Raw genomic sequence first — 112,109 nt, 5'->3', positions numbered from 1 at the left:
GCAGACCGCTGTGCGGCCAGAAAGGTTACGATCACATAATCCATGTTGGATCTGTGGTTCATCACAAATACCACCGTGGCATTGGGGTCCATATTTTGCAGCGCGGTTTCATCCACATAGCCCAGCCGAACACGGTAAAGCGCGCGGCTTAACCAGCGGGCAAAGCGGATGCCAAAGCCGAAATAGGCAAAAGCCGAAAACGAGGGGACGATCTCGCGGGCGTAGCGCATCGCCATGTCAGCGGCCACATGATAGGGAATGCCCTCGGCGTTGGAATGCTCCAACACCGCCTCCATCACCTGGGGATCATGGGCCAGTCGGTCCACCATCACCTGCCGCTCTGTCAGCTTGAAAGGCTGGATTTGCAATTGCAGTCGCGTGTTCAACTGCTCAATGGCTTTATTAAATCGCCGCCGTAAATACCACCGGACCGAGGGCATCAGGATTCGGTCCAAAAGGCCTGCCAGCGCCAACAGCCCTGCCACCCAAACCACCCAAACCTTTATTTCCAATGTCTCAAACATGGCGATCAGATGTAACCTGTTTCGCACGCCCCGCCAATTGATTAGTTGCGCTGTTTTTAAGCAGCGACAACAGGCTGAACCGGTTGTTTCCATGTGTCGGATTCACCCGGTTCAGTCCAAGTGCCTAAAATTTCCGCGCACGATTATTATACAAACGGTTGCATTCGGGTAATTTTATAACTTATGCTGCGGCGCAGCACAGATCGGAGTCGCAACCCATGACAAACACACCAGACCGCCCTTGGCTGTTCCGCACCTATGCGGGCCACTCCACCGCCAAAGACAGCAACGCCTTGTATCGCGGCAACCTTGCCAAAGGGCAAACCGGCCTGTCCGTGGCCTTTGATCTGCCCACACAGACAGGCTATGACAGCGATCATGAACTGGCCCGCGGCGAGGTCGGCAAAGTCGGCGTGCCCGTATCCCATCTTGGCGATATGCGGGCCTTGTTTGACGACATTCCGCTGGAAAAAATGAACACATCCATGACGATTAACGCCACAGCGCCTTGGCTGTTGGCACTTTACATCGCGGTGGCCGAAGAACAGGGCGCAGATGTGAAAAAGCTGCAAGGCACTGTTCAGAATGACATAATCAAAGAATACCTGTCGCGCGGCACCTATGTTTGCCCGCCAAAACCATCCCTGCGGATGATCACCGATGTGGCGGCCTATTGTTACACCAACGTGCCCAAATGGAATCCGATGAACGTCTGTTCCTATCACCTGCAAGAGGCTGGCGCGACACCGGAACAGGAACTGGCTTTTGCGCTGGCCACCGCCACTGCCGTGCTCGATGATGTGCGGGGCAAAGTCCCCGCCGAGGATTTCGCAACAGTGGTGGGACGCATTTCATTCTTTGTAAACGCAGGCATCCGCTTCGTCACTGAAATGTGCAAAATGCGCGCTTTTGTGGATCTGTGGGATGAAATCTGCGAACACCGCTACGGCGTGACAGATGCCAAAATGCGCCGTTTCCGCTACGGCGTGCAGGTCAATTCGCTAGGGCTGACCGAACAACAGCCCGAAAACAACGTCTATCGCATTCTGATCGAAATGCTGGCGGTTACCCTATCCAAAAACGCCCGAGCCCGCGCTGTGCAGCTGCCCGCCTGGAACGAGGCTTTGGGCCTGCCCCGCCCATGGGATCAGCAATGGTCCCTGCGCATGCAACAGATTCTGGCCTTTGAAACCGACCTTCTGGAATATGACGATCTGTTTGACGGCAACCCTGCCGTAGATCGCAAGGTCGAGGCCCTGAAACAAGGCGCGCGCGACGAGTTGGCCCAGATTGACGGTATGGGCGGCGCGGTTGCTGCCATTGAATACATGAAGGGCCGTTTGGTGGATTCCAATTCCGCCCGCCTTGGCCGGATTGAAACAGGCGACACCACCGTGATTGGTGTTAATAAGTTCACCACAGGGGCCGAAAGCCCGCTGACCGCAGGCGATGGCGCAATCATGGTGGTGGATAAAGCCGCCGAAGCAGACCAAATCCAACGCCTGAATGATTGGCGTGCGTCCCGTGACGAAGGGGCTGTTCAAGCCGCACTCTCTGACCTGCGCCAAGCCGCCAAAGACGGCACCAACGTTATGCCCGCATCCATCGCAGCCGCCAAAGCTGGCGCTACAACTGGCGAATGGGGCACCGCAATCCGCGCCGTGTTTGGCGAATACCGCGCGCCCACAGGAGTTGGCAAATCCGTGTCGAACCAGACCCAAGGGCTGGATCACATCCGCGAGGCTGTGGACGCAGTCTCCGACAAACTCGGCCGCCGGTTGAAATTTGTTGTGGGCAAACCGGGCCTTGATGGTCACTCGAACGGGGCCGAACAAATTGCCGTGCGCGCGCGCGATTGCGGCATGGACATCACCTATGAAGGCATCCGCCTCACCCCCGAACAGATCGTCACTGCCGCGTTGAACGAAAACGCCCATGTGATCGGCCTGTCGATCCTGTCCGGATCGCACGTGCCTTTGATCGAGGATGTCTTAAAACGGATGGAAGCCGCAGGTATGTCGGATATCCCCTTGATTGTAGGCGGTATTATCCCTGATGATGACGCCGCTCACCTGCGCGCAATTGGTGTTGCCAAAGTCTACACGCCGAAAGATTTTGAACTCAACACCATCATGATGGACATCGTCACCCTGTTAGACACCAAAGCGGTCGCAGCAGAATAACCTTGCGTCTGATCTAAATCCCCGTTCTTTTGCGCTAGTATTCCCTGCGCGAAAGGACACCCGATGAAAACACGCAACCTAGGTAAAAACGGTCCCAAGGTCAGCGCCATCGGGCTTGGCTGCATGTCCTTTGCAGGCGCCTTTGGCCCCACGGATGAAGCCACCAGCCACGCCTGCCTTGACGCCGCTTGGGAAGCGGGCATCACCTTTCTGGACACGGCTGAACTCTATGGCTTGGGGCTGTCGGAAACCATCATCGGCAACTACCGCACGCAACACCCCGACCGGTTTCACATCGCCACCAAAGGCGGCATTCGAATTGACGAAAACGGGCGCAGAATCGACAATGAGGCGAAATACCTGCGCTCCGCCCTCGAAGGCTCGCTGAAGCGGCTCAACACCGATCACGTGGCGCTGTATTACATTCACCGCCGCGAACAGGACCGCCCGATAGAGGATCTGATCGACACCCTGCAAACCTTTATCAAAGAGGGGAAAATCGGTGGCTACGGCCTGTCTGAAATTTCGCCCACAACATTGCGCCGCGCCCATGCCATTCATCCTTGTACGGCAGTGCAATCGGAATATTCCCTTTGGACCCGTTCACCGGAACTGGGTCTTGTGCAAGATTGTGAACGCCTTGGTGTGGCCTTTGTACCCTTCTCCCCCATCGCGCGAGGCATGTTCGCGGATCAGCCGATCAAACGACAAGACATTGCGCAAAAGGACTTTCGAAACGAAAATCCCCGCTTTGTAGAACCCAATTATTCAGACAACATTCGCCAGATCGCCAAATTCCAAACCTTTGCCCAATCACGAGGCTGGACCACCAGCGCCACCGCTCTGGCTTGGCTGTTGCACCGCGGCCCGCATATGATCCCGATTCCCGCCACTCGCACCGCTGCGCATCTGGCCGAATGGCAAAACGCCTGTGACATCACCTTAACCACCGCAGACATGCAAGAAATCGAACGCATCCTACCAGTAGGTTGGGCTTGGGGGGACAGATACTCTGCTGCACAATGGGTCGCACCGGAAAAATACGCATAACCCCGCTCCAGCGGCTCTTTTTGGGTCAAATATCTAAAAGCCGCAGGCCGCCTCTGCAAGAGGGCTCAAACCCCGTGGTTACGCGAATACCCGTTCACGGTTGCTGGCGACCACCCATCCAAACTGCCTTCTGCAGGTTTAAACACCTCAACTTTCAGCGGATAACAGGCCGCGGTATCGCTGGAATGCTGCGCTGAACAATCCCCGCCCGGACAGGCGGACAGCCCGCCGATCAAATCGGTTTCGGCGAAGAATTCGAAATAATCCTCCGGCCGCACCGGACTAGCCTTCATGAAGTATTGTTTTGTATCAGGCATGAACCCCGTGGCCATAAACACATTGCACACATCATGTACCAACAACTCGGCCTGCGTTACAGGCGTTCCGGTGAAATCCGCCAAAGCGCGGCTTAGGTTGGAATGACAACAATAATGATAATCCGTGCCACTCAACAGATGATTGGTATAAGGGTCACACCGCGTCCCGATCACATCATGGACAGAGCCGCCGAACGCATCCCAGCCGTACCAATCCAGCGTATCATAGGTCACAGTGGCCAGCGGACGCACTGTCGGGATAGTGGACCACAACTGATCCCCCGTAGATACATGGGTGCCGTGCAAAGCCCTTGTTTTTCCGGAAAAAAACCGCTCGTTCAGATCATGCTGACTCCACAGGTTCAAATCCCCGACCTGTGGACCTTCAATGCTGACAATCCGGCAGAAATGGCCTGCAGGCAGGACCCAGCAGCGGGCGTCACGGGGCGGAATGATCAGCTCATCCACCTTGGTTAACGCAGCCCGCGCAGCGCTATAGAGCGCCATGTCAGGCTTTGGCAGGGTCTCGATCGGATAGCAGACGGTCGGAGCGATGGCACGCCGTGTGGCGGCATCTGCGGGGGCGGGGTTTTGCGGCGGATATTTCATAGACCCGACATTGGACAGTCTGCGCGCCCCCTGTCAATCAGTGATCCGCCGCAAAGGACTATTTGGAAACAGCCGCGGCCTGTGCTGCAGCCGCTTTGATTTCTTCTGCGATTTCCAAGGCTTCCTCCGGATCAAAGTCCAGTGGGATTTCCACACCGTTGCCTTCGATGAACAGCCGAACCATCCCATCGGTGGTTGGCCCGATCTGCAAATTCGCCTCTAAATCCCGTTCGGTATTGATACCCATGTCACACTCCTCATGATTGATCTGGCGCTATCGTAAATTCCATGCATTTTCAAGCCAGATCAGTCTTGCATTCCATAGTTTAGATGTTTAAACGCAGCCCCAGTGCCGGCGTAGCTCAGTAGGTTAGAGCGCTTGATTGTGGATCAAGAGGCCCCCCGTTCGAGCCGGGGCGCTGGTACCATCCCCCCCTTTAAAACCAAAAGCACAGCGCAAGCCGCGCTATGCTTTTGTTTGTACGTCACCGAAGGTACGTTGGCGCTGGTAACGCGCCGCAAAGGAAATAGGTGCTAAGCCGCCAGTTTTTCAGGCTTTGGAAGGTACACATAAAAGGTCGTCCCCTTCCCCACTTCGCTTTTCAGCCCCAAGGTGCCGCCGTGATGCTGCACAATCTTCTTGGTGATCGCCAACCCAAGCCCCGTGCCTGCCCGCTTCTTACCATCCGCAGGTTTCGCCTGAGAGAAGCTTTCAAACAAGCGGCTTTGATCTTCGGGATTGATTCCCGGCCCGCGATCTGCCACCGAAATGCACCAATTTTTAACATTGTCCTGCAACCCGATTTCCACAACACCGCCTTTGGGCGAGAATTTCACCGCATTGGACATCAGGTTCGACATGACTTGAATCATCCGATCCCGATCACAGACTGCATGGGCCTCATCCTCGCTGGCGACATATTCAAAGCTGACGTCATGCTGATCGCCATAGCCTTTGTTTACATCCAGTGATTCTTCCAACAATGCCCGCAGGTTATGGTTCTGGCGGTCATATTCCATCTTGCCGGAATGGATTTTCTCCATATCCAGAATGTCATTCACAATGAACATCAGCCGGTCACAGTTGCGCAGCGCAATTGCCACCATGGATTCAGAACTTTCATTCAGCGCTCCTGCCGTCTGCGCCTGCAACAATTGCAAAGAACCTTTGATCGACGTTATTGGCGTGCGCAATTCGTGGCTGACCACAGAAACTGACGACATTTTCGCCTTATCAAGCTCCATACGGTCGTTAATATCGCGCAAAATCGACACAAATACAGTGGTGCCATCAAGCTGCTCCAGCAAGCTTGTATGGACCTCTACATAGCCTTTGGCCTGTTTGACCGAGATCACAACAGAGCTTTTGGACCCGTCGAACAAGGGCCGCACATGGGCGCGGAAGGCCATTTCGTGGAAATTTTCATCTGTATCCACAATCCGTTTGGTGGCGCTTTCTTCTGCCGTCCATTCGCACCGTTGCAAGGCCCGTTCGTTCATATAGACCACATCAAGAGTGACCGAATCGAAAATATAGATCTCATCGTGCAGCTTGCTGAGAATCGCATTGGTCCGCTTGGTCTGTTCTGCCTTGCGCAGGTCTGTGATGTCATGGCGAATTGAAACATTGCTGATATGGTTTCCGCGATCGTCAAATTGCGGCACAATCGTCGCGCGGAAATAGCGGATTTCGCCTGATTTCGTGCGCGCAGGATGACGCCCTTCCCAGATCTTCCCTTGCGAGGTGAACTCCAAAATCTCGCTGTAAACAGAGTCATCCCCCAAATCGGAATAGATCAGATCCATCTTCTTTCCGACGGCTTCATATTTGGAATATCCGAATACTTTCAAGAACTTATCGTTAACAGATACGATGGTCGAATCCGCGCCCGTTACCGTAACAATATTATGCAAGTCCATCGCCGATTGCACGAATGAGATTTCGCGATCCCGATCCATGATCTCTTTGCGCTGTGCGTTGATGTGCCATTGATAGGCCACCACCAGCCCGAACAGCAGCACCAGCACCACAATCACCAACCCCGACGCCATATCATTCAGCGAGACCATTTTTGTCAGCAGGCCCACCCGATACAACAAAAATGAAATACCACAGACAAGGATAGCCACGGCAACCACAAGATTACCGGCTTTTGCCTTTTTGTTATACTCAGAGACGCCCATCTGACTTCCCTACCCCTTCCAAAACGCTGGTTTGCCCCACTCCTCAGGACGCCAGCGCTGCCTCGTTTCACAATATCTATCGATATTGTCATAAATTAGGTAATTACTTGGAATTCAATAATCGTTACGCACCGTCACAGCCCCCTCCGGGCTAACAATTACTCCGCCGCCGCTACAGTCTTAGCCACAGCTTTTCGGGCGTCATGAAGGATAGGCAAGGTAAAGGTCACCAATTTCCCAAGCCCCCGATCAAAATCAACCGACACCTCACCGTCGCTTTTTTCCACATCTGACACCCCAGCCAAAAGCCCGTCCGACTTGATGAAATCAACCAGATCAGACTGGAAACTATCTGCGTCGTCCTGCGGCCCGTCAATTTCGCCGTGAAAGCCAGATCCGGTGTCACGCACCATGATTTTCACAAAGTCACCACTTGGCTTAACCGAGATTTTGATCGACCCGACCTCTGTGGTCTGAATGGCATTTTCGATCATCCGGCTAAGCACCCGTTCCACATGCAACGGGTCGGCCTGAAGTGTGGTTTCCTCGATAATAACCGAAAACTCTAAACCTTTTTGCGAGGCTTCGGTGCGAAACCGTTCCGCAATAGGCCCGATAACCTGACCCGCGCGAATGGTTTTATCCTGAACCACGGGCGCTTCCGCCTTGGGCGAGGTAAACTCAAGCACCTTTTCAATCAGCGTTTGCAGTTGCAATCCAGCCGTTTTGATCCGCCCTGCATGCCCCTTCACTTCACTGGTCACCGCGTTCACATGATCCAGATTGGTTTGGAAAGTCTCAGCGTCGCCTGCTTGTTTTTTCAGCGCAGCGACAGATTTCAAATGTTCGGGATTTTCCAAAAATGCGGTATATCCCAGCAAGATGCTCAAGGGCGTTTTCAACTCATGGCTGACCGCATCCATAAAGCGCATCTTGGCCTTCTCAGAGGATTCAGCGATCTCTTTTGCCTTGATGATTTCGGAAATATCCACGGCAAATGAAATCACACCGCCATCTGGCAGCTTTTTATTGGAAACTTTCAACCAGCGTTGATCGGGAAGCTTCAGATGCTGCACCGACGCCAGTTGATTATGGGTTTCAAGCCGTTGTTTTATCCAGTTTTCATCCTGTTTTTCACCTGTGTGATATCTGCCTTCACTTATACCGTCACGCAGGATTTCTTCGAATGACGGCCGCTGTTTCACCCGTGCTTGTGACAGTTTATTGTCCTGCATAAAGCGTGTGTTGCACAGGGCCAGCCTGTCTTCGGCGTCATAAAGCGCAAAACCCTGATCACAGGCTTCCAACGCTGTGCGCAGGCGTACCTCTGCAACTTCCTTACTGCTGCGGATACGGTTAAGAATCGTAAACAACGCCAGAACAGAGCTCAATACCAGCGCAAAAGCCAACAAATTGCGCAGGAAATATTCAGAGACTACAGGCCACCCATTGACGGGCTGCAAGGCCAACTGCCATTTTCCTGATGGCACATTAATGTCCATTATTACCGGATCACCCTGAAACAGGTCCTGATCCCCCGAGATTGGCACAAAGGCTGTTTTGCCCCCTGAATCCGCAGATACCTTGCGAATTGCCACGGACTGAATGGTTTCATCCGCTTCCGACCGCAGGCTCGCCAAAAACTTGCTTTTATCCAGAACAACCGAAACGATACCCAATTCTGGTTCGGTATTTCCCTGACCTTCAGGGCTGTGAATCACATTGCGCAGAATAAATCCTTCGCCGCCTTGAACCAGATTCAAAGGCCCAGCCAGAACAGGTTTTCCCAAATCCATCGTCTGCTTTGCCGCAGCGTATTGCGCTTTATTCTCGCGGTAATTCAGACCGATAACAGAGGCATTTCCCTGCACCGGATGGACAAATTTCACAATCAAATCAGGTGCAGCGGCCACATTAAGAACACTTGAATTATTCTCAATCATCTTGGCCGCAATTTTGGAATAACGGGCCTGATCAATCGTGTCCGGCTCCAACTCAATCGCTACGCTTAGCGCACGCGACAACAACAGGGCAGCATTCAGCTGCTGCTCAATCTTAGCCCGTTTCAAATCCCCGACTTCGCTTAATTCACCGCGAAGATCGGAAACTTCGGTTTGAAGGTTATAAACTTCGATCGTATAGGTAACGCAACCGAAGCCAACCAAGAGTATTGCTGCCTGCAACAGACCTGTTTTTGTCACTGCAAACACGTTTTTTTTCATACCCATCATGAAAATACGCGCCTCATTTTTTTGGGATGATTATGTACTTTACAAGTCGATACACGCTATGGTTATTTTTCACGCAACTCTTAATACACTAGATTGTTGTTAAATTGGTTGCATTTTTGATACAAACACAACTTACACTTGAATCTTCGTGGGATAAGCGTATTCACGAAATATAAGAATAGGTGGCGCTATGACTGATTTAAAACGCGTTCTCCACGTGGAAGACGACGAAGATATTCAAGAAATCACCCGTTTGGCCCTAGAAGTGGTCGGCGGCATGGAATTGGCACAGTTTTTCGATGGGCCCAAGGCGCTGGAAAGCATCGAGGGGTTTAAACCTGATCTTATTCTTCTGGACCAAATGATGCCGATCATGACGGGGGAAGAAGTTTTGCAACATCTGCGCCAGATGCCTGCCTTCCAAAAGACCCCCGCTGTTTTTATGACGGCACAATCGGCGGCTGCCTCTGAGATATTGTTGCAAAACACCGATGCTTTGGAAATTATTCCCAAACCGTTCAATCCGATGACTTTGGCAGCGCAGCTTACCAAAATATGGGAGTCCCGGTGCAGCGGCGCTGAATAGCCCGACTCCCCGCGAAAAACGTAAAAAAGCAAAACCCCGCCTTTTCAACGCGTGTGAGAACGTTGCAAAGGCGGGGCAATAACTTGATCGTCAGCGCAGCTTTCGAAGCGCCCGTGCGTTTTGAATTAGGAGTTCAATCCTGCCAGGGCTTGTTTGATTGCGCTTTGCAATTCTGGATCCGCTGTCATCCCGTCATCACGGCCATCGAAATGGCGTGTGGCTGGGGTCGGTGCTCCAAAACCGGATTCTGTTTTCTGTAGCTCATGCCAAGCCCGCGGACGCAGGTTATCGGCCAGCACAAAACGACGATTTGATACGATGGCTTCTGGTTTTATGGCGTTACCCATTTTACTCTCACACTCTTTTAATCTGGCGGTTCAGAACGAACAGGGGAACCGCGGATTGGTTACAACCGTCAACATGACGATGCCCTATATTTACCAAATTAACCGAGTCCAAGGAACATGATTTTTGCACATTTGGCGGGCGTAGCATCAAAACAGGCTGATTTTCACAAAATTCGATGATGTTTTGGAGGGCTTTGAGGGCGAAAATAGCAATGCTTCTCAAGAAAAATTACTTGAAATCATTTCACCCTTAAGTGAATTTAACTAATGCTGATAGGTACCGAATAGCGTATAGGATATTGATTTTTAATAAATATTAAAAAAATTTGTCGTGCCTTCGAAAACCCCATTCCTTTGGATAGATGAGAAATCTACCGCGATCCTTTGGGATAGGTTCCTGCCCAGTTATTGGATTATCCCACTTCTGGAAACACTCTGTTCAATTGGTTCAAACTGCCCCATTTGGGCCCGATTACGGGTCAAAAACATCAAGGTTCCCCAAAGGCAACTGGCGATTTCGGGCTGATTCTGGGATAAATATGGCCCAAATGTGGCGCAACCCGATTACAGGTTCTGGTCCAGATGAAACACACCGCGCCCCTTGGCTTTTGATGCATAAAGCGCGCGATCTGCGTCTGAAAGGATGGCATCTGGTGTCCGCTCCTCCCCTCTTTGAACAATGGTCGCGCCAATACTGGCACCGATCTGGCATTCCACCCCTTCAAACGGGATGGGGATACGCACTTGTTCAATTATTCGGTTTGCAACGGCTTGTAAGGCGGATTCATTGCCAAACTCTGACATGATTATCACAAACTCATCGCCACCAATCCGCGCCACAAGGTCGGTTGCCCGCATTTGCTGTTGCAAGGTTCGGGCAGTTTCTTGCAAGACAAAATCCCCTGCCGCATGGCCGTGGGTGTCATTCACCGCTTTAAAGAAATCCAGATCAATCTGCATCAGTGCAAATCCGTTGCCTTTGGTGCGGCGCAGCAATCGCGTCATATGGTTTTCAAGTGCCCGCCGGTTCGCCAATCCGGTCAATGCATCGGTAAAAGCCTGCTCTTCGGCGTGTACCCTTGCGCCTTGTAATTTATGGCTTTGGTTTTTGTGTTGCTGATATACAAACGACTGCACCTCTATCATGTAGATCATTTCAACGGTCGGGTCAGCAGGAGAGAAATCCTTGTTTTTAAGGTTACATTTACTGACAACATCCATCACCCCCGCGCCGAGCGAGATGTCTATCAGCACATGTCCCTGCCCCAGTCCTGCGGCCACGCCTTTCAGGTTGTGCCCGGGCAATGCTGTCAGGTTGATCGACAGCTTTTCCTTTTGATGAGCCAGAATATCGGCAACACCAGCCAGACCTGCCGGGCGCTTTATTGTCAGCAGATCGAACAGCGAAGCCCCCACAACTTTTTCATCCGGCATCAGTTTGTGAAAGCTGGGGCCAGCGTGTAAGATGTGGCCTGTGCGGTGGGCCACAATGTGAAATGGCATCATCGTGTCCAGCAGCTCCGAATGCTTCGCGATCACATTTTCAGCACCCCCTTTGGCATCGTCGGATTTTTGTTCGGGAAAGGTAACAATATTCATGCTGGCATCCCCGCTGAGTTGTTGACCGCATCCGGCCAGCCCAATTGCAGGACGGAAATTTCAAATCTGTCCACGTCCTTGCCGTTTTCTGCAACTGGAATATGGTCGATCAGGATCAGCGCCCCATAGTCGTCGGCCATTCCCCGTAACAACCCCAGAAACACCGCGCCAAAGCCCAGCTTGTCGAATTCATAGTGCAGGATAAACTGCCCCTCCGACTGTGTTTCCAGTTCAAAAAGGGGAACATCCAGATCCGGCAACGCGATTTTGGCGCGGTCGTGCACGTCTTCTAGGGATTGCAGGAATTCCACATAGGTTTCCCCGCCAAACCGCAGCAGTTTTCGAACTGATTGCAGATGGTTTTCCGAGACCACAAAAGTACCGAAATCTTCCAGTAAATCGGCCCGTTCGCGCCCCAAAAGTTGTGTTAGCGCGTTGATCAGCCGATCCGTCAGCACGTCATCATAGGATAACATTGTCTCAAAATTGAAATTGGCCAGTTCGGCCAAAGCACAGGCATCTTCCCAAGTTTCTGCGCCAAAAATTTCGCAGACATAGCCCTGCAATCCGCGATTTATCGTTCCATGCATCCGTGCACCTATTCAAAGACTGTGTCCCTGAATTAAGTGCAGAATATTAACAAAGCGCTAGGACGGGCGGCGGCGGGCCAATATTTATCCTTAAAATCCGCCTTACCCCGCTTAGAAATCCGTCGGCGCGCCCCCTTCGGCTTTGCGTTTGGTTACAAATTCCGCCAGTTCCTCGCGGTGCCCCTCATCCATCGGTGGCGGGGTAAATTCGTTGAGGATGTCTTTATAGGTCTTATGGGCCCGCTCGACCGTCCATTTTGCGCCGTCCAATTCCCATGCTTCATAATTGCGCCAATCGCTGACAATCGGGCTGTAGAATGCGGTTTCATAGCGGTCTTGGGTGTGTTGCACCCCGAAATAATGCCCCTGCGGGCCGACCTCGGCAATGGCATCTAGGGCGATCTCTTCGGGGCCGGTTTTGGTGATCACAGGCTCCATGTAACGTTGGATCATTTGCAGGACTTCGCAGTCCATGATGAATTTTTCGGGGCTGGCGATCAATCCACCCTCTAGCCAACCCGCTGAATGGTATACGAAATTCGAACCGGACTGCACCGCAGCCCATAGGCTGTTAGAGGTTTCCCACATAGCCTGCCCATCCGGCACATTGGCAGTACACACACCGCTAGACCGGATCGGCAACCCATAGTACCGCCCCATCTGCCCTGTCATTTGCGTGGCCCGCATATATTCAGGGGTGCCAAATGCCGGCGCACCGGATTTCATATCTACGTTCGACGTAAACGTGCCAATGGCCACGGGGCAGCCCGGATTGATGATCTGCAACAGCACAATCGCGGCCAAACCTTCGGCAATGCTCAGCGCGACAGCGCCTGACATGGTAACGGGGGCCATGGCCCCTGCCAGCGTAAACGGCGTCACCACCACAGGCTGGCTGCGACGGGCCATGCGCATGGCACCGTCCAGCATGGGATAGTCATGCACCAAAGGCGAAACCGAGTTGATATTGGTGTACATACGGGGTGCGGCGTCGAATTCATCATGGCTTAACCCGCCTGCGATGCGGACCATTTCCATCACGTCCTCGACCCGCTCTTTGCCCAGCGAATAGGCGTGCACCACTTTATCCGTCAGCAGCAGCTTTTCCTGCACACAATCCAGATGCCGCACCGAGGCGTGGATATCCACCGGCTCCACCGGGTAGCCACCCGCAACGTGGATGCAGTTGAAATACCCCGTCAGCTTCATCAGATTGCGGAAACTTTCAAAATCGCCGGTTTTCTTGCCGGTTTCCAAATCCCAGTAATTTGGCGGTGAAGACACATTCACAAACACCAGATTATTGCCGCCCACCGTGACTTGCCGGTCGGGATTGCGCGGGGTTATGGTGAATTCGGACGGGGCTTTACCGACCATTTCCATCACCAGTTCTTCATCCATAAAGACGGTTTCGCCCACCACATTACAGCCAGCGGCCTTTAGGATCTGCAAAGCTTCGGGGTTCAGCATTTTGATACCGATCACCGATAGAATATGCATGGCCCCTTTGTGAATCGCCTGCACACCTTCGCCGTCCAGCGGTTCTGTCGGCCGGTCAATATTCTTGATATTGCGCCAAGGCATCTGCTCGATCGCATGGGTTGAAGAGCGGCGCGTATTGCCGGCGCGGCCTCCGCTTCTGATCCGTGCTGCCATGTGGGTCTCCCGTGCTGATAGGCTGTCACTTTTGCGCCAGCCCGATCACTGTGGCAGCGCTTTGTCGTTTTTAGTGTTGAGATTGCGACATTTGATGTCGATTTCAGCAAGGCAATCACCGAAAAGCGTTCTTAAATGGCCCAAGCCAATTAAGTGGACAGACCGAATGCCCAATCAGCGCCCCACCGCCAAACAGTCCGAACAGATTCGCACCGGAGTCCTGCTGATAGACCAGTTTTCATCGCTCTGTGTTACCGCGATGACAGGGCCGTTTCGATCCGCGAACCGTGAACTCGGCGCCGAGGTTTATACTTGGGATTTTGTATCAGTAGACGATAAACCTGTGATGGCGTCAGACGGGTTGTCGGTGCTGCCAACCCTGTCCAGCAAAGAGGCGCAAAAGTTCGATTATTTCTTTGTTTGCGCAGGGATGCAGTCCAATCCGCCCAATCGTGCGGCGCTAAATTCGACCATGCAACGGTTTGCCCGCCAGTCCAAAGTCTTTGGCGCTTTGTGTATTGGCAGCTTTATGCTGGCCCGTGCGGGGTTCCTTGAGGGCTATGACTTCACCCTGCACTGGGAAAACCAACCCGCCTTTTCCGAGGAATTCCCCGAGTTGGAGATTTCCCCGAACCTATACGTGATGGACCGCGACCGCTGGACTGGATCAGGCGGGCTGTCTTCGATGGATATTGCACTGCATATTATTGCCGAACACAACGGCATCGGCATCGCTAATGCGGTGGGCAACCAATATCAGATCGACCGGATCCGCGGGGCCTCGGTCGGGCAGCGGCCCTATTCGCTGAACCAGTATGAAACCCTGCCCAAACCCATGCAGCAGGCCATCACCGCAATGATTGCCAATATGGAACTGACCTTGCCGATCCCCAAAGTGGCCAGTGCGGCGGGCAAAACCGTGCGGTCACTGGAACGGATGTTTGCGCGTCACCTTGATACCTCGCCTGCACGGTATTATCGCAAATTGCGGCTGGAAAAGGTGCGCCAGTTGTTGTGGCACACCAATCTGTCAATTTTGGAAATCGCACTGATGACGGGTTTTCCCAGCCCCTCGCACCTGTCGCGGCTGTATCAAACCGAATTCGGCTTGAAGCCGTCCGAGGATCGCAAAGGCCGTTCGGCCCTGACCTAAATCACACCAATACGGCAGGAATTCCTGAAATATCATCCAGAATGACATCCGCCAGATGGGCGATATCATCAGCCGCCGCAGGCCCCGTCAGAACGCCGATATTCAATGCTACTTTCGCTGCGCGTCCCGCCCCCAAATCATGGGTGCTATCCCCAACCATGGCGATTTCTGTCATGGCTAATCCTTGGGCCTCGCCAAAAGCCAACAAAGGCCCCGCAGCAGGTTTTACCCCATGGCCGCTGTCAAACCCTGCAATGAAATCAAACAGGTCTGCGATGTCTTCCTGTTTAAGTTGCAGATAAGCGCCTGCTTCGTAATCATTGGTCACCAAGCCCAGCTTTAACCCCTGCGCCCGCAACCCGGTGAACAAGGCCTTTAAATCGCATACTGGCACAGACGGCAGGCTGCCCAGATGTTTCACCGCCACAGCATCCACATCCGCATCGCTGAAATCCGGCAGCAAAGCCGCCCAAACCCCGTTGATTTCCCCGGCCGAGGCATTGACGATCAGGCTGCCCGGCAAAAACGTGTTATTGTCCAGATCAAAGCCCACGGCCTCTGCCAGCTCGGCCTTTTTTGATGGATTACCACGGGACAAATCCTCAAGCACCAGATCACACCAGATCATCCAAGTCGCCCCGTAGTGAAACAACGTGCCGTCCTTGTCGAAAACCAACCCTTTGATCGCCATATTCCATCCTCTGCGTTTTGCCACCCCTACTGACTCTTTTAACCGGCTTCCAGCCACGAATTGTTTCAGATTGACAGGCGGTGCATTTTGATTAACATTGTTAATCATGTCGAACCCTTTCAACCTTCACGACGGTCTCGGTTATCGCCTGACCATCGCCGCGCGCACCAACAATGCTGTATTTGATGCCAAATTGTCTGATCTGGGTCTGACACGGCAGATGTGGTGTGTGCTGGTCGCTGTAGGTGAACAGGGCATAGACACCCCATCAGCCATTGCCGATTACATTGGCATCATCCGCCCTGCGGCATCCAGAACACTGAAACAAATGGAAAAATCAGGCTTGTTGGCCCGCGCATCCGGCCAAGGGGACAAACGCACCACCCAAGTGGCCTTAACCCAGGACGGAAAACGCCGCCTTGCGCGGTCATTGCCGTTGGCGGCCCAAAACCGCGCCGATCTGAACGCCGTTCTAACCACCACAGAACAGGCCACCCTTGTCGCCCTGCTCGAAAAACTCACCAAATCCGCCGCAACCACCGCTTCAGGGGTTTAAACCAATGACCAAGCTTTTCTCATATAAAAACCGCCCCGTGCATCTTGGATCTTTTCCGCTGGAACGGTTGCGCCGCACCAATACACAGCCCGATCTGTCAACTCTGCCCCCCGCACCACAAACCCTGTTTTGCGCGGATGACCCCACATCTGTGATCAACGCAATGGGCGAATATCAGGCTATGATGGACGCGATCCGCGACGGTCTGGTGAAAAAGGAAATCGCCACTATTCCAAGTGATCCACAAGAGCGGGCGGACCACCTGAAGGCCTTTGGCTATTACTGCGATGCGTCTATGGTGGGCACCAGCTGGATCACTGCGCCCATGTGGCTGGAAACCCCTTACGCCAATCCTGATGTAGAGCGTCTGGCCGAAACCCTGCGCACAAAACAGGTAAAAACGCTGGCCTCTGGCATCGACGTGATCCTTGCAGGCCTGCGCGAATCCATGAAGGCCCCGCCCACCACCTGCACCCATCACACCCATGCCATTGCCTTTCTGTTTGAATACCCCCGCGATCCGAAATCTACCGAACCGGGCAGCGACTGGATCAAAGATGCCCAGACCCACCGAGCGGGATTGCGGGCCGCCGAAACAGCATCCGTTCTGGCATCCTATATTCGCACGCTTGGCTATGACGCCCGCGCCCATTCGGTATCTGCCTCGGACATAGACCTGCCCCGCGTGGCCGTGGCTGCCGGGCTTGCCAGCATCAAAAATGGTGCGGCGGCGAACCCGATCCTTGGCACCCGCTACGGGCTGGCGGTGGTCACGACCACGCTTGAAATTGCACCCGACCAACCGCTGGCCGACGCGCAACCGCCGCTTTATTCCTATAAGTTCGGCACAGGACAACATGCCAAATCCGAGCGCACCCGCGACCCCTATGCCAAACGCAACTTTGCCGACGGCCCCCACCCCTATGAAAAGCTGAAACGGGTGGACGACCCCACCACCTATATTGACGCGCCCAACGTGGCCCGCGTGCCAAAACGCGCCGATATGTTTGCCCGCTCGCTGTTTGGCGACCTTGGCCCGAGCCAGCAAGAGGCAGCAAAAAACGGCAATTACGTGCGCAAATCCGCATCCGCCTTTGCCTTTCGCCCCGCCCTTGGCGCTTTTGTCTTGTTGCAGGACGGGGGCAAGGCCGATGAAATCCACCCGAGCGTGTCTGACCCAGACAGAAATGCAGCCAACCTGAAGGCCACAGCGTATTTTCTGGGCTGCGATGCCGTCGGCCTGTCGGCCTGCCCCGACTGGTGCTATTATTCCCATGATGCCACGGGTGCAGAGCTGACACCCTATCATTCCAACGCCATTTCCATCGTCATCGACCAAGGTCATGAAACCATGGAGGGCGCTTCGGGGGATGACTGGATCGCCTGCGCCCAGTCCATGCGCGCCTACCTGCGGTTTTCCCTGCTCGGCGGCGTGCTGGGCCAGCAAATCCGCAACCTTGGCTACACCGCCAACGTCCATACCGTCATGGGGTCCGAGGTCGTACAACCCCCGCTGATGCTGCTGTCTGGCTTGGGCGAGGTTTCCCGCATCGGCGAGGTGATCCTGAACCCCTTCCTTGGCCCGCGCCTGAAATCAGGCACCGTGACCACCAACATGCCGATGACCCACGACAAACCTATCGACTTTGGCCTGCAAAACTTTTGCGAAAGCTGCAACAAATGCGCGCGCGAATGCCCCTCGGGCGCGATCACCGCTGGGCCGAAGCTGATGTTCAACGGCTATGAAATCTGGAAATCCGACAGCCAGAAATGCACCACTTACCGGATCACCACCGCAGGGGGCGCCATGTGCGGGCGCTGCATGAAAACCTGCCCGTGGAATTTGGAAGGCCTGTTTGCCGAAGCCCCCTTCCGCTGGGCCGCCATGAAGCTGCCAAAAGCCGCCAAAGCACTGGCAAAGCTGGATGATCTGGCGGGGAACGGGCGGATCAACACCACCAAACGCTGGTGGTGGGATTTGGAAATGACCGATGAAGGCCCCTATACCACACCCGTTAAGGAAACCAATCTGCGCGGTCTGTCTACCGATCTGGATCTGAAATATAGCGACCAAACCCTCGCCGTTTATCCGGCCAATCTGTTACCACCACCCTATCCGTGGCCTTTCCCGATGGATCGTGAAGCCGCGATCAAAGCCTATCAGGATATGATCCCCGCCGCCGAACACAAACGCCGCCGCGCCGCAGGGATCGCGCCCGAACATCGCTATATAAACCACAACCCCGATGACGCCCCTGTCATGCGGGTGAAGCTGTCCAAAGTCGAACAACTGACTGACAGCGTCACCCTTTATGAATTCTCAAACCCTGATGGCAGCCCAATGCCCGAAACCACTGCGGGTGCGCATATTGATGTGGTGGTCGCCCCTGAATTCTTCCGCCAATATTCCATGTCCCATGACCCTGCGGACCGCTCAAAATACCAGATCGCAGTATTGCGCGAGGATAAGGGTCGCGGTGGTTCGAAACTGATGTCACGGATATTCGACGCAGGCCGAATGGTTTTTATTTCAAAACCCATCAACCACTTCCCTTTGGACGAGGACGCCACAATAACCTACCTGATGGGGGGCGGCATCGGCATCACCCCGATGATCGCTATGGCCCATAGACTACATAGTTTGGGTAAAAACTTCGAGGTTCATTATTCTTGCTCGCGCGAAAAAAATGCAGCATTCGCACAAATTTTGGCCGATCAACCGTGGTCTGACAAAGTTTCCTATCACTATTCCGACAAAGGTAGCCGCGCAGACTTGGCCAAAACCCTTGCCTATTCCCAAGGCGCCCATGTCTATACCTGCGGGCCTGACAGCTATATGCAGGCCGTCATCGACGCGGCCATACAAAACGGCTTCCCCGAAGAAAACCGCCATCTGGAATATTTCTCGGTTCCCGAACAGCCCGAATACGAAAACCACGCCTTCACCCTGAAACTTGCCAAATCGGGACGCAGCTTTGACATCCCTGCCGATAAAACCGCCACTGATGTGCTGCAAGAAGCAGGGGTTAAAATCGACGTGAAATGTTCGGATGGCATCTGTGGCGTATGCAAATGCAATATTGTGTCAGGCACAGTCGAACATCGTGATTTCGTCCTGTCCAACAAACAGCGTGAATCCGCCCTGATCCTGTGCCAGTCCCGCGCCGCCCAAGCGGGCGGAACCTTGGAAATCGACCTCTAAAATTCTTCTTTAGAGCATAAATATCTTGGGTGAATGCGCCAAAGGCGCAGAGGGCAAAGCCCTCCCCCCGTGACACACCAAGGAATCAGGTCCAATGCACCTCTCCCTGCCCTGGCAGGGATTGCTGCGCCTCATAGGGTGTTTGATAACTGAACCCGTGTTGATCACAAAACTGGATAACCCATTGATCATCCATTAACAAAAAACCCAAAACTGCGCCTTGAAAATCTGCATCCCCGGCACGGCTGCGCAGGTCGTCAACGCTGGCACCGCTGGCCCCCAGAAAAACATCTCGCAAATCATCTTCGGCGACGACCCACGCCAAAGCCTGCAATGCAACAACTTCTGCCTGTTCCGGTGACATTCCAATCCAATCTAATTCAAAGTTTCGCAATTTTCGAAAGGTTTCATTAACACCTTTGGGTTTACCTGTAAGCAGCACCGCCCGAAAGGGTGAGTTTCGCCATGCAGCCCCCTTAACGCGACACTCCGGAGGAACGCGATGCCAGGACGGATTTTAATCTTTGATCCGCAGGTCACCAACCGGCTGATGCTGAAATCCCAACTGGCGCGGGATTTTTTTGATGTCGCCTTGGCTTCGGACGCGGCTGAACTGACGGATAGTCTGCGGTTTGGCGCGCCCGACTTGATTATGATGTCATATGCTGCTGAAAAGGCGGTCCAATTTCGCAATGTCCACTGGGCGAAATCAAAGGCGAATTCCGCCCATATCCCAATCGTTTTCTTACACAACAGCCAAGACCCGACCCTATGGGACGCAGCACACGACTGTTTGGTGGACGATGTTCTGGCCTATACAACCCAACGCTGGTTGATGGCGGCGCGGGTTAATATGTTGATCCGTGGCAAGGAAAAAATTGACGGATTGATTGCCCGCCAGCAGGCCATTTCACAAATGGGATTTGCCGAGGCCCCAACGGCCTATCCACCGCCCGTTTCCCGCGGTGTGGTGCTGGATGTGTCTCGTGCCTTGGTCCTGTTTGATCCAGAATTCCAAACGGCGGTGACCACTGGCTTATCCCGTGATTTCCCCATGTTAACCCTGAAAACGCAAAGCAATCAGATTAGCCAGAACAGACCCGCAGACATCGCCATTGTAGATGAATTCACCCTTGGCCGCACCGCCGCTTTCACCGCTATCTGCGACTTGCGCAAAACCAGCCCCAGCACGGAAACCACGATTCTTTTCACCTGTGACACCAACACTCCCAATGCAACCCGTGCGTTGGAGCTTGGCGCGCAGGAATTTGTGCCCTCTCACGGATCAGTCACCCAAATGGTCTGCCATTTGCGTCGTTTAATCTGGCAAAAACAAATGTTTTATCGCACCGAACGGGCTGTTTCCAACCACCTGAAATCTGCACTCATTGACCCGCTTACAGGCGTTTATAACCGCCGCTACGCCCAACAGTATCTGGAACAAATGGTGCAAAAGACCCAACGTACAGGGGCGACCCTTACTGCGATGATTCTGGATCTGGATCGGTTCAAACTGGTTAACGATACCTACGGTCATCTTACAGGCGATAAGGTTTTGAAAGAAACCGCCAAACGTCTGGCCCGCAATATCCGCTCTGCCGATTTGTTATCCCGCCTTGGGGGCGAAGAGTTTTTGATTGTTCTTAGTGACACCTCGCCAGACAAGCTGCGCGATATTGCCGAAAGGCTGCGCCTTGCGGTGTCTCAACACCCGTTCACTTGTGAAAATGGCAGTCAGATTTCGATTTCCGCCAGTATCGGGGTCAGCAATGTTGAACAATCCGGCTGGAGCAACGCGCAGGCCGTCATCGACAGCGCCGACCGCGCGCTTTATCGTGCTAAAGGCGGTGGTCGGAACTGTGTTATTTTCGGGGGAATCGCCGCATAACCTGCCGCGACTAATGCTCTTTCTTATGGCTTTTCCGCTTTTCGCGGGCCGTTTTTACTTGGTCGGCAAATTCCTTGCGTTCAGCGTCTGACAAATCGGCCACTGCTGTGACCAGCGCGTCTTGCAAGCGATCGTTAAACCCTAGCGCAAAGGCGTTGTGTTCGCGGATGGCTGCCCGCGCGGCCTCTTCTGAAAACGGTTGTGCCAGCAACATCTGTTCGAAATTATTCCGCTTTTCGCGCATTTCCCGCATCGAGGCCTTGCGGTTTTCACCGAAAAATCCAGATGCCGCGCGCACTTGATCTTGTTTGGCTGGCGGCAAGGCCTTGATATAGGCGCCCATGCCCATGCTGCCCCGATCCCCATGTGGGTTCGGCCCACCGTCAAAACGGGCAAAAGCGCCTGCCACCAAGCCGACCACCAAAAGGTTCACGGCCAGCGACCCGATCAGGGCGATCTTGGACCAGTTGCGCGGCTTCTTGCTGCTTGTGTCTTGTGTCATCGTATTCACCCTTCCAACTCGGCGGTGGTATCGTCTAATATATCCAAATAGGTGTAATCCACCTCGGCGGTTTGCTGCGCGGCCTCTGGCAAATAACTGCGCACAGTGTCGGGGGCTGTGAACCCGTATAACAACCCCACACAGACACAGGCCGTCAAGGCCGAGGCACCGGCCCAACCGCCGATCATCTCGGCAAATCCGGCAAACAACCCGCGGCGGGGTTGCGGCGCGGCCACAGAGACGGCCACAGGGGGCGCATTAAAACTGGCCTGAACGCTGGCCGCATCCGCCATCACACGGGCCATTAAATCCGATTTGGGCACGGGATCCGCAGCTTTCGCCGCGTCGAAAAACAGGTCAAGCGTTTGATCGTTTTGGTTTTTATCAGCTTGTGCCATCTAACTTTCCAATCCCAGTTCCATTTTCTGCGCGTCCAGCGCCTGCGCCAACGCGCGTTTACCCCGTGACAACAGACTTTCCACCGCTTCGACCGAGACTTCCATAACTTCGGCCACTTCGGGGTTTGTCAATTCCTGCAAAAACCGCAGACTGACGGCCTGACGCTGTCGATCTGGCAGGTTTTGCAAGGCTGCCTGCAAAGCCTCTGCACGGTCGCGCGCAATCAAATCCGACTCGACCGAGGGGCGCTCGTCGGGCGGTTCGGGCACACTGTCGATATCTTGTGTCGCCCGTTTGCCCGAATGTTTGCGCAGCCGATCCAGACATAGATTGCTGGCCACACGGTACAGCCAGGTCGAAACTTTCGCCTCTCCCTGCCGCCAGTCCGGCGCAATTTTCCACAACCGCATCAGCGCGTCTTGCGCCACATCTTCGGCTTCGGCTTGATCACCCAACATCCGCAACGCAAGAGCCAGCACCCGCCCCGTGTGGCGATAGGCCAACACGCCTGCAGCCTGACCGTCCCCGTTGGCAAACAGAACCATCAGGGCGTCATCGCTAATATCAGTTTGGGCATCCAAAGGCATCATCGTGAACCGGCATTACCTGTCTTTAAGATTTTGAGCAACGCCCGGACCAAAGCCCGGGCGTTGCCCTGCGGTGTCGTTACTTAGATTTTTTGGACCATTTATCATGGGCCGCTTCGGCCTCGGCTTTGGAAATGCGGCCGTCTTTGTCCGTATCCATATGGGACATCATCCGGTCGGCCATTTCAGTGCCCAATTCGTCTTTGGTCACTTTGCCGTCTTTGTTGGCATCCAGTTTGGCCATCATATTCCCGTGACGGTCGCCGCCGCGGCCGTTTTTGTCACCACCTTTGCGGCCCTCTTTATGGCCATCTTTGCCACCGCGTTTGTCACCGTGGTGCTTTTTGCCGTGCTCCCCCATGCGGTCGTGGCGCATTTTCATGGCTGCATCGAATTCTTCTGGCGACAGGGATCCGTTGCCATCTGTATCCAGCTTTTTGAACAGCTCGGCTTTTGCTTCTGGTGACGGCTCCCGCTTGCCACCCGCTTCTTTATCGCCCGCTTCGCTGCGTGCAGCGCGCATTTCTTCGCGCATGGCTTTGCGATGGGCGTCCATTTCCTCTTGGGTCACGGCGCCGTCTTTATCGGCGTCCATCGCATCAAACCGCGCATCCCGCGCAGCAATCAATTCGGCCTTATCCACAAATCCGTCTGCATTAATGTCCAGTTTATCAAACTGCATGCCCATACGGCCTTTGGCCATCGCAGGCATCGTCGCACTCAGAGCGATCATAACTGCTGTTGCGCCCATAAGCCCGATTTTTACTGAATTTCTCATTCTGTTTCCTAACCTTCGTTACACAGTGTGACAGTGTTTTGTCGGGGTTGATACGCAAGGGCCCAACGGGTTCCGTCGGTCTTTTTTCAAATTATTTGCGACATCCCGCCGCAAGACAGCTTGTCCTAGTTCTTTTTGTGCGCATTCGGCTTAAATGGGGCTCATGGAAACGACTGATCATATAATCGACCCAAATCTGGCAGAGCGCGAGACCAAACCAGCGATGTTACGCGGGTGGCGACGCAAGTGCCCGAACTGTGGTACCGGCCCTTTGCTTAAAGGGTATCTTACCGTGCGCGACACCTGCGAGGTCTGCTCTGAAGAGTTGTGCCACCACCGTGCCGACGACGGTCCTGCCTATGTAACGATTCTGATATGCGGTCACCTTCTGGCCCCGCTTATGCTGATTATATTTGAAACCTTTCGCCCCAATGCGCTGGTTTTGACTGTCGGCTTTATGATCGCTTTTGTGGCGTTGGCGCTCTATATGCTGCCGCGGATCAAAGGGGTGTTTGTCGGGTTGCAATGGGCCAAAAGAATGCATGGTTTTGGTCGCGACGTAGCGCCAGTGGCCGCAGAATAGCTGGACAATCCCCAAGCCGGGGGATTTATATGTGCGCAAACAGTTAATGTCAGGCGCCGCTATGAACGATATTCCCATTAAAGATGCAGCAACCGTAATTCTGGTGCGTGATGCAGACGATGGCCCACAGGTTCTGATGGGGCAACGGGGTAAATCTGCGGTCTTTATGCCGAATAAATTCGTCTTCCCCGGCGGTGCTGTTGATTTAACGGACGCCGAAGTGACCCTGACAAATTCTGCATCAGAACGCTGCATGGCCCGCCTGCAAGAAGACGCCGATCCCGATCTGGCCCCGTCCCTGCTGGCCGCAGCTATTCGTGAAATGTGGGAAGAAACCGGCCACCGGATCGGCCAACGATCCGAACGCGCCCCTGAAATGGCCCATACCCAGCCTGACAACTGGCAAAGCTTTTTTCAATCGGGCTGCCTGCCGGACCCAAGTGGATTGGAATTCATTTTTCGCGCCATTACCCCGCCCGGTCGCCCCCGCCGCTTTGATGCACGTTTCTTTCTGGGCCGCGCCGATTTGATCCAGGGCGATCCGGATGATTTTGCTCGCGCCCAAGATGAACTGTCCCACCTGCAATGGATTCCGCTGGCCAAATCCCGCGATTTTGACCTGCCCTTCATCACCGAGGTGGTCTTGGCCGAGGTTCAGAACCGCCTGAACACCCCAGACACCGACCATCCTGTACCATTTTTCAGCCATGACGGTGATCACTCGCAGTTCCTGAAACTGTAGGGCTGAGTGGCTCTGCGCCCAAGCAGAATTCAAAAATAAGTCCACTTTACCAGCACCATAAGTCCAGCTAAGCTGGGCTATGGCCCTATCCGAAGACCTCTTTTTCCTTGATTCTGCCTTTGAAGGCAGCTTGCAAAGCCAGATCAGACAGATCGTGGCCTCTGCGATCCTGTCCCGCCGTTTTCTACCCGGAGAGCGGCTGCCTTCATCGCGAAAACTGGCGAAACATCTGGGGATTTCGCGCATCACCGTGACCCTGTCTTATCAGGAATTGGTGGCAGACGGCTATCTGGCAACCCGCTCCCGCTCGGGTTATTTCGTGGCGGATGACGCGCCTACATCTGCCTTTGATGGCACCACCGCAAATACCACAGATAAAGTTGACTGGTCCGCCGCCCTGCAACGCACCTATACAGGCGCGCCCAAGGTGGCAAAATCCTTCAACTGGCAATCCTACCCCTATCCGTTCACCTATGGTCAGGCCGACCCGCAACTCTTCAGCCACTCCAACTGGCGGCTCTGCGCCCATCAGGCGTTAGGGAAAAAAGAATTTGACAGTCTGACTTCGGATTACGCAGAGGAGGACGATCCCCAACTGATCGACTTTATCGCCCGTCACACGCTGACGCGGCGCGGCATTCAGGCCAATCGCAACCAGGTTTTGCTGACCGTAGGCGCGCAAAACGCGCTTTGGATGGTGGCACAATTGTTGTTGGGGCACGGGCGCAAAGCAGCCTATGAAAATCCGGGCTACCCTGGATTGCGCGATATTCTGCGCCACCGGGATTGCAGCCTATCCCCTGTAAACGTTGACGAAAACGGCATGATCCCCGCGCTGATCCCGCCTGATACCGATGTGGTGTTCACCACCCCCAGCCATCACGCACCGACCGCAGCCACTATGCCAATGACCCGTCGCCATGCGCTGCTAAAGATGGCCCGCGAACAGGATATGATCATCGTCGAAGACGACTATGAATTTGAAATGTCCTTTCTGAATGCCCCCTCGCCTGCGCTGAAATCTTTGGATACCGAGGGCCGTGTGATCTATGTGGGCAGCTTTTCCAAATCGCTGTTTCCGGGACTGCGGCTGGGCTATCTGGTGGGGTCCGAACCGCTGATCCGTCAGGCCCGCGCCCTGCGATCCATGGTATTGCGCCACCCGCCCGGCCATATGCAGCGCACCACGGCGAATTTTCTGGCTCTTGGCCATTATGATGCCCTGATCCGCCGCATGAAAGACGCCTATTTTGAACGCCGTCAGGTGATGGCGAAAGCCCTGACAGAACATGGCTTGACCATCGCAGGCAGCGCGTCTTTCGGCGGCTCGTCCTTCTGGATGCGCGCCCCCGAGGATGTTGACACAGAGCAACTGGCCCAAGTTTTAAAGCCCAAAGGCGTGTTGATTGAACCGGGTGCGCCATTTTTTGAGGGCGAAAACGCCCCGAAAAACCATTATCGGCTGGCCTATTCTTCCATCGACAGTCGCATGATTCCAAAAGGGGTTTCCATCATTTCGGAAACCATAAGAAATCGCTAGTCAGCGCTTTGCGGTTTTGAGACACTTGATTTATTGGAATCATCCAATAGGCCAACTGGCGCTATCATACAGCCGCCAAACAGGCCCACTAATCACCAGTTAAATCCGCGTCACCGCAGGATTTAACCAAAAGAAACGCTGCGAGGCCCAAAGAAGACCTCGTGACACAGGGAGACTACCATGAAACTGACAAAAACGCTGACCGCCATCGCAGTTGCACTGGCTGCGACCACAGGGTCCGCCGCTTATGCGCTGGACGAACTGGTTGTGGGCTATTTTCTGGAATGGCCAACGCCAAACCAATATGCCCAGCACAACAAGATTTATTCTGAAAAAATGGGCATGCCTGTAAAATGGGTTGCCTTTGATGCGGGGACTGCAATGTCTGCCGCCATGGCCTCTGGTGACGTGCATATTTCCTATTCCCAAGGCGTGACACCGTTTTTGGTGGCAACCGCCGCAGGTCAGGATTTGCAAGCCGTTGATATCGCTGTATCTTATTCAGACAACGATAACTGTGTTGTCCGCTCTGAGCTGGAAATCACCAAAGACAACGCTGCCGAAGAACTAAAGGGCAAGAAAGTTGCCGTTCCATTGGGCACAGCCGCCCATTCCGGTTTTCTGGCACAGATGAAATATCTGGGTATCCCTGAATCCGATCTGACTATTGTTGATATGGCCCCTTCAGATTCCGCTGCCGCCTTTAGCCAGCCGAATTCTGATCTGGCGATGGTCTGTGGTTGGGGTGGCGCATTGCGCACCATGAAACAACACGGCAACACAATCCTGTCAGGTGCTGAAAAAGAAAAAGTCGTCGGCAAAGTGTTCGATCTGACCACTATTCCAACTGCATTTGGCGAAGAAAACCCAGAGGTTCTGGCCCAGTTTCTGGCGATCACCGCTGAGATGAACGCCATGTACGCCAAAGACCGCGCTCCGATGATGGAATCGATCCAGCAAGAGGCCGGCATGGACATGGAAGGCACAACCGCCGTGATCGACGTGTTTGCATTCCCGACAATCCAAGAGCAACTGTCTGACGAGTGGATGGGTGGTTTCGTAGCCCAATACCTGACAGATTCAGCCGCGACCTTAGAAGCTGGCGGCAAAATCAAAGCCTTGGGTGATTATGCAGCCATCGTAAACACCAGCTATCTGGAAGCTGCCAGCAAAATGATGAAGTAATCCACTTCGTCTGAAAACTGGTACAGTGAACCGTGGCACGGCCTTCGCGCCGCGGTTCCTTCCATTTCTATCCCAATTCTCATAACATACGGAATTGCTATGTCAGGTCTGGTCATCGACGATGTTTCAATGACCTTTGAATTGCCCAATGGCGGCAATGTCGAAGCGCTCAAGAACATCAAACTTCAAATTAACAAAGGCGAACTTTTGTCGGTGCTTGGCCCCTCGGGGTGTGGCAAGACGACGTTGCTGAACATTCTCGCGGGGTTTCTGGCCCCCACATCGGGTGAAATGTCTCTGAACGGGCATGCGATCACCGGCCCTCACAGCGAAAGGGGCATGGTCTTTCAACAAGGGGCGTTGTTTGAATGGATGAACGTTGCCAAAAACATCGGGTTCGGCCCGAAAATGAAAGGCACACCGCAGGCTGAAATCGACGCCAAAGTGACTGAATTGCTGGGCATCGTCGGCTTGCAGGATTTTGCCGAAAAAATGATCTATGAAATGTCAGGGGGGATGCAGCAACGCGTGGCGCTGGCCCGCTGTCTGGCCAATGATCCCGATATTATCCTCATGGATGAACCCCTTGGCGCGCTGGATGCGCTGACCCGTGAAAAGATGCAAAGCCTTGTGCTGGATATCTGGAAAAAGACCGGCAAGACCATCATCCTGATCACCCACTCGGTCGAAGAAGCCCTGCTATTGGGCGAGCGCCTGTTGGTTATGGCCCCGCGCCCTGGTCGGGTCCACAAAGAATACCGCCTGCCATTTGCTGAACTGGGCGTGGGGGCCGATCTGCGTGAGGTCAAACGCCACCCCGACTTTGGCCCGAAACGGGATGAAATCCTGTCGATGATCTGGGACATGGAAGAAGAAATCATGGGCCGGACGGAGAGCGCATAATGATACAGGAAGTTCTTGAAGTTATCGTAACGACCCTGCGTATGGTGGTGGGGATCACCGTGATCATGGCCGTGTTTCTTTTGGTCAGCATGGCAATTTCTTATGCCTACAAGGCACTTACCAACAGCCGCAGTAAGGCCAAAGGCTATACCGCGCTGAAAACCGTGACCTTCGGCGATGAAAGTGCCGTAACCGCCAACCGCTTTGCGTCCATTGCAGCGATTGTCACGATTTTTCTGCTGTGGTGTATCGCAACCGGATCTTCGCTGATCCCGACCGTGCTGCCACCGCCGTTTGTGGGCAATTCATCCTTTGAATATACTGCCCGCAACGCCGCAGGGGAAACCGCCAAAGCCACTGTCCACGTTGAGGTCTACGCAACAGGCGAAGAGCGCCCCGACAAACAGGACGTAACCGACCAAGGCACCAGCTTTGCCAAAGACGACTCGGTTCTGATCGTTGAACGCCGCACCAAAGTTCTAAAGGCGCAGAACAACGACATCGGCGGTAAAGAAGACGGCTATGAAGTGATTGAAATCAACGGCACCCCCGTCACACGGGAATCCGTAGTGCCGTTTGCGGATGGAGAAATCTACGTCACAAAACAGGGATCTCTGTCCGTTCGCCCCGCAACTGGCATGACCATGGAGGCGCTTTATTTGCCGCCCCCTGAAAAAGTCTGGTCGTCCTTCGTAACCCTCAACAAAGAGGGCTATCAGGGTGTCGGCCTGTGGGAAAACGTGTTCTGGTCGCTGATCCGTGTTGTCATCGGCTTTTCGCTCGGTTGTTTGTTCGGCATCCCGCTTGGTTTTGCTATGGGGTTAAATTCATGGCTGCGCGGCTGGTTTGATCCGATCGTGGAATTCATGCGGCCCGTACCGCCGCTGGCCTTAATTCCGCTGGTAATCATCTGGTTCGGGATCGGTGAACAGGGCAAAATCTCGCTGTTGTTCCTTGCGGCCTTGTGGATCATGACCATCGCTGCACGGGCTGGGGTTTCGGGCGTTAGCATATCCAAAGTCCACGCCGCCTATTCGCTGGGGGCGACCAAACGGCAATTGCTGACAAAGGTCATTCTACCCAACTCATTGCCAGAAATATTCACTGGTGCGCGGGTGGCGATGGGGGTCTGTTGGGGCACAGTTGTGGCAGCCGAGCTGGTGGCCGCTGAAAAGGGCGCTGGTAAAATGATCATCGCCGCCTCCAAATTCTCGCTGACGGATATTGTGATCATCGGGATCATTATCATCGGTGTGATCGGATATGGCATCGACGTGCTGATGCGCATGGCTGAAAACAAGCTGGTCCCATGGAAGGGGCGCGGCTGATCCGGCCCGCTGGTCCAGCTAAAAATCCTTATAAAAACTTGTGCAAAGGCTCCATTCCATGGGGCCTTTGTCATTTTGGCTATATCCGTGCGGTCAACTGGCCCTAAGCAAGTTTCACGTTATAACTGATACAGTTACACCAACACCCCGAGGAATCCGATGATACGCAAACCCTCTGCATTTCTGTCGCACATCACGGCTGATTGCCCACCGACCCTGATCGCACAGGCCGCCAAAGGCCCCCCGCCCCGCGTTGCCATCGCCCGCGCAGGGGCCGCCCTGCCCATGCAAGCCGCGCAAGAAGCTACTGAGGCGGGCATCATGACCCCGATTTTTGTCGGTGAACCCGATGCCATAAAAGCCGAAGCCAAGGCCCTGAACTGGGATATTACCGCTTTTGCCCTGCACGCCACCACAGGCGAGGCCGAGGCCGCCGATACCGCAGCCGCACTCTGCGGCGCGGGTCAGGCCGATGTTTTGATGAAAGGCCATTTGCACACCGATCAGTTTATGAAGGGCGTGCTGTCCCGTGAAAACGGCCTGCGCACCAGTGCGCGTCTGGTGCATGTGTTCCATATTACGCCGCCGGGTCAGGACACGCCGCTGTTGATTTCCGATGCGGCGGTAAACGTGACACCCGATGTAAAAACCCGCCAGTCCGCGACCCAAGCCGTGGTCCAACTGGCCCGCGCCCGAGGTATCGCCCACCCCAAAGTCGCCTTCCTTTCCGCCACCGAAAGCGCGATCCCCTCTGTGCCTTCGTCAGTGGAAGCGGCTGAACTATGCGCATGGGCCAAAGCCGAAATTGCCGGAGCAGATTTTTCCGGCCCGCTGGCGCTTGATCTGATCCTGTCGCCCGAGGCTGTAGCCATCAAAGGTCTGCAAGACGACCCTGTCGCAGGCCAAGCGGATTGCATCGTTGTGCCCGATATCGTGTCAGGCAACGCCATCTTTAAAGCACTGGTTTATCTGGCAGGCGGTTGCGCTGCAGGCGTGGTGATGGGCGCCAAAGTACCCGTGTTGTTGACCTCACGCGCCGATCCCCCAGCCGCGCGGCTGGCCTCGGCAGCATTGGCAGCAATTCTGACCCGCACGTAAGGCAAATATTCTAAAAATACGGTGGTACTTTGGGACAATAATCCGGATAACACTGGGAACGGAGAACAAAATGAACAAACACATCCAGCCACCGCTAGATACGTCCCCCAAGGTTTCTGACGAAATCCGCAAGACCACCTGCTATATGTGCGCCTGCCGCTGCGGCATCAATGTGCATATGCAAGACGGTAAAGTGAAATACATCGAGGGCAACCGCGACCACCCGATCAATCGCGGCGTGCTCTGTGCCAAGGGCTCGGCTGGGATTATGCAGCATTATTCCCCCGCCCGCCTGAATGCACCGATGAAGCGGGTCGGCCCGCGCGGATCGGGTGAATTTGAAGAAATCAGCTGGGACGAGGCCTTTCAGATCGCATCAGACTGGATGCTGCCCCTGCGCGAAAACCACCCCGAAAAACTGGCGTTTTTTACTGGGCGCGACCAATCCCAATCCCTGACATCGTTCTGGGCACAACAATTCGGCACGCCAAATTATGCGGCCCACGGCGGATTTTGTTCGGTAAACATGGCGGCTGCTGGCATCTACACCATGGGCGGCGCATTCTGGGAATTCGGCCAGCCTGATTGGGAACGGGCCAAAATGTTCATGATCTTTGGCGTGGCCGAGGATCACGATTCCAACCCGATCAAAATAGGCCTGTCCCGTTTGAAAGAACGGGGCGCAAAGATCGTCGGGGTGAACCCCGTGCGATCAGGATATAACGCCATCGCCGATGAATGGGTCGGGATCACGCCCGGCACGGACGGGTTGTTCATCCTGTCATTGATCCGCGAATTGCTGGCGGCGGGCAAAGTGGATTTGAACTATCTGATCCGCTACACCAACGCGCCATATCTGGTGAATTGCGATCCGAATTCCGACGATCATGGCCTGTTTTTATACGATAATGACGGCAAGCCACAGGTTCTGGACCGCACCACGGGAGAACCCCTACCGTTTGACCAGCAGGGTGTGAAACCCGAATTGGCCACAGATTATACCCACAAAGGCACGCTCTACCGCCCCGCTTTCCAACTGATGGCCGAAAAATATCTGGTGGATGATTACGCGCCCGAAAACGTGGCGGAACGCACGGGTGTGAAAGCCGAAACCATCCGCCGCCTCGCCGCTGAACTGGCCCGCACCGCCTTTGAAGAAGAGATCGTGATCAACCAACCGTGGACAGATTTTCGCGGTGAAAAACACGAAACCATGATCGGCCGCCCCGTGGCGTTTCACGCCATGCGCGGGATTTCGGCCCATTCCAACGGGTTCCAGACCTGTCGCGCCCTGCATCTGTTACAAATCCTGCTGGGCAGTGTCGAGGTTCCGGGCGGTTTCCGCTTTAAACCACCCTACCCCAAACCCGTAACAGGCCACCCGCGCCCTCACGCCAAACCCGTTGCAAACAGCCCGCTGAACGGGCCACATCTGGGCTTCCCGCAAGGCCCCGAAGACCTTGCGATCAAGGCGAATGGCACACCTGCGCGGATCGACAAGGCCTTTACATGGGAAAATCCCATGTCGGCCCACGGCATGATGCATATGGTGATTTCCAACGCCCATGCAGGCGATCCCTATAAAATCGACACGCTGTTTATGTATATGGCGAATATGTCGTGGAATTCGTCGATGAACACCCGCGGCGTGATGGATATGCTAACGGATAAGACCGAAGACGGAGAATATGTCATCCCGCGGATCATCTATTCCGACGCCTATTCATCTGAAATGGTGGCGTTTTCCGACCTGATCCTGCCTGACACCACCTACCTTGAACGCCACGATTGTATTTCCCTACTGGACCGCCCCATTTCCGAGGCTGAAGCCATGTGCGACAGCATCCGCTGGCCCGTGGTCGAGCCGGACCGAGATGTGCGCGGGTTCCAGTCCGCCCTGATCCAGCTGGGCGCCAAGATGAAACTGCCCGGTTTTGTAAACGATGATGGCAGCGCAAAGTACCAGGATTACGCGGATTACATCGTCAACCACGAACGCCGCCCCGGAGTTGGACCTTTGGCCGGATGGCGGGGCGAGGACGAAAAAGGATCGGGGCGCGGTGCGCCAAACCCCAAACAAATCGACCGCTATATCGAAAATGGCGGCTTTTATATGGATCACATTCCCGACGAAGCCTTGTTCTATAAACCGTGGAACAAAGCCTATCAGGACTGGGCGGTGGAACGGGGCATATTCGACAAACCCTCCCCCTATACGTTCAACATCTATGTGGAACAGATGCAAAAATTCCGGCTGGCGGCCGAGGGTAAAGGCGAATTGCAGCCCCCCGATCACCTGCGCGACCAGTTGAAAATGGCGATGGACCCGCTGCCCACTTGGTGGCAACCCTTTGAAGAATCTCTTGTGGACGGCGTTGAATATCCGCTGCATGCCCTGACCCAACGCCCAGCCGCCATGTATCATTCATGGGGGTCGCAAAACGCTTGGCTGCGCCAGATCCACGGGCACAATCCGCTGTATGTGTCAGGCGAGGTCTGGGCCGAACACGGCTTTGCCGAGGGCGATTGGGCTTACCTCAAATCCCATCATGGCGAAATTCAGGTGCCGGTGGTGCGCATGGATGCGCTGAACGCCAAAACCGTCTGGACATGGAATGCCATTGGCAAACGCAAAGGGGCCTGGGCTTTGAACGAAGACGCGCCGGAAACCACAAAAGGCTTTCTTCTCAATCACTTAATCCACGAACTTCTACCACCCAAAGGCGACGGACTGCGCTGGTCGAATTCTGATCCGGTCACAGGACAGGCAGCGTGGTATGATCTGCGGGTGAACATCCGCAAAGCCCCGATCCCCGAAAACCTGCAATCCGAGCCGGAACTGCCTGCGCAGAAGTCCCCCGTGGGCACAGGACCAAAAGACATCCGCTACGGGGAAGATTTCTAATGCAGAGCCATACAGTTTCCGGCGGCGGCGGATGCAAAATCCACGTGACCGAGCAAGGCTCCAAAGACGCCCCGACCCTGCTGTTTGTACACGGATGGGCGCAACATAACATCTGCTGGCAGGCACAATCGCCGCTTGCGGAAAACTTTCGGCTGGTTGCCCTTGATCTGCGCGGACACGGCGCATCCGAAACCCCGCCCGAGGTTGCGGATTACACTGATGCAACCCTCTGGGGGAACGATATCTACGCAGTTATCAAAGAGCTGGACCTGAAAAACCCGATCCTTGTGGGCTGGTCTTATGGGGCGCGGGTGATTTCGTCTTATGTGGCCACCCACGGGCAGGATGCCATCGCGGGGATCGTTTTGATTGGCGGGGTCATCGCCATCGGCGCGCACCGCGAACCGTGGATGATGGGCGAAGGCAGTCCCGCTTTGAACAAAGACCTCTATACTTCGGAACAAAGCCGCCTGATTCCCGCCACCGTTAAATTTGTCGATCAATGCACTTTTAAACCGCTCGACCGCGCGGTGTTTGCTACATTGGTCGCGGCAAATATGCTGGTGTCGGCTTTTGTGCGGCGCGCGCTGTTTGCTGGCGATTGGGATTGCCGCCCTGTTTGGCAAGGGTTCGCCAAACCGGCGCTGGTGATCCACGGCACATCCGATGAAATTGTTCTGCCCGCAGTCGGCAAAGCCGCCGCAGAAGCGCTGCCAAATGCCAGTTTGTCGCTTTACGACGAAACCGGACATGCTCCGTTTGCCGAACATCCCGCCCGTTTCAACGCAGAGCTTGCAGACTTTGCGACCAAAACGCTTGGAGTTTCCCTATGACGACCCTTCCACAATCCACCCACAAAAAGCTTGGGCTTGCCATTGATCTGGATATTTGTGTCGGCTGCCATGCCTGTGTGATCAACTGCAAGGAATGGAACAGCTCAAACTATGGCGCGCCTTTATCGGATCAGGATGCTTACGGTGCGAACCCAGTGGGCACTTTCCTGAACCGCATTCACACCTATGAGGTGAAAGCCCCTGAAAAACCGGCCCAAACTGTGCATTTTCCCAAATCCTGCCTGCACTGCGAAGACGCGCCTTGTGTGACGGTTTGCCCAACAGGGGCCAGTTACAAACGGGTTGAGGATGGTATCGTTCTGGTCAATGAAAGTGACTGCATCGGCTGTGGGTTATGCGCTTGGGCCTGTCCTTATGGTGCGCGCGAACTGGATGCCGCCGAGGGTGTGATGAAAAAATGCACCCTTTGTGTGGATCGCATTTACAATGAAAACCTGCCCGAAATCGACCGCGAGCCCGCCTGCGTGCGCACCTGCCCGGCAAATGCGCGCCATTTCGGGGATTTTGCCGATCCGGACAGCGATGTTTCCAAAATGTCAGCGGCCCGTGGCGCGGTGCCTTTGTTCCCCGAACAGGGAACCAAACCGGTCAATCGCTACCTGCCGCCCCGCCCCAAAGCGGATATACAGACAGATGGCGATATTAACATCCTCGCCCCGTTTCTGGACACAACACCGACACCCGCCAAAGGCCTTCTTGGCTGGCTCGACAAAGCACTGGAGTCACTCTGATGCATCCCGCACCATCCGTTATTGTCTTCACTGCGTTTTCCGGCCTTGGCTTTGGTCTGCTGGCCTTTCTGGGGCTGAATGTTCCAGATGTGACCGGGCTGACGGCCTTTGTCTTTTTCTTTATCGGCTATGCTTTGGCGGTCGGCGGTTTGCTGGCGTCTACTTTTCACCTTGGCAATCCGCAACGGGCCATCAAAGCCTTTAGCCAATGGCGCAGCAGCTGGTTATCGCGCGAAGGCGTCTTTGCAGTTCTGGCCCTATGCGTCATGGGGCTTTACGCGGCCTGTCTGATTTTTCTGAACCTCCGTTTGCCGATTCTGGGAATTATCGGATCAATCCTCTGTCTGATTTCTGTTTATTGCACATCAATGATTTACGGACAGTTAAAGACGGTCCCCCGTTGGAACCAACCGCTAACCCCTGTTTTGTTCATGATGTTCACGCTGACAGGCGGGGCCTTGCTGGCGGGGCAAGTCAAACTCGCCGCCGGTTTGATGATCCTGCTATGCGCCGTACAATACGCCCATTGGCTGATCGGTGACAAACGGCTGGCCCAGTCGGGTGCCACGATTGAAACGGCCACCGGACTGGGGCATCTGGGGAAAGTGCGCTTGCTGGAAAGCCCCCACAGCGGAACGAATTACCTGCTCAAAGAAATGGCCCATCAAGTTGGCCGCAAACACGCCGTAAAGCTGCGCACAATCGCGCTGTTGTGCTTGGGCGCACTCCCCTTCGCGCTGCTGGTTTTGACAGCCCCTGGCCACCTGAGCGCCCTTGTGGCGATCCTGTTGCATCTGGTCGGCCTGTTCGCCGCCCGCTGGCTGTTCTTTGCCGAGGCAGAGCACGTGGTAGCATTGTATTACGACCGTCACAAAGCAGCCTAACATCCCCTATAAATTCCGAAACAATCACAGCCCGAAGGTTCCCCGCCTTCGGGCTTTTTCTTTACCTAAAGGCCAAATGTGAAGATTTGATTTACCCACAAAAAAACGCTCTCGGGGGCAGATCCGAGAGCGCCTTTTTTCGTCAGTATCGCACCAGAGCCACGGGACGAGCGTGTTACCTTAGCGAAGCTAGTCATGTGCTGCAGTGCGTTTCTGATGAAACAAGCTGCTCTTAACACAACTGGTGCTGTGCACCTGACTGACCTGGAGGTGGGCGGCTTGCGCCCTGAAGTCGAGAATTGTTATCGCGGATAAATCCTTTGTTTTCTAGCCGCTTTGCGTGAAACGACACATATTCTTCGTGAAATGACCCATGCCTTTTGAAATTCAATTTGGCGCTTCGCGAAATGCACATCCCCCTTTCAGGCAGCCCCTTTCACGAAGCGTCATATGACCACCTTGGAGTCACCACACCCCCGACACGGGTCTGACACATTTCTGCCTGATTCCAGCCGTATCAGGGTGCAATTCACGAAAACCCGTTAAAAATAAGGCTGTGCAATGAACATCAACATCATCTTCTCCGGTCGGGACAGAAACGTGCTGCACGCCCTGCCCGCTGTGATGTGGCTGGCAAGCTGTTTGTATACGGTGTTGATCGTTTTGAACGCCCTGCCCCCGATGTTATCGTCCCAATCACCTGTTTCCCTTAAAAATATAGCCGTTATCCTGATGTGCATTCTGATTATGTACCCTGTGTATCGTTTGGGGTTCATGGCGATCACGCGGCTTTACCCCGACAGTCCTGTCGTCAAAAGAATCGCTGTTTTATCGCTGATTTGTGTGGGGATCGGGGCTTTGGCCCTTGGTGGGGCAATGGTTGCGGCGGATGTATCCGGCAGCGCCCTAAGCCGTGCCGATCTGCGCTGGTATCTTTTAAACCTTTTGGTGGGCATTTTCCTGATGCCAGTGTTTTTCTTTATTATCAGGGGCAGTAACATTGTGCGTGATCAGTTGACCCATGGGGGGGGATCCCAAGCCGCCCGCATGATCCTGCGCAAGTTGGGACCGGATGCGGGTCATAAACTGGTGCGCATGCAAAGTGCTGACCACTATGTTGAGGTTCACACCGAAAAAGGCCCCAAATTGCTGTTGATGCGGCTATCCGACGCCACCCAGATGCTTGAAAGTTTTGACGGATCACAAGTGCATCGGTCCCATTGGGTGAATTACAGTGAAGTTGCAGGCGTGATCAAACGGGACCGCAAAGTCTGGTTGCGTATGTCAGACGGCGCCGAAGTCCCAGTATCCCGCAGTTTTCGCCCTGAATTACGCGCAGCGGGCATGATTTAACGCAGCCCCCCTGCGACTAAAGGAACATCACCAGCACGATGATGCTAAGCACCACAAACCCGATTCCCGTCAATTCACGCGGGGTGCTGGTTTCTTTGAAAAACAAATAAGACGCCAGAAACGAAAAGATCAGTTCCACCTGCCCCAGCGCCTTTACATAGGCGGCATTTTGCAAGGTGAAGGCGGTAAACCACCCGAGTGATCCGATCATCCCTGACAGACCTACAAGTGCAGTAATCCGCCAATGGTGCAAAACTTTGGTGATCTCGCCAGCTTCGCGCAGGGACAGCCACACAGCCATAATTACGGTCTGAAATGTGGTAACACACATTAAGGTAAAAACCGAGCGCAGCAAAAAATACCCATCCCCCAGCGACAAAGATGCGCCGCGATAGCCGATGGCGGACACCCCGAACAACGCCCCCGAAGCCAGACCGATACCCGCCGCCCGATTGAAATAGCGCCGCCAGCCCCCCAAACCCTTGCTGTCAGGCGGGTCGGACAACAGGATCACCCCCACCAAGCCGATGACTATGGCCAGCAAACCATAGCCCGAAATCCCCTCGCCCAGCACGATGGCGCCGATCAGGGCGGTCTGGATGGTCTCGGTCTTTTTGAATGTGATGCCCACGGCAAAGTTGCGTTGGGAAAACAGCGCGACGACCAGCATGGTTGCCAGAATTTGCGCGATGCCGCCAAAGCCTGCGAACAGGAAGAACCGAGGCGACACTTGCGGCATGTCCCAGCCGTTGACCCGCGTCAAGACAACCAACAGAAGCGCCGCCAAAGGGGCTGCAAACAGGAACCGCGCGAAAGTTGCGCCCGCTGTGCTAAGCCCCGTGGCCTTTAGATGTTTTTGCAGCATAAAGCGCAGGTTTTGACTGAACGCCGCGCCGATTGAGATGGGAATCCAAAGCTCCATAAGACATGCCTTTCGCTTTGGCCTTTAAAAGCACGGCACATCCCCAAGGTCGAGCGGGTTTTATCAAATCCTGTCGGCGATCTGGCGCAAGCCCGAAAAAACAGGCCGCGCCAGATCGCTTGGGAGCCTAAGCCCCCTATTTCTTGGCGGTTTTGCCTTCCAGCGCGTCCAGACGGGCGGATAGGGCTGCGTTTTCTTCACGGGCTTTTTGCGCCATCAGACGCACCGCGTCGAATTCTTCACGGCTGACAAAATCACGATCCGCAAGCCAGCGGTCCATCCAGCTTTTCATGGCTGTTTCGGCCTCGGTCTTGGCGCCTTGGGCCACGCCCATAGCGTTGGTCATCACTTGGCTTAGGTCTTCGAACAGTTTGTTACGGGTCTGCATGGCGGCCCCCTTATCATTGCTGTAGTTCCCCGTTATATGGGGTTCAAACGGGCAAATGCAAAGCCCCAAGTGCATAACGCGACCCTTCGCCCCGATCGGGCTGGCATAAAGGCAATTCCATGATAGCAGCAATCCCATTTCCCGACATTGATCCGGTGTTGTTTTCCTTTGATATTCTGGGCTTTACCTTAGCGATCCGCTGGTATGCGCTGGCCTATATCGCGGGGTTCCTGCTGGCTTGGGGCTGGGCCAACCGCGCAATCCGGCGCACGTCCTTGTGGCCCAACGATCAAGCCCCGATGACCACCAAACACACAGAGGATTTCCTGACCTGGGCGATCTTGGGCGTGATCATCGGCGGGCGGTTGGGCTATGTGCTGTTCTATTCCAATGGCGCCTATCTGGATGATCCAGCCATGATCTACCGCGTCTGGGAGGGCGGCATGTCCTTTCACGGCGGTTTTGCGGGCGTGATTGTCGCCACCATTTTATTCGCGCGGAAATACAAAATCCCCATGATGTCCCTTGGGGATATTCTGGCCTTGGGCGTGCCCATCGGGCTTGGCCTTGGCCGCGTCGCCAATTTTATAAACGCTGAACTTTGGGGCCGCCCCACCGATGTGCCTTGGGGCGTGGTCTTTCCCGATGCGCCCGACTGCCCGCTGACATGGATCGAGCCGGTTTGCGCCCGCCATCCCTCACAGCTCTATGAGGCATTCCTAGAGGGTGTGGTCCTGTTCATTCTGCTGGGGAATCTGGCCTATCGTCGGGGCTGGTTAAAAACACCGGGCGCCATCACCGCGCTGTTTTTTGCGGGCTATGGCCTGTCCCGCTTTGTGGTGGAATTCTTTCGCCAAGGGGATTCCCAATTCACCGATTTCTCTAACCCTTGGGGCCATATCCTGCGCTTTGGCCAAAACCCTGACAGTCTGGGCCTGACCATGGGGCAAGTGTTATCCCTGCCAATGATCGCGATCGGTCTGGCCTTGCTGTTTTATGTGCGCCGCAAATGACCCCACTGCACGATATATTACTACGCCAGATCGGGCGGCTGGGTCCGATGAGCATTTCAGAGTTCATGACCCAATGCCTGTATCACCCCGAACACGGCTATTACACGCAAGCCAAACCGCTGGGCCGCGCGGGGGATTTCATCACCGCGCCTGAAATCAGCCAGATGTTTGGTGAAATGATCGGCCTGTGTCTGGCACAGAACTGGCTGGATCAGGGCGCACCGGAGCGGTTTTGTCTGGCAGAACTTGGTCCGGGATCAGGCCAATTGATGGCCGACATCCTGCGCGCCACAAAATCAGTTCCCGGTTTTCACGCAGCTGCACAGCTTTACCTGTGCGAGGTGAACCCCCATCTTAAGGCGCAGCAAGCCGAACGACTTGCCAGCTTTGCCCCCCACTGGATCGCCAGCACGACCGACCTGCCTGCCCTGCCCCTGTTTCTGGTGGCAAATGAATTTTTGGACTGCCTACCCATCAACCAGTTCATCGCAACTGACAGTGGTTGGGACGAACAGATCGTCGCCAGTCATGAAGGCCAGCTTTGTTTTGCCCGTCGCGCAGCGGGGGCCGTGGAAAGCGAACTGCCCAAAGACGCCACAACCGGCACAGTGATCGAGCTGTGTCCTGCGGCCAACGCCATTGTCCAAGACATTGCGACCAGTATCACCCGCCACGGCGGGCTGGCCCTGATCTGTGATTACGGGGACACAGGGGGCGGCGACACATTGCAAGCGATCCGCGCCCATGAAAAGATGGACCCGCTAGATCATGTGGGGCAGGCAGACCTGACCGCCCATGTGAATTTCGCAGCCTTAAAAGACGCGCTGGTTAATGTGCAAACAGCAGGACCAACCCCCCAAGGCGCGTTTCTGGAACGGCTCGGGATTACCACCCGTGCCCAAACGCTGGCGCAAAACCTGTCAGGCGCGGCTTTGGAAAATCACATCACGGCCCATCATCGCTTGACGCACCCCGATGAAATGGGTGAGTTGTTTAAAGTAATGGCAATCCTGCCCCGCGACGGGGTGGCCCCTGCTGGATTTATCTAATGACACTGGAAATTCTGACATCTGACACTTTGGCCCCTGTACGGCATGGTTTTTTCACCCGCAGCGGTGGGGCATCCTCGGGGATTTTCAGCGGGTTGAACTGTGGACTTGGGTCCAGCGACCAGCGCGAAGTGGTGACGATGAACCGAAAAATGGTGGCGAAATCTATGGGCACCACGGCAGAGCTGATGGCTGGGGTTCACCAGATCCATTCCGCCAAAGTACAGATCGCCACAGCAGAAAATGCCGCCGAGCGACCCGAGGCGGATGCCCTGGTGACCCGTACCAAAGGCGTGGCACTTTCTGTGCTGGCTGCCGATTGCGCCCCGATTCTGTTTGCAGATGCACAAGCTGGTGTTATTGGCGCGGCCCATTCCGGCTGGAAAGGCGCGGTTGGCGGGGTGATTTCCCAAACTGTCGACGCCATGGTTACCCTTGGTGCAACCCGCAGCCATATCAAAGCCTGCATCGGCCCCTGCATCAGCCAGCGCAGCTATGAGGTCGGGCCCGAGTTTTTTGAACAGTTCCGCGATGAAGACCCAGAATTCACCCGATTCTTTGCCCAAGGCACAGATCACCACTTTTTATTCGACCTGCCCGGTTTCTGCCTGCACCAGCTGCGTGAAACAGGTCTGGCGGATGCCCATTGGATCGGTCATTGCACCTATTTGGATGAAAGCCGGTTTTATTCCTATCGTCGCGCCACCCATCGCAAAGAAGCGGATTACGGTCGGTTGATTTCAGCCATCATATTGTAGCCAAATTGGAAACAATGTGGCTGAGACGTGCCGCCTTTTGACATATTTAGCGGCCGCAATGGCAGACCAATAAGTCAATTAGTTGTTATAATTCAACGCACTACAGCACAATCCTACCAATGCCACATTTCTATTAAAGATTTTCGAAGATTTCACAAAACCACCTTTTTCCTGCGCATTTTGCGGCGCAATCCCTCGGTAGAACAGACTTAACGAAACGCAAACACCTACCGGAGTTGAGCACATGAAAAAGAACAATCGCTGGATGAAATGGGTTCTTAAAGAATCCGCTGCAATGTCCCAAAAAGAACAGTTGAAAGCAGCCAGCTAAATCGCGCCCCATGCTTTCGCGTCAAAATCGCGCTGCGCGCGTCGGTGGTCACACCGTTTTATAGAATTCCTCAGGAATACGGTGCACGTTCCCCCTGAAACAAACCCCTGCCATTCATGGCGGGGGTTTTCTTTTGGCTGGCTCGACAGACAGTTTTTGCGTCGCAGCTATGGCAGGTGGCCTTAATCGTCGATGGCGCGGGCTTCCAAAACGCTGAACGGCACGCCTGGCATGTCTTTGGCGCCGCGGATCACCAAAGAGGTCTTCACACTTGCCACATTTTCAGCGGCGGTCAGGTGATTGGTCAAAAAGGTCTGGAATGTGGTCAGATCAGGCGCGACACATTTCAAAATGAAATCAATTTCGCCATTCAACATATGACATTCGCGCACCAAAGGCCAATCGCGGCATTGGGTTTCAAAAGCGCTCAGGTCTACCTCGGCTTGGGAATGTAGGCCGACCATGGCGAAAACCTTCACCTCGAATCCCAATTCGCGCGCATCCACATCGGCGTGATAGCCGCGAATAAGCCCGCTTTCTTCCAAGGTACGCACCCGGCGCAAACAAGGGGGCGCGGAAATCCCGACACGTTTGGCCAGTTCCACATTGGTCATCCGACCGTCGCCTTGCAGCTCGGCCAGAATCTTTCGATCAATGGGGTCCAGTTTGATTGTTGGCATAATATCTCCACAGCCGTCGCGGCAAATTACGCAGAACGGCCCAGCTGCGCAATAATATTTCGCAACAGCGCAATATTATTTCCTAAGCACGGCCATAGACCAGTCTTGACCCAGTCGCAACAGCGTGAAAATCCCTGCCTTTCCCTTCGCCCCGCGCGACCGTATATAAGGCGAAACCAATTATACCGACCGGAGAATCCTCATGTCTGATACCCGCCACACCCGCCTGTTGATCATCGGCTCTGGCCCAGCGGGATATACCGCTGGCGTTTATGGCGCACGTGCCATGGTTGAACCCCTTTTGGTGCAGGGCATTGAACCGGGTGGCCAGCTGACCACCACAACCGAGGTGGAAAACTGGCCCGGTGACACCGAAGTTCAAGGCCCGGATCTGATGATCCGCATGGAAGCCCACGCCAAAGCGATGGGCTGTGAAATCGTCGGCGACATTATTACCGATCTGGATCTGTCCAAACGCCCCTTCACCGCGAACGGTGACAGCGGCACCACCTACACGGCGGATGCGGTTATTCTGGCAACAGGCGCACGGGCCAAATGGCTGGGTCTGGAAACCGAAGATAAATTCAAAGGCTTTGGCGTTTCCGCCTGCGCTACCTGTGACGGTTTTTTTTACCGCGGACAGGAAATCGTTGTGATCGGCGGCGGCAATACTGCGGTCGAAGAAGCGCTGTTCCTGACCAACTTTGCCTCTAAAGTGACGCTGATCCACCGCCGCGATACATTGCGGGCGGAAAAAATCCTGATCGACCGTCTGGAAAAGAACCCCAAGATCGAGCCTTTGTGGTTCCATGAACTGGACGAAGTCATCGGCACCGATACCCCGCTGGGCGTAGAAGGTGTAAAGGTGAAGCACACCAAAACTGGCGAAATTACAGAAATCCCGTGCAAAGGTGTGTTTGTCGCCATTGGCCACGCCCCTGCCAGCGAATTGGTCAAAGACCAGCTGGAAACCCATATGGGCGGCTATGTGAAAACCAAACCCGACAGCACAGCCACATCCATCCCGGGCGTATTTGCTGCAGGCGATCTGACGGATCACCAATACCGCCAAGCGGTCACCTCTGCGGGAATGGGCTGTATGGCAGCGCTAGAGGCGGAACGGTTTCTGGCTGAAAACGAATAGCACCTGCGCGTACCCATAAGTGCGAAGCAGACAACAAAACACACTAGCCCCGACGGATCATCGTCGGGGCTTTTTCGTAAGTTCTGTATACGGCGTGATCATCGCGCCCCATAAAATGCCGTTTTTCGCTCACCCAAGAAAAAATGCTTTGTCCATTTGAAGAACTATGCGATGCGTTCACGCGTGAACACACTTTGATTCGCAGGTATGGACGTTGCAGACAGCAAAACCCAATCACGATGAAGAAGATCAGCTTTTCCGCCTGTTGCGCCAGCTTGATCTTGCTTCCGATGCCTCGCAGCGCGCGCTTGCCGCTGCGATCGGGGTGTCTTTGGGTCGCCTGAACGCCCTATTGAAATCCGCGACGGATGCAAAGCTGGTCAAGATCAGCAACCGCAAAGGCGCAGACAATCGTCAGCGCTTCACCTATTCGCTCACCTCTCGGGGTTGCGCGGAGAAAATCCACCTCACCGACAGATTTCTGGCACGTAAATTCGCCGAATATGACGCGTTACATGCCGAATTGACCGGAACCACCAGTACTTTGGTTCCATTAAAACACAGGACTATAATGATGGAAAACAATCTCGCCCCTATAACCGAGCTGTACGTGTCTTACGACAGCGCCGAAAAGATGAAATTCGAAGCAGCGCAATTGCCGTCTTGGGATCTGACAGCACGTCAGGTGTGCGATCTTGAACTGTTGATGAATGGCGGCTTCAACCCGTTAAAAGGCTTCATGTCTCAAGCCGATTACGAAGGCGTTGTGGACAATATGCGTATGGCTGACGGCGCGTTGTGGCCCATGCCGATCACGCTTGATGTGCCTAAATCTTTCGCTGAAGGTATTGAAATCGGTCAGGATATCGCCCTGCGCGACCCTGAAGGCGTTATTCTGGCGGTTATGTCGGTTACCGACAACTGGACCCCGAACAAAGCCCATGAAGCCGAGAAAGTTTTCGGTGCGGATGACAGCGCCCACCCTGCAGTGAACTACCTGCACAACACAGCTGGCGACGTATACTTGGGCGGCCCGATCATCGGCATCCAGCAGCCCATGCACTATGACTTCCGCGCACGCCGCAACACGCCAAACGAATTGCGCGCCTATTTCCGCAAAATGGGCTGGCGCAAAGTGGTTGCTTTCCAAACCCGTAACCCGCTGCACCGTGCCCATCAGGAACTGACCTTCCGCGCCGCCAAAGAGGCACAGGCCAACCTGTTGATCCACCCCGTTGTCGGCCTGACCAAACCCGGCGACATCGACCACTTCACTCGCGTGCGCTGCTATGAGGCGGTTTTGGACCAATACCCAGCCTCCACAACATCTATGTCCCTGCTCAACCTTGCCATGCGCATGGCTGGCCCGCGGGAAGCTGTTTGGCACGGTCTGATCCGCAAAAACCACGGCTGCACCCACTTTATCGTTGGTCGCGACCATGCTGGCCCCGGCAGCAACAGCCAAGGCGAAGATTTCTACGGCCCCTATGATGCGCAGGATCTGTTCCGCACCCACGAAGACGAAATGGGCATTAAAATGGTCGATTTCAAACACATGGTCTATGTGCAGGATCGCGCCCAATACGAACCAAACGACGAAATCGAAGACCGTGACAACGTTACAATCCTGAATATCTCAGGCACAGAATTGCGTCGTCGTCTATCCGAAGGTCTGGAAATCCCAGAGTGGTTCTCCTTCCCGGCTGTTGTGAATGAACTGCGCCGCACGCGGCCACCACGGGCCAAACAAGGCTTTACTGTGTTCTTCACCGGCTTCTCTGGTTCTGGCAAATCCACTATCGCCAATGCTTTGATGGTGAAACTGATGGAAATGGGCGGCCGCCCGACAACCCTGCTGGACGGCGATCTGGTACGTAAAAACCTGTCCTCAGAGCTGGGCTTTTCCAAAGAGCACCGCGATCTAAACATCCGTCGCATCGGCTATGTGGCATCAGAGATCACCAAAAACGGTGGTATCGCAATCTGTGCGCCAATCGCGCCTTATGCCACCACACGGCGCGCGGTTCGTGAAGAGATCGAACAGTTTGGTGCCTTCCTTGAAGTCCACGTAGCCACGTCAATCGAAGAATGTGAACGGCGGGATCGCAAAGGTCTGTACAAACTGGCCCGTGAAGGAAAAATCAAAGAATTCACAGGTATTTCAGACCCTTATGACGTTCCAGAAAACCCGGAACTGCGGATCGAAACAGAAAGCTCCGATGTGGACAACTGCGCGCATCAGGTTCTGCTGAAGTTGGAAAGCATGGGCTTGATCGGCGCTTAATCGTCCTCTGATCCCTTCAAAACATCCATTGTAAAAACCCGGCCACTGCGCCGGGTTTTTCTTTTTCCACCGCCTAAATACCATACCGTTTTATTCAAATTTTCGACACATTGTCCTCCTAGCTTACCCCTAAGTCAGGGGCCACTGTCGCGCCCCACGTTTAAGAGTATCGGAGTAATAAGTATGTCAATCGACCACGAACGGGAACTATCCCCCCTTTCAGCGCCCTGCCGCACCCGCGCTGAATTCCCACCCGTTCGCAAGGAATTCGACGAAAACCCGCAGCATCAGCCAAACCTGATAGAACGGCTAAGCGCACCGGTTTTTAAGAAAATTGTGACCTATTTTCGAGAGATGACAGGCAGATCCCAAGCGGTTGATTTCATGCCTGAAAGCGCAAAATCTGCATCGACAGGGGCATTTGAAACCCAGTACTTTGGAAAATAACCGAACCCGGAAAACACCCGTTCAGATCAAGCACGGCTCGGGCTCGGTTCTCGGGCTTTTCGGTTCATCGCAGGGTGGACCGTAGCCCACCCGCATTGTTTGTGTGTTAGTGCACGCTGACAGGCGCAAACTCGTTTGTGCGGGCCAGCGCAAAGGCGATGTCACGGTCTTTGGCAAGGGCCAGCCGCTCTCCGTTTTCCGAATGGATCGCATAAATATGCTCATCCCCGTTCAACTGCTCTTGCAGATCATCGGGCAGTTCGGAAAATTCGACAGAGCGTACATAGACCGTGCGATCTTCAAACTTAATCGGAAAGTTAAATTCAACGTCCATGATAGGGCTCCTATTTATTGTTAATTTCGATGGTTTGCACCACCGTATCGGGAATAGATCGGCGCAAATCCACATGCAGCAGACCGTTCTCCATTGACGCACCCGCCACCTCGACCCCTTCGGCCAGCACGAATGAGCGTTGGAACTGTCGGGCCGCAATGCCGCGGTGCAGGAATACCCGACCGTCGTTGTCATCCACCTGACGGCCACGGATCACCAGCTGCGCATTCTCCAGCGTAATCGCTAGGTCTTCTTCACGAAAACCGGCAACCGCTAGGGTTATGCGGTAGGAATCATCGGCACTTTGTTCGATGTTGTATGGAGGATAGCCTTCATTCCCGGATTTTGCCGTGCGTTCGACCAGCCTGTCCAGCTGTTCAAACCCCAGCAAAAAGGGGTGTGAGGCAAAAGAAATCTTCGTCATCTTATAAGCCCTTTTCTGTTAAGCGACTTTCTTCGGGCCCCAAAAGCGGCGACCCTGTAAAGAATATGGGGTGGCAGTGGTAGATTCTCAAGAACTTATTGAAACGACAGGCTGTTAACTCTATTCGGATCACGCTAATATGATGGGAATGGCACAAATGGACAGCACCTGACCCCTATGACAGCTTCTCCGCAAATGGATCGTACCGAGGTACTGCTGGTCAGACTGGCAACCCTGAAGCAAGAGCACCGCGATCTGGATGAGGCCATCCACGCGCTGCACGAAAAAGGCAAAGGCGACGCTTTGACCCTGCAACGGCTCAAGCGGCAAAAACTGATGCTCAAGGATGAAATCATCCGTTTAGAAGACGAAATCACCCCTGACATTATTGCCTAGCCCTGCATTTTGCATATAGTGCCCCCTTCTTTCTAATACAGTCTAATACAGGCGGACCCCCCAATGACACAGGTTAAAGTCGGCATCGTAATGGGCAGCCAATCGGATTGGCCCACAATGAAGCACGCAGCCGATATTCTGGACGAACTTGGCGTGGCGTATGAGGCAAAGATCGTCTCGGCCCACCGCACACCGGATCGGTTGTGGTCATATGGCAAAGGCGCAGTGGATCGCGGTTTACAGGTGATTATTGCTGGCGCTGGCGGTGCGGCCCATTTGCCAGGCATGTTGTCGTCCAAAACCCGCGTGCCTGTATTGGGTGTGCCGGTTCAGACCAAGGCTTTGTCTGGTGTGGACAGTCTGTATTCCATCGTCCAGATGCCCAAGGGTTTTCCTGTGGGCACAATGGCAATCGGTGCAGCGGGGGCGGCCAATGCGGGGTTGATGGCTGCGGCGATTCTGGCCAATACAGACGCTGATCTTGCCGCCAAACTAGACAGTTGGCGCACAGCCTTAAGCGACTCTATTCCGGAAGAACCTGTTGATGAGTAATCCCCTACAAACTGGCGCGACGATTGGTATTTTGGGCGGTGGACAACTGGGGCGGATGCTGTCGGTTGCGGCGTCTCGGCTGGGGTTCAAAACCCATATTTTTGAACTGGGGGCCAACCCGCCTGCGGGCCATGTGGCGGATCAGGTGACGACGGCCCCCTATGACGATCTGGATGCCCTACGCGCCTTTGCGCAATCGGTGGATGTGGTCACCTATGAATTTGAAAACATTCCAGCGGATGCCTTGGATGCAATCGAGGAATTGCGCCCCGTAATGCCCAACCGCCGCGCCCTAGCCACGTCGCAAGACCGCATCGTGGAAAAAGATTTCCTGACATCCTTGGGACTGAAATGTGCACCCTACGCCAATGTAGAAACCGCTGATGACCTTATTGCAGCAGTGGCCGCAGTTGGTGTGCCATCCATCCTGAAAACCCGTCGGTTTGGTTATGACGGCAAAGGTCAGGTGCGCTTGAAAGACAGCACAAACCCAACATCCGCATGGCAAGAATTGGGTGAAACACCCTCAGTTCTTGAAGGTTTCATTGAATTCAGCCATGAAGTATCCGTCATCGGCGCACGTTCCCAAGACGGCGCAGTTGTCTGCTTTGATCCCGGCGAAAACGTCCACACAGATGGTATTTTGCACACAACCACCCTACCCGCCCACCTGAACCGCAGCCAGCATACGGACGCAATTATTCTGACGGGGCAAATCCTGAATGCGCTGGATTATGTGGGGGTCATGGGGGTCGAACTGTTTGTCACACCGCAAGGCTTGATCGTCAATGAAATCGCACCGCGTGTGCATAACTCCGGCCACTGGACCCAAAACGGCTGTGTGATCGACCAGTTCGAACAACACATCCGCGCCATTGCGGGTTGGCCCCTTGGGGACGGCAAGCGCCATTCCAATGTAGTCATGACCAACCTGATCGGCGCGGCCGTCAACGACGTTGCAGCCCTGTCACAGGATTCCAGCGTCGGCCTGCATCTTTATGGTAAGGCCGAGGCCAAGGCAGGCCGTAAAATGGGCCATGTAAACAAGATTATGGGTCCCGCTTGAACGCCCCGAATTTCAGGAAATATTCCACCTGATCGTAAACCTTGGGATTGTTCATCATAAACGTGTGGGTGACGGGCAACACAATGTGATCCGCCATCCCTTCGACTTTGGTGCTTTCAACGCTAACTTTGCCATCGTTGGCCCCGTCAAAAAGGGTGGAAAACAGCGGGTTCACCGACTGATCCCCCGCAATCACCCCCAGTGAAAAATGTACAGGCCCCAGCTTGGACGGCAGACTATCCGGCCCCGTTCCCAGTTGCAGCCCCGCAATACCGTTCCAGAACTCAAAGCCCGGCACATCATTCAATTGATCCACCACAGGCGAGCCGTGATTGGGTGGGGCCAGCATCACCGTATGGCCTAATCTGGCAGGGGTTTGTGACACCCGCTCCATGTAGTAGCGCAGCAAAATCCCGCCCATGGAATGGGTCACGAAATGCACTTTTTCCGAATCCCGACAACTGTGCAACGCTTCAGGTATGGCGCGGTCGGCCAGATCCTCTATCGTGGCTTCTTTTGAGGGATAATCAATGTTTACAACGTGATAACCTGCCCTCTTCAACCGCCACTCCATTAAAAATAACGAGTTGGCGCTGCGGGCCAGCCCATGCAGCAACACCACACATTCTCCGGCGCGCGCGGCAGGTGCAATGAAGGTGGCCATTCCAAAAATCCAGACTGTAATTAGGGTTGATTTCATAGTTTAGGATAAAAACCTGTAGACAGGTTTTGTCAAGAAAGCGGGCTGGTTATCGGCGATTTGCAGCAAGCAGAGACACGGCAATCCCGCCCAAAACCAATGCTGCGGCGATGGCAAATTCAAGGGTCAACGGTTCTGCCAACAGCAGCGCACCAGCACCCGCTGCAATGATTGGCACACTCAACTGCGCCACCGCTGCCGTGGCCGTGGCCAAACGGGGCAGCACCCAATACCACAAGGCATAGCCCAAAGCCGAGGTAACCGCGCCTGACAGCACAGCCAGACCTACACCGGCGCCAGTCAACTGCACCGCTGGCACCACCCCCAATGCCAGCAGTCCGAAAGGCAAGGCCAGTACAAAATTCGCCGCCGTAGCCCCCAACGGATCGGCTGTTTTCTGGCCAATCAACGAATAGACACCCCAGCCCACAGCGGCGATTCCCATCAGGCCCGCACTAACAAGATCAGGCGCTGTGGCGGATGGTGCTAAAAGATAAATCAGCCCTGCAAAAGCTATGGCTGCCCCCAACCACTGCATCGCTTTCGGGGATTTCCCCCCCAGAACCGCGCCCGCAAACATGGTGATCTGTACGCCGCCAAACAGGATCAACGCCCCCGTCCCCGCATCAAGCGCGACATACGCAAAGGAAAACCCCAGCATATAGGCCGCAAGCCCCAATACAGCGCCTCCCCGTGCCGGGGCGAAAAACTGTGACAGCCCGCTGCGGCGCAAAGCCACCAACCCCAAAAGAACCGCCGCGCCCGCGCCCAATCGGATCAAGGCAAAACTGCCCGGATCAATCAAATCCCCTGCCAGCCCCATCCGGTTCAATACCGAATTGGCCGCAAAGGCGATCATGGTCAGAGTGGTCAGAAGGAAAAGCTGCATGGGCTTTGAAAACCAGAGAATGACCGCTGCCACAACACAAAAGCAGTTCCATACACGGGAAAGTCACCGCAGGCGCGGCAACTATGCAAAAAAGCCCCGCAATCGCTTGCGAGGCTTTGAAAACGTTGAACGTTTGTTTGGAATGTGTCGAACCGTTTTGGCCCAAGGGCCAAAACCGGTTCCAGCGTCCGCGCTATGGTCTGGCGACCAATGCGCTTTTGCTATCCCTTCGCGAATGCGAAGTGATTACATCATGCCGCCCATGCCGCCCATTCCGCCCATGTCTGGCATGCCGCCACCGGCTGCGCCATCTTTGGAAGGTTTGTCAGCAACCATTGCTTCGGTTGTGATCAGCAGGCCAGCGATAGAAGCTGCGTCTTGCAGTGCTGTACGCACAACTTTAGCAGGGTCGATCACGCCGAATTTGAACATGTCGCCATATTCTTCGGATTGTGCGTTAAAGCCGAATGTTGCGTCTTCGCTTTCGCGGATTTTGCCAGCAACAACCGCGCCGTCAACACCAGCGTTTTCGGCGATCTGACGCAAAGGTGCCTCAAGTGCGCGACGCACAATAGAGATACCAGCGGACTGATCAGGGTTTGCACCCTCAAGACCGTTCAGACCTTTTGCAGCCTGTACCAGTGCAACACCACCACCGACAACAACACCTTCTTGTACGGCCGCACGGGTCGCATTCAGGGCATCGTCAACGCGGTCTTTGCGTTCTTTAACTTCAACTTCTGTGGACCCACCAACGCGGATAACAGCAACACCACCAGCCAGTTTGGCCAGACGCTCTTGCAGTTTTTCTTTGTCGTAGTCGGAAGTTGTTTCTTCGATTTGGCCACGGATCTGTGCAACACGTGCTTCGATCTCTGCTTTTTCGCCGGACCCGTCGATGATTGTTGTTTCATCTTTGGTGATTTGGACTTTCTTGGCTGTGCCAAGCATTTCCATACCAACGTTTTCCAGTTTCATGCCCAGATCTTCGGAAATCACCTGACCACCGGTCAGAACAGCGATGTCTTGCAGCATGGCTTTGCGGCGATCGCCGAAACCAGGTGCTTTAACAGCTGCGATTTTCAGACCGCCGCGCAGTTTGTTCACAACCAGAGTTGCCAGGGCTTCGCCCTCAACATCTTCAGCAATGATCAACAAAGGTTTGCCGGACTGGATAACAGTTTCCAGCAGCGGAACCATTGGCTGAAGCGAAGACAGTTTCTTCTCGTGCAACAGGATCAGAACATCTTCCAACTCTGTAGTCATTTTTTCCGGGTTGGTCACGAAATACGGTGACAGGTAACCACGGTCAAACTGCATGCCTTCAACAACATCGGTTTCTGTTTCCAGACCTTTGTTCTCTTCGACTGTGATGACGCCTTCGTTGCCAACACGCTGCATGGCATCAGCGATCTGACGACCGATTTCGGTTTCGCCATTCGCAGAGATCGTGCCGACCTGCGCAACTTCTGCACTGTCGTTTACCGGGCGAGACATCGCTTTGATGGCTTCAACAACGGTCGTCACAGCTGTGTCGATACCGCGTTTCAGGTCCATCGGGTTCATGCCAGCGGCAACCGATTTCATGCCTTCTTTAACGATGGCTTGGGCCAGAACAGTCGCGGTTGTTGTACCGTCGCCTGCTGTGTCATTGGTCCGGGAAGCAACTTCCTTAACCATTTGTGCGCCCATGTTTTCGAACTTGTCTTCAAGTTCGATTTCTTTGGCAACGGAAACACCGTCTTTGGTGATGCGTGGTGCGCCAAAGGATTTGTCGAGGACAACGTTACGGCCTTTGGGGCCCAGCGTTACCTTTACAGCATCGGCCAGAACATTAACGCCTTTAAGCATTCTGTTCCGTGCGTCGGTGCCGAATTTTACGTCTTTTGCAGCCATTGTAGCTTGCTCCTATTCGTAAGGTTTCGTGGTCAGCTTAAGAAAGAACGCCGAGAACGTCGGATTCTTTCATCATCAACAGGTCTTCGCCGTCGACGGATACTTCGGTGCCGGACCATTTGCCGAACAACACTTTATCGCCAACGCTTACAGCCATTGGGATAAGTTCGCCGCTGTCTTTGCGCGCGCCTTCGCCTACAGCGATGATTTCGCCTTCAGCCGGTTTCTCTTTTGCGGAATCCGGGATGATCAGACCGCCTGCGGTTTTTTCGTCGCCTTCAAGGCGGCGAACCAGTACACGGTCGTGCAAAGGTTTGAGTGCCATGGAGAGTGCTCCTTAACTCTTGGTTCAATTTAACGGGAGGCCTATGTGCATTAGCACTCGCCCCCCGTGAGTGCTAACAGCGCATTACTTAGGAAGATCACGGCGCAGAGTCAACATTTGCAAGATAAAAAACCGCTCGTATTTTTTGGCACATTCTGAACAGCGATTTCACGCGCTAAATTCCGATGTGAACCGCCCCGCCAACAGCGCAGAGTTGTTGCATTGGGTTAGACAGATTTCAAGGGCGTACTTAGGTCTCTTTCGCACGATAACAACCTGTATTTTATAAAAATTATACAGCCAACCCGTGGCAGAATACCTTTGCAATCCACCACACCGGCCTGACTTTTGCTGATCCCCAGTCCCTTGCTGCGCAGATTGGCGAAATCGTAAAATCCTGCTCTGCTGCCTGCAATAATACAACTGCCAAAAGCCCCTCTTCACCATAAGATCAAGACTGCTACACGGGATAAAACCTGCTGGCTTGAATCATCTGCCAAAGAAACTTCCGCTGTAACCAGCGCTCTGCCACATCCATAGCCCCAAAGACCTGCTGAAATCCGGCAAACCCTGCATTAAACGCCCGAAATTGGCGCAAAAGGCTTTTGATTTAACGGGGTCTATGCCAAAAGAGGGGTAATAAGGCCATAAAATGAAGGTCGGGGGACAATAGATGTCAAAACTGGTTAAATCAGCGCTCGGAGGCGTATCTGCGCTGGTTGTTACGGCAGGAGTTGCCAGCGGACAGGCCACGCCAGCTTTGAACCTTTACGGCAACAGCGGCTTGATTGATATGCCAAGCGCGGAACCCCAGCCCGACGCACAGGTGACAGGCACGATTTCAGGGTCAAAATCCGATCGTAAAGTCACCCTCGCCTTTCAACTAACACGCCGCTTGTCCGCCTCGTTCCGCTACTCCGAATTGAACGACTGGACCATTGCAGGCGCTGACAATGACCGTGGCTTTGACTTGCAATTCCAACTGCTTGAAGAAACCGACATGCTTCCCGGTGTTGCTATCGGTCTGCGTGATTTCATGGGCCAAGGGGCTTATGGCGCGGAATATCTGGTGGCGACCAAAGCAGTGCACCCCAAATTGCGCCTGACGGCGGGTCTGGGCTGGGGGCGGCTTAGCGGATCCTCGACACTGCGCACTGGCGCCAATCCGCAGGGGGGTGTCCCCACCACGAAACAGTGGTTTGACGGGGACATCGGCGTATTTGGCGGCTTTGCCTGGACAACTCCGGTGCGCGGGCTGACCCTGAAGGCAGAATATTCCTCGGATGAATACACCCGAGAAGTCGCCGCTGGTGCCATTGACCGCGACAGCCCGTTCAACTTTGGGATGGAATTCAAACGCCGCGACAATCTCAGCTTTGGTCTGTATTATCTGCACGGCTCCGAAGTTGCCTTGCGGTTTTCAACCGCCATTAACCCCAAACGTCCCCCGTCGGCGGGCACTCGGGAACGGGCACCGCTGCCCGTGATTGCACGTCCTGTCAATTATTCCACCAGCACCGACTGGGCCGCACAGCCCAATTACACCGCAACCGCCCGCAAGCAGTTTTCAGCCGTGCTGAAGGAACAGGGGCTCGGGGTTGAAGCCTTGGCAGTGAACGGCCATTCCGCCGAATTGCGTCTGCGCAACGACACGTTCAATTCCAGTGCGCAGGCCATTGGCCGCGCGGCGCGGGCTATGGCCTTTGTACTGCCCCCTTCCGTGGAAGAATTTGTCATTACGCCTGTGGTGAACGGTATTCCTGCATCCAGCGTGGTAATCCGCCGTTCAGACCTAGAGCAGTTGGAAAACGACGCCATGGGCACCGAAAAAATGTTCGCACGCGCAGATATTCGCAGCCCGTTGGCCCTGCCCGCCAACGGAGAATTCGCCAAAGACATCTATCCGGATTTCCGCTGGACTATCGCGCCCTTTGTGTCGCTTTCGTTGTTTGACGGCTCTGGCCCGCTGCGCGCCAGTGCTGGTCTGCGCGCCGATGCAGATTATTATGTGACGCCCGGGTTCTCGCTGTCAGGCTCGATCACCCAGCGGGTGTTTGGCAACCAACAGGATGAAATCCCCCCCGCTTCGGGCCTGCCCCGTGTGCGCACCGATCGCGCCAGCTATAAACGCGAGGGCAAGACCGCCCTGGAGCGACTGACCGCTGATTACCTGTTCAAACCCGCACCAGATTTCTATGGTCGCGTGTCTGTTGGCTATCTGGAACCCATGTTCGGCGGCGTTTCAACAGAACTGCTGTGGCAACCTGCGGATCAAACCTGGGGGCTTGGGGCCGAAATGAACTACGTAAAGCAGCGGGATTTTGACCAGCTTTTCGGCTTTCAGAACTATGATGTGGTGACGGGCCATGTCTCGGCCTATTGGAATGTGAACCACGGGCTGGCGGCGCAACTGGATGTGGGCCGCTATCTGGCTGGTGACTGGGGCGCAACCCTGTCGGTTGACCGTGTCTTTGCCAATGGCTGGCGCATTGGGGCCTATGCCACGCTGACAGATGCTGAATACGCGGATTACGGTGAAGGCAGCTTTACCAAAGGCCTGCGGATGAGCGTTCCGCTCAGCTGGGGGATCGGCACGCCGAACCGGAAAACTTATGCCATTGATATGAATACACTGGCCCGCGATGGCGGGGCGCGTCTGGATGTGAACAACCGCCTGCATGGTCTGGTGAGCGAATACCAACGCCCCGGTCTAGAAGCAGGATGGGCACGGTTCTGGCGTTGATGACCCTGACTTTGAAACCGCTGCGCCTTGCGCTGCTGGCGGCAACGGCTTTGGTTGTTGCAGCCTGTAGCTCGGAGCACGACAAACAGCCCAGTCTTGGCAATATAGCCCTAGGCCTTGCCAAAGCCCGCATCCAGAAAGGCGAGGTGGAAACCGCCGACGCCGTGCAGAAACCACCCAAAGCGACCCGCGCCCAGATGGTGGCACTCGGGCGGCCTGTGGTCTATATGACCGTGCCCCGCTTTGGCGTGACCCAGCCTGCGGCTGAACTGGCCGTGAACAGGGGCTTCCGTACCTATATGGGCAGCGATCAGTCCACCGTGACCCTGCAATCGGGTATTGTGACCGCCACGCGCGGGCTGCAAGTGGATCTGATCGCACAGCAGCTTTCGATTTCACCCTCTGCTATGTTTCGCGGCTCTTTTCCCAAAACCTATACCCGCACACAGCGCAGTCTGACCGGCGAAGGTGTTCTGGCCGACTTTACCTATAACTGCGCCATCGCCCCGAATGAAACAGACGAGACCCTGACAATCTTTGGCCAAAACCACCGCCTGCGTCAGTACACAGAGCTGTGTGGCAACGACAAACGTGCTTTCCAGAACAGCTATTGGGTGGATGGTGCAGGCACCGTCTGGAAATCCCATCAATCTGTCAGCAAAGAAGTGGGTCATTTGGTTTTGGAGCGGGTAGTCAAGTAACGAAATCCACGCTAAATTTCTGGTAGTCAGTCCGCATTTTTGGATGACTGTTCGCTGAATTTGAATAATTTATTTAAGCTAGGAAAATTAAATGGATTCCGAAACCCTTTTAAAAAACCCGTTGCTTGTAACCTTTTCCGACAGCGGTGAGCGCCTTGCAGACCGCATTATCGGGACCGATGAATCCGAAACCCTGACAGGCAACGCCGCGATAATATCGTTAAAGCGAAAGACGGCGACGATGTAATTTTTGGCCGGAAAGGAGACGACCAGATTGATTCCGGAGGCGGCAATAATGTAGCCTATGGCGGCAGCGGCGATGATTACATTTGGGGGCGGCCATAACGAAGCCTCTGGCGGCGCAGGGAATGACTACATACTGATGTATGGCACGACAGCGACGATTGAAGGCGGTGCGGGCGATGACAGGCTACGACTGATGGCCGATGTCTCGACAGTTCTTTACGACGGAGTTGAAAACGAAGGCGCTGATTTTATCATGATTTTCAACACGCAGGCAGATATTCTGCGTATTTCCAATATGACTTTTGATGACCTTCTGATCGAAAAAGCGGGCGTCGATACCAAAATTACGCTTCTCGGTGGTACGGAAATCACGCTAGAGGAAGTCCGTCCAAACGATCTGACAATAGACAATTTTGAATTTGTCTGATCCGGCTGTTTGAAGCGGGGGCGGGAAAAATCCCCGCCCCCGTTTTTTTTATGCCAGTGACGGCAGCCACAGCACGATCGCCGGAAAGGCCACCAGCAGGGCAATGGTCACGCCATCCGCGATGAAAAAGGGTGTCACGCCTTTGAACACGTCCTGTACCGTCAGGTCATCGCGCACACCGGCCACAACAAAACAGTTCAGACCTATGGGCGGGGTGATCAAGCAAAACTCTGCCATTTTCACCACCAAGATCCCGAACCAAATGCCACACATTGCACCGGACATGCCAAAAGCGCTGTCCGCCGCTGAGACCATCTCTCCGCCGTTCAACGCCATGACTGCGGGATAGGTGATCGGCAGGGTCAGCAACAGCATCCCGATCGCATCCATGAACATGCCCAGCACCGCATAGGCCAGCAGGATCATCACCAATGTCAGCATCGGCGATTGATCCAGACTGGTGATCCAGTCGGAAAACGCATCCGGTAGTTTGGCAAAGCCAAGGAAGCGCACATAGATCAGCACACCCCAGATGATGGTAAAGATCATCACCGTCAGCTTGGCGGTTTCCAATAGCGCGTCTTTCAACTCTCCCCAGCCCATGCCGCGATAAAGCGCCATCAGAAAGACGATGAACGCACCAATGGCGCCGCCCTCGGTAGGGGTGCCCCATGCGTCACCAAACGGGTTATAGACGAAGAAGATGATGATCACGACAACCAGCACAATCGGCAGCGCAGGCGGCAAGGATTCAAAGCGTTGCTTCCATGTAAACCCGCTAACGGGGGGACCGACGGTTTTGAAAACAACCGCAATACCGATAATCAGGATTGCATAAACAATCGCTGAAAACACCCCCGGAACAAAGCCAGCCAACAGCAGTTTGCCCACGTCCTGTTCCACGATAATCGCATAGATCACCAGAATGGCCGAAGGCGGAATAAGCGAGGCCAACGTGCCCCCTGCCGCAACCACACCGGCTGCAAACTGCTTGTTATAGCCGATCTTTAGCATTTCAGGGATGGCGATCCGTGCAAACACTGCCGCTGTGGCCACTGACGCCCCCGACACCGCTGCAAACCCTGCAGTGGCGAATACGGTTGCCACGGCCAAGCCACCTGGAACCCAGGCAATCCAGCGTTTCGCCGCTTCAAACAAAGCAGTGGTCAGCCTTGCGTAATAGGCCAGATAGCCGATCAAAATGAAAACTGGGATCAGGCTAAGAACTTGCGAGCTGACCTTGGAATGGGGCACCTGCCCCGCAATTTTCACGCTGACTTGCAGGGCTTTGCCAAATCTTGCGGGATCATAGTCATACCCGTTCCAGCGCAGCCAGACCAAGCCGACAAACCCAGCCAAAGCAGCCGCAAAAGCCACCCGCATCCCCAAAAGAACCAACACCAGCATGCCGCCGGTGGTCCATAGTCCGATTGTAATGTTATCCATCAGTCATGCCCTGCCAATTGTGCCGCTTCCGCGCGGGCTTGTTCCTCGACGGAAATAACAAGTGGCACAGCCACGGGATGTTCCAGCCCCAGTACAAAGGCGCGGCCATAGCCTACCGCTTGCAACATGAGGCGCAAACACAGCACTGAAAAGGCAAAAGGCACCACCAGTTTGCTCGGCCAGATCGGTAACCCGATATCAATCGAACTGTCGCGGCTGAACAAGGGTTTGGTCAGATCAAAACTGCGGTCGAAATGGGCCCAAGCCCCCCAGACCAGCGCAATCATCAGCACCAGCATGATCACCACGGTCAGACATTCGATCAACCACAAGGCCCGCCCTTTAAGCGCTGCCACCACAATATCCATGCGGATATGGGTGCCGTCACGCTGCACATAAGACACGCCCATGATCGCAATCAGCGGCATCGCGGCCTCAATATAGTCAACATACCCCGACAAAGGAGAGTTGAAGAACTTGCGCCCGATCACCGAATAGGCCGCCAGAAACATCAGTGAAAATACCGCTATGCCACTGATAAGCGCGCAGAAACGTTCTACGGGCAGTAACATTCTGTCCAGTCGGCTTAACAGGCTATCGTCTTGTAGTACGGCTGCCGATGACGCCATATGAGACCTCCTTGAAGTGTGGAATTAAATTAAAAAGGCCGCCCTAAAAAGGACGGCCAATCTGTTTAAAAAGCAGGCTTAGTTGGCCATGCGGGTCTTTTTAAGGGTGTCCATCAAAAGCGTGTACAGCTCTTGGCCTGGAATGCCCTGCCCTTCCATTTCGGCAATCCACTCGTCACGGATCGGATCAGCCGCTTTGGCACGGAACGCAGCCAGTTCTTCGTCAGAAATCATCACTTTCTGAACGCCTTTTTCTTCCAGAACCTCATCCCATTTCGCCAGAAGTTTACCATAGTTCTCAAGGTAATAGGCGATGGATTCATCAACGGAACTGTCCAGTGCTGCGCGGTGTTCATCGGACAGGCCTTCATAGGCGTCGATATTCACCACAATCGGGCAGTTCACAGTGCCGGGGTTCAGGTTTGCTGTCCACCAGGTTGCTTGATTGATGGTGCCAAAGGACAGATGCGCGTGTTGGGCGAAAGCAACCGTATCCACAACACCCGATTCCATCGCTTGATAGGCCTCGGCAGAGGTCACAGACGTGGGCACTGCGCCAACAGCTTCAAACGCTTTACCAAGCCCGCCCGTTGCACGCACACGCATGCCTTCAAAATCGGCCAGTGTGGTGCGCGCTTCGCCTGTACCAACAAGGTTGTATTGCGGCATGGGAGAGGTCATCAGAAGCTTTGCATTCCACTGCGCCATTTCTTCTTGCACAGCCGGATGGGCATAGACTGCGTGGCTTACAGCCACTTCTTCGGCAAGGTTGGACACGCCCAGAAACGGCAATTCCAGAACGGTGATCGTCCGGTTCTTATCGCGGTGATATCCCGCGCAGAATTGCGCCATTTCAAACGCGCCGATGGAAATCCCGTCCAGATTCTCGCGGTTCTTGGACAGCCCACCGTAAGACACATTCATCGTGAACTCGCCGTTGGTCTTTTCAGCTACCAATTCGGCCAGTTTTTCAACATGTTCCGTGAAAGCACGGCGTTTGCCCCAAACGGAAACGTTCCATTCCTCGGCAAAGGTTTCGGATGCAATGCTTAGCGCCAGCGCGGAAAGCGCCAGTGTTTTTAGACCATTTTTCATGGTTTCCTCCCAAAATTCTCCCCGTTTTCGGGGATTGTCGAAGCAGGTTAACGAAGTTTGTTCCGATTCCCTATGCCGAAATCAGCTTTAACGCGTAAAAATGTGACCTTTTTCGCCCAAATTTTCACCCAAGCTGCACGAACCATGCCTTCAAATTGGTTAATGAACAATAATTAGGCGCATTTCTGATCCAATTGCCAAACCCCACAAAACACCACCGTCCCCCATTCTGCCGATTTTGATAGGACAGATGGGTGCAAGGTTGCCCAGTCCGTTCCCATTGGTTAATACCTCCTGACCAATACCATGCGGCGACGCACCCGTTCACCGCCCCAAATTCGACCGAGGATTTTATGCGTAAATTATTCGCCGCAGGGTCCACAGCCCTCTTGGCCGCCTGCACCCCGACACCAGAGCAAACCTCTCAGTCGCGCCCTTCGTTTGAGGCAGTACGCGACGCAGACTCCAGCATCAAAGCCTATTACCGCGTCGCCGGCCGTGTAGAACCCGTGGCGGAGAGCGTCTGCCGCTCGCTTCATGCCGACAAAACGCATAACTTCTGCGATTTTCGGGTGAATGTGAACAATGACGCAAGCCAAGCCCCCAACGCCTATCAAACGATCGGCGCAGACGGACGGCCGGTTATTACGTTTAACGTCAATATGTTGCGCAGCTTTCGCAATGACGACGAAATCGCCTTTGTGTTCGGTCACGAAGCAGGCCACCAGATTGCACGTCACATCGAACAGACCCAAGCCAATCAACTGGCAGGGGCCGTTCTGGGGGGCATCCTAGTTGCGGTCGGCGGCGGGGATGCCCAAATTGGCGTTGATATCGGCGGTGCCATTGGCGGGCGCGGCTATTCCAAAAAATACGAGTTGGAAGCCGACACAATCGCCGCTCATATCGCTGATCGCGCGGGCTATAATGCTGCCATCGGGGCCAGAACCTTTGAGCGCACAGGCGGGTCTTCCGCACTGCTGGCAACCCACCCGCCATCCAGCCAACGGATCGACCAAGTGGCCAGGACCATCCAAGTGATTAACGGCGCAAAGGCACAGGGCGGTCGCGCACCTGTGGCATGGTAAGGACATGACAGGCAGTTTTTTCGGCTATGGATCGTTGGTCAACGCAGGAACCCACAGCTATCAAAACCTGCGCCCGACAACTTTGACAGGATGGCGGCGCCATTGGGTGCAATCCTCGCGCCGCGATGTGGCGTTTTTAAGCGTCACACCTGATCCGTTGTCGTCCATTTCAGGGCTGGTAGCTGATGTGGGCGATATCGGCTGGGACGCGCTTGACCTGCGCGAAGAAGCCTACGACCGCTTGGTTCTGGACAAAGATCCGCTGATCGGCGTTGCCATGTACAAGGCCAGTGCGGCGGCGATGTCCACGGAAAACCTTGGTCAGCCGATCCTGCTCAGCTATCTGGATTGTGTGTCGCAAGGGTTTCATCAGGTGTTTGGCACAGACGGAGTGCGGGATTTCTTCCGCTCTACCACGGGCTGGCACACACCCATCCTGAATGACCGCGCAGCCCCGATCTATCCCCGTGCGGGTGTATTAACAGCGGCTGAAACCATTTTGGTTAACGACCACATCACAATGGTTGGCGCGACGGTGATCGCACCAACCTAAACCCGCCTTAAAGCTGGTGCTTTTGCAACAAAGGCATCAGCTTTGACATATCCGGCCCGTGTTCCATCCCTGTCAGCGCCTTGCGCAGCGGCATAAACAATCCGCGCCCTTTGCGCCCTGTGGCCTCTTTCACTGCGCTGGTCCAGCTTTTCCAACTGTCCCCGTCCCAAGGCTGTGCTGGCAGCAGGTTTTTGGCGGTGGCGATAAAATCGGCATCCTCGGCGTCAATCAGTGGCACGGCACCGTCACGGCACAAGGCCCACCAGTCTGCCACATCACCGCGGGTTGCGATGTTTTCGCGGGCCACCTCCCAGAAGGCAGGGGCAATATCCGCAGGCACGCCCACGTCCGTCAGCGCCGCTTCCATTTGGCCGAACGGCAAAGCTGCCACGGTTTTCGCCGTCATCGGCCCCAGATCGGCCACATCGAATTTCGTCGGCGCCGAACCGAATTGGGATAGATCAAACCCGTCGATCAACTCTTGCATCGAACTGCGCAACTCCACAGGTTCATTCGCCCCCAGCCGCGCCATCAAGGACAGCAGCGCCATAGGTTCAATTCCCTGCGCCCGTAGATCCCGCAGCGCCAAAGTGCCCAAGCGTTTGGACAACGCTTCCCCTTGAGGGCCGGTCAACAGTGAATGGTGGGCAAAATCCGGCACCGTACCGCCCAGCGCCTGAATGATCTGGATTTGTGTGGCGGTGTTGGTCACGTGATCAGACCCGCGCACAACATGGGTGATGCCAAAGTCCACATCATCACAAACCGATGCCAGCGTGTACAAAAACTGTCCGTCGCCGCGGATCAGCACCGGATCGGAAACCGAGGCCGCATCAATGGACAGATCGCCCAGAATACCATCGCCCCATTCAATCCGCTGCTGGTCCAGCTTAAAGCGCCAATGCCCGCTGCGCTCTGCGCGCAGCGCATCTTTTTCCCCGTCCGTCAGCGCAAGCGCCGCACGGTCATACACAGGCGGCTTACCCATGTTCAACTGCTTCTTGCGCTTCAGGTCCAACTCGACCGGCGTTTCAAAACACTCGTAAAAACGGCCCGCAGCCCGCAGTTCATCCGCCGCTTCGTTATAGCGGTCCAGACGATCCGACTGGCGTTCAACACGATCCCACGTCAGACCCAACCATTCCAGATCCTGTTTGATCCCGTCGGCATATTCCTGCGTGGACCGCTCGGGATCCGTATCATCCAGCCGCAATACAAACTGGCCACCCGCCTTGCGGGCGATCAGATAGTTGAACAGGGCCGTGCGCAGGTTTCCAACATGCAGAAAGCCAGTAGGGGACGGGGCAAAACGGGTGATTGTCATCGGGCTTCAACCTTCGGGAAATATCTGCGCCCCTCTTACAGCGCGATGCACAAAAGGAAAAGGGTCAAGCCGTTAAGCAATTCGTAAAGAAAGGGTTAATGTTCTTGATCTGTCCTGCTAAACCGCTCTGAGGACTTGAGGAGTGGACAATGATAAAACTGCTGATCGCGTTGGTGTGCCTTTGCACACCCGCCATGGCTGAAACCTTGCGCATCGTTGATGGGGATACCTTGGACTTGAACGGCACGCGTTTCCGGATCAACGGAATCGATGCGCCCGAAGCAGGCCAGAAGTGTAAGACCGCAAGCGGCAAGGACTGGGCCTGTGGAACCGCTGCCACTGATACGTTGTTTGCACTGACCAAAGGGCAAAAAGTGACTTGTGAAAAACTCGCCACCGATAGCTATGGCCGCAGTGTTGCCCGCTGTTATGCAGGCAAAACCGATCTGGCCCGCGCGATGGTGGAACAGGGCATGGCTTGGGCCTTCCTGAAGTTCTCAGACGAATACGAATCTGTTCAAACCGCAGCCAAAACCGCCAAAATCGGCATCTGGCGCGGGGCTGCCCAACCCGCATGGGACTTTCGCGCCGCCAAATGGGATGTAGCAAAACAAGTGGCCCCCGAAGGCTGCCCGATCAAAGGCAACATCACCAAAAACGGTAAAATTTATCACGCCCCTTGGTCTCCGTGGTACAATCGCACCAAAATCAACACCGCCAAAGGCGAACGCTGGTTTTGCGATGAAGCCGAAGCTGTCAAAGCCGGCTGGCGGGCGCCCTATTGGAAATAAGCCAACCGCGCGATTTCCGTTTTCTAAAAATATCCCCGCGCGGAGCGCTAGAACATCACCCGCTGGTATCACGCCAGCGGTTCGCAATCGGATAGCGCCGATCCAACCAAAACGCCTTATGGGTCAAACGTGGCCCGGGTGCAGATTGGAACCGTTTGTATTCGGAAATATAAACCAGATGTTCAATCCGTTTCACCACAGCGCGATCAAATCCCAAGGATACAATTTCCGCGACTGACAGATCCTGATCCACCAGCAGCTCCAGAATACCATCCAGCACCGCGTAATCCGGCAGGCTATCTGAATCTTTTTGGTCATCGCGCAGTTCTGCACTGGGTGGCTTTTCGATGATATTCACCGGAATAACCGCGCCTTTTGGCCCCATCATCCAGTCCCGATGATTACTGTTGCGCCAGCGACAGCTTTCAAACACCCGCATTTTATACAGGTCCTTGATCGGGTTATACCCCCCCGCCATATCGCCATAGATCGTAGCATAGCCCACGGCGACCTCGGATTTATTGCCCGTGGTTAACAGCATTTCGCCAAATTTATTGGACAAAGACATCAACAAAAGCCCCCGCAGGCGCGATTGGATATTTTCTTCTGTCACGTCGGGCTTTGTGCCTTCAAAGAGCGGGGCCAGCGTATTGGTTACAGCGGCGCGGGATTCAGCGATTGAAATAGTGTCCAGCTTTACGCCCAGATTGGCCGCCAGTTCTGCCGCGTCATCAAGGCTCGACTGGGCAGTGTATTCGGACGGCAACATCACGCAGCGTACGTTTTCCGGCCCCAAAGCATCTGCGGCGATGGTGGCGACAATGGCGGAATCAATCCCGCCAGACAGCCCCAACAAAACCTTCTTGAACCCCGTCTTGGCCATATAATCGCGCAGGCCTTGGGTCATCACACGGTAATCTTGTTCCCACTCATCCACATGAACGATCTTCTCGCCTTCAAGGGCCTCCCAACCATCAGCGCCGCGTTCAAAATCAACATGGGCGATGGCTTCATCGAACAAGGGCATCTGCATAGCCAGCCGCCCGCCGCGGTTCAGCACGAACGATCCACCGTCAAAAACCTGATCGTCCTGCCCGCCCACCATGTTCAAGTAGACCAAGGGCAAATCGTTCTCGATCACACGGCTGACCATGGCCGAAATCCGCCGATCAAATTTGTTGCGATAATAGGGCGAGCCATTGGGCACCACCAGAATTTCTGCTCCTGATTCCGCCAAAGCCTCGGACACATCAGGGTGCCATGCGTCTTCGCAGATCGGGTTGCCAATGCGCACATTCCCCAAGCTGTAAGGCCCGGCCAACGGGCCAGAATCAAACAAACGGACTTCATCAAACACATGGGTGTTGGGCAGTTCATGCTTGCGCAGGGTCGCCACAATTTCACCGCCGCGTAGGATGAAATAGGCGTTGTACAGCATGTCGCCTTCTAACAAAGGCGCGCCAATACCGATTGTTGGCCCTGTATTACAGGCTTTCGCCAGCATTTCCACATGGGCCATTGCATCCAGCGTAAAGGCGGGCCGCATTACCAAGTCTTGCGCCTGATAGCCTGTCACAAACATTTCGGGCAGCACCAGCATATCCGATCCCGCCAGCGCCGCTTGTGCGTGGGCCTCCTGCGCTTTGGCAATATTCCCAGCCATATCCCCAACCGTGGGATTAAGTTGCGCAAGGGTAAGACGTAATTTCTCTGTCATGGGCCACACCAGTTTATGCTGTTCTTAGGGTTGTTAGACCCATTTGAACCACAAAGCACAAGTCGCAAGAACCCTTGTCATGAATTTTCCAAACTCTTAAGGTTAACCCAAACTGCTTGTGCAAAAATAAGGGAGCCCGGCCCCGTGCCGCGGAAGAAATTTTGACCAGAACCACCCCACTTCGTCGATCCCTTCTTTTGGCCACTTTGCTGGCCACGGCCCCTGCGGCCTGTTTTGCACAGGCCACAGCACAAGTTGTCACCAAACAATATGATACGGGCGGCGTCTATGAGGGCACGTTCAAAGACGGCAAACAAGATGGCACAGGCACCTATCGCCTGCCCAACGGCTATGAATATTCCGGCGCTTGGGTGGACGGCGAAATTCAGGGGCAAGGCACGGCCAAATTCCCCAACGGATCGGTCTATGAAGGCGCGTTTGTCGCGGGCAAACCCGAAGGTAAAGGCAAGATCACCTTTGCCGATGGCGGCACCTATGAGGGCGACTGGGTCAACGGCAAGATTGAAGGCACCGGCGTGGCGAAATACGCCAATGGCGTCGTTTACGAGGGCCAGTTTTCCCAAGCCCAGCACGACGGCAAAGGCACCATGACCAGCCCCAACGGCTATCGTTATGACGGGGATTGGCAGGACGGCAAGAAAACCGGCAAGGCGATGATCACCTACCACGATGGCGCCACGTATCAGGGCGATGTGGTTGAAGGCATGCGCGAAGGCAACGGCCTGCTGACCATGCCGGATGGGTTAACCTATGAAGGCGAATGGAAAAACGGCCAGATTGAAGGCATGGGCGTGTTAAAACAAGCCAATGGCGATGTATACGAAGGCCAGATGGTCCAGGGTAAACGCAATGGCGCGGGCAAGATCACCTATGCCAACGGTGATATCTTTGTGGGCAATTTCGAAAACGACCAGCGCCAAGGGGACGGAAAATTCACTGGCCCTGACGGCTATGAATACACCGGCAACTGGGCCGCAGGGCAAATGTCCGGCCAAGGGTCGCTGACCTATAGCGACAGCGCAGTCTATACGGGCGAATTCGCCAATGGCCTGCCCAACGGTGAAGGCAAAATCATCTACGCCAATGGATCATCCTATGAAGGCGCATGGGTTGAAGGCCGTATCGAAGGCCAGGGTACAGTACGCGACATCAATGGCACGGTTTATGACGGCGAATTGAAGAATGCCAAGAACCACGGCACAGGGAAAATCACCTATGCGGATGGTCATTCCTATGAGGGCGAATGGGTCGAGGGTGTGCGCCAAGGAGAAGGCCGCGCGGTGTTCACCGACGGGTCAATCTATGAAGGCAACTACGTTGATGGCAAACGTCAGGGCCGTGGCAAGATCACCCTGCCCGACGGGTTCAGCTATGTTGGCAACTGGGAAAACGGCGAAATCAACGGTGCGGGTGTTGCAACCTATGCCAATGGCGATGTTTACACAGGGTCGTTTAAAAACGGTCAACGCCAAGGCAGCGGCAAAATGGTTTATGCCACGGGCGAGGAATATGACGGCTTTTGGGCCGAAGGCAAACAGGCCACCCAAGCAGAGGCCGAAGCCGCCAATGGCACAGCAAGCGCGCCCTCAACCGATGCAGACACAACGACAGAACTTGCGACAGAACCTGCGACGGAAGCGGGAACAGAAACCCCAAGCGCGGATTAAGCGACCCGCGCCCCGTCCCATTTCGCCAATCGAGGTAAACCGCACCGCTGCACCATTTTGCGGCGGTTGACGGTATCGCCTTTCATCGCCTCGGCAGCGCTGTGGGTGCGGTTCAGCACGTCGGTCATCATTTCAGTGTCGCCCAGCGCCAGTTCCAGCAGGAATTCATCAGGATGGCGGCGCAGGATTTTATGGCTGGCCAGAACCCCTGTGGGGAAATCCCCCGTGTTGGCTGTCAGCAACTCATCCGCCTGCCCCGCAATCGCTGCGGCCAACACATGACGGTCATCGGCATCGGGCAGGTATAAGGTTTCCAGATCAATCCCGGAAATATCCACGCAAGCCTTACGCCAATCAGCCCGCAAAAGCGCGATTTCGGTTTCAGCCATCGGGCCGATCCCGTTTTTCACCGCCGCGCGGCGCCATTCTTCAAGGATGCGATCCGACCAAAGCGGCACAAACGCGCCTGCTTTGGCACAGTCCAGAACAATACTACGCAAGATCGACGGGTATAGCACACAAGCGTCGATGACTACGCGCATGGTCATGACCGCCTTAATCCAACCGCAGGAACAGCGACTTTAGATAGGCGGTTTCTGCCAGTTGCGGATGCACCGGATGGTCGGCGCCTGCAAAGCCGGTAGAAACAATCTGGCCTCTGCGTTCACCCTTGCCGATGCCGCGCATACTGGCCTGACGAAACGCTGTCAAATCGGCGGCGTGGGAACAGGAACACAACACCAGATAGCCGCCCGGCTTAACCAAAGCCGCCCCCATCCGCGCGGTTTTTTCATAAGCACGCAGCCCTGCCTGCAAGGCAGGTTTTGCGGGCGCAAATGCGGGGGGGTCACAGACAACCACATCAAAGCTGCGGCCCTGTTTCGCCAAATCGGTCATCACTTCAAAGGCATCGCCCTTGATGGTGTCAAATTGATCGCCAACACCTGTGGCAACAGCGCCTTGTGTGGCCAGTTCCAGCGCAGGGGCAGACCCGTCAACGGCTGTGGCATGGGTCGCCCCATTGGCCAAAGCTGCCAGAGAAAACCCGCCAACATGGGAAAACACATCCAGAATGTCGCCGCCTTTTGCCAGCGCAGCGGCAAAAGCGTGGTTTGGACGCTGGTCATAGAACAAGCCGGTCTTTTGCCCGCCCAACACATCCGCCATATAAGTCGCGCCGTTCATTTTCACAGGGATCGGCCCGTCAACAGCGCCTTGCAGCACCAGCGTTTCCTCGGAAAGGCCTTCCAGCCCCCGCGCCCGCCCGCTGGCGTTCTTAATGATTGTTGGGTTTTCAAACACCGTCATCAACGCCTGTTCCAGCTCTGGCAACAGCTTTTCGATCCATGCAGCGTTGGGCTGGACCGCAAACGTATCGCCGAAACGGTCGATAATCAGGCCCGGCAGGCCGTCTGCCTCTGCGTGGATCAAACGATAATACGGGGTATCGAACATCCGGTCACGGTGTTCAAACGCAAAGCGCAGCTTGGCGGTCAGCCATGCCGCGTCGATCTGCACGTCGCGGTCCATTTCCAGCACCCGCGCGGCAATCTTGGAACCGGGGTGAAACGCAGCCTGTGCTACGAAGTTACGGTCCGTGTCGAGCAGGTCAACAATCGTCCCCGCCTCGATCTTTTTGGTGCGGCGATCCGTTACAACCTCGTTGTCATAGGCCCATGGAAAACCATGGCGCACGCGTTGCGGGGACTTATTGGGGCGAAAGCGGAGTTCTGTGCGGTTTTGTGTCATACCGCCCCTTACCTGCCTTTACAGCAATAAGGAAACGAAAAAACGGCCCCGAGCGGGACCGTTTCAACAGAATTCATGTCAGATCAATCAGACTTGGCTGCCAGAGGACAAGGCGGCCTGTACAACACCTGCCACATGGTTGGTGATGCGTACCTTTTGGGTTTGGCCTGCGCGCATGGCACGGTACGCTTTGGCACCGCCAAATGCTTTGAGCGAGGCATCAATGCTTTGCACCGGCGTAATCGGCTGGCGGGTTTCTGCATCCAGCAGAACATATTCAAATTCCACGTTATGTTTACCGCCCACAGAATTGCGGGTTTTTTCGGTGATGGCGTGGAAGGTATTCACCCGCACCGCCATGATAACCCGACGCTCGCCGTGCAGCGGGGCTGTGCCCTTGCGTAATGCGCCCTCGATGATAGTTTTGACCTGTTCATAACGATTGCCCAGCGGATCTTCGCGCCACACGATATCGGCCTTTGGCAGGTAAACATTGGCTTCGGAAACCACCAGATAGTCGGGCACCACAACCTGCACATCAACCACTTCGTAAGGCGAGGCCAAGGCTTTCCCTTGCGGCACCGAAGCAACCTTTTGTGTTGCCAATGGTTCCGGGAAAAAGCTGAGTTGGGTTTGCGAAACTTCGACATGTGCCGGCGCAACAGCATCGTGGCGCGGCGTTTCAGCGACAAAATTTTGCGAGGATGTGTTGGACACGCAAGCAGAGGTACTAACTGCGATAGCGAACAAACCTACGATTTTACAAATATTCAACATGGTGTCTCTCCTGCGTTCAAGAAGCGAGTGCTGTACGATTTCTTGCACTCTGTTTGATCGCAGAATCTGGCTGCATTGAGGTAAATTAGGCCCGATTTCGGGGTATTATGATGGTTAAAACTCCTTGAATCCGCCGCATTCCACCTGCCGACTTCTGAAAAAATGCTTTGAATCAAAGAATTGCCGAAAACAGAGCAATTTGCCTTATTTCAGGCACAAAAACGGGCGGAAATCACATTTGCTCTTTTTTATCAGAGTCCTGTGAATGCCGCCCGTGATTATCAGGGATTTTTCGTCGGGTTTAGAAATGCGCAGGCAAAGTATCCTTGGCCGCAGCCACACAAAGCCAGTCATAAACGAATGTGCCCACACTGCGAAAACACACCAGTTCCAGCGTTTCAGCGTCCGACAGCCAAAAAGCCACCGCAACCTGCCCCAGACGCGAGCGGCGCATTTCGCCGATTTTCAGCGCCTCGGGTGACAGATCCGCAGGACTGCCCTTGGCAATCACTTCACGCGCGCCAGTGCCAGTCAGGGTAAAACTGGCCCGCGCGTCCGATACGTTCACCGCCAGAAAATGCTCGCCCGCCAGCGCCTTGTCCAGCTTGGCCACCAGCGCATCTGCATCCGAATAGTCACAAAACAGCAGCAATTCATCTGGTGACATCCACGCCACCCCGCCTTTGGTGCCGGTTTTGATCCCGCGCGGATCAGGCAGCGCCAGCCCGACAGCCGCTTTCACTGCCTTGCCGAGTTTGGCCGAACCGAAATTCCCCCGCAGCGTAACCATGCCCACCAGACCAGCATCTTTGACCCGCACCGCACCGTCAAAAGAGGCGCCGTTTACAACACTAACCGCATTAGACATTTTGCCGTGCTCCTTCTTTATCCAGAAATACCGGATCAACAATTTTGGCATTGATGGTTGTGCCATCGGTGCGGGCAAACATGATCGTGTCGCCCATCCGTTCGGGTCCGTCCTCGACCAGCCCCATAGCAATAGAGCGGTCCAGCGTCGGGGAATAATAGGTGGATGTGATCCGCCCGATCATATGTTTCACCCCGTTGGCCCGTGTGGTGCCGTCCACCGCATAAGCCCCGTCAGGGATCACCACAGCGGGGTCTTCGGTTTCCAGCCCCACCAGACGCCAGCGTTTCGGGTCCACCATATGGGGGCGTTGTTGAGCGCGTTTGCCAAGGAAGTCTTCTTTCTTTTTGGAAATCGCCCAGTTCAGCCCCAGATCCTGCGGAATAACCGTGCCGTCGGTTTCATCGCCAATCATGATAAAGCCCTTTTCAGCCCGCATGACGTGCAAAGCCTCGGTGCCATAAGGGGTGATGCCGAACTCTGCGCCAGCTTCAAGCGCGGCATCCCAGAACGCCTGTCCTTGGGCGGCGGGAACCGCAACCTCGTAAGACAGCTCGCCCGAGAAGGAAATCCGATAGGGTCGTGCTTTGATGCCCGCGATTTCACCGTCGGCAAAGGCCATGAACGGCAGCGCCTCGGCGCTTAGGTCCATTTCGGTGCCCATTTTCTCTAGAACTTTACGGGCATTGGGGCCAACCAGACCGATTTGGGCATATTGCTCGGTCACATTTGCGGTGTAGACCTTCCAGTCCCACCATTCCGTTTGCAGCCATTCCTCCATCCACGCGTGAATGCGATCAGAACCGCCGGAAGTGGTGTGACACAGGAAGGTTTCGTCATCCAGCCGCGCCACAACGCCGTCATCGGATAAAAACCCGTTTTCCGAACACATCAACCCATAGCGGCAGCGGCCAACTTTCAGCGTGCTCATCATATTGGTGTAGAGCATATCAAGAAACTTGCCCGCGTCCGGCCCTTTGACGATGATCTTGCCAAGGGTTGAAGCATCAAGAATCGACACGCTGTTGCGGGTTTGCAGGATTTCACGTTTCACCGCGTCTTTCACGCTCTCCCCTGCTTGCTGGTAGCAATAAGGCCTGCGCCAATCAGCCACCGGTTCCCAGAAGCCACCATTGGCATCGGTCCAATCATGGATCGGGGTGCGGCGCAGCACTTTGAATAGGCCGCCACGGGCCTCCCCCGCGATGGCACCCATGGAAATCGGGTGATAGGGTGGGCGAAACGTGGTGGTGCCCACCTGCGGAATGTCCGCGTTCAGACTGTCCGCCAGAACCGCCAGACCGTTGATATTGGACAGCTTGCCCTGATCTGTCGCCATCCCCAGCGTAGTGTAGCGTTTGGTATGCTCGACGCTTTCATAACCTTCCTGCGCGGCAAGGCGAACGTCAGAGACTTTCACGTCATTCTGGTAATCCAAAAAGGTCTTCATTTGCAGTTTTTTGTTCTGGCCCTGTGGCATGGACCAAACCGCAAGGATCGGGCCTTCAGCCTCAGACGCCCCAACAGGGGCCGCGGCTTCACCAGCGGCAAACCCGGCCTCGGTAGCGGCTTGTGCGCCGACCGCATGACCATCCGCAATGGCAGCGGCGGCATCTAGATAGCCATTGGCGGTGCCTGCAACCAGAACAAACCCTGCCCCGTCCGCCCCCAGTGGCGGGCGCGCGGGATCAGGGCGGAACATGGCCATTTCCGTGTCCCAGTTCAGCTTGCCACCGCAATGGGACCACAGATGCACCACAGGCGACCAACCACCCGACATGGCAACCGCATCACAGGCCAGTTCATCGGTCTTGGTGCCTTCACCCGCTTGGCTGCATATGCCAACCGAGGTGACGCGCTTATTGCCGTAAACTGATGAAATCGCCTTACCGACCTCTACCCGAATACCCATTTCGCGGGCTTTCATCGGAAGCGGACCATCGGCAACCACGCGCGCATCAATAACCGCAGGCACATCCAGCCCCGCCGCTTTCAGTGCAATGGCCGTACGATAGGCATCGTCGTTGTTCGTGGCCACAACCACGCGATCCCCGACGGAAACGCCGTGGTTCGCCATGTAATCCCGCACAGCCCCCGCCAACATCACGCCCGGAACGTCATTGCCCGCAAAGGACAGGGGCCGTTCAATCGCGCCTGTGGCGGTCAGAATCCGTTTGGCACGGATGCGCCACAGACGATGGCGCGGACCCGCAATTTCAGGGGCGTGATCCGTCAGACGTTCATAGCCCAGCGCGTAACCGTGGTCATAGACCCCAGCACCCATGGTGCGGGTGCGGATGCGCACGTTTTCCAAGGCGTGCAAGGCTTTGGTGGTTTCGTCGATCCAATCTTGCGCAGCTTTGCCATCTACTGTGACACCGTCCACAGGGGCGCGGCCGCCAAGCGTGTTTTCCTGTTCCAGCACCAGAACCTTGGCACCCGATTTCCCCGCTTGCAGGGCTGCGGCAAGGCCAGCGATCCCGCCCCCCACAACCAGCACATCACAGTGGGCATAGAAATATTCATAACGATCCGCATCGCGGTCTTCAGCAGCGGGGGCTGCGCCCAGACCAGCGGCCTTGCGGATCACCGGTTCAAACACATGTTTCCACGCAAAAGCAGGGGCCATGAAGGTTTTGTAATAGAAGCCAGCAGGGAAGAAGCGCGTCATCACGCGGTTCACACCGCCCACATCGAATTCAAGGCTGGGCCAGTGGTTCTGGGATTTCGCCGTAAGACCGTTGAACAATTCCGTGGTGGTCGCCCGTTGGTTCGGTTCATACTTGCCGCCCTGACCCAGACCGACCAGCGCATTGGGTTCCTCGGGACCAGCCGCCACTATCCCGCGCGGGCGGTGATATTTGAACGAGCGGCCAACCAGAAGTTCGTCATTGGCCAGCAGGGCTGAGGCCAATGTATCGCCTTTGAACCCGGTCAGGCGTTTGCCGTTCCAGGTGAAATCCAGTTTTGTGCTGCGATCGACCAGACGACCGCCGTTTTGAAGACGTGTGCTCATGTGTTTGAAGCCTCGCTTGTGCGGCGGCTTTGGGGGCCTCCGGCGGGGATATTTTTAGAAAGAAGAAGGCTCATTTTGTGAATCCTTCAAAATCTGGACGTTTGGCTTTGATCTTGGCGATCAGATCGGCGGGGGGCTGCGTGGTTTGCGCAGTATAAGTGCCGAACACTTCGAGTGTGGTGGTGCAGCGGGCCGCGTGGAACCACTTGCCGCAACCGTTTGAGTGCCGCCACCGTTCAAAATGCACCCCGCGGGTATTTTTGCGCATGAAAAGGTAGCTCTCAAACTCGTCGTCAGAAGAACCCGCGCCGAAACGGGTCAAATGCGCCTCGCCCCCTGCGTGAAGTTCGGTTTCATCAGCGACGATGCCGCAGTTTGGACAGGTCAGGATCAGCATTGAGGGAGTCCTTTGAGGGGCGCACACAAAAACGGGGCGGGCCATTGCTGGCGCACCCCGTAGGTTTTACGATCGTTTAAGGGACGGTTAGCCGTTGTTGCTAACGTCTGGCAGGGTAATTTCGATGTCGGCTTTGTCACCGCTGCCGCCTGTGTAGACATACCAGCCAAGGCCAGCGACGGCCACGACAAGGGCGCCAACGATGAAGGCAAGGGCGGGGTTGCTGCGGCTTTCTTCTGACATGGGAGTTCCTTTCCAGAGGCGTTTGTATCGTGTTCAGATACAAACAAACCCGCAAAGGGGCTGAAAGGTTCCGCTGTTTGGGTGATTTTATGCTCCAACATCAGTGGGCCACCCCTGCGGCAACGCTTTCGTCGATAAAGCGGCCTTCCATAAAACGGTCCATGCCGAAAGGGGCGGCCAGTTCGCCGGGTTCGCCTTTGGCGATGGTTTCGGCAAAGGCCCAGCCCGAGCCCGGGATCGCCTTAAATCCGCCCGTACCCCAGCCGCAGTTGATGAAGGTGTTACCCAGCGGTGTTTTCCCGATAATCGGAGAGCGATCCCCCGTCACATCCACAATCCCGCCCCATTGGCGCAGCATTTTCAGGCGGGAAATCATCGGGAAGGTTTCGATCAAGGCGCGAACGGTTTCTTCGATATGGTGGAAGCTGCCGCGCTGGGTATAGTTGTTGAACCCGTCGGTGCCCCCGCCGATGACCATTTCGCCCTTGTCGGATTGGGACATATAGCCGTGGACGGTGTTGGCCATGATGACCACATCCATGCAGGGTTTAATCGGCTCTGATACAAGGGCTTGCAGGGCGACAGATTCTAGCGGAATGCGGAACCCCGCCATATCGGCCAGCGCGCTGGCATTACCCGCAACAACCATGCCCAGCTTTTTACAGCCGATGCGGCCTTTGGTGGTTTCAACCCCCGTCACCGCGCCGTTGTCCTGATGCACGCCAGTGACTTCGCATTTTTGGATGATATGCATGCCCATATCCGAACAGGCCCGCGCATAGCCCCAAGCCACCGCATCATGACGCGCCGTGCCGCCGCGCGGCTGCCACAAAGCGCCAAGCACGGGGAACCTTGGGCCTTTGAGTTCGATAATCGGGCAAAGCTCTTTGACCCGTGCCGGGCTAATAAATTCCGTCGCCACCCCTTGTAATGCATTGGCGTGGGCCGTGCGCTGGTAGCCGCGAATTTCATGTTCGGTTTGCGCCAGCATCATCACACCGCGCGGGCTGAACATCACGTTATAGTTCAGATCCTGCGACATGGTTTCATACAAGGAGCGGGCCTTTTCATAGATCGCCGCCGAGGGATCTTGCAGATAGTTCGAGCGGATGATCGTTGTGTTCCGCCCCGTATTCCCGCCCCCAAGCCAGCCTTTTTCAAGGATCGCCACATTGGTGATGCCGAAATTCTTACCCAGATAATAGGCCGTGGCCAGACCATGCCCCCCTGCCCCGACAATGATCACATCATAGTCTTTTTTCGGCTCTGGCGCGGCCCAGGCCCGTTCCCACCCCGTGTGGTAGCGGGCGGCTTCTCGGGCGATAGCAAAGGCAGAATAGCGTTTCATGGGGTCAGGCTCCGATCCAGTGGCGGGGGCAGTGTAACAGCTTGGCACAGGCTGCTATAGTCGTTTCGCGGGTTTCCACAATCCAGAGGATTTTCAGTGCGACACCTAACGCCGTTTTTCCGACATTTGGCCAATTTTCGCCCCCTGCGCCACCATCGCGCAGGTTTGGGGTTTGCGCTTGGGCCGTTGCCACAGTATTTGGGACCACAGTATTCGGGGCGCAGCCCTTGATCTGCACTTGGGGCATAGCCCTTGATCTGAGCAATCTATGGAAAGGATTGTCCATCATGTTCTGGCTTGTGGCCGCTGGGGTGATCGTATTGGTGGGCGTTCCAATGGCACGCGTGCTGTTGCAACAAGGCACTCCTGTGGCCAAAGCTGCAGAGCTGGACATGGGCGTCTATAAAGACCAATTGGCCGAGGTGGAACGGGATCTAGCCCGCGGCGTGCTGGCCCAACCCGAGGCCGAGGCCGCCCGCACCGAGGTCGCCCGCCGGTTGCTGGCCGCTGACAAACGGGCACAGCACGAACATTCGGCCAAGGCCACAGGGCGTGGCCCAACCACCGTGGCACTGGTGATGGTAGCGCTGGCGCTTGGCGGATCAGTCTGGCTTTACTCTGTGGTCGGTGCGCCCGGCATGCCCGACATGCCCCTGCAAGCCCGACTGGAAGCCGCAAAAACCGCGCGGGAAGCCCGCCCCGATCAAGCCACAGCCGAAGCTGCGACCCCGCCCCTCACCCTAGAGATTGAGCCGCAACATGCTGAACTGGTTGAAAAACTCCGCCAGGCAGTGCTGAAGAACCCGACCGATCAAACCGGCCTGCGCCTGTTGGTAGACAATGAAGCCCGCCTTGGCAATCTAACCGCCGCCCGTGCTGCGCAACAGCAATTGATGGGTGTTTTGGGGGATCAGGCCACACCGGATGATTACACTGATCTGGGCGAGATCATGATCCTTGCGGCGGGGGGCTATGTTTCACCACAGGCGGAACAGGCGCTGGTTCATGCCCTGAACGGCAACCCCCAAGACCCCCGCGCCCGCTATTATTCCGGCCTGTCGCTGGCCCAGACCGGACGCCCTGATGTGGCCTTTCGGATGTGGGATGGCTTGCTGCAAGAAGGCCCCCCCGATGCCCCGTGGATACCGCTGATCCAGTCGCAAATCGGGGCGGTGGCCCGCGCCGCAGGGATCGTTCTGCCCGACCCGTCCACTCCCGGCCCAAGCGCGCAAGATGTTGAAAACGCGGATGCAATGACCGCCGCCGAACGTAACGAGATGATTGGCGGCATGGTGTCAGGGCTGGCCGAACGGCTGGCCACCGAAGGCGGCACTGCCGCCGAATGGGCCCGCCTGATCCGCGCCTATGGCGTGCTGGGTGAAACCGCAAGGGCGGATGCGATCTGGCAGGAAGCAAAGGTCACATTTGCCAGCGATCCCGACGCAATCGCCCTATTACGCACCGCCGCCCAAGACGCAGAGGTTTTGCAATGACCACAGTTTTCGAAACCGCCGAAACCTTTCTTGAACAGGTAAAACCCAATACACCGCTTCTGGGGCTTGATCTGGGGGAAAAGACCATCGGCGTTGCCGTGTCTGATATTTTCTGGTCCATCGCCTCGCCGCGCGACACCATCCGGCGCAAGAAATTCGGCGTGGATGCCACAGCACTGGAAGCAATCATCGACAGCACTTCGGCCTGCGGGCTGGTGCTGGGATTGCCGCGTAATATGGACGGATCAGAGGGCGCGCGCTGCCAATCCACCCGCGCTTTTGCCCGCAACCTGCTGGCCCGCCGCACCATTCCGATCCTGTTGTGGGATGAACGTCTGTCCACGGTTGCAGCGGAACGGGCGTTGCTGGACGCAGACGCCTCACGGGCAAAACGGGCCGAAGTTATTGACCACGTGGCCGCGGGATATATCTTGCAGGGGGCGCTGGACCGATTTGCGCATATAAAAAGGGCCTCCTGATGGACGACGTCTGGAAACGCAATGAAATCGACAGTCCCTGCGTAAAACTCTGTGTTGTCCACCCCGAGGCACGCATCTGCATCGGCTGCCATCGCACCATTGACGAAATCTCGCAATGGTCGAAAATGAGCGATACAGACCGCGCCCGTGTCAAAGACGAATTGCCCGGCCGTGCGCCTTTGCTGCGGGGGAAAAGACGCGGCCGCAAACGCGACTGACCACTGGCGACGTGCACGGACATCCCCTGTTTTCCATGACAAAACTGTCAGATGACAAACCCGTAAAACTTTAGTAGTATTTCCATATATGGGGGAAAATACTTAAAGGCATACACAATGCGGTGGGTTTATTTGGCAATTGCGGCCTTTCTGGGGATCATTTTCCTGCGGGCGGATGTGCAGCTTGTTGATCTGATTTTAAACACCAATCTGAAATGGTCAGCCGTTGCGGCGGTGTTTTTGGTAGGACTTTTGGTCGGGCAGATTCTGCGCGGTTTTCAACCCGATGGCAAAACCCTGAAATATGCGGGTTGGGGGCTTTTTGTGACCCTAGTGCTGGGGGTGTTGGAATATTCTGTCGAATGGCAGCGCGATATTGTGCTGGCTAACGATCAAACCCTGATCCTGACCGCCGCGTCCGTTGAATCCGTTTCCCAGCATTACATCACCGCAAAAGACGGTTTGTTCCTGACCCAAGCCAGCTTTAATTCTGCGCAGGCAGATGCGCTGATCGACACGGGGGCCTCGCTGGTTCTGGTGAATTACACCACAGCCAAAGCGGCGGGGGTAGATGTGGACGCGCTCGCCTTCACCATCCCCGTCACCACAGCATCCGGGCCGTTAAAAATTGCACAAATCACCCTTGGCGAAGTCCGCCTTGGCAATTCAATTGTTGCGCGTAATGTTCCTGCGGCAGTCACACCCAAGGGACTGTCCCATTCCAACCTGTTGGGAGGCAGTTTTCTGCTGCAAATGGATCAGACCGTGCTGCGAAAAGATCAGATGATCCTCAGCCAGCGGCGCTAATATCGCTTAAGGTGCCATCAACCATCGTTTGATTGAGGTTTCCTCGGCGGGCCGGAAATAGGCGATCATACGACCCTCTGGCGGGCCTGCCAGATCATCTGGCCACGGCGCCATTCCGTGCAGGGCAAGGCGATGGATCACATAAGATTCCCCAGGCTTTGCTGGCAGTTCAACTCGCTTGCAACTTTCAAATATCTGGCGGCGCGTGGACTGATAGGTTTCGGTCAAATCCACCTGCGCCCATTGCTCCACCGGAAAGGGTAACAGCGCCTGCTGGAAAGCCGCTTGCAACAGTTTATGCGACCCCTCCCACACCACAAAAGGCGCTGCATTAGCGGGACTGTCGCTAAGCGGGATGCCAAGCAGAAACTGATGGTACTCCAGTAGATGCCTTGCGTTATCAGGGCCTTGCCTGTGCAACCCATCCACATGGGCCGCATCGCGGTTGCGCCGATACGCCAAGGCCGCGTCGCTTTCGCCGGACCAGGGTTTGGGATAGCCCTGATAACAAATCGACACCTGCGCCTTATCCCACGCGGTCAAATCGGGCTCGATATGCTCTTTGATGAAACGGACACAATCACCATTTAGCGCCACGCCGTTCACGGCATTATTCACCGCGCCATCATCCCCGTTTGGCAGGCAATTTACCCCGACAAACCACGTTCCACCACAGCGCATCCAGTCTTTTTGCCACATCGGGTCAGCGGCTATCTTCTCTGCTAGAGGCTTGGCCGCAGCCCCCCAGCGCGCCAGTTGCGCATCATAGGGAAACCGCACCCAACCCCGATCAAAGAAGGCTTGCGTCACCCGAAATACACTTTGCGCAGCATGTTCAGCGCCACTGCCAGCAGGAAGAAGGCAAAGACCCGTTTCAGCGGTTTGGGGTCCATCGCATGGGCAATTTTAACCCCCAGCGGGGCGGTCAGCAGGGTCATACAAATGATCAGCAGAAAGGCCGGAATATTCACATAGCCCACCGTATAGGGCGGTAAATTCAGTTGATCAGGATTGCCCAGCAAAAAACCGATGACCGAGGGCACCGCAATCACCAGACCGAACCCTGCAGCCGTCGCCACCGCGCGGTGGATCGGCACGCCAAACAGGGTCATCGTCGGCACGCCGAAGCTGCCCCCGCCGATGCCCATAAGCACAGACATAAACCCCATAATCGTGGATAACACTGTCTGTAAAATTCCCTTGGGCATCTGTTCCCCCAGACGCCAATGGGCCTTGCCAAAAGCCAGATACAGGCCGATCACAATGCCCAGACAGCCAAAGATCACCATCAAATGCGTGGACCGCAGCCCTGTCGCAACCATCACCCCGATCACGGCGCCAACCGCAATCCCGGGTGCCCAGCCACGCAGAATATCCCATTCCACCGCGCCCTTTTTATTGTGCGACTGAACAGAGCGCATAGAAGTGAACACGATGGTGGCCAAAGAGGTCGCCAGACAAATTTGCATCAGCTGCGCGTTGTCATACCCGAGGCCTGAAAACGCATAGTAAAACGCAGGCACCAGAATAATGCCCCCCCCGACCCCAAGCAGCCCCGCCAGCACACCGGCAAACCCGCCAATGGCCATTAAAAGTACAATCATCGGCAGAAGAGTCGACAGTTCGGGCATGATATAGCTTTCCAGATGAGTCGACTTTGGATAGCGCAGGCTTCAAGCGGTTAAAAGCGTTTTCAAGCAGCAACTTCAGTCAGATGGGAGAGGGCCAGTTCCACGACCTCAGGTCCGGCGCCTGTTTTATGGGCTTGTTCAGACAAAGTCCGCCGCCACTGCCGCGCCCCTGCCCGACCTGAAAACAGCCCCAGCATATGGCGTGTGATCTGATTCAACCGCCCGCCTTTTGACAGGTGGTTTTCGATATAAGGCAACATCTGCGCCACTGCATCCTCGGCCGTGCTATCCGTGCCTTGCTCAAATACCCGACGATCAGCCGTGCACAGAATATCCGTGGGCGTGTGATAGGCAGCTCGCCCGATCATCGCCCCGTCCAGCCCGCGATTGATGTGTTCCAAAGCGGTATCAAGATCGGCAATCCCGCCGTTCAGAATGATTTCCAACTGCGGAAACTCCGCCTTCATCCGATGCACCAACTCATAGTCCAAAGGTGGTATATCTCTATTTTCTTTTGGGCTTAACCCATCCAGCCACGCCATTCGTGCATGAATAGTGAAGGAAACAATGCCTCGTGCAGAAACGGTTTCAAGGAATTCCGGCAAGATTTCTGCCGGTATCTGATCATCCACCCCGATGCGGCATTTCACAGTTATCTTGGCACCTGTTGATGCCTCTTGCATGGCTTGAACACAGTCTGCCACCAGAGTGGGTTCCAGCATTAAACAGGCCCCGAACCGACCGGATTGCACCCGATCAGACGGACAGCCCACATTCAAATTCACCTCACCATAACCAAAATCACATCCGACCCGCGTAGCTTGCGCCAATTGATCAGGATCAGAGCCCCCAAGCTGCAAAGCAATAGGATGCTCGGCCGGATCGAACCCCAGCAAACGCTCCACATCCCCATGAATGATCGCCGGAGCCGTCACCATTTCCGTGTAAAGCAACGTATGACGGGACATCAAACGGTGCAGATACCGGCAATGCCTATCCGTCCAATCCATCATGGGTGCAATGCTGAGCCGAGAGCATTGGTAAGCTGCTGAATTTCCTTGATTACGTGTCATATCGCGACTTTTCACTCGTTCGTGTTTTGTTTTGCTGCCGCCTGTTTTGCCTGTTTGCGCCGATTGGTACAACAAAGGTTGTTCAGGCACGATCCGCACGATTAAAGGCAACTACGAAGACCGCTCAGCCCCGTATTTGGCACAGATCACCATAAAAAGAAAAGACCAATGGGCGCGGTGGTGAATCAGAAACTCTGTGAATTAAGGCGGACAAGGAGCGCCCGACGATATCGCAAGTGCTACGGCCAGTGGAACGTTTAGTTTCTGGCAAGATGGTAGGCCCGGTAGGACTCGAACCTACGACCAAAGCGTTATGAGCGCTCTGCTCTAACCAACTGAGCTACAGGCCCCCAATTTGGTAGTTGAGCGATACAAAAGCCTTGCGGTCGGGTCAAGCAACTTTGCGGGACAAGTACTGTTCGCGGAAAATCACATACAGCCCTGCACCGATTGTGATGGAAATGCCAAGCGATGCCAGTCCATTGGGCAAATCTTTGAAAATCAAGAAGCCGATCACCGTCGCCACAGGAATTTCAAGATACTGCATCGGGGCTAGGGTGGCCGAAGGCGCGAATCGTAAGGACCATGTCATCAGCAGATGGGCTAGCGTGCCAAGGATGCCGATCGCCGCCAACAACCCCCATTCATAGGGCGTCGGGGATACCGCTTGCAGAACCTCGCCTCCGAACGGCCCCAGCACAAGCCAGACTACGCCGATCAGAACTGTAGCGATCACGCCGGACTGCGCCTGTAGGTTCATCGCATCGACCTCTTTGGCAACTTTGCGCGTCACCAGCATGAACAAAGCGAAATCCACGGCCACAACCAATGGCAAGAGCGCAGGCCAACCGACAGCCGCAAAACTCGGCTGGATCACCAGCAATGTGCCGATAAACCCGACCAGACAGGCCATAAGCCGATGGGGGCCGACTTCCTCGTTCAACACAAATTTTCCCAGCAACAGCATGATAAACGGCATCACAAAGGCAATCGCCACTGCATCCGCCAAAGGCAGATACCGCAAGGACGTGAACATCGCGCCAATGCCGATAATATGCAGCATCGTGCGCAACACCATCAGCCAGAACAGGCGGCGCGGCATCTTTACAGGCAGGCCGGTAAACCAGATGATCGGCCACAACAGCACCACTTGCGCCACAAAACGCACCAGTAACAACTGCACCAGCGGAATCGAATCGCCCAGAATCTTGGCGATGGAATCCCCCAGCGGGGCAAGAATGCAAAAGCCTGTCATAAAGGCGATGCCAAGAAGGGGTCTATCCTGTGTCATGGCGGCACTTTATTGCAGCGACCGTCAGGCGCAATCACTGTTTTCAACCCGCAGCCCTTGCGTTACAGGGATGCAAAGGATTCTGGAGGCCGAAATGAGTGATCGCAAGAACAGCCTAACCTATGCCGACGCAGGCGTTGATATTGATGCCGGCAATGCGCTGGTGGATCGGATCAAACCTGCGGCCGCCAGCACCAAACGTCCGGGCGTTATGGACGGGCTTGGCGGCTTTGGCGCCATGTTTGATCTGAAAGCTGCGGGTTTTAACGACCCTATTCTGGTCAGCGCAACGGATGGTGTTGGCACCAAACTGCGCATCGCCATTGATACGGGAAACGTGGGAACCGTTGGCATTGATCTGGTGGCCATGTGCGTGAACGATCTGATCTGTCAGGGCGCTGTCCCTTTGTTTTTCCTGGATTATTTCGCAACAGGCAAGCTGGACGTAGACAGCGCAGCCCAAGTGATCGAAGGCATCGCCGAAGGCTGCCGCCAAGCCAATACAGCATTGGTGGGCGGCGAAACAGCCGAAATGCCTGGCATGTATGAAGCTGATGATTTCGATCTGGCAGGGTTTTCGGTTGGCGCCATGGAACGGGGCGCGATGCTGCCTGCGAATGTCAGCGAAGGCGACGTGCTGATTGGCATGCCTTCCAGCGGTGTGCATTCCAACGGCTATTCCCTTGTGCGTAAAATTGTCGAAAATTCCGGTCTGGCTTGGGATGCCCCCTGCCCGTTTGGCGACGGTACTTTGGGCGCGGCCCTGCTGGAACCTACAAAAATTTATGTGCGCCCTGCCGTTGCCGCCCTTGCCACGGGCGGATTGCACGGGTTGGCCCATATCACCGGTGGCGGTTTGACCGAAAACCTGCCCCGTGCCTTGCCCGATGGATTGGGGGCTGAAATCGACCTGAACGCCTGGACCCGCCTGCCTGTGTTTGACTGGCTGATCAAAGGCGCCGGTCTGGATCAGGCTGAAGCGTTGAAAACCTTTAACTGCGGCCTTGGCATGATCGCCATTGCAGCAGCGGATCAAGCCGACGAAGTTCTCGCGGCGCTCACCGCCGAAGGTGTCGATGCCATGCGCATCGGTCAAGTGGTTGCAGGCGCTGGGGTGGCCTACTCCGGGGCTCTCTGATGGTGCGGGTTGCCGTTTTCATCTCGGGTGGCGGCTCTAATATGCTGTCCTTGCTGGATGCGATGGATGATCCTGACTTTGGTGCGGAACCGGTGCTGGTACTGGCCAACTCCGCGCAGGCTGGCGGTCTTAAAAAAGCGGCAGACAGAGGTGTGGCCACCGCTGTGGTGGATCACAAAGATTACGCGAATCGTCCTAGTTTTGAAGCTGAAATCAGTAAAGTTCTGGATGAATATGTTCCAGATGTCATATGTTTAGCAGGCTTTATGCGGGTGCTCACGGCTGATTTTACCAGCCAGTGGGACGGTAAAATGCTGAACATCCACCCTTCCCTTTTACCAAAATACAAAGGCCTGCACACCCACCAAAGGGCAATAGATGCAGGCGATAGCCAAGGCGGTTGCAGTGTGCATCTGGTCACAGCTGCGCTGGATGACGGGCCGATCCTTGGCCAAGCGGCGGTGCCCATTCTGGCGGGTGACACATCCGACGATCTGGCCGCACGGGTTCTGATCGAAGAACATAAACTTTATCCCACTGCCCTGCGCAGCTTTATCAAAACATTATAATCCGCGTTTTCAGCAGACAGAAAAAAAGGGGCCATACGGCCCCTTTCCTGTTTCAGATCATCTGAAATTTTTGCTTAGCCAACCAGTTCAAGACCAGAGAAGAAATACGCGATTTCTTCTGCGGCTGTTTCTGGTGCATCTGACCCGTGAACCGAATTTTCGCCCAAAGACAGCGCGTGTGTTTTACGGATTGTGCCCTCTGCAGCGTCGGCTGGATTTGTTGCGCCCATGATCTCGCGGTTGCGCAGGATTGCGTTTTCGCCTTCCAGAACCTGAACAACGATCGGTTCGGATACCATGAATTCGCACAATTCGTCGTAAAATGGACGCTCTTTGTGAACCGCATAGAAAGCTTGTGCTTGTGCCAGCGACAGTTGGATGCGTTTTTGTGCAACGATGCGCAGGCCGCCGTCTTCCAGCATGGCACAGATCTGGCCAGTCAGGTTGCGTTTTGTAGCGTCTGGTTTGACGATAGAGAATGTACGTTCGAGAGCCATGGTGACTGTCCTTTGGGTTGGTGAATTTGGCGGTGCGATAGCATGGAACATCCCTATTGGAAAGCACCCTTTAAGGGGCTGTTGACAGTATCGAATGGCTGGGGCATTGCGAGGCATGTTAAAACTGACCGATATAACCTATTCGATTTCGGGCCGTCCTTTGTTTGACGGCGCGTCTGCAACGATTCCAACAGGCCACAAGGTGGGCTTTGTGGGGCGAAACGGCACGGGTAAAACCACGCTGTTCCACCTGATTACCGGCAAATTGGCGCTGGACGGAGGTTCAGTAGAAATCCCGCGTGGCGCGCGGATCGGCGGCGTGGCGCAAGAAGCCCCTGCCTCGGATGACAGCCTGCTTGATACAGTGCTGATGGCCGATACCGAACGGGCCGAACTTCTGGCAGAAGCAGAGACCGCAACCGACCCCGCCCGTATCGCCGAGGTGCACGCCCGCCTGTCCGACATCGACGCCTATTCCGCCGAGGCCCGGGCCGCTGGTATTTTGCACGGTCTTGGTTTTGACAAAGCCGCCCAGGCCCGCCCCTGCGCAGACTTTTCCGGCGGCTGGCGTATGCGCGTAGCCCTTGCCGCTGTGCTGTTTTCCGAACCTGACGTGCTGCTGCTCGATGAACCGACCAACTATCTCGATCTGGAAGGCACGCTCTGGCTCGAAGGGTATCTGGCGAAATATCCTCATACCGTTCTGGTGATTTCACACGACAGGCAGTTGTTGAACCGCTCTGTCGGGGCGATCCTGCACCTGATGGATCAGAAATTAACCCTTTATCAGGGCAATTATGACACGTTTGACGCAGTTCGGCGGGCTAAACTCGCCGAAATCGCTGCGGCGGCGAAAAAGCAGACGGCAGAACGCGCCCATATGCAAAGTTTTGTGGACCGCTTCCGCGCGAAGGCCTCTAAGGCGAAACAGGCGCAGTCTCGGCTGAAAATGCTGGAACGGATGGAACCGATTGCGGCGGCCACCGAAAACAACGTGGCTGCGTTCAACTTCCCCTCGCCTGAACAACTCTCCCCCCCCATCATGAAGCTGGACGGCGTGGACGTGGGGTATGGCGACACAACGATTTTGCGCACGCTGAACCTGCGGATTGACCAGGATGACCGGATCGCACTGCTTGGCGCAAACGGTCAGGGAAAATCCACCCTGTCAAAGCTGTTTGCAGACCGGCTTGCGCCGCAAAAGGGCGACATTGTATCGTCATCCAAACTGCGGATCGGCTATTTTGCCCAGCATCAGGTGGATGAATTGCATCTGGACGAAACCCCGCTGCAACATCTGGCGCGGGAACGCCCTGAACTGGCTCCGCCAAAACTGCGCTCTCGTTTGGCACAAGGCGGGATCGGGCCGGAACAGGCTGATACGCTGGTGGCAAAACTGTCAGGTGGGCAAAAGGCACGGCTTTCCATGTTGCTGGCCACGCTTGATGCGCCCCATCTGGTGATTCTCGATGAGCCGACAAACCACCTCGACATCGAAAGCCGCGAGGCCTTGGTGCGCGCGCTGATGGAATATGACGGCGCGGTCATTCTGGTCAGCCACGACCCTCATCTGGTGGGCATGGTGGCGGATCGTCTGTGGTTGGTCAAAGACGGCAACGTTCGCGCCTTTGACGAAGACCTCGACGCCTATCAAAAACTACTGCTCAGTGAGCGGGGCGGCGGCGGTGTGGCTGCGGCAGGGGACAAGAAAAAACCGCGCGAAAAACGCAAACCGGCGGCTGTGCAACGCAAGGCCGTAGCCCCGCTACAGGCTGAAGTCGCCAAATGTGAAGCCCGTGTCGCTAAGCTGGAAGAACTGAAAACAAAGATCGAAGAACGGCTTGCCGATCCCGACCTTTACACGCCCGTCTACCGCGATAAACTAATGTTGTTGCAAGGCAAAGCCCGCGAAATCAAAGACGGTCTGAAACGGGCCGAAGAACTGTGGATGGCCGCATCAGAAGAACTGGAGCTTGCGAAATCCCAATGACGTTCGACCTGTTTGTCACTGCTTTTGTTACGATTTTTCTGATCATCGACCCCATCGGGTTGCTGCCATTCTATATCGCCCTGACCAGTGACCATACAAAGCTTGAACGGCGCGGGATTGCCCTGCGCGCTACTGGGATTTCACTGTTTGTGCTGCTGTTATTCGCCTTTGCCGGGGATCGCATCTTGCAAGGCATTGGCATCGGCATGCCCGCGTTTCGCATCGCAGGTGGTGTTTTGCTGTTCATGACAGCGGTGGATATGCTGTTTGAAAAGCGCGCTGAACGCCGCGAAAACCAGACAGAGGCTTCGGATCGCCCTGATCCATCTGTCTTCCCACTGGCCACCCCGCTGATTGCAGGCCCAGGCTCTATTGCCGCCGTTATCTTGCTGGCAGGCCAAGGGGACGACAGAATTCAAGCCCTGAGCATCACTCTCGGCGCATTGGTTTTGGTACTGGCGCTGGTGCTTGCACTGTTCTTTCTGGCAGGGCCAGTGGAACGGGTGCTGGGCAAAGTCGGCATCAATGTGGTGACCCGTTTGCTTGGCATGTTGCTGGCCGCGCTGGCAGTGCAGTTTGTGGTGGACGGCATGCACGGATTGGGCGTTGTATGAGCGGGGACGAACGGGCCTATTTCTTTTACCTGTTGATATTATTGCTGTTTATCGGTGGTGGTTTTTTGTTCGGCTATCGCCAAAAACTAAGCACAACTTTGCAACAAGCCGCGATATGGGTGTTGATTTTTGTGGGAGTGGTCATAGCCTACGGATTTTCCGACACATTAAAACAGCAGATCATGCCGTCCCGCGCCACACAAAGCGCCCAAGGATTTGAGGTTCAGCGTGCCCGTGACGGACATTTCTATCTGACCCTGCAAGTGAACGGCAAAAACATCCCATTTGTGGTAGATACAGGTGCGACGGATATTGTCTTAACCCAAGATGATGCTGAGAAAATTGGGATTGATCCAGACACACTGACTTATATCGGACGGGCAAATACGGCCAACGGAGTGGTCAAAACCGCCTCTACCGTGCTGGACCAGATCGCATTGGGGGACATGGTGGATTATGATGTCCGCGCCTCGGTCAATGGCGGTAAGATGGACGGATCTTTGTTGGGGATGGCGTATCTGAACCGCTTTTCCGAAATCTCTATGCGGGGCGATCGTTTGATCCTGAAACGCTAGGATTTGAGTATTTTGGGAACATTGAAGCCCACGCCCTGCCCGTCTTCTTGTGGGCCTAAATACCTAAAAAGCCTCAATCGGCTTTCTTTTCAGCTTTCTTTGTCCAACGCCCGTCTTCTTGCGCCCAATATTGCGCCGGAACGCCTGCGTCTGTCAGGGCTTTCCAATCCGTACGGGCAGCGGTCAGTTCGGTTTCCGTGTTGCCGTCGAACATCAGGCAGACGCGGGTATAAAGCGCGACTTCCTGAGGGGTGGTTTTTGCCCCATCCGTCAACAACAGGATTTCTGCATGATTGACGTTATCTAATTGATTTGTCAGTAAAATCGGCTGATCCGAATCATGGTTTTCGCCGATCAAACCATGGGCCAGAAACGAATCCTCTTTATACTGCCAGAGGGCTGTATCAAGCTGCTTCAGTTTTTCGATGTCCCTGCCCCGCACCAGTGCACGCCAGGGTTTGGCGCGCACTTTTTCCAGCAGGTCAGGCAGGGCCTGATCCAGCCGGGATCGGGTCAGGTGGTAGAAATAGACCTCAGCCATCTGCCAGTTCGTAGTTATCCGCGATCAAACGATCAAGCGCCCGAACGCCCCAGCCTGTTGCGCCCGCAGGGGCCAGTGGAGTTGGGGTTTTGACCGAAGCAACACCCGCGATGTCCAGGTGAATCCACGGCATATCCGGTTCAACAAACCGTTGCAGGAATTGTGCCGCTGTGACAGATCCTGCCGCACGGCCACCGGTGTTTTTCATATCTGCAATGCGGGATTTGATCAGTTGATCATAGGCCGCGCCCAGCGGCATGCGCCACGCGCCCTCGGCTTCGGCGTTGGCAGCTTTCAGGAACTGGCGACACAAACCGTCATTGTTTGAAAAGACACCGGCGTTTTCATGGCCCAGACCGATGATGATGGCGCCTGTCAGCGTTGCCAAATTGATCATCCCCACAGGTTGATAGGTTTTTTGCGCGTACCACAGCACATCGGCCAATACCAACCGGCCCTCTGCATCGGTGTTGATGATCTCGATGGTGTCGCCTTTCATCGAGGTCACAACATCACCCGGACGTTGGGCTTTGCCGTCTGGCATGTTTTCGACCAAGCCGACCAGACCGACCACATTTGCCTTGGCCTTGCGCAGCGCCAGCGTTTTCATCACGCCGGAAACAACCCCCGCGCCGCCCATATCCATGGTCATGTCTTCCATGCCCGCCGCGGGTTTGATGCTGATGCCGCCGGTGTCAAACACCACGCCCTTACCCACCAGCGCGAAAGGTTTTTCATCGCCGCCGCCGTTCCATTCCATCACAACCATTTTGGTTGGCGTTTCAGAGCCAAGCCCCACCCCGAGCAGCGCGTGCATACCGAGTTCTTCCAGTTCAGCCTCGTCCAGAACTTTGACTTTTAAGCCCAGTTTTTCCATTTCCACCAAACGGTTGGCGAATTCTGTTGTGGTCAGGATATTAGAGGGTTCGTTCACCAAATCGCGGGTCATAAAGACGCCCTCATTGGCCGCTTGGCGGGCTGCGAAGGTAGCTTCGACCTCATCCGCCTTATTGGCCAGAACGGTCAGGCCGCCTTGTTCAGTTTTTTCGCCAGACTTATGATCAGAAAATTCATAGGCGCGCAACACATAGCCTTGGGTGACCTCGGCCACAGCAGGGTTCGCGCCTGCCAGAAGCATGGCATCGGATTTACCGACTGCTTTGGCGGCCTCGGCCCCTGCATTGCGTGCAACCTCGGCCCCGACCTTGCGGCCGATCTTAACGATAACAATCGCTTTTGCGGCGATGTTTGCGGGGAAATCCAACACCTGAACCGCGCCGATCTTCATCTCTTCAAAGGCGGCTGATTCGGAGAACCGCGCCAGTACGCCACGCGCCAGCTTGTTGACACGGCGCGCCAAAGGATCAAGCCCGCCCGCAGGCGTTAGGAAACAGACGATTTTGCCCTCAAAAGCGCCGATCAGGTCTAGATTGGTTTCCACGAAGACAGGAGAGATGGGAGAAGTCATTGAACGCCCTTTTCATTTGCGTGTTTTCCTTCGATTTAACGTTTTTCAGCCGATTTGACCACCTGCGTCTGTTGCCGCCTGAAAAAATGGTTTAACTCATGTGAACTTGGGGAAATTTGAGGTCAACACAGGTGAAACGCATCGACAGATATGTTCTGCGCCAATTGGTGGGGCCTTTTCTGTTTTTCCTCGTGATTTTTGGCGGCATTCTGTGGCTGAATCAGGCACTGCGGATTGTGGATGTTGTGGTCAGCAACGGGCAATCCGGTTTGGTTTTTGCCGAGCTGTCAGTCTATCTGCTGCCCAAAGTTCTCGAAACTGTCGTGCCTGTCGCCGCATTCGCTTGCGCGATCTATCTGACCAATCGTTTGTATTCCGAGGCTGAACTGGTTGTTTTCATGGGCGTTGGCCATGGGCCTGCCAATGCAACCGTACCGTTTTTCGCCTTTGGGATGATTTGCTTCTTGTTGATGAGCATTTTGACCCATGTACTGACCCCCTGGTCCCTGTCTGTGCTGCAAAACCGCCAGCATGAGATCAGCAAGGAATTCCTGACCCAATTCGTCGTCGCAGGGGAATTCGCCAGCCCAACAGACGGGGTGACGGTGTTTTTCGGCGAAACCACCCCCGAAGGCAATCTGCGCGATGTGTTGATCAATGACCGCCGCGACGAGTCAGTCATTGTCACGCATACGGCGGCTTCGGGGCAGTTGATAAGCTCGGAAAACAAGCCAAAACTGGTGCTGTTTGACGGTTCTATCCAGCAATTTGAACCCGAGGCGCGTAAGCTAAGCACTATTCAGTTTGACAGCCTTAGTTATGACCTAAGCCAATTCGCCAAAAATATCGGCGAACGCACGGTCGCGGCGCGGGAAATGTACAGTTGGGATCTTGCCTTTGCCAGCGTAGAGGGCGCATCGTTGGAATTGCATGACCGGTTTGTGAAATCCTTGCTGGCGATTGTGGTGCCTGTTTTGGGGGCGATTGTTCTGTTGTCCGCAGGCTTTAGCCGGAACGGATTCTTCCTGCGCATCGCGCTTGGGGTGGTGTTTATGGTGGCGATCAATTCTGCGCGTGGGGTGTTTCAGGGCTTTGCCGAAAGCGACACCGGCAGCTGGCCCTTGATATATGTCCCTGTTTTAGTTGCCTTTTTAGCCGTGTTATTCATGGTCCGCATGGGCCAGGCGCCGTGGAAATCAGGATTGCGCGGGATCATCTCTCCGCAAAAGGCCAGTTTATGACGCTTTATTTGTATTTTGCACGGCGGTTTCTGGGCGCCTTTTTGCGGGTTTTTGCTGTGCTGACCCTGCTGATTTTTGTCATCGAAACCTTGGAAAACATCCGCAGCCTGTCAAAACACGGTGTGGATTTCGCACAAGCCGCTTTTCTGGCCGCCTTCAGTTCACCCGAACTGGTTTTGCAGGCAATGCCGATCATTGTGATGCTGGCGGGGCTGACCTTTTGTGTGGGGCTGGCCCGCTCTAACGAGTTTGTAGTGACGCGGGCAGTGGGTGTTTCGGCGCTGAAAGCGATGACAACACCGGCGCTCAGTGCTTTTGCACTCGGGCTGGCGGCGATGTTATTTTTGAACCCCTTGTCGGCGTTTTTCTCTATTCATCACGATGATTTACGCGAGACCTACACCAATGCGGATCGCGGCGCGGTGTCGTTCAGCGAAGACGGCTTCTGGTTGCGCCAGAAAGATCTGGACGGGCATACGGTGATCCATGCGGAAAGCGCAAATTCACGTGGGACCAGCCTGCGCGGTGCCACTGCACTGAAATTTGACGTGGAAGGTCAATTGGTTTCGCGCCTGTATTCCCGCACCGCGATCCTGCGCGAGGGCGAGTGGGTTTTTACCAACGGCAAATTCTGGCACACGGATCGCAACACGCCAAACCCCGAAAGCACATCCGAAACCTTTGAAATCAGACGGTTTGATACGGATATTACGCCCGAACAAATCCTTGAGGGGTATCCAAAGCCCCAGTCGGTTCCGATTTGGGATAAATGGAGCACGATCCGCGCTATTGGCGAAGCTGGATTTTCCACCCTGCCCCACCGGATTCACCTCAATATGGAGCTGTCACGCCCCTTGATGTTGATGGCGATGATGATCATCGGCGCGGCCTTTACCTTGAAAAATGCGCGGATGGGGAATTTGGGAGTTTCGGTGTTTCTTGCTCTAATTTGTGGTTTTTCCCTCTACTTCCTACAAAATCTTGCTATGACTCTTGGAGAAGCGGGAGAGATTCCCGTTTTCGCGGCGGCTTGGGCACCTCCGCTTGCTGCTTTTTTGTTTGCCGTGGGGTTGTTCCTCAGATTTGAGGACGGATAAGACATGAACCGTTGGGCTTTTGCGTTTCTTCTTGCCAGTTTCACCCCGCTTGGATTTGGGGTGACGGCCCCTGTTGCAGCGCAAGAATCTGCCCAAAATCGCGGTCTACAAACCGGTGGCGGGCCAGCGACAGTCGATCAAACCCGCCCGATTTCCCTGATTGCCGATACAGTTGATTTTGATCCCGCCAGTGGTGTGTTGATCGCATCGGGCAATGTGCAGGTGTTTCGCGGCACCCAAGTGCTGGCGACGGACCGACTGGTTTATGACCAGCGTAACAAACACCTGTCTGTTCCCGGAACCATGACCCTGACCGACGGGGCCGATGTGGTCACCCGCGCGGCAGGTGCCGAACTGGACACTGATCTGGAAAACGGTCTGATCAAAGGGGCAGAACTGTTGATCCAACAGCAATTGCAACTGGTCAGCCAGCAAATGCACCGTCAGGACGGCAAGTTCAAAGTTCTCGACAAAGTGGTGGTGACCAGTTGTCAGGTCTGTGCCAAATACCCTGTTCCCTTCTGGAAAATCCGCGCCCGCCGCGTGATCCATGACGAACAGGCCCGCCAGTTGTATTTTGAAAATGCAACGCTCGATGCCTTTGGGATTCCAGTGGCCTATGTGCCAAATCTGCGTGTTCCCGAACCCGGTGTTGATCGGGCCACAGGCATGCTGGTGCCAAAGTTTTCATCTTCAAACACTTTGGGATATGGCATCGAAGTGCCGTATTACTGGACCTTGGGCGATCACGCCGATCTGACCCTGACAACACAGGTCTATACCAAGGGCAGCTTTCTGCTGAACCCCGAATACCGCCGTCAGGTCAAACGCGGGTATTTCGAAATCGACTCCTATGTGACGCTGGAAGATTCCCTGTCACAGCACCAGAACCGCTCATCCTTGTCGGCCACCGGTTTGTTCCAGCTTAAACACGACATCGAATTGGAATTCGGCATTGAAATCGCCTCTGACGATAGCTTTCGCGATGATTATGGCATCGGCGTAGAGGACGAAGACCGGCTGACATCATTCCTGACCCTGCGCCGTACGCGCGAAACATCATATGTCAGCGTCAGCACATCCTATATCCAAAGTTTGCGCACCAATGAGGTCGATCAGGAAATCCCGCTTGTCTTCCCAGAGGTCTATGCCCACAAAAACTGGGTTGATCCGGTGTTTGGCGGCAAAATGTCCCTGACCGCGCAATCCGTCACCCTGCTGCGCGAAGATGACAGTGAATTCTCGCGGGCGGGGCTGGTGGCTGAGTGGCAAAAAGACTGGACCCTGCGCAACGGGTTGATCGTTTCAGCCTATGCAGGTGTTGCGGGCAGCTACTATCTAACCGAAGGCATTGCGGGTTTCGCAGATGGGACCTCTTCGGAATTTATCCCCACAACGGCTGTAGATCTGCGCTGGCCTTTGTCGCGTCAGAACGGGTCCGTTACCCATATAATCGAACCACGGATACAATTGGTCTGGTCCCCTGATAAAGCACGCTCGAATGTGAACGAGGACAGCGTGCAGGTGGAATTTGAAGAAACTAACCTATTTTCCTACAATCACTTCCCTGGATTTGATGCGTCAGAACGGGGCGCGCGGGCCAATGTGGGTGTGTCCTACACCCGCTACAATCCCAAAGGCTGGACCTATGGTGTCACGCTGGGGCGGATTTTTCGGGCAAAGGATTTGAACCAGTTCGCTGCGGGAACGGGGCTGGACGGGCGAAATTCAGACTATGTCAGCGCGATCAGCGTGTCTTATCTGGATAATTTTGATATTCTTAACAGCACCTTGTTTGATGAAGATTTTGATATCAGCAAGAATGAAACCCGTCTGACAATGGATTTCAACCGGGTTTCGGCAGAGGCCACCTATATCTATCTTGAACAGGATGTCGTGGCCGGATTTAGTGACCCCACCCATGAAGCCGCGCTTGCAATGGTCTATCGCTACAACGATTATTGGAGCTATTCTGGGGAATGGCGTCAAAATCTGGAAACCGGTCATTCGACCAGCGGTGAATTTGGCGTGCGCTACGAAAACGAATGTGTTGCCGTGGACCTTTCACTCTCGCTTCAATACGAAGGGTCTGGTATCGAAAGAACAACGCGAGAAATTGGCTTGTCCGTTGAACTGGCTGGACTTGGCAATAAAAAGCGAAACAAGAAATATGCGCACAGATGTGCGGCGTTAAACGGGTAGTTCAGGTGGTGAATATGAAATCATTGGCACTGACTTTGATTGCAGGTCTGATGGCGGTGACAACCCCGTCTAATGCACAAAGCAACAATCCATATGGTGTGGCCATTCGGGTCAATGACCGCGTGGTCACGAATTTTGAAGTCAACCAGCGGGTCTTGTTGCTGCAAGCTTTTGGCACCACTGGTGATTTGTCAAAAACCGCGAAGGAACAACTTGTTGAAGACCGCCTTCGGCTACAAGCCGCCGCAAGTGCGGGCCTGCAGGTTACCGAAGAAGAGATCGAGGCTGGGGTAGATGAATTCGCTGGCCGTGCCAATTTGACGGGCGAACAGCTTTATCAATTTGTGGCGCAACGGGGGGCTGCCAAAGAAAGCATGCAAGATTTTGTGCGCGCTGGCCTGTTGTGGCGCAACCTTGTGCAAGCCCGTTTCGGCGCCCGCGCTTCTGTATCAGAGGATGAAATCGACACGACCCTGAACCTTATTTCCGGTCAGGCGCAACAATCCATTCTCTTCTCGGAAATTCGCCTGCCACTGGACCAGCGCGGCGATGAACAAACCTTGGAACTCGCCGATCAACTGTCCAAATCCATTCAGTCCGAAGCGGCTTTTGCATCCGCTGCGCGGCGATATTCCCGCGCCCCCAGTCGGGCCCGCAGCGGACGTCTGGATTGGTTGCCTGTTGCGCAATTGCCAGCCGCGCTTGCAGGGCAGATCATGGCACTGCAACCGGGCGAAGTCACGGCCCCCGTGACCCTTGGTGCAACAGTTGGATTGTTCCAACTGCGCGGCGTGCGTGATGATCCACCGTCAAGTGAACAGGTGGTATCCGTGACCTATGTTACCGTTGATGTGCCAGGCGAACCCGGATCAGACCGCCTGACCAGTGACGCCCAAAAGCTGATCAACGACGTGGACACCTGCCCCGATTTGCGCGCCCAATCTGAACGGTTTGCCATTCCGGGCTTTGTGGATCATTCCGAAGACATCCGCGCGGTTCCGGACCAAGTGGCGATCACATTGGCAGGGCTGGATCGAAATGAGGCCAGCTATTACCCCAATAGCGCGGGCACTTTGACCGTTGTCATGCTATGCGACCGTCTGCGCGATCTGCCTGAAGGCGCACGCGAAAACATCCGCAATGGCTTGTTCAGCCAACGGATCGGCGGCCTTGGCCAAGGGTATCTGCAAGAGCTGAAAGGCGATGCGGTCATCGTTTACCCATGACCTTGCCCATTGCGCTGACCAGCGGCGATCCCGCAGGTATAGGACCGGAAATCACACAGGCGGCTTGGGCCGCGTTGAAAGGGGAATTGACCTTTTTTGTGATTGGCGATCCGCGTCATTTTCCAAACAGCATCAAAATTTCTGCGCCCGCAGAGGCAGCGGCAGCCATGATCCACGGGCTGCCTTTACTGCCCCTGCCTTTTGCCGCCGAAGTAACTGCTGGCCAACCTGACCACGCCAATGCACCCGCAGTGATTTCATCCATCAAACTGGCCGTCGGCTTTGCACAAACCGGTTTGGCCAGCGCGGTCTGTACCAACCCCATCAGCAAACAAGTCCTGATCGAAGGCGCTGGCTTTGCGCACCCTGGGCACACTGAATTCTTGGCAGAACTGGGCAAGGTTGACCGCTCGGTTATGATGCTGACAGCACCTGAACTGTCGGTGGTGCCTGTCACCATTCACATCCCTCTAGAACAGGTAAAACACGAACTGACGCCTGATCTGCTGGCCGACACGATCCGTATCACACACCACGCCCTGATCCGCGATTTTGCCCTGACAGCGCCGCGCATTGCTGTGGCGGGGCTGAACCCGCATGCTGGCGAAGGCGGTGTGATGGGGCGCGAAGAAATCGAATTGATTACGCCTGTCCTGAACCAATTGCGCACTGAAGGTATCGACATCAGCGGCCCCCTGCCCGCAGACACCATGTTCCACCCCGCCGCGCGTGAAACATATGACGTGGCCATCTGCATGTACCATGATCAGGCGCTGATCCCGATCAAAACATTGAATTTTTCCGCTGGCGTGAACGTGACACTGGGGCTGCCTTTTATTCGCACCTCGCCTGATCACGGCACCGCTTTTGGCATCGCTGGCCAGGGCACTGCCGAAGCCACCTCCCTGATCGAAGCCCTGCGCCGCGCGCGCGACATGGCCAACGCGAGAGCACAATATGACGCTAAGCCTTGATGGACTGCCCCCCCTGCGCGAGGTGATCAACACCTTTGAACTGCGGGCTAAAAAATCACTGGGGCAGAATTTTCTGCTGGATTTGAACCTGACAGGTAAGATCGCCCGCCAAGCAGGAAACCTGTCGGCCTGTGATATATTGGAAGTTGGCCCTGGCCCCGGTGGACTGACCCGCGCGTTGCTGTTTGAAGGCGCGCGCAAAGTGGTAGCAATTGAACAAGACGAACGGTGCCTGCCCGCGCTGGCAGAGGTGTCGGATCACTACGATGGCAAGCTAACCGTTATTCAAGGCGATGCCCTTCAGATTGACCCCTGGGAGCACCTGACAGCCCCCGTGCGGATTGTGTCTAACCTACCCTATAACGTGGGAACAGAGCTGTTGACCCGCTGGCTGTCACCCGCAGAATGGCCGCCATTCTGGCAATCCCTGACCCTGATGTTCCAAAAAGAAGTGGCGCAGCGGATCGTGGCGAAACCGGGCTCCAAAGCCTATGGCCGCCTGTCTGTACTGGCGCAATGGCGCAGTGATCCAAAGATAGTAATGGAAATACCGCCCTCTGCCTTTACCCCCGCGCCGAAAGTGACATCGGCAGTGGTGCATCTGGAACGGTTAGAACAACCCCGCTTTCCCGCTGATGCGGTCTGGCTGTCACGCACCGTGGCCAAAGGATTTGGCCAGCGGCGCAAGATGTTGCGGGCCAGTCTAAAGGGGCTGGCGCCTGATCTAGAGGATCGGTTGATTGCCGCAGGGATCAAGCCCACACAACGTGCCGAAGAAATTGGCCTAGAGCAGTTTTGCGCCCTGAGCCAACTTCTTAAATCACAATAAACAGATTATTCGGCGGCTTTGGTTTCGGCAGTATCCGCAAGTGCCGGCGCTGCATCCGTTGCAGTTTCTGCAGCGTCTGACACCGGTTTGACTTTGGGCTTGGCAGGCGCACGCTTGCGCGGGGCAGGCTTTTTCACAGGTTTAGCGGGCTTACTTTCAGGTGTTTCCACCAGATTGCTGTCATCTTGTCCCGGGAACAGATCAGCCGTTTCAGGAATAGTCGGCTGTTCGCCAGACGCATCCACAGCTGGCGGATGCTGCACAGGTTTCTTGTCCTGTGGCTGGTTGTTCTGGCTGGGCTGTTGATTGTTTTGTTGGGGGTTCGGCTGGTTATTCTGCTGATTGTTCTGCGAATTTTGCGCCGGTTGGTTGTTCTGATTATTCTGGTTATTTGACTGATTGTTCTGGTTGTTTTGCTGGTTCTGACGTTGGGATTCTTGTTGATCCCGACGTTGATCCATTTCGCGCTGTGCTTCACCCAACATACGCACGTAATGTTCAGCGTGTTGTAAAAAATTCTCGGCGGCTACACGGTCGCCAGACAGTTGCGCATCCCGCGACAAGGTCTGATATTTCTCAATAATCTGCTGTGGCGTACCACGAACCTTTCCCTCGGGGCCGGAACTGTCGAACACCCGATTGACCACATTCCCAAGATTGGAACGGCTGGAACGGTTTTTGTTGCGCGAGCGCGATTTGCTAGAAGATCTCATATGATCTGAGTACCCTTTTTCGTCTTTGATTTTTGCAGTCTTAAGAAAGACCTAAAGTCCAGATGCCTATTTGGATGCTAGGGGATGAGAACCGAGCGGTTCCATCATCCGATGGGCTAAAGTACAATGGGTCCGCTTCCTATGACAAGCGTAAATACGTTAAAATCCAGTTGTTCGGCGTTATTTTTCTGATTTCATCTGTTTTTCGGGCCAGAAACAGCCACCACACGATCCTGCCCGCCCAAATCTTTGTGCAGGCTGACCGCGCCAAAACCGGCAGCTGAAAAAATATCCACGACATCTTTGCCTTGCAAATAGCCAATTTCAAACAAGGCCCGCCCGTCAGGGGCCATAAAACCAGCCAGTTCCGACGCAATACTGCGATAGGCCGCCAAACCGTCCCCGCCAGGGGTCAGCGCCAGATGGGGTTCAAAATCACGTACATCCGTAGACAGCGATTCCATTTCTTTGGCAGTAATATAAGGCGGATTACTGACGATAAGATTAAAGCGGCCAGCGACTCCGTCAAACCAATTTGCGGTTTGAAAGGTCACACGATTGCTTAGGTTCAAACGCACGGCATTCTGATGCGCCACTTGCAAAGCAGCGTCAGACAGGTCCGTGCCAACCCCCTGTGCATCGGGAAATTCCCCCAGAAGGGACAATAAAATACACCCTGACCCCGTGCCAAGATCAAGGATGGTTTCGGGTGCTGCACCGGTAAGGGCCAGCTCTACCAAAGTTTCGGTTTCAGGGCGCGGGTCCAGCACATCTGCGCTGACCTTGAAGTCGTGCTTCCAAAAGGCCCGCTTGCCAGTGATATGGGAAATCGGCTCGCTCATGGCGCGGCGTTTGATCATATGCTCGAACTGCGAAACCTGTGTCGGTGTGATCATACGGGATAGTTCCACCGTCAGGCGATCCGTTTCAACCCCCATCATATGAGCCATTAAAATACGGGCATCGCGGCTGGCACCATCGCCAATTGCAGCACTCAAAAGCCGCGTTCCATTGCGCAACACCATGGAAGCTGTCTGGATCATGGGTCCATATCCGACAGACGCGCCGCCTGATCATCTGCAATCAGCGCGTCGATAATTTCATCAAGATCCCCCTGCATCACCTGATCCAGTTTATAGAGCGTCAGGTTAATGCGGTGGTCGGTCATGCGTCCTTGTGGGAAGTTATAGGTGCGTATGCGTTCAGAGCGATCGCCAGAGCCAACCTGCCCTTTGCGACTGGCCGCCCGTTCATCATCAGCCTGCTGGCGTTTAAGATCGTAAAGCCGTGTGCGCAACACCTGCATGGCAATTTCGCGATTGCGGTGCTGGGATTTTTCGGCGCTGACGACCATTATTCCTGTAGGAATATGGGTGATCCGCACGGCGGAATCCGTGGTGTTCACATGCTGCCCGCCCGCCCCCGAGGCCCGCATGGTATCAATGCGAATATCCGTGGTGGGAATGTCGATATCCACCTCTTGGGCTTCAGGTAGAACCGCCACCGTAGCCGCCGAAGTATGCACCCGTCCGCCACTTTCCGTGACAGGAACCCGCTGCACGCGATGTACACCGCTTTCGAATTTCATTCGGGCAAAGACCCCCTGCCCTTTGACGTTAATGATCGCTTCGCGCAGGCCGCCCAGTTCGGTTGCACTTTCCTCCATCAACTCGAACTTCCAGCCCGCGCCTTCGGCATAGCGTTGATACATGCGCATCAGATCACCCGCAAAAAGGGCCGCTTCATCCCCGCCTGTTCCAGCCCGAATCTCTAGGATGGCTGAACGCTCATCCGCTTCATCCTTGGGGATCAGGGTCAGTTGCACCGCATGTTCCAATCCCGGAAGACTGTCTTGCAAGCCTGGCAACTCCTCGGCTGCCAGTTCGCGCATTTCGGGGTCGGACATCATATCCTTAGCCTCGGCAATATCCTGCAAAAGCGTTTGATACTGCTGGATTTTATCGACCACTGGGCGCAGGTCGGAATACTCTTTGGACAGTGCTGCGAAATCGTCGCCTGCACCGCCTTCGGACATTTTTGCCTCTATGTAGGCAAACCGCTGCTTAATCTGTTCAAGTTTTACAATTGGGATCATAGGCGTGAAATCACCCGCGTCAGGCCGCAGGTCAAGCAATAAGTGACAATTTCGCGGAAATCCGCTATGTTAGGGCTATGAGACATGCTTTTTTACTGGGTTTGCTCGTATCGGTCCTAGGGCCAGCCGCACGTGCAGATAAAGCCGATGTTATCTGGCCTGACTGTTACTGCACCGATAAAACCGGTGCCCGTGTGGAACTTGGCGAAGTGGTTTGCATGTTTGTGGACGGGCGCAGCTTTCAGGCGCGCTGTGAAATGTCCTTGAACAATCCCATGTGGCGCGAGACCGAAGGCACCTGCATGTCATCCCGCAACAGCAGCCCGCAACAAGCGCAGCCAATGGGTCACACGGGCCTTGTTCACGCCCAGATCTGACTTGCCAAAACGGGACCGCGAATAGATTTGCACCGCAGATTTTCCGCCTGCACCTGGGATGATCCGCACAGAAATGAAATCGGGATAGCCCATCAGCTTGCTGCGCTGTTCATAGGTGATCCAGAAATCCGAAGCATCCTCTGCCAGAACCGTAACCCTTGGCTGTGCCACGGCAATTTCGTGCAGCGCCGCTGCAAGGTCTTCGGGGGGCAGATCAAATAGTTCTGCTGGCGCATCCCCGCCATCGCGCATCAAAAACTGGTTTGGCTTGGCGGTTTTTGTCACCACGGCAGGGTCTACATGCCAGCGGGCGGGCTCGTTCGGGGCGAAGCGGACCCACAGCACCAAAGCCACAACAAGCGCGAATATGATCCAAGCCAGCATCCCCAATCCCCTTCCAAGGTTTGACTTATTCAGCAGCTTTCACTGCCAGTTCCGCATCAATCTGCGCCGCTTTCGTTTCAACTTGTTCGATAATATGTTCAATCATCTGGTCATTGTTCAACTTATGACTTTGCGCGCCCGCCAGATAGACCATACCCGATCCAGCCCCGCCGCCGGTAAACCCGACATCCGTCATCAACGCCTCCCCCGGACCATTCACCACACAGCCGATGATGCTTAGGCTCATCGGGGTTTTGATGTGTTCCAGACGTTTTTCAAGGATTTCCACGGTTTTAATCACGTCAAACCCCTGCCGCGCGCAGGACGGGCAGGAAATGATATTCACGCCCCGATGGCGCAGGCCAAGGGATTTAAGGATTTCAAAGCCGACCTTGACCTCTTCTACAGGGTCCGCAGACAGGCTGACGCGCAGGGTATCCCCGATGCCCATCCACAACAGATTGCCCATGCCAATGGCGGACTTGATGGTGCCTGAAGTCAGGCCTCCGGCTTCGGTTATGCCCAGATGAATCGGGGCATCCGTCGCCTCGGCCAGACCTTGATAGGCGGCTGCCGCCATGAACACATCAGAGGCTTTGACGCTGATTTTATAATCATGAAACCCGTTATCATCGAGAATCCGCATATGATCCATGCCGCTTTCGATCATCGCATCGGGGCACGGTTCGCCGTATTTATCCAGCAGATGTTTTTCCAGCGACCCCGCGTTCACACCAATCCGGATCGAGCAGCCGTGGTCACGCGCTGCCTTGATCACCTCGCGCACACGATCTGCGCTGCCGATATTACCGGGGTTGATCCGCAAACAAGCGGCCCCTGCCTCGGCGGCCTCAATAGCGCGTTTATAGTGGAAATGGATGTCTGCAACCAAAGGTACCGGGCTTTCACGCACGATTTCATGCATGGCTTTGGTGCTTGCCTCGTCCGGGCAAGACACCCGCACAATATCCGCACCCGCATCGGCACAGGCCTGAATCTGGTTGATCGTCGCCTTGGCATCATGGGTCAGCGTGTTCGTCATCGTCTGCACAGAAATCGGCGCATCGCCCCCGACAGGCACAGAGCCCACGTGGATTTGGCGGGATTTACGGCGATAAATGTTGCGCCAGGGGCGCACGGCATTCAGGGACATGGGTTTTCCTGACGAATGATCTGTTTGCACTGAATATAGGGTGTTTTACACAGGCCGACGAGTGCTGCAATGCCGCAGATCAGTTAGACCCGCTGGCATCGGCAACTGGGTTCAATCCGTTCAACGGAGGCGCAAGGGGCGAAGTGAACAAATCCGTGGCCAAAGCCATGTTTTCCATTACTGTGTCTTTACCCAAGGCCACGCCGCGCACAACGCCGCCGCGATTGCCGACAGGCCCGTAGGTATTATCACCCACCATCACAAAAACAGCGCCTGCGTTACCCGCGCGCAGTTTCGCACCCTCAACATCGCTGGGGATACGATACCGTTCGCCTGCGTCGAGAATTTTCTCAAACAAAACAGCGCCATCGTCGAAATAGACGCGAATCCAGGCAGGTTTCAAGGCAACCACATCCACCGGTGGCGGCCCCTCGGCGACGACGCGCGGCGCGACGGGTTCGGCCATTGGAGGGTGTACCACAGGGGCTTGCAAATCGGCATAAGCGCCAAGGCTGCCCGCATTGAACGAGGAAATCGGGGCATCGCGCGCCACCATTTGGGGCACTTCCAATTCGGTCGGGCGATACAATTGGTCTAGATTAGAGGTCTGAAACGCCGATGTAGGGTTCAGAGCCACCACATTATCCCGCTGGGATGTGGGTTCGATCGGCAGGGTTGCCACCTCGGATGTGACACCTGGGGTTTGGTTCACTGGCACAAACTGAACGCGCTGAACCTCTTGCAGAACGGCCCAACTGCCATAGCCAAGACCCGCCAACAACAAAGCCAGCACCAGAACCGAACCAAGACCCGAGGGGGATACATTACTGAAAAAGCCAACGCTTGGCGGTGTCATTGGAATCCGTGGACGGGCAATCGGATCAGCCGTTGAAGGGCGCACAGGTGTATGCAGCAAAGCGGCGGATTTATTTGCTAAAGAACCGGGTTTCAGATCAGAATGCACACCGTTAAAGCCGCTTTCTTCACAAAAGCGGACAAAACATTCATCCGGATCCATTTCCAGATAACGGGCATAAGACCGCACATACCCTGCGATAAATCCCTGTGTCTGAAAGACAGATGGATCGCAGTTTTCGATTGCAGAGATGTATGTGGCTTTAATGCGCAAATCCCGTTGCACATCTAGCAAAGACTTGCCGAGCGTCGCACGCTCCCCGCGCATTTGATCTCCGAGTGTTACCTCAAACGTATCAAAGCCACGCGGCTGTTGTTTACCAAAGCCTTTGTCCATCCAACCTGCCTGACCCCTTGCGTCCGGTTCGTAGTCTTTCGTGCGGTTGCCCCCGCACCGGACGATTCGTTCACCCGACTGATTAGATGCATGCATACCACACGCCAGAGATATTGTGCACCCCTGAGTGTGATAATTGTTGCATTTTACTGGCAGGCAAAAATCCGCCTAAATCAAACATGTAACAGGCAATGCTTGCGCAATTACCCCGTCATATCCATGCGATTTAAGGCGCAATGCCCCCAAAGCCCGTCCAGTGCAGAAACCAAAGCGTTGATCATGGCGTCTGTGTGGACCGGGGACGGGGTAAACCGCAGCCGTTCAGTCCCGCGTGGAACTGTTGGGAAATTAATCGGCTGGACGTAAATACCGTGGTTTTCCAACAGCATATCCGACAGCATTTTACATTTCACCGGATTGCCCACATGGACGGGGACAATATGGCTGCCACGATCATCCAGCGGCAGGTTCAGGGCCCGCAAACGGGATTTCAGCAGCTTGGCTTTGGCCTGATGAATACCGCGCAGGGCATTATCGGTTTTCAGGTGCCTGACCGAGGCCGCCGCCGCCGCCGCAACAGCGGGTGGCAGGGATGTGGTAAAGATAAACCCTGGCGCATAAGAGCGGACAGCATCAGCCATGCGATCGGATGTGGCGATGTAACCGCCCATCACCCCGTAGGCTTTGGCTAAAGTTCCGTTAATAATATCAATACGATGGGCAAGATTATCTTGTTCGGTGATGCCACCGCCCCGCTGACCGTACAGGCCGACGGCATGGACTTCGTCGATATAGGTCAATGCGTTGAATTCATCTGCGAGATCGCAGATCGCTTCAATCGGGGCAAAGTCGCCATCCATCGAATACAGAGATTCAAAGGCAATCAGTTTTGGTGCTTCTGGCGGCAGGGTTTCCAGAATGCTGCGCAGGTGATCTACGTCATTATGGGCAAACACATGTTTTTCACAGAAACCGTGACGAATGCCTTCGATCATAGATGCGTGGTTCAACTCATCCGACAGGATAATCAGGCCGGGGAATAGCTTGGGCAAGACCGACAGGGTTGCCTCATTCGCGTTATAAGCAGAGGTGAAAACCACGGCGCGTTCTTTTCCGTGCAGATCAGCCAACTCCACCTCTAGGGCGTGGTGATAGGCGGTGTTTCCGGAAATATTCCTTGTGCCGCCAGACCCAGCACCAGCTTCATCCGCCGCAGCTTTCAGGGCATCCAGAACAACGGGGTGTTGCCCCATGCCCAGATAGTCATTGCCACACCAGACGGTGATTTCAGCCTCGCTGCCATCTGGCTTTGACCAGACTGCGCGGGGAAACTGTTGATTCATCCGACGGATGTTTTGGAAAACGCGATAGCGGCCTTCGTCGTGCAAACGGGCCAAAGCGTTGTCGATTTGTTGGTCATAATCCATAGGCAGCACCCTACTCCTGCGACCCGAACAGCGGGCCGATCCCCAGATAGGATATATTTTCCCGTTCAGTTAGACCACAAAACGCCGCACGTGTCTGCTGTGTTTTGGCAATGCAAATGCGCCAACCCTGCCCCCGCCTAAAAACATATCTTAATAGATATAGCGGATTTGATCGGTCCAATACCGTTCCACACGCCGCAAAACCGTGTTGATATTCTGCAAACCGACCTCTTCGATAACGTCTTGCCCGACCATGCCACCCGCATGCCGCTCAAACAATTCGGATACAATTGTGCGGATCTCCCGCCCCCGCGTGGTCAGCTTGACGCGTACCGCGCGGCGGTCAATTTCGCAGCGGTGATGATGCATATAGCCCGCTTCGACAAGTTTCTTGAGGTTATAGGACACATTCGATCCCTGATAATATCCCCGCGACTTCAGCTCGCCTGCGGTCACTTCATTTTCACCGATATTAAACAGCAACAAGGCCTGTACCGAATTAATGTCCAGCAAGCCAAGTCGCTCAAACTCATCCTTTATGACATCCAGCAAAAGCCGGTGTAATCGTTCGACCATGGACAGGGTTTCCAGATAGGATCCCAGAAACTCTGTCCCTTTGGTTTCTTTGTCTTGCGAATTGACTGCTGTATGTATGCTCATGTTTTTACTCCGCCTGTATGTGTCACAGGCAGAATTGAAGCAAAAGTTCCAACAACTGGTTAAACTGAAGCGATTTTTTGAGAAATTACGACGATCTTACAGACAGATTAGCTAAAATTCGCGCTATTGCAGGCGAAAATTCGCTCGGTGTCGGTGCAGCCCCCGTAATCCAGGAATAAATTTCCTGATCCGGTTGATTCATCAGATGTTCGTGCGAATCCAGCGACTCTGTCGAAAGACTTGCCAACTGTGTATCCGCGAATTTTCCGAGAATCAGGTCCATTTCCTTCATCCCACGCCGCCAGGACCGCATCCGCAAGCGGCGCAGTCGGGTCTCATGGGATTCTTCTTTGGGGGGCATCTGTTCCATACCCGCCTTCTAGAACGGGTCCGCCAAACAGGCAAGCCCAAGGGTAAAACGGTTTCCCTTGCACCCTTTGCGTCCCGCTCCTAAGACAGGCAGGACTATTATTTAAGGGACCACGCCATGTCTGATTTTCTGTCAAAAACACTGGAACGGGTGAAACCTTCGCCAACCATCATGATTTCTGCAAAAGCTGCAGAACTGAAAGCTGCCGGTCGCAATATTATTGCGCTGAGCGCAGGAGAGCCGGATTTTGACACGCCAGACAATATCAAAACCGCTGCCAAGGCTGCGATTGATGCGGGGAAAACCAAATACACCGCCCCAGACGGCATTGCCGAGCTGAAACAGGCTGTTTGTGCGAAATTCAAGCGCGACAACGGGCTGGATTATACACCCGATCAGGTTTCTGTGTCTTCGGGCGGCAAACAAGTGCTGTATAATGCCCTGATGGCCACGTTGAATGAAGGTGACGAAGTGGTGATCCCTGCCCCATATTGGGTGTCCTACCCTGATATGGTGTTGCTGGCAGGGGGGACGCCCGTCATTGCCGATACGTCGATCCAGACCGAATTCAAGCTGACAGCCGACCAGTTGGAATCTGCGATTACGCCGAAAACCAAATGGCTGATCTTCAACTCTCCGTCCAATCCATCGGGCGCAGGATATAGCCATGACGAGTTGAAACAACTGACTGATGTGTTGATGCGCCACCCCCATGTCTGGGTGATGACCGACGATATGTATGAACATCTGGCCTATGGGGATTTCAAGTTCTGCACGCCAGCACAGGTGGAACCCCGTCTTTATGAACGTACACTCACGGTGAACGGCGTATCTAAAGCCTATGCCATGACAGGCTGGCGGATTGGCTATGCGGCAGGGCCAAAGCCCCTGATCGCGGCTATGCGCAAGGTACAGTCTCAATCCACATCAAACCCCTGCACCATAAGCCAATGGGCCGCGGTTGAGGCATTGAACGGCACTCAGGACTATATCGACATGTCCCGCCCTGTGTTTCAGGACCGCCGCGATCTGGTGGTCAGGATGCTGAACGACGCTGCAGGGATTTCTTGCCCGACACCGGATGGGGCGTTTTACGTCTATCCATCCATTGCCGAATGTATCGGGAAAACCACAGCAAAAGGCGTGAAGGTGGATTCAGACGAGGTGTTTGCAACCGAACTGCTAGAAGAAGAAGGCGTTGCCGTCGTCTTTGGCGCGGCCTTTGGCCTGTCACCCAACTTTCGCGTAAGCTATGCTACGTCAAACGAGGAACTGATCGACGCCTGCACCCGCATCCAAGCCTTTTGCGCGCGTCTAAGCTAGGACGAAGAATGACCGATCTGAAAAACCTGTTCTTTCGGGTGCGTGAAAACGGTGCTGCGGTTTATCGTGTCGACGCGGAAAACCGCCAGCGCCGACTGGACATGCAGCAAATCGCGGTGGTGAATATCCGGTCCGGCGATGTGAAACCCCAAGGGGATCAGATCCCGACCGCAGCCGAGCGTAACGAGATCGACGCTTGGGTTGTGGCGCGGCGCAAGATTGTCGAGGAACGGCGCATCGACGATCTGCTGCGCACCACAGACCATCTGAACCTGACCGCGCAATGGGTACAAACCCGTGCCACGGAGGAGCAGATCGACATGTTCGCCGATGATCTTTTGATGGCGATGCATGACCTGCGCACGGTGATTGTGCGGCGCAAGGCGGATGGGTTGTTGAAAAAGTAGTCTGTCGGTTTTTATGAGTATTTTTGGAACATTGAAGCCATACGTTAGGCAGCCTTAATTCAGAAGGCCCAATTCAGACGGGCAGAATCGTTGTGCTCTTGATTTCCTCCATGGACAGCAAGGCTGTGACATTGAAGATTTTCACCTCGGCGATCAGGGCCTGATAGAAGGTATCATAGGCTTTGGCGTTGGTGACGCGGACCTTTAGTATATAGTCAATATCCCCTGCAAGGCGATGGGCCTCCATGACTTCGGGGCGCTCTAGCAGGGTTTTCAGGAAGCTGTCCTGCCAGTTTTGATCGTGTTCGGATGTGCGAATAAGCACGAAAAAACAAGCCTCTAGACCTAACATCTCAGGATCGACCAAAGTGGTCTGGCGCAGGATCAGACCGGCCTCGCGCATTTTGCGGATACGGTTCCAGACAGGGGTTTTGCTGGCCCCCACCAAACGCGCGATTTCATCGAGTGATTGGGACGCATCCTTTTGCAATTCAGCAAGGATTTTCCGATCCAGTGGGTCTAGGGCGATGGACATTTTTGAATTCCTATCGTTTGGCGGCTGTTATTCCGACTTCACTCGATAATATGGGTGTATTTTCCTATTTCACGGGAAAACGCGTTTGTAAATGGAATATTTTCCCCCGAACTGCTATATCCACGGGAAGAAGTTGTAAACGGATGCGGTTATGAAGCACTTTCCGATCTTTGTTAATCTTGTGAACCAACGGGTTCTGCTGGCTGGTGGCGGCGAAACAGCTGTGGCGAAACTGCGCCTGATCCTCAAGACCGAGGCCGAGATTCACGTCTTTGCACCTGCTCCTGTGGCGCAGATTGAGGCTTGGGCGAAAGATGCACGCCTTGTGCTGCATCGGCGTGACATGGTTGCAGCGGATGCAGTGGGCGCGCGGTTGGTTTACGGCGCGCAAGACGATGCCGCTGCGGACGCGCGTGTGGCGGCACTGGGTCGTGCGGGCGGGGCGCTGGTCAATATTGTGGACAACCTGCAAGACAGTCAATTCATCACCCCTGCGATTGTGGATCGTGATCCGGTGACCGTGGCCATCGGAACCGAGGGCGCGGCCCCTGTTCTGGCCCGTCACATCAAGAAACAGGTGGAAGAAGCCCTGCCCCCCTCACTGGGTCTGCTGGCCCGTTTGGGTCAGGCGTTTCGCGGGGCAGCGGATGTACTGCCTATGGGGCGCAAGCGGCGGGATTTCTGGTCTCGGTTTTATTTCGAGCGTGGCCCAGAAGCATTGGCTTCTGGTGGTGAAATCGCTGTGAAAGCAGAGCTGGACGCACTGTTGCAGCAAACGCTGGCGGCAAAACGCTCGGCTGGGCGTGTTGATCTGGTGGGTGCTGGCCCCGGAGATGCGGAATTGTTGACGCTAAAGGCGCGTAAACTGCTGCATGAAGCCGACGTAGTTCTGCATGATCAAATGGTGACAGGCGAAATTCTGGAACTGGCACGGCGCGAGGCGATCGTGGTTGAAACCGGCAAGCGCGGGTTTGGTGAAAGCTGGACACAGGACGCCATTAACGATCTGATGATTTCCCATGCGGCTGAAGGCCACCATGTGGTGCGGCTGAAGTCCGGTGATCCGGCAATGTTTGCACGGCTTGACGAAGAAATGGACGCGCTGGATGCGGCGGGAATTGACTGGGCGATTGTACCCGGCATCACGGCGGCTTCCGCAGCGGCGGCCAATGCGCGGGTGTCTTTGACCCAGCGCGGCCGCAATTCTGCCCTGCGGTTCCTGACAGCCCATGATGTGGACGGGTTTGCCGATCAGGACTGGCGCGATCTGGCCAAGCCCGATGCAGTTGCAGCGATTTACATGGGTAAGCGGGCGGCCAGCTTTTTGCGCGGACGTCTGATGATGCACGGCGCAAATGGCGATACGCCTGTAACCATCGTGGAAAACGCATCCCGCGCCAATCAGCGGATCTTGCAGGCGAACCTGCGCAGTCTGCCCGAGATTTTGAACGCATCTGATGTGTCTGGTCCCGCAGTGATGCTGCTGGGTCTGGCACCACGGGCGGCGGCACAAGCTGCGCTCGATCTGACTATAGAAGAAATGGAGCAAGCCTAATGGCCAAGAAATTCACGCCGAAGGTTCTGACAGCAAACGATCTGTTGCAAGGCGATGTCATCTATTGGGATGAACGGGGCGACTGGGTCGGTGCGTTTGAGGACGCGCTGTATCTGGACACTGAAAAGCTGGCCAATCACGTTCTGACACTGGCTGAAAAGCAGCAAAACGTAATTGTTGGCCCTTATCTGGCCGATGCTGCCTTAAGCGATGACGACAAACCCATGCCAGCCCATTTCCGCGAAACCTTTCGCACCACGGGCCCCAGCAACTATAACCACGGCAAGCAAGCGGAGGCATAAATCATGTATTCCTACAGCCAGTTTGACAAAGACTTCATCGCCGAGCGGAACAAACAATTCCGCGCACAGGTGGAACGCCGCATCGACGGATCGCTGACCGAAAACGAATTCAAGCCCCTGCGCCTGATGAACGGTCTGTACCTGCAATTGCACGCCTATATGCTGCGCGTGGCAATCCCTTATGGCACGCTGCGGTCTGCACAGATGCGCCAGTTGGCGATGATTGCGGAGAAATTCGACAAAGGCTACGGGCATTTTACCACCCGCCAGAACATCCAGTACAACTGGCCCAAGCTGGTGGATGTGCCTGACATCATGGAAGCCTTGGCCGAGGTGGAAATGCACGCGATCCAGACTTCGGGCAACTGTGTGCGCAACGTGACGTCTGATCATTTTGCCGGCGCTGCCGCGGATGAAATCGAAGACCCGCGCCCCACTGCCGAATTGCTGCGCCAGTGGTCCACAGACCACCCTGAATTCGCCTTTCTGGGGCGCAAGTTCAAGATTGCGGTTGTCGGGTCTGAAACCGACCGCGCCGTGACCAAAGCCCATGACATCGGTCTGCGCATGGTGCGCAGTGCTGATGGTCACGCGGGCTATGAAGTCATCGTTGGTGGGGGCCTTGGCCGCACGCCGATGATTGGTAAAGTCATTCGTGACTTTCTTCCGGTTGAGGATTTGCTGCCCTATGTGGAAAGCATTCTTCAGGTTTATAACCGTTTGGGTCGCCGCGATAACAAATACAAAGCGCGTATCAAGATTACCGTGCATGAAAACGGTCTGGACGTGATCCGCGACGAGGTGGAAAAAGCCTTTGTTCTGCAACGGGCGGCCTTTGACAACACGGCTCTTGATGTTCTGGACGAATTGAAAGCTGCCTTTGCAGCGCCTGCCTTTATCAACGCGCCATTGGATGCGTTTTACACAGCGCAGAATGCAGATGCGTCGTTCCGTTCGTTTGTAGATACCAATCTGGCGGAACACAAAAACGCCGATTATGCGATTGTGACCATTTCAACCAAAGCCCACGGCAAAACACCCGGCGATGCCACAGCGGAACAGATGCGCATGATGGCGGATTTGGCTGAAAGCTATGGCCACGACGAATTGCGCATCAGCCACGAGCAGAACGTGATCTTGCCCCATGTGCATAAATCCCACCTGCCCGAAGTCTATGCGCAGCTGCGCAAAGTGGGATTGGCCACGGCGAATATCGGGTTGATTTCCGACATCATCGCCTGCCCCGGTATGGATTATTGTGCGCTGGCCACCGCGCGCTCTATTCCTGTGGCGCAGCAAATCGCCACCCGCTTTGAGGAATTGAAGCTGGAACACGATATTGGCGCATTAAAGATCAAGATTTCAGGCTGTATCAATGCCTGTGGTCACCACCATGTGGGGCATATTGGCATTCTGGGTCT

Annotated in this window: 112 protein-coding genes and 2 tRNA genes (2 of these 114 cut by a window edge); 58 read left to right on the top strand and 56 right to left on the bottom strand. The window is 55.0% G+C overall.

Features of this window, described 5'->3' with window-relative positions:
• Positions 1–524: the 5' portion of a 1-acyl-sn-glycerol-3-phosphate acyltransferase gene (locus tag GGE09_RS11010; RefSeq protein ID WP_309746175.1), read on the bottom strand. The gene continues 856 nt to the left of window position 1, outside the view; 524 of the gene's 1,380 nt are visible here — the first part of the coding sequence; it begins with the start codon at positions 522–524; the stop codon falls past the left edge of the window.
• Positions 525–742: 218 nt separating this feature from the next.
• Between GGE09_RS11010 and GGE09_RS11005 the strand changes: the two genes are divergently transcribed.
• Together GGE09_RS11005 and GGE09_RS11000 are read left to right on the top strand one after the other, a co-directional pair.
• Entirely contained in the window at positions 743–2,707 is a 1,965-nt protein-coding gene (locus GGE09_RS11005) for a protein meaA (protein ID WP_309746174.1), read from the top strand.
• 63 nt (positions 2,708–2,770) lie between these two features.
• Complete coding sequence (locus GGE09_RS11000; protein ID WP_309746173.1) at positions 2,771–3,757, top strand: aldo/keto reductase; 987 nt, start codon at positions 2,771–2,773, stop codon at positions 3,755–3,757.
• Between the two features lie 65 nt (positions 3,758–3,822).
• Here GGE09_RS11000 and GGE09_RS10995 read toward each other — a convergent pair whose 3' ends face one another.
• Together GGE09_RS10995 and GGE09_RS10990 are read right to left on the bottom strand one after the other, a co-directional pair.
• The gene (locus tag GGE09_RS10995) at positions 3,823–4,683 is read right to left on the bottom strand and encodes a DUF1989 domain-containing protein (protein WP_309746172.1); all 861 of its coding nucleotides are present in this window, start codon (positions 4,681–4,683) and stop codon (positions 3,823–3,825) included.
• A 58-nt stretch (positions 4,684–4,741) separates the two neighbouring features.
• Positions 4,742–4,930, bottom strand: coding sequence for a DUF6324 family protein (locus GGE09_RS10990; protein ID WP_309746171.1), 189 nt, complete (start codon positions 4,928–4,930; stop codon positions 4,742–4,744).
• Between the two features lie 104 nt (positions 4,931–5,034).
• Here GGE09_RS10990 and GGE09_RS10985 point away from each other — a divergent pair.
• Positions 5,035–5,111: transfer RNA gene (locus GGE09_RS10985), tRNA-His, on the top strand.
• Between the two features lie 106 nt (positions 5,112–5,217).
• Here GGE09_RS10985 and GGE09_RS10980 read toward each other — a convergent pair.
• The gene (locus tag GGE09_RS10980) at positions 5,218–6,867 is read right to left on the bottom strand and encodes a PAS domain-containing sensor histidine kinase (RefSeq protein ID WP_309746170.1); all 1,650 of its coding nucleotides are present in this window, start codon (positions 6,865–6,867) and stop codon (positions 5,218–5,220) included.
• Positions 6,868–7,025: 158 nt separating this feature from the next.
• On the bottom strand, positions 7,026–9,098 hold the full coding sequence (locus GGE09_RS10975) for a PAS-domain containing protein (RefSeq protein ID WP_309746169.1): 2,073 nt from the start codon (positions 9,096–9,098) through the stop codon (positions 7,026–7,028).
• Between the two features lie 190 nt (positions 9,099–9,288).
• Here GGE09_RS10975 and GGE09_RS10970 point away from each other — a divergent pair, with 190 nt between their 5' ends.
• The gene (locus GGE09_RS10970; protein ID WP_309746168.1) at positions 9,289–9,684 is read left to right on the top strand and encodes a response regulator; all 396 of its coding nucleotides are present in this window, start codon (positions 9,289–9,291) and stop codon (positions 9,682–9,684) included.
• Positions 9,685–9,809: 125 nt separating this feature from the next.
• Here GGE09_RS10970 and GGE09_RS10965 read toward each other — a convergent pair whose 3' ends face one another.
• The 4 genes from GGE09_RS10965 to GGE09_RS10950 all read right to left on the bottom strand — a co-directional run bounded on the left by GGE09_RS10965 (position 9,810) and on the right by GGE09_RS10950 (position 13,876).
• Positions 9,810–10,031 carry a hypothetical protein gene (locus GGE09_RS10965; protein ID WP_309746167.1) on the bottom strand — a complete coding sequence of 74 codons (222 nt, stop codon included), beginning with the start codon at positions 10,029–10,031 and terminating at the stop codon, positions 9,810–9,812.
• A 564-nt stretch (positions 10,032–10,595) separates the two neighbouring features.
• Positions 10,596–11,630, bottom strand: coding sequence for a diguanylate cyclase domain-containing protein (locus GGE09_RS10960; protein ID WP_309746166.1), 1,035 nt, complete (start codon positions 11,628–11,630; stop codon positions 10,596–10,598).
• Entirely contained in the window at positions 11,627–12,220 is a 594-nt protein-coding gene (locus tag GGE09_RS10955; protein ID WP_309746165.1) for a heme NO-binding domain-containing protein, read from the bottom strand. Before GGE09_RS10955 ends, GGE09_RS10960 begins: the two co-directional genes overlap by 4 nt.
• A 111-nt stretch (positions 12,221–12,331) precedes the next feature.
• The gene (locus GGE09_RS10950) at positions 12,332–13,876 is read right to left on the bottom strand and encodes a trimethylamine methyltransferase family protein (protein WP_309746164.1); all 1,545 of its coding nucleotides are present in this window, start codon (positions 13,874–13,876) and stop codon (positions 12,332–12,334) included.
• A gap of 166 nt (positions 13,877–14,042) precedes the next feature.
• Here GGE09_RS10950 and GGE09_RS10945 point away from each other — a divergent pair, with 166 nt between their 5' ends.
• The gene (locus GGE09_RS10945; protein WP_309746163.1) at positions 14,043–15,029 is read left to right on the top strand and encodes a GlxA family transcriptional regulator; all 987 of its coding nucleotides are present in this window, start codon (positions 14,043–14,045) and stop codon (positions 15,027–15,029) included.
• Between the two features lies 1 nt (position 15,030).
• Here the strand turns inward: GGE09_RS10945 and GGE09_RS10940 are convergent, their stop codons facing one another.
• Complete coding sequence (locus GGE09_RS10940) at positions 15,031–15,744, bottom strand: HAD family hydrolase (RefSeq protein WP_309746162.1); 714 nt, start codon at positions 15,742–15,744, stop codon at positions 15,031–15,033.
• An 82-nt stretch (positions 15,745–15,826) separates the two neighbouring features.
• Here GGE09_RS10940 and GGE09_RS10935 point away from each other — a divergent pair, with 82 nt between their 5' ends.
• Together GGE09_RS10935 and GGE09_RS10930 are read left to right on the top strand one after the other, a co-directional pair.
• Complete coding sequence (locus GGE09_RS10935) at positions 15,827–16,276, top strand: MarR family transcriptional regulator (protein ID WP_309746161.1); 450 nt, start codon at positions 15,827–15,829, stop codon at positions 16,274–16,276.
• A 4-nt stretch (positions 16,277–16,280) separates the two neighbouring features.
• Complete coding sequence (locus tag GGE09_RS10930) at positions 16,281–19,478, top strand: 2Fe-2S iron-sulfur cluster-binding protein (protein WP_309746160.1); 3,198 nt, start codon at positions 16,281–16,283, stop codon at positions 19,476–19,478.
• A gap of 85 nt (positions 19,479–19,563) precedes the next feature.
• Here GGE09_RS10930 and GGE09_RS10925 read toward each other — a convergent pair whose 3' ends face one another.
• Entirely contained in the window at positions 19,564–19,842 is a 279-nt protein-coding gene (locus tag GGE09_RS10925) for a DUF3572 domain-containing protein (RefSeq protein WP_309746159.1), read from the bottom strand.
• 138 nt (positions 19,843–19,980) lie between these two features.
• Here GGE09_RS10925 and GGE09_RS10920 point away from each other — a divergent pair, with 138 nt between their 5' ends.
• The gene (locus GGE09_RS10920) at positions 19,981–21,366 is read left to right on the top strand and encodes a diguanylate cyclase (protein WP_309746158.1); all 1,386 of its coding nucleotides are present in this window, start codon (positions 19,981–19,983) and stop codon (positions 21,364–21,366) included.
• Between the two features lie 10 nt (positions 21,367–21,376).
• Here the strand turns inward: GGE09_RS10920 and GGE09_RS10915 are convergent, their stop codons facing one another.
• From GGE09_RS10915 to GGE09_RS10900, 4 genes are all read right to left on the bottom strand, one after another.
• Positions 21,377–21,868 carry a periplasmic heavy metal sensor gene (locus GGE09_RS10915; protein WP_309746157.1) on the bottom strand — a complete coding sequence of 164 codons (492 nt, stop codon included), beginning with the start codon at positions 21,866–21,868 and terminating at the stop codon, positions 21,377–21,379.
• A gap of 5 nt (positions 21,869–21,873) precedes the next feature.
• Complete coding sequence (locus GGE09_RS10910; RefSeq protein ID WP_309746156.1) at positions 21,874–22,266, bottom strand: hypothetical protein; 393 nt, start codon at positions 22,264–22,266, stop codon at positions 21,874–21,876.
• On the bottom strand, positions 22,267–22,854 hold the full coding sequence (locus GGE09_RS10905) for an RNA polymerase sigma factor (RefSeq protein WP_309746221.1): 588 nt from the start codon (positions 22,852–22,854) through the stop codon (positions 22,267–22,269).
• Between the two features lie 79 nt (positions 22,855–22,933).
• Positions 22,934–23,632: an EF-hand domain-containing protein gene (locus GGE09_RS10900; RefSeq protein ID WP_309746155.1), complete on the bottom strand. Its 699-nt coding sequence runs from the start codon at positions 23,630–23,632 to the stop codon at positions 22,934–22,936.
• Between the two features lie 154 nt (positions 23,633–23,786).
• On the opposite strand from GGE09_RS10900, the gene GGE09_RS10895 reads away from it, so the two are divergent.
• The 12 genes from GGE09_RS10895 (at position 23,787) to GGE09_RS10840 (ending at position 37,738) form a co-directional block, all read left to right on the top strand.
• Positions 23,787–24,215: a DUF983 domain-containing protein gene (locus GGE09_RS10895; protein ID WP_309746154.1), complete on the top strand. Its 429-nt coding sequence runs from the start codon at positions 23,787–23,789 to the stop codon at positions 24,213–24,215.
• 61 nt (positions 24,216–24,276) lie between these two features.
• Positions 24,277–24,957, top strand: a complete 681-nt coding sequence (locus GGE09_RS10890) for an NUDIX hydrolase (protein ID WP_309746153.1) — start codon at positions 24,277–24,279, stop codon at positions 24,955–24,957.
• A gap of 79 nt (positions 24,958–25,036) precedes the next feature.
• Positions 25,037–26,497, top strand: a complete 1,461-nt coding sequence (locus GGE09_RS10885) for a PLP-dependent aminotransferase family protein (RefSeq protein ID WP_309746152.1) — start codon at positions 25,037–25,039, stop codon at positions 26,495–26,497.
• 180 nt (positions 26,498–26,677) lie between these two features.
• On the top strand, positions 26,678–27,682 hold the full coding sequence (locus tag GGE09_RS10880) for an ABC transporter substrate-binding protein (RefSeq protein ID WP_309746151.1): 1,005 nt from the start codon (positions 26,678–26,680) through the stop codon (positions 27,680–27,682).
• Positions 27,683–27,781: 99 nt separating this feature from the next.
• Positions 27,782–28,585, top strand: a complete 804-nt coding sequence (locus GGE09_RS10875) for an ABC transporter ATP-binding protein (protein ID WP_309746150.1) — start codon at positions 27,782–27,784, stop codon at positions 28,583–28,585.
• Complete coding sequence (locus tag GGE09_RS10870) at positions 28,585–29,913, top strand: ABC transporter permease (RefSeq protein WP_309746149.1); 1,329 nt, start codon at positions 28,585–28,587, stop codon at positions 29,911–29,913. The genes GGE09_RS10875 and GGE09_RS10870 overlap by 1 nt, the downstream gene beginning before the upstream one ends.
• Positions 29,914–30,072: 159 nt before the next feature.
• Positions 30,073–31,011: a bifunctional enoyl-CoA hydratase/phosphate acetyltransferase gene (locus tag GGE09_RS10865; protein ID WP_309746148.1), complete on the top strand. Its 939-nt coding sequence runs from the start codon at positions 30,073–30,075 to the stop codon at positions 31,009–31,011.
• Between the two features lie 70 nt (positions 31,012–31,081).
• Positions 31,082–33,916, top strand: coding sequence for a molybdopterin oxidoreductase family protein (locus GGE09_RS10860; RefSeq protein ID WP_309746147.1), 2,835 nt, complete (start codon positions 31,082–31,084; stop codon positions 33,914–33,916).
• Positions 33,916–34,749, top strand: a complete 834-nt coding sequence (locus GGE09_RS10855) for an alpha/beta hydrolase (protein ID WP_309746146.1) — start codon at positions 33,916–33,918, stop codon at positions 34,747–34,749. The genes GGE09_RS10860 and GGE09_RS10855 overlap by 1 nt, the downstream gene beginning before the upstream one ends.
• On the top strand, positions 34,746–35,501 hold the full coding sequence (locus GGE09_RS10850; protein ID WP_309746145.1) for a 4Fe-4S dicluster domain-containing protein: 756 nt from the start codon (positions 34,746–34,748) through the stop codon (positions 35,499–35,501). Before GGE09_RS10855 ends, GGE09_RS10850 begins: the two co-directional genes overlap by 4 nt.
• Positions 35,501–36,385, top strand: coding sequence for a DmsC/YnfH family molybdoenzyme membrane anchor subunit (locus GGE09_RS10845; protein WP_309746144.1), 885 nt, complete (start codon positions 35,501–35,503; stop codon positions 36,383–36,385). The genes GGE09_RS10850 and GGE09_RS10845 overlap by 1 nt, the downstream gene beginning before the upstream one ends.
• 561 nt (positions 36,386–36,946) lie before the next feature.
• Entirely contained in the window at positions 36,947–37,738 is a 792-nt protein-coding gene (locus tag GGE09_RS10840) for a LytTR family DNA-binding domain-containing protein (RefSeq protein WP_309746143.1), read from the top strand.
• A 16-nt stretch (positions 37,739–37,754) separates the two neighbouring features.
• Here GGE09_RS10840 and GGE09_RS10835 read toward each other — a convergent pair whose 3' ends face one another.
• A complete protein-coding gene (locus GGE09_RS10835; RefSeq protein ID WP_309746142.1) occupies positions 37,755–38,660 on the bottom strand; it encodes a DMT family transporter in 906 nt (301 codons plus the stop codon).
• A gap of 136 nt (positions 38,661–38,796) precedes the next feature.
• Positions 38,797–39,048: an accessory factor UbiK family protein gene (locus GGE09_RS10830; protein ID WP_309746141.1), complete on the bottom strand. Its 252-nt coding sequence runs from the start codon at positions 39,046–39,048 to the stop codon at positions 38,797–38,799.
• A 119-nt stretch (positions 39,049–39,167) separates the two neighbouring features.
• Here GGE09_RS10830 and lgt point away from each other — a divergent pair, with 119 nt between their 5' ends.
• From lgt to pgeF, 3 genes are read left to right on the top strand one after another with little or no spacing between them, the layout of a single operon-like run.
• Positions 39,168–40,061 (top strand): prolipoprotein diacylglyceryl transferase, encoded by an 894-nt coding sequence (lgt, locus tag GGE09_RS10825; RefSeq protein WP_309746140.1) that lies wholly within the window; start codon positions 39,168–39,170, stop codon positions 40,059–40,061.
• A complete protein-coding gene (locus tag GGE09_RS10820; RefSeq protein ID WP_309746139.1) occupies positions 40,058–41,110 on the top strand; it encodes an SAM-dependent methyltransferase in 1,053 nt (350 codons plus the stop codon). Before lgt ends, GGE09_RS10820 begins: the two co-directional genes overlap by 4 nt.
• On the top strand, positions 41,110–41,868 hold the full coding sequence (pgeF, locus tag GGE09_RS10815) for a peptidoglycan editing factor PgeF (protein WP_309746138.1): 759 nt from the start codon (positions 41,110–41,112) through the stop codon (positions 41,866–41,868). Before GGE09_RS10820 ends, pgeF begins: the two co-directional genes overlap by 1 nt.
• A 513-nt stretch (positions 41,869–42,381) precedes the next feature.
• On the opposite strand, the gene GGE09_RS10810 is transcribed toward pgeF, so the two are convergent.
• Positions 42,382–42,879, bottom strand: coding sequence for an Lrp/AsnC family transcriptional regulator (locus GGE09_RS10810; RefSeq protein WP_309746137.1), 498 nt, complete (start codon positions 42,877–42,879; stop codon positions 42,382–42,384).
• Positions 42,880–43,081: 202 nt separating this feature from the next.
• On the opposite strand from GGE09_RS10810, the gene trxB reads away from it, so the two are divergent.
• The 3 genes from trxB to GGE09_RS10795 all read left to right on the top strand — a co-directional run bounded on the left by trxB (position 43,082) and on the right by GGE09_RS10795 (position 46,754).
• Positions 43,082–44,023, top strand: coding sequence for a thioredoxin-disulfide reductase (gene trxB, locus GGE09_RS10805; RefSeq protein WP_309746136.1), 942 nt, complete (start codon positions 43,082–43,084; stop codon positions 44,021–44,023).
• A gap of 214 nt (positions 44,024–44,237) precedes the next feature.
• Positions 44,238–46,307: a bifunctional sulfate adenylyltransferase/adenylylsulfate kinase gene (locus tag GGE09_RS10800; protein WP_309746135.1), complete on the top strand. Its 2,070-nt coding sequence runs from the start codon at positions 44,238–44,240 to the stop codon at positions 46,305–46,307.
• Between the two features lie 183 nt (positions 46,308–46,490).
• Positions 46,491–46,754, top strand: coding sequence for a hypothetical protein (locus GGE09_RS10795; RefSeq protein WP_309746134.1), 264 nt, complete (start codon positions 46,491–46,493; stop codon positions 46,752–46,754).
• Between the two features lie 106 nt (positions 46,755–46,860).
• On the opposite strand, the gene GGE09_RS10790 is transcribed toward GGE09_RS10795, so the two are convergent.
• Positions 46,861–47,088, bottom strand: coding sequence for a DUF1150 family protein (locus tag GGE09_RS10790; RefSeq protein WP_309746133.1), 228 nt, complete (start codon positions 47,086–47,088; stop codon positions 46,861–46,863).
• 10 nt (positions 47,089–47,098) lie between these two features.
• Complete coding sequence (locus tag GGE09_RS10785; RefSeq protein WP_309746132.1) at positions 47,099–47,512, bottom strand: Hsp20 family protein; 414 nt, start codon at positions 47,510–47,512, stop codon at positions 47,099–47,101.
• A gap of 177 nt (positions 47,513–47,689) precedes the next feature.
• On the opposite strand from GGE09_RS10785, the gene GGE09_RS10780 reads away from it, so the two are divergent.
• From GGE09_RS10780 to GGE09_RS10770, 3 genes are all read left to right on the top strand, one after another.
• Positions 47,690–47,908 carry a DUF465 domain-containing protein gene (locus GGE09_RS10780; protein ID WP_309746131.1) on the top strand — a complete coding sequence of 73 codons (219 nt, stop codon included), beginning with the start codon at positions 47,690–47,692 and terminating at the stop codon, positions 47,906–47,908.
• A 63-nt stretch (positions 47,909–47,971) separates the two neighbouring features.
• Complete coding sequence (gene purE / locus GGE09_RS10775) at positions 47,972–48,460, top strand: 5-(carboxyamino)imidazole ribonucleotide mutase (RefSeq protein WP_309746130.1); 489 nt, start codon at positions 47,972–47,974, stop codon at positions 48,458–48,460.
• Positions 48,453–49,526 carry a 5-(carboxyamino)imidazole ribonucleotide synthase gene (locus GGE09_RS10770; RefSeq protein WP_309746129.1) on the top strand — a complete coding sequence of 358 codons (1,074 nt, stop codon included), beginning with the start codon at positions 48,453–48,455 and terminating at the stop codon, positions 49,524–49,526. Before purE ends, GGE09_RS10770 begins: the two co-directional genes overlap by 8 nt.
• Here the strand turns inward: GGE09_RS10770 and GGE09_RS10765 are convergent.
• The 4 genes from GGE09_RS10765 to GGE09_RS10750 form a co-directional block, all read right to left on the bottom strand.
• Complete coding sequence (locus GGE09_RS10765; protein ID WP_309746128.1) at positions 49,510–50,190, bottom strand: alpha/beta fold hydrolase; 681 nt, start codon at positions 50,188–50,190, stop codon at positions 49,510–49,512. The two genes, GGE09_RS10770 and GGE09_RS10765, sit on opposite strands and share 17 nt — an antisense overlap.
• 85 nt (positions 50,191–50,275) lie before the next feature.
• Positions 50,276–51,115, bottom strand: coding sequence for a DMT family transporter (locus GGE09_RS10760; protein WP_309746127.1), 840 nt, complete (start codon positions 51,113–51,115; stop codon positions 50,276–50,278).
• 246 nt (positions 51,116–51,361) lie between these two features.
• Positions 51,362–53,011 (bottom strand): chaperonin GroEL, encoded by a 1,650-nt coding sequence (groL, locus tag GGE09_RS10755; RefSeq protein ID WP_309746126.1) that lies wholly within the window; start codon positions 53,009–53,011, stop codon positions 51,362–51,364.
• 37 nt (positions 53,012–53,048) lie between these two features.
• Complete coding sequence (locus GGE09_RS10750) at positions 53,049–53,336, bottom strand: co-chaperone GroES (protein ID WP_309746125.1); 288 nt, start codon at positions 53,334–53,336, stop codon at positions 53,049–53,051.
• A 673-nt stretch (positions 53,337–54,009) separates the two neighbouring features.
• On the opposite strand from GGE09_RS10750, the gene GGE09_RS10745 reads away from it, so the two are divergent.
• The 5 genes from GGE09_RS10745 (at position 54,010) to GGE09_RS10730 (ending at position 57,453) form a co-directional block, all read left to right on the top strand.
• A complete protein-coding gene (locus GGE09_RS10745; RefSeq protein ID WP_309746124.1) occupies positions 54,010–56,079 on the top strand; it encodes a YjbH domain-containing protein in 2,070 nt (689 codons plus the stop codon).
• Positions 56,058–56,780, top strand: a complete 723-nt coding sequence (locus tag GGE09_RS10740) for a YjbF family lipoprotein (protein WP_309746123.1) — start codon at positions 56,058–56,060, stop codon at positions 56,778–56,780. Before GGE09_RS10745 ends, GGE09_RS10740 begins: the two co-directional genes overlap by 22 nt.
• Positions 56,781–56,871: 91 nt before the next feature.
• Positions 56,872–57,027, top strand: coding sequence for a hypothetical protein (locus tag GGE09_RS10735; RefSeq protein ID WP_309746122.1), 156 nt, complete (start codon positions 56,872–56,874; stop codon positions 57,025–57,027).
• Complete coding sequence (locus GGE09_RS23425) at positions 56,964–57,125, top strand: hypothetical protein (protein ID WP_405048545.1); 162 nt, start codon at positions 56,964–56,966, stop codon at positions 57,123–57,125. The genes GGE09_RS10735 and GGE09_RS23425 overlap by 64 nt, the downstream gene beginning before the upstream one ends.
• Complete coding sequence (locus tag GGE09_RS10730; protein ID WP_309746121.1) at positions 57,100–57,453, top strand: hypothetical protein; 354 nt, start codon at positions 57,100–57,102, stop codon at positions 57,451–57,453. Before GGE09_RS23425 ends, GGE09_RS10730 begins: the two co-directional genes overlap by 26 nt.
• A gap of 48 nt (positions 57,454–57,501) precedes the next feature.
• On the opposite strand, the gene GGE09_RS10725 is transcribed toward GGE09_RS10730, so the two are convergent.
• The 3 genes from GGE09_RS10725 to GGE09_RS10715 form a co-directional block, all read right to left on the bottom strand.
• The gene (locus GGE09_RS10725) at positions 57,502–58,899 is read right to left on the bottom strand and encodes a TRAP transporter large permease (RefSeq protein ID WP_309746120.1); all 1,398 of its coding nucleotides are present in this window, start codon (positions 58,897–58,899) and stop codon (positions 57,502–57,504) included.
• On the bottom strand, positions 58,899–59,528 hold the full coding sequence (locus GGE09_RS10720) for a TRAP transporter small permease (RefSeq protein WP_309746119.1): 630 nt from the start codon (positions 59,526–59,528) through the stop codon (positions 58,899–58,901). Before GGE09_RS10720 ends, GGE09_RS10725 begins: the two co-directional genes overlap by 1 nt.
• A gap of 78 nt (positions 59,529–59,606) precedes the next feature.
• Complete coding sequence (locus GGE09_RS10715; protein WP_309746118.1) at positions 59,607–60,623, bottom strand: C4-dicarboxylate TRAP transporter substrate-binding protein; 1,017 nt, start codon at positions 60,621–60,623, stop codon at positions 59,607–59,609.
• 353 nt (positions 60,624–60,976) lie between these two features.
• Between GGE09_RS10715 and GGE09_RS10710 the strand changes: the two genes are divergently transcribed.
• The gene (locus GGE09_RS10710; protein ID WP_309746117.1) at positions 60,977–61,711 is read left to right on the top strand and encodes a M48 family metalloprotease; all 735 of its coding nucleotides are present in this window, start codon (positions 60,977–60,979) and stop codon (positions 61,709–61,711) included.
• Between the two features lie 4 nt (positions 61,712–61,715).
• Positions 61,716–62,264, top strand: a complete 549-nt coding sequence (locus GGE09_RS10705) for a gamma-glutamylcyclotransferase family protein (RefSeq protein WP_309746116.1) — start codon at positions 61,716–61,718, stop codon at positions 62,262–62,264.
• A 7-nt stretch (positions 62,265–62,271) separates the two neighbouring features.
• Here the strand turns inward: GGE09_RS10705 and gltX are convergent, their stop codons facing one another.
• Entirely contained in the window at positions 62,272–63,588 is a 1,317-nt protein-coding gene (gene gltX, locus GGE09_RS10700) for a glutamate--tRNA ligase (protein WP_309746115.1), read from the bottom strand.
• A gap of 149 nt (positions 63,589–63,737) precedes the next feature.
• Here gltX and GGE09_RS10695 point away from each other — a divergent pair, with 149 nt between their 5' ends.
• The gene (locus GGE09_RS10695; protein WP_309746114.1) at positions 63,738–64,379 is read left to right on the top strand and encodes a thermonuclease family protein; all 642 of its coding nucleotides are present in this window, start codon (positions 63,738–63,740) and stop codon (positions 64,377–64,379) included.
• Positions 64,380–64,434: 55 nt separating this feature from the next.
• On the opposite strand, the gene GGE09_RS10690 is transcribed toward GGE09_RS10695, so the two are convergent.
• Positions 64,435–66,096 carry an NAD+ synthase gene (locus GGE09_RS10690; RefSeq protein ID WP_309746113.1) on the bottom strand — a complete coding sequence of 554 codons (1,662 nt, stop codon included), beginning with the start codon at positions 66,094–66,096 and terminating at the stop codon, positions 64,435–64,437.
• A 161-nt stretch (positions 66,097–66,257) separates the two neighbouring features.
• On the opposite strand from GGE09_RS10690, the gene GGE09_RS10685 reads away from it, so the two are divergent.
• Positions 66,258–67,784: an MORN repeat-containing protein gene (locus GGE09_RS10685; protein ID WP_405048542.1), complete on the top strand. Its 1,527-nt coding sequence runs from the start codon at positions 66,258–66,260 to the stop codon at positions 67,782–67,784.
• On the opposite strand, the gene GGE09_RS10680 is transcribed toward GGE09_RS10685, so the two are convergent.
• The 9 genes from GGE09_RS10680 to GGE09_RS10640 all read right to left on the bottom strand — a co-directional run bounded on the left by GGE09_RS10680 (position 67,781) and on the right by GGE09_RS10640 (position 76,429).
• The gene (locus GGE09_RS10680) at positions 67,781–68,332 is read right to left on the bottom strand and encodes an RSP_2648 family PIN domain-containing protein (RefSeq protein ID WP_309746112.1); all 552 of its coding nucleotides are present in this window, start codon (positions 68,330–68,332) and stop codon (positions 67,781–67,783) included. The genes GGE09_RS10685 and GGE09_RS10680 overlap by 4 nt on opposite strands.
• Before the next feature lie 7 nt (positions 68,333–68,339).
• Positions 68,340–69,533: an RSP_2647 family RNA methyltransferase gene (locus GGE09_RS10675; RefSeq protein WP_309746111.1), complete on the bottom strand. Its 1,194-nt coding sequence runs from the start codon at positions 69,531–69,533 to the stop codon at positions 68,340–68,342.
• A gap of 87 nt (positions 69,534–69,620) precedes the next feature.
• Positions 69,621–70,310 carry a DUF6778 family protein gene (locus GGE09_RS10670; RefSeq protein WP_309746110.1) on the bottom strand — a complete coding sequence of 230 codons (690 nt, stop codon included), beginning with the start codon at positions 70,308–70,310 and terminating at the stop codon, positions 69,621–69,623.
• Positions 70,311–70,611: 301 nt separating this feature from the next.
• A complete protein-coding gene (locus GGE09_RS10665) occupies positions 70,612–71,178 on the bottom strand; it encodes a sarcosine oxidase subunit gamma family protein (RefSeq protein WP_309746109.1) in 567 nt (188 codons plus the stop codon).
• Positions 71,171–74,194, bottom strand: coding sequence for a sarcosine oxidase subunit alpha family protein (locus GGE09_RS10660; protein WP_309746108.1), 3,024 nt, complete (start codon positions 74,192–74,194; stop codon positions 71,171–71,173). Before GGE09_RS10660 ends, GGE09_RS10665 begins: the two co-directional genes overlap by 8 nt.
• A gap of 70 nt (positions 74,195–74,264) precedes the next feature.
• A complete protein-coding gene (locus tag GGE09_RS10655; protein WP_309746107.1) occupies positions 74,265–74,591 on the bottom strand; it encodes a sarcosine oxidase subunit delta in 327 nt (108 codons plus the stop codon).
• A gap of 87 nt (positions 74,592–74,678) precedes the next feature.
• A complete protein-coding gene (locus tag GGE09_RS10650; protein ID WP_309746105.1) occupies positions 74,679–74,834 on the bottom strand; it encodes a hypothetical protein in 156 nt (51 codons plus the stop codon).
• Positions 74,835–74,934: 100 nt separating this feature from the next.
• Positions 74,935–76,182 (bottom strand): sarcosine oxidase subunit beta family protein, encoded by a 1,248-nt coding sequence (locus GGE09_RS10645; RefSeq protein ID WP_309746103.1) that lies wholly within the window; start codon positions 76,180–76,182, stop codon positions 74,935–74,937.
• 4 nt (positions 76,183–76,186) lie between these two features.
• A complete protein-coding gene (locus GGE09_RS10640) occupies positions 76,187–76,429 on the bottom strand; it encodes a hypothetical protein (protein WP_309746102.1) in 243 nt (80 codons plus the stop codon).
• 40 nt (positions 76,430–76,469) lie between these two features.
• On the opposite strand from GGE09_RS10640, the gene ccmI reads away from it, so the two are divergent.
• From ccmI to GGE09_RS10620, 4 genes are all read left to right on the top strand, one after another.
• On the top strand, positions 76,470–77,675 hold the full coding sequence (gene ccmI, locus GGE09_RS10635; protein WP_309746100.1) for a c-type cytochrome biogenesis protein CcmI: 1,206 nt from the start codon (positions 76,470–76,472) through the stop codon (positions 77,673–77,675).
• Positions 77,672–78,154: a Holliday junction resolvase RuvX gene (ruvX, locus tag GGE09_RS10630; RefSeq protein WP_309746098.1), complete on the top strand. Its 483-nt coding sequence runs from the start codon at positions 77,672–77,674 to the stop codon at positions 78,152–78,154. The genes ccmI and ruvX overlap by 4 nt, the downstream gene beginning before the upstream one ends.
• Positions 78,151–78,372 carry a DUF1289 domain-containing protein gene (locus GGE09_RS10625; RefSeq protein ID WP_309746219.1) on the top strand — a complete coding sequence of 74 codons (222 nt, stop codon included), beginning with the start codon at positions 78,151–78,153 and terminating at the stop codon, positions 78,370–78,372. The genes ruvX and GGE09_RS10625 overlap by 4 nt, the downstream gene beginning before the upstream one ends.
• A 117-nt stretch (positions 78,373–78,489) precedes the next feature.
• Positions 78,490–79,179 (top strand): TIGR02281 family clan AA aspartic protease, encoded by a 690-nt coding sequence (locus tag GGE09_RS10620; RefSeq protein ID WP_309746097.1) that lies wholly within the window; start codon positions 78,490–78,492, stop codon positions 79,177–79,179.
• A 6-nt stretch (positions 79,180–79,185) separates the two neighbouring features.
• On the opposite strand, the gene GGE09_RS10615 is transcribed toward GGE09_RS10620, so the two are convergent.
• The 5 genes from GGE09_RS10615 to GGE09_RS10595 all read right to left on the bottom strand — a co-directional run bounded on the left by GGE09_RS10615 (position 79,186) and on the right by GGE09_RS10595 (position 83,174).
• Positions 79,186–79,989, bottom strand: coding sequence for a hypothetical protein (locus tag GGE09_RS10615; RefSeq protein WP_309746096.1), 804 nt, complete (start codon positions 79,987–79,989; stop codon positions 79,186–79,188).
• Positions 79,986–80,810: a sulfite exporter TauE/SafE family protein gene (locus GGE09_RS10610; protein WP_309746095.1), complete on the bottom strand. Its 825-nt coding sequence runs from the start codon at positions 80,808–80,810 to the stop codon at positions 79,986–79,988. The genes GGE09_RS10615 and GGE09_RS10610 overlap by 4 nt, the downstream gene beginning before the upstream one ends.
• Positions 80,811–80,872: 62 nt before the next feature.
• On the bottom strand, positions 80,873–81,883 hold the full coding sequence (gene dusA / locus GGE09_RS10605; RefSeq protein ID WP_309746094.1) for a tRNA dihydrouridine(20/20a) synthase DusA: 1,011 nt from the start codon (positions 81,881–81,883) through the stop codon (positions 80,873–80,875).
• Positions 81,884–82,156: 273 nt separating this feature from the next.
• Positions 82,157–82,233: transfer RNA gene (locus GGE09_RS10600), tRNA-Ile, on the bottom strand.
• A 41-nt stretch (positions 82,234–82,274) separates the two neighbouring features.
• Positions 82,275–83,174 (bottom strand): DMT family transporter, encoded by a 900-nt coding sequence (locus GGE09_RS10595; protein WP_309746093.1) that lies wholly within the window; start codon positions 83,172–83,174, stop codon positions 82,275–82,277.
• Positions 83,175–83,268: 94 nt separating this feature from the next.
• Between GGE09_RS10595 and purM the strand changes: the two genes are divergently transcribed.
• Both purM and purN read left to right on the top strand, forming a co-directional pair.
• Positions 83,269–84,312: a phosphoribosylformylglycinamidine cyclo-ligase gene (gene purM, locus GGE09_RS10590; RefSeq protein WP_309746092.1), complete on the top strand. Its 1,044-nt coding sequence runs from the start codon at positions 83,269–83,271 to the stop codon at positions 84,310–84,312.
• Positions 84,312–84,881, top strand: a complete 570-nt coding sequence (purN, locus tag GGE09_RS10585) for a phosphoribosylglycinamide formyltransferase (protein ID WP_309746091.1) — start codon at positions 84,312–84,314, stop codon at positions 84,879–84,881. The genes purM and purN overlap by 1 nt, the downstream gene beginning before the upstream one ends.
• 74 nt (positions 84,882–84,955) lie before the next feature.
• Here the strand turns inward: purN and ndk are convergent, their stop codons facing one another.
• Positions 84,956–85,378 carry a nucleoside-diphosphate kinase gene (ndk, locus tag GGE09_RS10580; RefSeq protein ID WP_309746090.1) on the bottom strand — a complete coding sequence of 141 codons (423 nt, stop codon included), beginning with the start codon at positions 85,376–85,378 and terminating at the stop codon, positions 84,956–84,958.
• 115 nt (positions 85,379–85,493) lie between these two features.
• Between ndk and GGE09_RS10575 the strand changes: the two genes are divergently transcribed.
• From GGE09_RS10575 to GGE09_RS10565, 3 genes are read left to right on the top strand one after another with little or no spacing between them, the layout of a single operon-like run.
• Complete coding sequence (locus tag GGE09_RS10575; RefSeq protein WP_309746089.1) at positions 85,494–87,368, top strand: ABC-F family ATP-binding cassette domain-containing protein; 1,875 nt, start codon at positions 85,494–85,496, stop codon at positions 87,366–87,368.
• Positions 87,365–87,982 (top strand): MarC family protein, encoded by a 618-nt coding sequence (locus GGE09_RS10570; RefSeq protein WP_309746088.1) that lies wholly within the window; start codon positions 87,365–87,367, stop codon positions 87,980–87,982. Before GGE09_RS10575 ends, GGE09_RS10570 begins: the two co-directional genes overlap by 4 nt.
• Positions 87,979–88,557 carry a TIGR02281 family clan AA aspartic protease gene (locus tag GGE09_RS10565; RefSeq protein ID WP_309746087.1) on the top strand — a complete coding sequence of 193 codons (579 nt, stop codon included), beginning with the start codon at positions 87,979–87,981 and terminating at the stop codon, positions 88,555–88,557. The genes GGE09_RS10570 and GGE09_RS10565 overlap by 4 nt, the downstream gene beginning before the upstream one ends.
• A gap of 73 nt (positions 88,558–88,630) precedes the next feature.
• On the opposite strand, the gene GGE09_RS10560 is transcribed toward GGE09_RS10565, so the two are convergent.
• Together GGE09_RS10560 and GGE09_RS10555 are read right to left on the bottom strand one after the other, a co-directional pair.
• Positions 88,631–89,098 (bottom strand): DNA polymerase III subunit chi, encoded by a 468-nt coding sequence (locus GGE09_RS10560; protein WP_309746086.1) that lies wholly within the window; start codon positions 89,096–89,098, stop codon positions 88,631–88,633.
• Positions 89,091–90,566, bottom strand: coding sequence for a leucyl aminopeptidase (locus GGE09_RS10555; RefSeq protein ID WP_309746085.1), 1,476 nt, complete (start codon positions 90,564–90,566; stop codon positions 89,091–89,093). The genes GGE09_RS10560 and GGE09_RS10555 overlap by 8 nt, the downstream gene beginning before the upstream one ends.
• Positions 90,567–90,697: 131 nt before the next feature.
• On the opposite strand from GGE09_RS10555, the gene lptF reads away from it, so the two are divergent.
• The 6 genes from lptF to rsmA are packed head-to-tail and all read left to right on the top strand — an operon-like array spanning position 90,698 to position 98,135.
• A complete protein-coding gene (gene lptF, locus GGE09_RS10550) occupies positions 90,698–91,807 on the top strand; it encodes an LPS export ABC transporter permease LptF (RefSeq protein ID WP_309746084.1) in 1,110 nt (369 codons plus the stop codon).
• The gene (gene lptG / locus GGE09_RS10545; protein WP_309746083.1) at positions 91,804–92,904 is read left to right on the top strand and encodes an LPS export ABC transporter permease LptG; all 1,101 of its coding nucleotides are present in this window, start codon (positions 91,804–91,806) and stop codon (positions 92,902–92,904) included. Before lptF ends, lptG begins: the two co-directional genes overlap by 4 nt.
• 3 nt (positions 92,905–92,907) lie before the next feature.
• Entirely contained in the window at positions 92,908–95,106 is a 2,199-nt protein-coding gene (locus tag GGE09_RS10540; protein WP_309746082.1) for an LPS assembly protein LptD, read from the top strand.
• Between the two features lie 14 nt (positions 95,107–95,120).
• Entirely contained in the window at positions 95,121–96,332 is a 1,212-nt protein-coding gene (locus GGE09_RS10535) for a peptidylprolyl isomerase (protein ID WP_309746081.1), read from the top strand.
• On the top strand, positions 96,329–97,306 hold the full coding sequence (pdxA, locus tag GGE09_RS10530; protein ID WP_309746080.1) for a 4-hydroxythreonine-4-phosphate dehydrogenase PdxA: 978 nt from the start codon (positions 96,329–96,331) through the stop codon (positions 97,304–97,306). The genes GGE09_RS10535 and pdxA overlap by 4 nt, the downstream gene beginning before the upstream one ends.
• A complete protein-coding gene (rsmA, locus tag GGE09_RS10525) occupies positions 97,290–98,135 on the top strand; it encodes a 16S rRNA (adenine(1518)-N(6)/adenine(1519)-N(6))-dimethyltransferase RsmA (RefSeq protein WP_309746079.1) in 846 nt (281 codons plus the stop codon). Before pdxA ends, rsmA begins: the two co-directional genes overlap by 17 nt.
• Before the next feature lie 5 nt (positions 98,136–98,140).
• Here the strand turns inward: rsmA and GGE09_RS10520 are convergent, their stop codons facing one another.
• The 9 genes from GGE09_RS10520 to GGE09_RS10480 form a co-directional block, all read right to left on the bottom strand.
• Positions 98,141–98,848, bottom strand: a complete 708-nt coding sequence (locus GGE09_RS10520) for a DUF4167 domain-containing protein (protein WP_309746078.1) — start codon at positions 98,846–98,848, stop codon at positions 98,141–98,143.
• 194 nt (positions 98,849–99,042) lie between these two features.
• Positions 99,043–99,891, bottom strand: coding sequence for a peptide chain release factor N(5)-glutamine methyltransferase (gene prmC, locus GGE09_RS10515; protein ID WP_309746077.1), 849 nt, complete (start codon positions 99,889–99,891; stop codon positions 99,043–99,045).
• Positions 99,888–100,943 carry a peptide chain release factor 1 gene (prfA, locus tag GGE09_RS10510; RefSeq protein WP_309746076.1) on the bottom strand — a complete coding sequence of 352 codons (1,056 nt, stop codon included), beginning with the start codon at positions 100,941–100,943 and terminating at the stop codon, positions 99,888–99,890. The genes prmC and prfA overlap by 4 nt, the downstream gene beginning before the upstream one ends.
• A gap of 305 nt (positions 100,944–101,248) precedes the next feature.
• Positions 101,249–101,704, bottom strand: a complete 456-nt coding sequence (locus GGE09_RS10505) for a DUF1499 domain-containing protein (RefSeq protein WP_309746075.1) — start codon at positions 101,702–101,704, stop codon at positions 101,249–101,251.
• Positions 101,705–101,729: 25 nt separating this feature from the next.
• Positions 101,730–102,857 (bottom strand): flavodoxin-dependent (E)-4-hydroxy-3-methylbut-2-enyl-diphosphate synthase, encoded by a 1,128-nt coding sequence (gene ispG, locus GGE09_RS10500; RefSeq protein WP_309746074.1) that lies wholly within the window; start codon positions 102,855–102,857, stop codon positions 101,730–101,732.
• A 79-nt stretch (positions 102,858–102,936) separates the two neighbouring features.
• Positions 102,937–104,109 (bottom strand): helix-turn-helix domain-containing protein, encoded by a 1,173-nt coding sequence (locus GGE09_RS10495; RefSeq protein ID WP_309746073.1) that lies wholly within the window; start codon positions 104,107–104,109, stop codon positions 102,937–102,939.
• 203 nt (positions 104,110–104,312) lie between these two features.
• Entirely contained in the window at positions 104,313–105,536 is a 1,224-nt protein-coding gene (gene hemA, locus GGE09_RS10490; RefSeq protein WP_309746072.1) for a 5-aminolevulinate synthase, read from the bottom strand.
• Positions 105,537–105,686: 150 nt separating this feature from the next.
• Positions 105,687–106,196 carry a winged helix DNA-binding protein gene (locus tag GGE09_RS10485; RefSeq protein WP_309746071.1) on the bottom strand — a complete coding sequence of 170 codons (510 nt, stop codon included), beginning with the start codon at positions 106,194–106,196 and terminating at the stop codon, positions 105,687–105,689.
• Between the two features lie 85 nt (positions 106,197–106,281).
• Positions 106,282–106,566 (bottom strand): succinate dehydrogenase assembly factor 2, encoded by a 285-nt coding sequence (locus tag GGE09_RS10480; protein ID WP_309746070.1) that lies wholly within the window; start codon positions 106,564–106,566, stop codon positions 106,282–106,284.
• 117 nt (positions 106,567–106,683) lie between these two features.
• On the opposite strand from GGE09_RS10480, the gene GGE09_RS10475 reads away from it, so the two are divergent.
• Positions 106,684–107,889 carry a pyridoxal phosphate-dependent aminotransferase gene (locus GGE09_RS10475; protein WP_309746069.1) on the top strand — a complete coding sequence of 402 codons (1,206 nt, stop codon included), beginning with the start codon at positions 106,684–106,686 and terminating at the stop codon, positions 107,887–107,889.
• Positions 107,890–107,897: 8 nt separating this feature from the next.
• Entirely contained in the window at positions 107,898–108,296 is a 399-nt protein-coding gene (locus tag GGE09_RS10470; RefSeq protein ID WP_309746068.1) for a hypothetical protein, read from the top strand.
• Positions 108,297–108,369: 73 nt separating this feature from the next.
• On the opposite strand, the gene GGE09_RS10465 is transcribed toward GGE09_RS10470, so the two are convergent.
• Positions 108,370–108,831, bottom strand: coding sequence for an Lrp/AsnC family transcriptional regulator (locus GGE09_RS10465; RefSeq protein ID WP_309746066.1), 462 nt, complete (start codon positions 108,829–108,831; stop codon positions 108,370–108,372).
• 151 nt (positions 108,832–108,982) lie between these two features.
• On the opposite strand from GGE09_RS10465, the gene cysG reads away from it, so the two are divergent.
• The 3 genes in view from cysG to GGE09_RS10450 are tightly spaced (at most 3 nt apart) and all read left to right on the top strand, a layout consistent with a single transcriptional unit that may run on beyond the window.
• Entirely contained in the window at positions 108,983–110,386 is a 1,404-nt protein-coding gene (gene cysG / locus GGE09_RS10460; RefSeq protein ID WP_309746065.1) for a siroheme synthase CysG, read from the top strand.
• Positions 110,386–110,688: a DUF2849 domain-containing protein gene (locus tag GGE09_RS10455; RefSeq protein ID WP_309746064.1), complete on the top strand. Its 303-nt coding sequence runs from the start codon at positions 110,386–110,388 to the stop codon at positions 110,686–110,688. Before cysG ends, GGE09_RS10455 begins: the two co-directional genes overlap by 1 nt.
• 3 nt (positions 110,689–110,691) lie before the next feature.
• Positions 110,692–112,109 carry the 5' portion of a nitrite/sulfite reductase gene (locus GGE09_RS10450; RefSeq protein ID WP_309746063.1) on the top strand. It continues 250 nt past the right edge of the window, so only the first 1,418 of its 1,668 coding nucleotides appear in the window; its start codon is at positions 110,692–110,694; the stop codon falls past the right edge of the window.

Origin of the sequence: Roseobacter sp. N2S, assembly GCF_031454055.1 — a bacterium.
Lineage (GTDB): Bacteria > Pseudomonadota > Alphaproteobacteria > Rhodobacterales > Rhodobacteraceae > Amylibacter.
This window is presented reverse-complemented; position numbering and strand designations above follow the sequence as displayed.

What these genes read in the sequence shown, in the direction of transcription:
- GGE09_RS10455 (WP_309746064.1), top strand. Translation starts at nt 110,386, where the DNA reads ATGGCCAAGAAATTCACGCCGAAGGTTCTGACAGCAAACGATCTGTTG.
- GGE09_RS10535 (WP_309746081.1), top strand. Translation starts at nt 95,121, where the DNA reads ATGAAATCATTGGCACTGACTTTGATTGCAGGTCTGATGGCGGTGACA.
- GGE09_RS10930 (WP_309746160.1), top strand. Translation starts at nt 16,281, where the DNA reads ATGACCAAGCTTTTCTCATATAAAAACCGCCCCGTGCATCTTGGATCT.
- GGE09_RS10960 (WP_309746166.1), bottom strand. Translation starts at nt 11,630, where the DNA reads ATGAATATTGTTACCTTTCCCGAACAAAAATCCGACGATGCCAAAGGG.
- GGE09_RS10780 (WP_309746131.1), top strand. Translation starts at nt 47,690, where the DNA reads ATGACAGCTTCTCCGCAAATGGATCGTACCGAGGTACTGCTGGTCAGA.
- GGE09_RS10715 (WP_309746118.1), bottom strand. Translation starts at nt 60,623, where the DNA reads ATGAAAAATGGTCTAAAAACACTGGCGCTTTCCGCGCTGGCGCTAAGC.
- GGE09_RS10665 (WP_309746109.1), bottom strand. Translation starts at nt 71,178, where the DNA reads ATGTCTAATGCGGTTAGTGTTGTAAACGGCGCCTCTTTTGACGGTGCG.
- groL (WP_309746126.1), bottom strand. Translation starts at nt 53,011, where the DNA reads ATGGCTGCAAAAGACGTAAAATTCGGCACCGACGCACGGAACAGAATG.
- GGE09_RS10675 (WP_309746111.1), bottom strand. Translation starts at nt 69,533, where the DNA reads ATGACACAAAACCGCACAGAACTCCGCTTTCGCCCCAATAAGTCCCCG.
- GGE09_RS11005 (WP_309746174.1), top strand. Translation starts at nt 743, where the DNA reads ATGACAAACACACCAGACCGCCCTTGGCTGTTCCGCACCTATGCGGGC.
- hemA (WP_309746072.1), bottom strand. Translation starts at nt 105,536, where the DNA reads ATGGATTATGACCAACAAATCGACAACGCTTTGGCCCGTTTGCACGAC.
- GGE09_RS10730 (WP_309746121.1), top strand. Translation starts at nt 57,100, where the DNA reads ATGATTACATTTGGGGGCGGCCATAACGAAGCCTCTGGCGGCGCAGGG.
- GGE09_RS10595 (WP_309746093.1), bottom strand. Translation starts at nt 83,174, where the DNA reads ATGACACAGGATAGACCCCTTCTTGGCATCGCCTTTATGACAGGCTTT.
- GGE09_RS10785 (WP_309746132.1), bottom strand. Translation starts at nt 47,512, where the DNA reads ATGACGAAGATTTCTTTTGCCTCACACCCCTTTTTGCTGGGGTTTGAA.
- prfA (WP_309746076.1), bottom strand. Translation starts at nt 100,943, where the DNA reads ATGATCCCAATTGTAAAACTTGAACAGATTAAGCAGCGGTTTGCCTAC.
- gltX (WP_309746115.1), bottom strand. Translation starts at nt 63,588, where the DNA reads ATGACAATCACCCGTTTTGCCCCGTCCCCTACTGGCTTTCTGCATGTT.
- GGE09_RS10640 (WP_309746102.1), bottom strand. Translation starts at nt 76,429, where the DNA reads ATGCCCCAAGTGCAGATCAAGGGCTGCGCCCCGAATACTGTGGTCCCA.
- GGE09_RS10690 (WP_309746113.1), bottom strand. Translation starts at nt 66,096, where the DNA reads ATGACAGAGAAATTACGTCTTACCCTTGCGCAACTTAATCCCACGGTT.
- GGE09_RS10655 (WP_309746107.1), bottom strand. Translation starts at nt 74,591, where the DNA reads ATGCTGATCCTGACCTGTCCAAACTGCGGCATCGTCGCTGATGAAACC.
- GGE09_RS10945 (WP_309746163.1), top strand. Translation starts at nt 14,043, where the DNA reads ATGCCCAATCAGCGCCCCACCGCCAAACAGTCCGAACAGATTCGCACC.
- GGE09_RS10770 (WP_309746129.1), top strand. Translation starts at nt 48,453, where the DNA reads ATGAGTAATCCCCTACAAACTGGCGCGACGATTGGTATTTTGGGCGGT.
- GGE09_RS10720 (WP_309746119.1), bottom strand. Translation starts at nt 59,528, where the DNA reads ATGGCGTCATCGGCAGCCGTACTACAAGACGATAGCCTGTTAAGCCGA.
- rsmA (WP_309746079.1), top strand. Translation starts at nt 97,290, where the DNA reads ATGACGCTAAGCCTTGATGGACTGCCCCCCCTGCGCGAGGTGATCAAC.
- cysG (WP_309746065.1), top strand. Translation starts at nt 108,983, where the DNA reads ATGAAGCACTTTCCGATCTTTGTTAATCTTGTGAACCAACGGGTTCTG.
- GGE09_RS10710 (WP_309746117.1), top strand. Translation starts at nt 60,977, where the DNA reads ATGCGTAAATTATTCGCCGCAGGGTCCACAGCCCTCTTGGCCGCCTGC.
- GGE09_RS10795 (WP_309746134.1), top strand. Translation starts at nt 46,491, where the DNA reads ATGTCAATCGACCACGAACGGGAACTATCCCCCCTTTCAGCGCCCTGC.
- pgeF (WP_309746138.1), top strand. Translation starts at nt 41,110, where the DNA reads ATGACACTGGAAATTCTGACATCTGACACTTTGGCCCCTGTACGGCAT.
- purM (WP_309746092.1), top strand. Translation starts at nt 83,269, where the DNA reads ATGAGTGATCGCAAGAACAGCCTAACCTATGCCGACGCAGGCGTTGAT.
- GGE09_RS10895 (WP_309746154.1), top strand. Translation starts at nt 23,787, where the DNA reads ATGGGGCTCATGGAAACGACTGATCATATAATCGACCCAAATCTGGCA.
- GGE09_RS10465 (WP_309746066.1), bottom strand. Translation starts at nt 108,831, where the DNA reads ATGTCCATCGCCCTAGACCCACTGGATCGGAAAATCCTTGCTGAATTG.
- GGE09_RS10840 (WP_309746143.1), top strand. Translation starts at nt 36,947, where the DNA reads ATGAACATCAACATCATCTTCTCCGGTCGGGACAGAAACGTGCTGCAC.
- GGE09_RS10850 (WP_309746145.1), top strand. Translation starts at nt 34,746, where the DNA reads ATGACGACCCTTCCACAATCCACCCACAAAAAGCTTGGGCTTGCCATT.
- GGE09_RS10645 (WP_309746103.1), bottom strand. Translation starts at nt 76,182, where the DNA reads ATGAAACGCTATTCTGCCTTTGCTATCGCCCGAGAAGCCGCCCGCTAC.
- GGE09_RS10570 (WP_309746088.1), top strand. Translation starts at nt 87,365, where the DNA reads ATGACGTTCGACCTGTTTGTCACTGCTTTTGTTACGATTTTTCTGATC.
- ndk (WP_309746090.1), bottom strand. Translation starts at nt 85,378, where the DNA reads ATGGCTCTCGAACGTACATTCTCTATCGTCAAACCAGACGCTACAAAA.
- GGE09_RS10750 (WP_309746125.1), bottom strand. Translation starts at nt 53,336, where the DNA reads ATGGCACTCAAACCTTTGCACGACCGTGTACTGGTTCGCCGCCTTGAA.
- GGE09_RS10610 (WP_309746095.1), bottom strand. Translation starts at nt 80,810, where the DNA reads ATGCCCGAACTGTCGACTCTTCTGCCGATGATTGTACTTTTAATGGCC.
- GGE09_RS10905 (WP_309746221.1), bottom strand. Translation starts at nt 22,854, where the DNA reads ATGCCTTTGGATGCCCAAACTGATATTAGCGATGACGCCCTGATGGTT.
- pdxA (WP_309746080.1), top strand. Translation starts at nt 96,329, where the DNA reads ATGACCTTGCCCATTGCGCTGACCAGCGGCGATCCCGCAGGTATAGGA.
- GGE09_RS10650 (WP_309746105.1), bottom strand. Translation starts at nt 74,834, where the DNA reads ATGTCAGAAGAAAGCCGCAGCAACCCCGCCCTTGCCTTCATCGTTGGC.
- GGE09_RS10505 (WP_309746075.1), bottom strand. Translation starts at nt 101,704, where the DNA reads ATGCTGGCTTGGATCATATTCGCGCTTGTTGTGGCTTTGGTGCTGTGG.
- GGE09_RS10860 (WP_309746147.1), top strand. Translation starts at nt 31,082, where the DNA reads ATGAACAAACACATCCAGCCACCGCTAGATACGTCCCCCAAGGTTTCT.
- GGE09_RS10820 (WP_309746139.1), top strand. Translation starts at nt 40,058, where the DNA reads ATGACCCCACTGCACGATATATTACTACGCCAGATCGGGCGGCTGGGT.
- GGE09_RS10935 (WP_309746161.1), top strand. Translation starts at nt 15,827, where the DNA reads ATGTCGAACCCTTTCAACCTTCACGACGGTCTCGGTTATCGCCTGACC.
- GGE09_RS10870 (WP_309746149.1), top strand. Translation starts at nt 28,585, where the DNA reads ATGATACAGGAAGTTCTTGAAGTTATCGTAACGACCCTGCGTATGGTG.
- GGE09_RS10965 (WP_309746167.1), bottom strand. Translation starts at nt 10,031, where the DNA reads ATGGGTAACGCCATAAAACCAGAAGCCATCGTATCAAATCGTCGTTTT.
- GGE09_RS10975 (WP_309746169.1), bottom strand. Translation starts at nt 9,098, where the DNA reads ATGATGGGTATGAAAAAAAACGTGTTTGCAGTGACAAAAACAGGTCTG.
- purN (WP_309746091.1), top strand. Translation starts at nt 84,312, where the DNA reads ATGGTGCGGGTTGCCGTTTTCATCTCGGGTGGCGGCTCTAATATGCTG.
- purE (WP_309746130.1), top strand. Translation starts at nt 47,972, where the DNA reads ATGACACAGGTTAAAGTCGGCATCGTAATGGGCAGCCAATCGGATTGG.
- GGE09_RS10735 (WP_309746122.1), top strand. Translation starts at nt 56,872, where the DNA reads ATGGATTCCGAAACCCTTTTAAAAAACCCGTTGCTTGTAACCTTTTCC.
- GGE09_RS10855 (WP_309746146.1), top strand. Translation starts at nt 33,916, where the DNA reads ATGCAGAGCCATACAGTTTCCGGCGGCGGCGGATGCAAAATCCACGTG.
- GGE09_RS10790 (WP_309746133.1), bottom strand. Translation starts at nt 47,088, where the DNA reads ATGGACGTTGAATTTAACTTTCCGATTAAGTTTGAAGATCGCACGGTC.
- GGE09_RS10865 (WP_309746148.1), top strand. Translation starts at nt 30,073, where the DNA reads ATGATACGCAAACCCTCTGCATTTCTGTCGCACATCACGGCTGATTGC.
- prmC (WP_309746077.1), bottom strand. Translation starts at nt 99,891, where the DNA reads ATGATCCAGACAGCTTCCATGGTGTTGCGCAATGGAACGCGGCTTTTG.
- GGE09_RS10835 (WP_309746142.1), bottom strand. Translation starts at nt 38,660, where the DNA reads ATGGAGCTTTGGATTCCCATCTCAATCGGCGCGGCGTTCAGTCAAAAC.
- GGE09_RS10520 (WP_309746078.1), bottom strand. Translation starts at nt 98,848, where the DNA reads ATGAGATCTTCTAGCAAATCGCGCTCGCGCAACAAAAACCGTTCCAGC.
- GGE09_RS10980 (WP_309746170.1), bottom strand. Translation starts at nt 6,867, where the DNA reads ATGGGCGTCTCTGAGTATAACAAAAAGGCAAAAGCCGGTAATCTTGTG.
- GGE09_RS10950 (WP_309746164.1), bottom strand. Translation starts at nt 13,876, where the DNA reads ATGGCAGCACGGATCAGAAGCGGAGGCCGCGCCGGCAATACGCGCCGC.
- GGE09_RS10575 (WP_309746089.1), top strand. Translation starts at nt 85,494, where the DNA reads ATGTTAAAACTGACCGATATAACCTATTCGATTTCGGGCCGTCCTTTG.
- trxB (WP_309746136.1), top strand. Translation starts at nt 43,082, where the DNA reads ATGTCTGATACCCGCCACACCCGCCTGTTGATCATCGGCTCTGGCCCA.
- GGE09_RS10765 (WP_309746128.1), bottom strand. Translation starts at nt 50,190, where the DNA reads ATGGCCACCTTCATTGCACCTGCCGCGCGCGCCGGAGAATGTGTGGTG.
- GGE09_RS10620 (WP_309746097.1), top strand. Translation starts at nt 78,490, where the DNA reads ATGCGGTGGGTTTATTTGGCAATTGCGGCCTTTCTGGGGATCATTTTC.
- GGE09_RS10725 (WP_309746120.1), bottom strand. Translation starts at nt 58,899, where the DNA reads ATGGATAACATTACAATCGGACTATGGACCACCGGCGGCATGCTGGTG.
- GGE09_RS10925 (WP_309746159.1), bottom strand. Translation starts at nt 19,842, where the DNA reads ATGTCACCGGAACAGGCAGAAGTTGTTGCATTGCAGGCTTTGGCGTGG.
- GGE09_RS10760 (WP_309746127.1), bottom strand. Translation starts at nt 51,115, where the DNA reads ATGCAGCTTTTCCTTCTGACCACTCTGACCATGATCGCCTTTGCGGCC.
- GGE09_RS10705 (WP_309746116.1), top strand. Translation starts at nt 61,716, where the DNA reads ATGACAGGCAGTTTTTTCGGCTATGGATCGTTGGTCAACGCAGGAACC.
- GGE09_RS10990 (WP_309746171.1), bottom strand. Translation starts at nt 4,930, where the DNA reads ATGGGTATCAATACCGAACGGGATTTAGAGGCGAATTTGCAGATCGGG.
- GGE09_RS10745 (WP_309746124.1), top strand. Translation starts at nt 54,010, where the DNA reads ATGTCAAAACTGGTTAAATCAGCGCTCGGAGGCGTATCTGCGCTGGTT.
- GGE09_RS10670 (WP_309746110.1), bottom strand. Translation starts at nt 70,310, where the DNA reads ATGTTGAATATTTGTAAAATCGTAGGTTTGTTCGCTATCGCAGTTAGT.
- GGE09_RS10660 (WP_309746108.1), bottom strand. Translation starts at nt 74,194, where the DNA reads ATGAGCACACGTCTTCAAAACGGCGGTCGTCTGGTCGATCGCAGCACA.
- GGE09_RS10495 (WP_309746073.1), bottom strand. Translation starts at nt 104,109, where the DNA reads ATGGACAAAGGCTTTGGTAAACAACAGCCGCGTGGCTTTGATACGTTT.
- GGE09_RS10910 (WP_309746156.1), bottom strand. Translation starts at nt 22,266, where the DNA reads ATGGCACAAGCTGATAAAAACCAAAACGATCAAACGCTTGACCTGTTT.
- lgt (WP_309746140.1), top strand. Translation starts at nt 39,168, where the DNA reads ATGATAGCAGCAATCCCATTTCCCGACATTGATCCGGTGTTGTTTTCC.
- GGE09_RS11000 (WP_309746173.1), top strand. Translation starts at nt 2,771, where the DNA reads ATGAAAACACGCAACCTAGGTAAAAACGGTCCCAAGGTCAGCGCCATC.
- GGE09_RS10540 (WP_309746082.1), top strand. Translation starts at nt 92,908, where the DNA reads ATGAACCGTTGGGCTTTTGCGTTTCTTCTTGCCAGTTTCACCCCGCTT.
- GGE09_RS10955 (WP_309746165.1), bottom strand. Translation starts at nt 12,220, where the DNA reads ATGCATGGAACGATAAATCGCGGATTGCAGGGCTATGTCTGCGAAATT.
- GGE09_RS10480 (WP_309746070.1), bottom strand. Translation starts at nt 106,566, where the DNA reads ATGGAACAGATGCCCCCCAAAGAAGAATCCCATGAGACCCGACTGCGC.
- GGE09_RS10810 (WP_309746137.1), bottom strand. Translation starts at nt 42,879, where the DNA reads ATGCCAACAATCAAACTGGACCCCATTGATCGAAAGATTCTGGCCGAG.
- GGE09_RS10695 (WP_309746114.1), top strand. Translation starts at nt 63,738, where the DNA reads ATGATAAAACTGCTGATCGCGTTGGTGTGCCTTTGCACACCCGCCATG.
- GGE09_RS10475 (WP_309746069.1), top strand. Translation starts at nt 106,684, where the DNA reads ATGTCTGATTTTCTGTCAAAAACACTGGAACGGGTGAAACCTTCGCCA.
- ruvX (WP_309746098.1), top strand. Translation starts at nt 77,672, where the DNA reads ATGACCACAGTTTTCGAAACCGCCGAAACCTTTCTTGAACAGGTAAAA.
- GGE09_RS10555 (WP_309746085.1), bottom strand. Translation starts at nt 90,566, where the DNA reads ATGACTTCTCCCATCTCTCCTGTCTTCGTGGAAACCAATCTAGACCTG.
- GGE09_RS10920 (WP_309746158.1), top strand. Translation starts at nt 19,981, where the DNA reads ATGCCAGGACGGATTTTAATCTTTGATCCGCAGGTCACCAACCGGCTG.
- dusA (WP_309746094.1), bottom strand. Translation starts at nt 81,883, where the DNA reads ATGACACGTAATCAAGGAAATTCAGCAGCTTACCAATGCTCTCGGCTC.
- GGE09_RS10680 (WP_309746112.1), bottom strand. Translation starts at nt 68,332, where the DNA reads ATGACCATGCGCGTAGTCATCGACGCTTGTGTGCTATACCCGTCGATC.
- GGE09_RS10565 (WP_309746087.1), top strand. Translation starts at nt 87,979, where the DNA reads ATGAGCGGGGACGAACGGGCCTATTTCTTTTACCTGTTGATATTATTG.
- GGE09_RS10890 (WP_309746153.1), top strand. Translation starts at nt 24,277, where the DNA reads ATGAACGATATTCCCATTAAAGATGCAGCAACCGTAATTCTGGTGCGT.
- GGE09_RS10830 (WP_309746141.1), bottom strand. Translation starts at nt 39,048, where the DNA reads ATGCAGACCCGTAACAAACTGTTCGAAGACCTAAGCCAAGTGATGACC.
- GGE09_RS10970 (WP_309746168.1), top strand. Translation starts at nt 9,289, where the DNA reads ATGACTGATTTAAAACGCGTTCTCCACGTGGAAGACGACGAAGATATT.
- GGE09_RS10900 (WP_309746155.1), bottom strand. Translation starts at nt 23,632, where the DNA reads ATGAGAAATTCAGTAAAAATCGGGCTTATGGGCGCAACAGCAGTTATG.
- GGE09_RS10845 (WP_309746144.1), top strand. Translation starts at nt 35,501, where the DNA reads ATGCATCCCGCACCATCCGTTATTGTCTTCACTGCGTTTTCCGGCCTT.
- GGE09_RS10880 (WP_309746151.1), top strand. Translation starts at nt 26,678, where the DNA reads ATGAAACTGACAAAAACGCTGACCGCCATCGCAGTTGCACTGGCTGCG.
- GGE09_RS10995 (WP_309746172.1), bottom strand. Translation starts at nt 4,683, where the DNA reads ATGAAATATCCGCCGCAAAACCCCGCCCCCGCAGATGCCGCCACACGG.
- ispG (WP_309746074.1), bottom strand. Translation starts at nt 102,857, where the DNA reads ATGTCCCTGAATGCCGTGCGCCCCTGGCGCAACATTTATCGCCGTAAA.
- GGE09_RS10485 (WP_309746071.1), bottom strand. Translation starts at nt 106,196, where the DNA reads ATGAGCATACATACAGCAGTCAATTCGCAAGACAAAGAAACCAAAGGG.
- GGE09_RS10915 (WP_309746157.1), bottom strand. Translation starts at nt 21,868, where the DNA reads ATGACACAAGACACAAGCAGCAAGAAGCCGCGCAACTGGTCCAAGATC.
- GGE09_RS10875 (WP_309746150.1), top strand. Translation starts at nt 27,782, where the DNA reads ATGTCAGGTCTGGTCATCGACGATGTTTCAATGACCTTTGAATTGCCC.
- GGE09_RS10560 (WP_309746086.1), bottom strand. Translation starts at nt 89,098, where the DNA reads ATGGCTGAGGTCTATTTCTACCACCTGACCCGATCCCGGCTGGATCAG.
- GGE09_RS10740 (WP_309746123.1), top strand. Translation starts at nt 56,058, where the DNA reads ATGGGCACGGTTCTGGCGTTGATGACCCTGACTTTGAAACCGCTGCGC.
- GGE09_RS10470 (WP_309746068.1), top strand. Translation starts at nt 107,898, where the DNA reads ATGACCGATCTGAAAAACCTGTTCTTTCGGGTGCGTGAAAACGGTGCT.
- ccmI (WP_309746100.1), top strand. Translation starts at nt 76,470, where the DNA reads ATGTTCTGGCTTGTGGCCGCTGGGGTGATCGTATTGGTGGGCGTTCCA.
- lptG (WP_309746083.1), top strand. Translation starts at nt 91,804, where the DNA reads ATGACGCTTTATTTGTATTTTGCACGGCGGTTTCTGGGCGCCTTTTTG.
- GGE09_RS10885 (WP_309746152.1), top strand. Translation starts at nt 25,037, where the DNA reads ATGGCCCTATCCGAAGACCTCTTTTTCCTTGATTCTGCCTTTGAAGGC.